General features: G+C 70.1%; 110 protein-coding genes, 1 tRNA gene and 1 pseudogene (2 of these 112 running past the window's edge). 62 read left to right on the plus strand and 50 right to left on the minus strand.

Translation table 11 applies throughout. The features are described 5' to 3' along the window. From purN to AB0J91_RS11900, 5 genes are all read left to right on the plus strand, one after another. On the plus strand, nucleotides 1–40 hold the final stretch of the coding sequence (gene purN, locus AB0J91_RS11880) for a phosphoribosylglycinamide formyltransferase (RefSeq protein WP_363867025.1). The gene continues 548 nt to the left of window position 1, outside the view; 40 of the gene's 588 nt are visible here — the last part of the coding sequence; its start codon lies off the left edge, out of view; the stop codon is at nucleotides 38–40. After that, the gene (gene purH, locus AB0J91_RS11885) at nucleotides 37–1602 is read left to right on the plus strand and encodes a bifunctional phosphoribosylaminoimidazolecarboxamide formyltransferase/IMP cyclohydrolase (RefSeq protein WP_363867028.1); all 1566 of its coding nucleotides are present in this window, start codon (nucleotides 37–39) and stop codon (nucleotides 1600–1602) included. Before purN ends, purH begins: the two co-directional genes overlap by 4 nt. Before the next feature lie 407 nt (nucleotides 1603–2009). Continuing rightward, complete coding sequence (locus AB0J91_RS11890) at nucleotides 2010–2717, plus strand: hypothetical protein (protein ID WP_363867031.1); 708 nt, start codon at nucleotides 2010–2012, stop codon at nucleotides 2715–2717. Beyond that, nucleotides 2714–4369, plus strand: coding sequence for a DNA polymerase Y family protein (locus AB0J91_RS11895; protein WP_363867034.1), 1656 nt, complete (start codon nucleotides 2714–2716; stop codon nucleotides 4367–4369). Before AB0J91_RS11890 ends, AB0J91_RS11895 begins: the two co-directional genes overlap by 4 nt. 76 nt (nucleotides 4370–4445) lie before the next feature. Continuing rightward, a complete protein-coding gene (locus tag AB0J91_RS11900; RefSeq protein WP_363867037.1) occupies nucleotides 4446–7718 on the plus strand; it encodes an error-prone DNA polymerase in 3273 nt (1090 codons plus the stop codon). Between the two features lie 219 nt (nucleotides 7719–7937). On the opposite strand, the gene AB0J91_RS11905 is transcribed toward AB0J91_RS11900, so the two are convergent. Beyond that, nucleotides 7938–9212: an ArgE/DapE family deacylase gene (locus AB0J91_RS11905; RefSeq protein ID WP_363867040.1), complete on the minus strand. Its 1275-nt coding sequence runs from the start codon at nucleotides 9210–9212 to the stop codon at nucleotides 7938–7940. A gap of 107 nt (nucleotides 9213–9319) precedes the next feature. Here AB0J91_RS11905 and AB0J91_RS11910 point away from each other — a divergent pair, with 107 nt between their 5' ends. Further along, entirely contained in the window at nucleotides 9320–9781 is a 462-nt protein-coding gene (locus AB0J91_RS11910; protein ID WP_207918820.1) for a universal stress protein, read from the plus strand. A gap of 33 nt (nucleotides 9782–9814) precedes the next feature. Here the strand turns inward: AB0J91_RS11910 and AB0J91_RS11915 are convergent, their stop codons facing one another. Beyond that, a complete protein-coding gene (locus tag AB0J91_RS11915; protein ID WP_363867043.1) occupies nucleotides 9815–10171 on the minus strand; it encodes a VOC family protein in 357 nt (118 codons plus the stop codon). 43 nt (nucleotides 10172–10214) lie between these two features. Here AB0J91_RS11915 and AB0J91_RS11920 point away from each other — a divergent pair, with 43 nt between their 5' ends. Continuing rightward, complete coding sequence (locus tag AB0J91_RS11920) at nucleotides 10215–10805, plus strand: pentapeptide repeat-containing protein (RefSeq protein WP_363867046.1); 591 nt, start codon at nucleotides 10215–10217, stop codon at nucleotides 10803–10805. A 65-nt stretch (nucleotides 10806–10870) separates the two neighbouring features. On the opposite strand, the gene AB0J91_RS11925 is transcribed toward AB0J91_RS11920, so the two are convergent. Then, entirely contained in the window at nucleotides 10871–13366 is a 2496-nt protein-coding gene (locus AB0J91_RS11925; RefSeq protein WP_363867049.1) for a glycohydrolase toxin TNT-related protein, read from the minus strand. Between the two features lie 328 nt (nucleotides 13367–13694). Here AB0J91_RS11925 and AB0J91_RS11930 point away from each other — a divergent pair, with 328 nt between their 5' ends. Genes AB0J91_RS11930 through AB0J91_RS11940 form a run of 3 tightly spaced genes read left to right on the plus strand, consistent with a single transcriptional unit; the run spans nucleotide 13695 to nucleotide 16098 of the window. Next, on the plus strand, nucleotides 13695–14924 hold the full coding sequence (locus AB0J91_RS11930; protein ID WP_363867052.1) for an MFS transporter: 1230 nt from the start codon (nucleotides 13695–13697) through the stop codon (nucleotides 14922–14924). A gap of 6 nt (nucleotides 14925–14930) precedes the next feature. Continuing rightward, entirely contained in the window at nucleotides 14931–15782 is an 852-nt protein-coding gene (locus AB0J91_RS11935; protein ID WP_363867055.1) for a bifunctional methylenetetrahydrofolate dehydrogenase/methenyltetrahydrofolate cyclohydrolase, read from the plus strand. Between the two features lie 25 nt (nucleotides 15783–15807). Then, nucleotides 15808–16098 carry a DUF3017 domain-containing protein gene (locus AB0J91_RS11940; protein ID WP_363867058.1) on the plus strand — a complete coding sequence of 97 codons (291 nt, stop codon included), beginning with the start codon at nucleotides 15808–15810 and terminating at the stop codon, nucleotides 16096–16098. A gap of 325 nt (nucleotides 16099–16423) precedes the next feature. Here AB0J91_RS11940 and AB0J91_RS11945 read toward each other — a convergent pair whose 3' ends face one another. From AB0J91_RS11945 to AB0J91_RS11960, 4 genes are all read right to left on the minus strand, one after another. Next, nucleotides 16424–17260 (minus strand): DUF4253 domain-containing protein, encoded by an 837-nt coding sequence (locus AB0J91_RS11945; protein ID WP_363867061.1) that lies wholly within the window; start codon nucleotides 17258–17260, stop codon nucleotides 16424–16426. 437 nt (nucleotides 17261–17697) lie between these two features. Next, nucleotides 17698–17898: a DUF1918 domain-containing protein gene (locus AB0J91_RS11950; RefSeq protein ID WP_132677523.1), complete on the minus strand. Its 201-nt coding sequence runs from the start codon at nucleotides 17896–17898 to the stop codon at nucleotides 17698–17700. A gap of 57 nt (nucleotides 17899–17955) precedes the next feature. After that, nucleotides 17956–18384 carry a hypothetical protein gene (locus AB0J91_RS11955; RefSeq protein WP_363790306.1) on the minus strand — a complete coding sequence of 143 codons (429 nt, stop codon included), beginning with the start codon at nucleotides 18382–18384 and terminating at the stop codon, nucleotides 17956–17958. A gap of 126 nt (nucleotides 18385–18510) precedes the next feature. Continuing rightward, nucleotides 18511–19344, minus strand: a complete 834-nt coding sequence (locus AB0J91_RS11960; protein ID WP_132684852.1) for a metal-dependent hydrolase — start codon at nucleotides 19342–19344, stop codon at nucleotides 18511–18513. Between the two features lie 232 nt (nucleotides 19345–19576). Here AB0J91_RS11960 and AB0J91_RS11965 point away from each other — a divergent pair, with 232 nt between their 5' ends. Together AB0J91_RS11965 and AB0J91_RS11970 are read left to right on the plus strand one after the other, a co-directional pair. Next, entirely contained in the window at nucleotides 19577–20797 is a 1221-nt protein-coding gene (locus AB0J91_RS11965) for an NADP-dependent isocitrate dehydrogenase (RefSeq protein WP_363790304.1), read from the plus strand. Nucleotides 20798–21023: 226 nt separating this feature from the next. Continuing rightward, nucleotides 21024–21095: transfer RNA gene (locus AB0J91_RS11970), tRNA-Val, on the plus strand. A 111-nt stretch (nucleotides 21096–21206) separates the two neighbouring features. On the opposite strand, the gene AB0J91_RS11975 is transcribed toward AB0J91_RS11970, so the two are convergent. Beyond that, entirely contained in the window at nucleotides 21207–21674 is a 468-nt protein-coding gene (locus tag AB0J91_RS11975) for a MarR family transcriptional regulator (protein WP_363867063.1), read from the minus strand. A 120-nt stretch (nucleotides 21675–21794) separates the two neighbouring features. On the opposite strand from AB0J91_RS11975, the gene AB0J91_RS11980 reads away from it, so the two are divergent. Both AB0J91_RS11980 and AB0J91_RS11985 read left to right on the plus strand, forming a co-directional pair. Continuing rightward, a complete protein-coding gene (locus tag AB0J91_RS11980; protein WP_363867066.1) occupies nucleotides 21795–22997 on the plus strand; it encodes a SpoIIE family protein phosphatase in 1203 nt (400 codons plus the stop codon). Nucleotides 22998–23185: 188 nt separating this feature from the next. After that, the gene (locus AB0J91_RS11985) at nucleotides 23186–23632 is read left to right on the plus strand and encodes an STAS domain-containing protein (protein ID WP_363867069.1); all 447 of its coding nucleotides are present in this window, start codon (nucleotides 23186–23188) and stop codon (nucleotides 23630–23632) included. Between the two features lie 7 nt (nucleotides 23633–23639). On the opposite strand, the gene AB0J91_RS11990 is transcribed toward AB0J91_RS11985, so the two are convergent. Further along, nucleotides 23640–25667, minus strand: a complete 2028-nt coding sequence (locus AB0J91_RS11990) for a hypothetical protein (protein ID WP_363867072.1) — start codon at nucleotides 25665–25667, stop codon at nucleotides 23640–23642. 39 nt (nucleotides 25668–25706) lie between these two features. Continuing rightward, nucleotides 25707–26948, minus strand: coding sequence for a carboxylate--amine ligase (locus AB0J91_RS11995; RefSeq protein WP_363867075.1), 1242 nt, complete (start codon nucleotides 26946–26948; stop codon nucleotides 25707–25709). Between the two features lie 499 nt (nucleotides 26949–27447). On the opposite strand from AB0J91_RS11995, the gene AB0J91_RS12000 reads away from it, so the two are divergent. Continuing rightward, nucleotides 27448–28053, plus strand: coding sequence for a methyltransferase domain-containing protein (locus AB0J91_RS12000; RefSeq protein ID WP_363867078.1), 606 nt, complete (start codon nucleotides 27448–27450; stop codon nucleotides 28051–28053). On the opposite strand, the gene AB0J91_RS12005 is transcribed toward AB0J91_RS12000, so the two are convergent. The 7 genes from AB0J91_RS12005 to AB0J91_RS12035 all read right to left on the minus strand — a co-directional run bounded on the left by AB0J91_RS12005 (nucleotide 28031) and on the right by AB0J91_RS12035 (nucleotide 34331). Continuing rightward, a complete protein-coding gene (locus tag AB0J91_RS12005) occupies nucleotides 28031–28954 on the minus strand; it encodes an oxidoreductase (protein ID WP_363867081.1) in 924 nt (307 codons plus the stop codon). The genes AB0J91_RS12000 and AB0J91_RS12005 overlap by 23 nt on opposite strands. 134 nt (nucleotides 28955–29088) lie before the next feature. Then, nucleotides 29089–29847, minus strand: coding sequence for an anti-sigma factor (locus AB0J91_RS12010; protein ID WP_363867084.1), 759 nt, complete (start codon nucleotides 29845–29847; stop codon nucleotides 29089–29091). Continuing rightward, a complete protein-coding gene (gene sigK, locus AB0J91_RS12015) occupies nucleotides 29844–30437 on the minus strand; it encodes an ECF RNA polymerase sigma factor SigK (RefSeq protein ID WP_363867087.1) in 594 nt (197 codons plus the stop codon). Before sigK ends, AB0J91_RS12010 begins: the two co-directional genes overlap by 4 nt. Before the next feature lie 39 nt (nucleotides 30438–30476). Beyond that, a complete protein-coding gene (locus tag AB0J91_RS12020) occupies nucleotides 30477–31730 on the minus strand; it encodes a cyclopropane-fatty-acyl-phospholipid synthase family protein (RefSeq protein ID WP_363867089.1) in 1254 nt (417 codons plus the stop codon). Further along, on the minus strand, nucleotides 31727–32497 hold the full coding sequence (locus tag AB0J91_RS12025) for a DUF1365 domain-containing protein (protein ID WP_363867092.1): 771 nt from the start codon (nucleotides 32495–32497) through the stop codon (nucleotides 31727–31729). Before AB0J91_RS12025 ends, AB0J91_RS12020 begins: the two co-directional genes overlap by 4 nt. Further along, nucleotides 32449–33711 carry an FAD-dependent oxidoreductase gene (locus AB0J91_RS12030; protein WP_363867095.1) on the minus strand — a complete coding sequence of 421 codons (1263 nt, stop codon included), beginning with the start codon at nucleotides 33709–33711 and terminating at the stop codon, nucleotides 32449–32451. Before AB0J91_RS12030 ends, AB0J91_RS12025 begins: the two co-directional genes overlap by 49 nt. After that, nucleotides 33708–34331, minus strand: a complete 624-nt coding sequence (locus AB0J91_RS12035) for an alpha/beta fold hydrolase (RefSeq protein WP_363867098.1) — start codon at nucleotides 34329–34331, stop codon at nucleotides 33708–33710. Before AB0J91_RS12035 ends, AB0J91_RS12030 begins: the two co-directional genes overlap by 4 nt. Before the next feature lie 163 nt (nucleotides 34332–34494). On the opposite strand from AB0J91_RS12035, the gene AB0J91_RS12040 reads away from it, so the two are divergent. From AB0J91_RS12040 to amaP, 15 genes are all read left to right on the plus strand, one after another. Beyond that, a complete protein-coding gene (locus tag AB0J91_RS12040) occupies nucleotides 34495–35745 on the plus strand; it encodes a cyclopropane-fatty-acyl-phospholipid synthase family protein (protein WP_363867334.1) in 1251 nt (416 codons plus the stop codon). Continuing rightward, nucleotides 35742–36500 carry a DUF1295 domain-containing protein gene (locus AB0J91_RS12045; protein ID WP_363867101.1) on the plus strand — a complete coding sequence of 253 codons (759 nt, stop codon included), beginning with the start codon at nucleotides 35742–35744 and terminating at the stop codon, nucleotides 36498–36500. Before AB0J91_RS12040 ends, AB0J91_RS12045 begins: the two co-directional genes overlap by 4 nt. A 41-nt stretch (nucleotides 36501–36541) precedes the next feature. Beyond that, complete coding sequence (locus tag AB0J91_RS12050) at nucleotides 36542–38035, plus strand: molybdopterin-dependent oxidoreductase (RefSeq protein WP_363867104.1); 1494 nt, start codon at nucleotides 36542–36544, stop codon at nucleotides 38033–38035. Between the two features lie 89 nt (nucleotides 38036–38124). Further along, nucleotides 38125–38787, plus strand: a complete 663-nt coding sequence (locus tag AB0J91_RS12055) for a fasciclin domain-containing protein (RefSeq protein WP_363867107.1) — start codon at nucleotides 38125–38127, stop codon at nucleotides 38785–38787. Between the two features lie 172 nt (nucleotides 38788–38959). Further along, nucleotides 38960–40315: an NADP-specific glutamate dehydrogenase gene (gdhA, locus tag AB0J91_RS12060; RefSeq protein WP_363867109.1), complete on the plus strand. Its 1356-nt coding sequence runs from the start codon at nucleotides 38960–38962 to the stop codon at nucleotides 40313–40315. Nucleotides 40316–40462: 147 nt separating this feature from the next. Beyond that, nucleotides 40463–41395 carry a YihY/virulence factor BrkB family protein gene (locus AB0J91_RS12065; protein WP_363867112.1) on the plus strand — a complete coding sequence of 311 codons (933 nt, stop codon included), beginning with the start codon at nucleotides 40463–40465 and terminating at the stop codon, nucleotides 41393–41395. Nucleotides 41396–41531: 136 nt separating this feature from the next. Then, entirely contained in the window at nucleotides 41532–42065 is a 534-nt protein-coding gene (locus AB0J91_RS12070; protein WP_363867337.1) for a sigma-70 family RNA polymerase sigma factor, read from the plus strand. Then, complete coding sequence (locus AB0J91_RS12075; RefSeq protein WP_363867115.1) at nucleotides 42058–42621, plus strand: hypothetical protein; 564 nt, start codon at nucleotides 42058–42060, stop codon at nucleotides 42619–42621. Before AB0J91_RS12070 ends, AB0J91_RS12075 begins: the two co-directional genes overlap by 8 nt. A gap of 144 nt (nucleotides 42622–42765) precedes the next feature. Continuing rightward, entirely contained in the window at nucleotides 42766–43278 is a 513-nt protein-coding gene (locus AB0J91_RS12080; RefSeq protein WP_363790005.1) for an Asp23/Gls24 family envelope stress response protein, read from the plus strand. 43 nt (nucleotides 43279–43321) lie between these two features. Continuing rightward, the gene (locus tag AB0J91_RS12085) at nucleotides 43322–43633 is read left to right on the plus strand and encodes a hypothetical protein (RefSeq protein ID WP_363867118.1); all 312 of its coding nucleotides are present in this window, start codon (nucleotides 43322–43324) and stop codon (nucleotides 43631–43633) included. After that, nucleotides 43633–43899 (plus strand): hypothetical protein, encoded by a 267-nt coding sequence (locus tag AB0J91_RS12090; RefSeq protein ID WP_363867121.1) that lies wholly within the window; start codon nucleotides 43633–43635, stop codon nucleotides 43897–43899. The genes AB0J91_RS12085 and AB0J91_RS12090 overlap by 1 nt, the downstream gene beginning before the upstream one ends. A gap of 39 nt (nucleotides 43900–43938) precedes the next feature. Next, a complete protein-coding gene (locus AB0J91_RS12095; protein ID WP_363867124.1) occupies nucleotides 43939–44118 on the plus strand; it encodes a hypothetical protein in 180 nt (59 codons plus the stop codon). Next, nucleotides 44115–44456, plus strand: a complete 342-nt coding sequence (locus AB0J91_RS12100; RefSeq protein WP_363867127.1) for a hypothetical protein — start codon at nucleotides 44115–44117, stop codon at nucleotides 44454–44456. Before AB0J91_RS12095 ends, AB0J91_RS12100 begins: the two co-directional genes overlap by 4 nt. A 5-nt stretch (nucleotides 44457–44461) precedes the next feature. After that, nucleotides 44462–44995 carry a DUF6286 domain-containing protein gene (locus AB0J91_RS12105; protein WP_363867130.1) on the plus strand — a complete coding sequence of 178 codons (534 nt, stop codon included), beginning with the start codon at nucleotides 44462–44464 and terminating at the stop codon, nucleotides 44993–44995. After that, entirely contained in the window at nucleotides 44995–45609 is a 615-nt protein-coding gene (gene amaP, locus AB0J91_RS12110; protein ID WP_363867133.1) for an alkaline shock response membrane anchor protein AmaP, read from the plus strand. Before AB0J91_RS12105 ends, amaP begins: the two co-directional genes overlap by 1 nt. A gap of 4 nt (nucleotides 45610–45613) precedes the next feature. On the opposite strand, the gene AB0J91_RS12115 is transcribed toward amaP, so the two are convergent. Both AB0J91_RS12115 and AB0J91_RS12120 read right to left on the minus strand, forming a co-directional pair. After that, nucleotides 45614–46258, minus strand: coding sequence for a DUF3159 domain-containing protein (locus tag AB0J91_RS12115; protein ID WP_363867136.1), 645 nt, complete (start codon nucleotides 46256–46258; stop codon nucleotides 45614–45616). Then, entirely contained in the window at nucleotides 46255–48129 is a 1875-nt protein-coding gene (locus tag AB0J91_RS12120) for a S9 family peptidase (protein WP_363867139.1), read from the minus strand. The genes AB0J91_RS12115 and AB0J91_RS12120 overlap by 4 nt, the downstream gene beginning before the upstream one ends. A gap of 156 nt (nucleotides 48130–48285) precedes the next feature. On the opposite strand from AB0J91_RS12120, the gene AB0J91_RS12125 reads away from it, so the two are divergent. From AB0J91_RS12125 to AB0J91_RS12135, 3 genes are all read left to right on the plus strand, one after another. Continuing rightward, nucleotides 48286–49011, plus strand: a complete 726-nt coding sequence (locus AB0J91_RS12125; protein WP_363867142.1) for a MerR family transcriptional regulator — start codon at nucleotides 48286–48288, stop codon at nucleotides 49009–49011. Nucleotides 49012–49085: 74 nt separating this feature from the next. Then, the gene (locus tag AB0J91_RS12130) at nucleotides 49086–49901 is read left to right on the plus strand and encodes a polysaccharide lyase (RefSeq protein WP_363867145.1); all 816 of its coding nucleotides are present in this window, start codon (nucleotides 49086–49088) and stop codon (nucleotides 49899–49901) included. 113 nt (nucleotides 49902–50014) lie between these two features. Further along, nucleotides 50015–51895 carry an N-acetylmuramoyl-L-alanine amidase gene (locus tag AB0J91_RS12135; protein ID WP_363867148.1) on the plus strand — a complete coding sequence of 627 codons (1881 nt, stop codon included), beginning with the start codon at nucleotides 50015–50017 and terminating at the stop codon, nucleotides 51893–51895. Nucleotides 51896–51914: 19 nt separating this feature from the next. Here the strand turns inward: AB0J91_RS12135 and AB0J91_RS12140 are convergent, their stop codons facing one another. From AB0J91_RS12140 to AB0J91_RS12160, 5 genes are all read right to left on the minus strand, one after another. Further along, nucleotides 51915–53633, minus strand: a complete 1719-nt coding sequence (locus AB0J91_RS12140; protein ID WP_363867151.1) for an ABC transporter permease subunit — start codon at nucleotides 53631–53633, stop codon at nucleotides 51915–51917. Continuing rightward, on the minus strand, nucleotides 53630–55111 hold the full coding sequence (locus AB0J91_RS12145; protein WP_363867154.1) for an ABC transporter substrate-binding protein: 1482 nt from the start codon (nucleotides 55109–55111) through the stop codon (nucleotides 53630–53632). Before AB0J91_RS12145 ends, AB0J91_RS12140 begins: the two co-directional genes overlap by 4 nt. Nucleotides 55112–55147: 36 nt before the next feature. Beyond that, entirely contained in the window at nucleotides 55148–56419 is a 1272-nt protein-coding gene (locus AB0J91_RS12150; RefSeq protein ID WP_363867157.1) for an MFS transporter, read from the minus strand. Then, entirely contained in the window at nucleotides 56416–56961 is a 546-nt protein-coding gene (locus AB0J91_RS12155; protein WP_363867160.1) for a GNAT family N-acetyltransferase, read from the minus strand. The genes AB0J91_RS12150 and AB0J91_RS12155 overlap by 4 nt, the downstream gene beginning before the upstream one ends. An 89-nt stretch (nucleotides 56962–57050) precedes the next feature. Beyond that, the gene (locus tag AB0J91_RS12160; protein WP_363867163.1) at nucleotides 57051–57881 is read right to left on the minus strand and encodes a hypothetical protein; all 831 of its coding nucleotides are present in this window, start codon (nucleotides 57879–57881) and stop codon (nucleotides 57051–57053) included. Nucleotides 57882–58087: 206 nt separating this feature from the next. Here AB0J91_RS12160 and AB0J91_RS12165 point away from each other — a divergent pair, with 206 nt between their 5' ends. Further along, nucleotides 58088–58624: an RICIN domain-containing protein gene (locus AB0J91_RS12165; protein WP_363867166.1), complete on the plus strand. Its 537-nt coding sequence runs from the start codon at nucleotides 58088–58090 to the stop codon at nucleotides 58622–58624. A 360-nt stretch (nucleotides 58625–58984) separates the two neighbouring features. On the opposite strand, the gene AB0J91_RS12170 is transcribed toward AB0J91_RS12165, so the two are convergent. The 3 genes from AB0J91_RS12170 to AB0J91_RS12180 all read right to left on the minus strand — a co-directional run bounded on the left by AB0J91_RS12170 (nucleotide 58985) and on the right by AB0J91_RS12180 (nucleotide 60726). Beyond that, nucleotides 58985–59341 (minus strand): hypothetical protein, encoded by a 357-nt coding sequence (locus AB0J91_RS12170; RefSeq protein WP_363789968.1) that lies wholly within the window; start codon nucleotides 59339–59341, stop codon nucleotides 58985–58987. A gap of 48 nt (nucleotides 59342–59389) precedes the next feature. Next, nucleotides 59390–59626, minus strand: coding sequence for a DUF397 domain-containing protein (locus AB0J91_RS12175; protein WP_093413953.1), 237 nt, complete (start codon nucleotides 59624–59626; stop codon nucleotides 59390–59392). Nucleotides 59627–59859: 233 nt separating this feature from the next. After that, on the minus strand, nucleotides 59860–60726 hold the full coding sequence (locus tag AB0J91_RS12180; RefSeq protein ID WP_363867169.1) for a helix-turn-helix transcriptional regulator: 867 nt from the start codon (nucleotides 60724–60726) through the stop codon (nucleotides 59860–59862). A 271-nt stretch (nucleotides 60727–60997) separates the two neighbouring features. On the opposite strand from AB0J91_RS12180, the gene AB0J91_RS12185 reads away from it, so the two are divergent. Both AB0J91_RS12185 and AB0J91_RS12190 read left to right on the plus strand, forming a co-directional pair. Continuing rightward, nucleotides 60998–61792 (plus strand): exodeoxyribonuclease III, encoded by a 795-nt coding sequence (locus AB0J91_RS12185; RefSeq protein ID WP_363867172.1) that lies wholly within the window; start codon nucleotides 60998–61000, stop codon nucleotides 61790–61792. 123 nt (nucleotides 61793–61915) lie between these two features. After that, nucleotides 61916–62302 (plus strand): hypothetical protein, encoded by a 387-nt coding sequence (locus tag AB0J91_RS12190; protein WP_363867175.1) that lies wholly within the window; start codon nucleotides 61916–61918, stop codon nucleotides 62300–62302. Between the two features lie 52 nt (nucleotides 62303–62354). Here the strand turns inward: AB0J91_RS12190 and AB0J91_RS12195 are convergent, their stop codons facing one another. Next, nucleotides 62355–62729: a VOC family protein gene (locus AB0J91_RS12195; RefSeq protein ID WP_363867178.1), complete on the minus strand. Its 375-nt coding sequence runs from the start codon at nucleotides 62727–62729 to the stop codon at nucleotides 62355–62357. Between the two features lie 367 nt (nucleotides 62730–63096). Between AB0J91_RS12195 and AB0J91_RS12200 the strand changes: the two genes are divergently transcribed. Together AB0J91_RS12200 and AB0J91_RS12205 are read left to right on the plus strand one after the other, a co-directional pair. Continuing rightward, nucleotides 63097–63405, plus strand: a complete 309-nt coding sequence (locus AB0J91_RS12200; RefSeq protein WP_363867181.1) for a nucleotidyltransferase domain-containing protein — start codon at nucleotides 63097–63099, stop codon at nucleotides 63403–63405. Nucleotides 63406–63523: 118 nt separating this feature from the next. Continuing rightward, a pseudogene (locus tag AB0J91_RS12205) lies at nucleotides 63524–63733 on the plus strand (HepT-like ribonuclease domain-containing protein); the annotation flags it as partial. Between the two features lie 21 nt (nucleotides 63734–63754). Here the strand turns inward: AB0J91_RS12205 and AB0J91_RS12210 are convergent. Next, nucleotides 63755–64330 carry a dihydrofolate reductase family protein gene (locus tag AB0J91_RS12210; RefSeq protein WP_363867184.1) on the minus strand — a complete coding sequence of 192 codons (576 nt, stop codon included), beginning with the start codon at nucleotides 64328–64330 and terminating at the stop codon, nucleotides 63755–63757. Between the two features lie 101 nt (nucleotides 64331–64431). On the opposite strand from AB0J91_RS12210, the gene AB0J91_RS12215 reads away from it, so the two are divergent. Next, on the plus strand, nucleotides 64432–64962 hold the full coding sequence (locus AB0J91_RS12215) for a TIGR03086 family metal-binding protein (RefSeq protein WP_363867187.1): 531 nt from the start codon (nucleotides 64432–64434) through the stop codon (nucleotides 64960–64962). Here the strand turns inward: AB0J91_RS12215 and AB0J91_RS12220 are convergent. Both AB0J91_RS12220 and AB0J91_RS12225 read right to left on the minus strand, forming a co-directional pair. Beyond that, complete coding sequence (locus AB0J91_RS12220) at nucleotides 64940–66154, minus strand: FAD-dependent oxidoreductase (RefSeq protein WP_363867190.1); 1215 nt, start codon at nucleotides 66152–66154, stop codon at nucleotides 64940–64942. The two genes, AB0J91_RS12215 and AB0J91_RS12220, sit on opposite strands and share 23 nt — an antisense overlap. Nucleotides 66155–66404: 250 nt before the next feature. Continuing rightward, complete coding sequence (locus AB0J91_RS12225; protein ID WP_363867193.1) at nucleotides 66405–67898, minus strand: S8 family serine peptidase; 1494 nt, start codon at nucleotides 67896–67898, stop codon at nucleotides 66405–66407. A gap of 174 nt (nucleotides 67899–68072) precedes the next feature. On the opposite strand from AB0J91_RS12225, the gene AB0J91_RS12230 reads away from it, so the two are divergent. The 4 genes from AB0J91_RS12230 to yhjD all read left to right on the plus strand — a co-directional run bounded on the left by AB0J91_RS12230 (nucleotide 68073) and on the right by yhjD (nucleotide 73349). Beyond that, nucleotides 68073–70658, plus strand: coding sequence for a bifunctional FO biosynthesis protein CofGH (locus AB0J91_RS12230; protein WP_363867196.1), 2586 nt, complete (start codon nucleotides 68073–68075; stop codon nucleotides 70656–70658). A gap of 297 nt (nucleotides 70659–70955) precedes the next feature. Beyond that, nucleotides 70956–71165: a hypothetical protein gene (locus tag AB0J91_RS12235; protein ID WP_363867200.1), complete on the plus strand. Its 210-nt coding sequence runs from the start codon at nucleotides 70956–70958 to the stop codon at nucleotides 71163–71165. Between the two features lie 43 nt (nucleotides 71166–71208). Then, nucleotides 71209–72252 (plus strand): tryptophan--tRNA ligase, encoded by a 1044-nt coding sequence (gene trpS, locus AB0J91_RS12240; protein ID WP_363867203.1) that lies wholly within the window; start codon nucleotides 71209–71211, stop codon nucleotides 72250–72252. A 62-nt stretch (nucleotides 72253–72314) separates the two neighbouring features. Continuing rightward, nucleotides 72315–73349 carry an inner membrane protein YhjD gene (gene yhjD, locus AB0J91_RS12245; RefSeq protein ID WP_363867206.1) on the plus strand — a complete coding sequence of 345 codons (1035 nt, stop codon included), beginning with the start codon at nucleotides 72315–72317 and terminating at the stop codon, nucleotides 73347–73349. A gap of 39 nt (nucleotides 73350–73388) precedes the next feature. On the opposite strand, the gene AB0J91_RS12250 is transcribed toward yhjD, so the two are convergent. After that, nucleotides 73389–74672 (minus strand): D-alanyl-D-alanine carboxypeptidase family protein, encoded by a 1284-nt coding sequence (locus tag AB0J91_RS12250; protein ID WP_363867209.1) that lies wholly within the window; start codon nucleotides 74670–74672, stop codon nucleotides 73389–73391. 93 nt (nucleotides 74673–74765) lie between these two features. Here AB0J91_RS12250 and AB0J91_RS12255 point away from each other — a divergent pair, with 93 nt between their 5' ends. Next, the gene (locus tag AB0J91_RS12255; protein ID WP_363789938.1) at nucleotides 74766–74993 is read left to right on the plus strand and encodes a hypothetical protein; all 228 of its coding nucleotides are present in this window, start codon (nucleotides 74766–74768) and stop codon (nucleotides 74991–74993) included. A gap of 262 nt (nucleotides 74994–75255) precedes the next feature. On the opposite strand, the gene AB0J91_RS12260 is transcribed toward AB0J91_RS12255, so the two are convergent. From AB0J91_RS12260 to sdhC, 4 genes are all read right to left on the minus strand, one after another. Continuing rightward, a complete protein-coding gene (locus AB0J91_RS12260; protein WP_363867212.1) occupies nucleotides 75256–76056 on the minus strand; it encodes a succinate dehydrogenase iron-sulfur subunit in 801 nt (266 codons plus the stop codon). After that, nucleotides 76056–77846: a succinate dehydrogenase flavoprotein subunit gene (gene sdhA, locus AB0J91_RS12265; protein ID WP_210970438.1), complete on the minus strand. Its 1791-nt coding sequence runs from the start codon at nucleotides 77844–77846 to the stop codon at nucleotides 76056–76058. Before sdhA ends, AB0J91_RS12260 begins: the two co-directional genes overlap by 1 nt. 70 nt (nucleotides 77847–77916) lie before the next feature. Beyond that, complete coding sequence (locus AB0J91_RS12270) at nucleotides 77917–78336, minus strand: succinate dehydrogenase hydrophobic membrane anchor subunit (protein WP_132675818.1); 420 nt, start codon at nucleotides 78334–78336, stop codon at nucleotides 77917–77919. 6 nt (nucleotides 78337–78342) lie between these two features. Then, on the minus strand, nucleotides 78343–78777 hold the full coding sequence (gene sdhC, locus AB0J91_RS12275; RefSeq protein WP_132685380.1) for a succinate dehydrogenase, cytochrome b556 subunit: 435 nt from the start codon (nucleotides 78775–78777) through the stop codon (nucleotides 78343–78345). A 521-nt stretch (nucleotides 78778–79298) separates the two neighbouring features. Here sdhC and AB0J91_RS12280 point away from each other — a divergent pair. The 6 genes from AB0J91_RS12280 to AB0J91_RS12305 all read left to right on the plus strand — a co-directional run bounded on the left by AB0J91_RS12280 (nucleotide 79299) and on the right by AB0J91_RS12305 (nucleotide 86514). After that, nucleotides 79299–80384, plus strand: a complete 1086-nt coding sequence (locus AB0J91_RS12280; protein WP_363867340.1) for a BMP family ABC transporter substrate-binding protein — start codon at nucleotides 79299–79301, stop codon at nucleotides 80382–80384. 195 nt (nucleotides 80385–80579) lie between these two features. Then, complete coding sequence (locus AB0J91_RS12285) at nucleotides 80580–82112, plus strand: ABC transporter ATP-binding protein (RefSeq protein WP_363867215.1); 1533 nt, start codon at nucleotides 80580–80582, stop codon at nucleotides 82110–82112. 138 nt (nucleotides 82113–82250) lie between these two features. Then, nucleotides 82251–83339, plus strand: coding sequence for an ABC transporter permease (locus AB0J91_RS12290; protein ID WP_363867218.1), 1089 nt, complete (start codon nucleotides 82251–82253; stop codon nucleotides 83337–83339). Continuing rightward, entirely contained in the window at nucleotides 83336–84592 is a 1257-nt protein-coding gene (locus tag AB0J91_RS12295; protein ID WP_363867221.1) for an ABC transporter permease, read from the plus strand. Before AB0J91_RS12290 ends, AB0J91_RS12295 begins: the two co-directional genes overlap by 4 nt. Next, complete coding sequence (locus AB0J91_RS12300) at nucleotides 84589–84966, plus strand: cytidine deaminase (RefSeq protein WP_363789924.1); 378 nt, start codon at nucleotides 84589–84591, stop codon at nucleotides 84964–84966. Before AB0J91_RS12295 ends, AB0J91_RS12300 begins: the two co-directional genes overlap by 4 nt. Before the next feature lie 255 nt (nucleotides 84967–85221). Continuing rightward, nucleotides 85222–86514, plus strand: coding sequence for a thymidine phosphorylase (locus AB0J91_RS12305; protein WP_363867224.1), 1293 nt, complete (start codon nucleotides 85222–85224; stop codon nucleotides 86512–86514). Nucleotides 86515–86517: 3 nt separating this feature from the next. Here AB0J91_RS12305 and AB0J91_RS12310 read toward each other — a convergent pair whose 3' ends face one another. Further along, the gene (locus AB0J91_RS12310; protein WP_363867226.1) at nucleotides 86518–87756 is read right to left on the minus strand and encodes a hypothetical protein; all 1239 of its coding nucleotides are present in this window, start codon (nucleotides 87754–87756) and stop codon (nucleotides 86518–86520) included. 345 nt (nucleotides 87757–88101) lie between these two features. Here AB0J91_RS12310 and AB0J91_RS12315 point away from each other — a divergent pair, with 345 nt between their 5' ends. The 3 genes from AB0J91_RS12315 to AB0J91_RS12325 all read left to right on the plus strand — a co-directional run bounded on the left by AB0J91_RS12315 (nucleotide 88102) and on the right by AB0J91_RS12325 (nucleotide 90736). Beyond that, the gene (locus AB0J91_RS12315) at nucleotides 88102–89190 is read left to right on the plus strand and encodes an adenosine deaminase (RefSeq protein ID WP_363867229.1); all 1089 of its coding nucleotides are present in this window, start codon (nucleotides 88102–88104) and stop codon (nucleotides 89188–89190) included. Nucleotides 89191–89298: 108 nt separating this feature from the next. Next, nucleotides 89299–90063 carry a helix-turn-helix domain-containing protein gene (locus tag AB0J91_RS12320; RefSeq protein WP_363867232.1) on the plus strand — a complete coding sequence of 255 codons (765 nt, stop codon included), beginning with the start codon at nucleotides 89299–89301 and terminating at the stop codon, nucleotides 90061–90063. Nucleotides 90064–90211: 148 nt separating this feature from the next. Next, nucleotides 90212–90736: a sigma-70 family RNA polymerase sigma factor gene (locus AB0J91_RS12325; RefSeq protein ID WP_363867235.1), complete on the plus strand. Its 525-nt coding sequence runs from the start codon at nucleotides 90212–90214 to the stop codon at nucleotides 90734–90736. A gap of 6 nt (nucleotides 90737–90742) precedes the next feature. Here AB0J91_RS12325 and AB0J91_RS12330 read toward each other — a convergent pair whose 3' ends face one another. The 3 genes from AB0J91_RS12330 to tnpA all read right to left on the minus strand — a co-directional run bounded on the left by AB0J91_RS12330 (nucleotide 90743) and on the right by tnpA (nucleotide 93894). After that, nucleotides 90743–91966 (minus strand): primosomal protein, encoded by a 1224-nt coding sequence (locus AB0J91_RS12330; protein WP_363867238.1) that lies wholly within the window; start codon nucleotides 91964–91966, stop codon nucleotides 90743–90745. A 303-nt stretch (nucleotides 91967–92269) separates the two neighbouring features. After that, on the minus strand, nucleotides 92270–93484 hold the full coding sequence (locus AB0J91_RS12335; RefSeq protein WP_363867241.1) for a transposase: 1215 nt from the start codon (nucleotides 93482–93484) through the stop codon (nucleotides 92270–92272). 2 nt (nucleotides 93485–93486) lie between these two features. Then, nucleotides 93487–93894, minus strand: a complete 408-nt coding sequence (tnpA, locus tag AB0J91_RS12340; protein WP_363867244.1) for an IS200/IS605 family transposase — start codon at nucleotides 93892–93894, stop codon at nucleotides 93487–93489. 140 nt (nucleotides 93895–94034) lie between these two features. Between tnpA and AB0J91_RS12345 the strand changes: the two genes are divergently transcribed. The 3 genes from AB0J91_RS12345 to AB0J91_RS12355 all read left to right on the plus strand — a co-directional run bounded on the left by AB0J91_RS12345 (nucleotide 94035) and on the right by AB0J91_RS12355 (nucleotide 95664). Continuing rightward, complete coding sequence (locus AB0J91_RS12345; protein ID WP_363789910.1) at nucleotides 94035–94616, plus strand: SMI1/KNR4 family protein; 582 nt, start codon at nucleotides 94035–94037, stop codon at nucleotides 94614–94616. Between the two features lie 83 nt (nucleotides 94617–94699). After that, entirely contained in the window at nucleotides 94700–95050 is a 351-nt protein-coding gene (locus AB0J91_RS12350; RefSeq protein ID WP_363789908.1) for a PadR family transcriptional regulator, read from the plus strand. Then, complete coding sequence (locus tag AB0J91_RS12355) at nucleotides 95050–95664, plus strand: hypothetical protein (RefSeq protein WP_363867247.1); 615 nt, start codon at nucleotides 95050–95052, stop codon at nucleotides 95662–95664. Before AB0J91_RS12350 ends, AB0J91_RS12355 begins: the two co-directional genes overlap by 1 nt. 27 nt (nucleotides 95665–95691) lie before the next feature. Here AB0J91_RS12355 and AB0J91_RS12360 read toward each other — a convergent pair whose 3' ends face one another. From AB0J91_RS12360 to AB0J91_RS12380, 5 genes are all read right to left on the minus strand, one after another. Beyond that, nucleotides 95692–96564: an aldehyde dehydrogenase family protein gene (locus tag AB0J91_RS12360; RefSeq protein ID WP_363867250.1), complete on the minus strand. Its 873-nt coding sequence runs from the start codon at nucleotides 96562–96564 to the stop codon at nucleotides 95692–95694. Further along, complete coding sequence (locus AB0J91_RS12365; RefSeq protein WP_363867253.1) at nucleotides 96557–97993, minus strand: aldehyde dehydrogenase family protein; 1437 nt, start codon at nucleotides 97991–97993, stop codon at nucleotides 96557–96559. Before AB0J91_RS12365 ends, AB0J91_RS12360 begins: the two co-directional genes overlap by 8 nt. Continuing rightward, complete coding sequence (deoC, locus tag AB0J91_RS12370; RefSeq protein ID WP_363867256.1) at nucleotides 97993–98940, minus strand: deoxyribose-phosphate aldolase; 948 nt, start codon at nucleotides 98938–98940, stop codon at nucleotides 97993–97995. Before deoC ends, AB0J91_RS12365 begins: the two co-directional genes overlap by 1 nt. Nucleotides 98941–99208: 268 nt before the next feature. Then, nucleotides 99209–99412, minus strand: a complete 204-nt coding sequence (locus tag AB0J91_RS12375; protein ID WP_363867259.1) for a DUF397 domain-containing protein — start codon at nucleotides 99410–99412, stop codon at nucleotides 99209–99211. A gap of 21 nt (nucleotides 99413–99433) precedes the next feature. Then, entirely contained in the window at nucleotides 99434–100294 is an 861-nt protein-coding gene (locus AB0J91_RS12380) for a Scr1 family TA system antitoxin-like transcriptional regulator (protein WP_363867262.1), read from the minus strand. Between the two features lie 201 nt (nucleotides 100295–100495). Here AB0J91_RS12380 and AB0J91_RS12385 point away from each other — a divergent pair, with 201 nt between their 5' ends. The 4 genes from AB0J91_RS12385 to AB0J91_RS12400 all read left to right on the plus strand — a co-directional run bounded on the left by AB0J91_RS12385 (nucleotide 100496) and on the right by AB0J91_RS12400 (nucleotide 103941). Continuing rightward, nucleotides 100496–100741 carry a zinc finger protein gene (locus AB0J91_RS12385; protein ID WP_363867265.1) on the plus strand — a complete coding sequence of 82 codons (246 nt, stop codon included), beginning with the start codon at nucleotides 100496–100498 and terminating at the stop codon, nucleotides 100739–100741. Between the two features lie 88 nt (nucleotides 100742–100829). Continuing rightward, nucleotides 100830–101963 (plus strand): glutathione-independent formaldehyde dehydrogenase, encoded by a 1134-nt coding sequence (locus AB0J91_RS12390; protein ID WP_363867268.1) that lies wholly within the window; start codon nucleotides 100830–100832, stop codon nucleotides 101961–101963. Between the two features lie 72 nt (nucleotides 101964–102035). After that, nucleotides 102036–102659 carry a uracil phosphoribosyltransferase gene (gene upp, locus AB0J91_RS12395; protein ID WP_363867271.1) on the plus strand — a complete coding sequence of 208 codons (624 nt, stop codon included), beginning with the start codon at nucleotides 102036–102038 and terminating at the stop codon, nucleotides 102657–102659. 199 nt (nucleotides 102660–102858) lie between these two features. Further along, nucleotides 102859–103941 (plus strand): glycosyltransferase family 2 protein, encoded by a 1083-nt coding sequence (locus AB0J91_RS12400; protein WP_363867274.1) that lies wholly within the window; start codon nucleotides 102859–102861, stop codon nucleotides 103939–103941. A 67-nt stretch (nucleotides 103942–104008) separates the two neighbouring features. Here AB0J91_RS12400 and AB0J91_RS12405 read toward each other — a convergent pair whose 3' ends face one another. The 5 genes from AB0J91_RS12405 to AB0J91_RS12425 form a co-directional block, all read right to left on the minus strand. Then, a complete protein-coding gene (locus tag AB0J91_RS12405) occupies nucleotides 104009–104344 on the minus strand; it encodes a hypothetical protein (protein WP_363867277.1) in 336 nt (111 codons plus the stop codon). A 249-nt stretch (nucleotides 104345–104593) separates the two neighbouring features. Continuing rightward, nucleotides 104594–105046 (minus strand): NAD(P)H-dependent oxidoreductase, encoded by a 453-nt coding sequence (locus tag AB0J91_RS12410; protein ID WP_363789886.1) that lies wholly within the window; start codon nucleotides 105044–105046, stop codon nucleotides 104594–104596. Further along, a complete protein-coding gene (locus AB0J91_RS12415; protein ID WP_363867280.1) occupies nucleotides 105047–106669 on the minus strand; it encodes a phospho-sugar mutase in 1623 nt (540 codons plus the stop codon). It abuts the gene before it with no gap. Next, nucleotides 106666–107475, minus strand: coding sequence for a purine-nucleoside phosphorylase (locus AB0J91_RS12420; RefSeq protein WP_363867283.1), 810 nt, complete (start codon nucleotides 107473–107475; stop codon nucleotides 106666–106668). Before AB0J91_RS12420 ends, AB0J91_RS12415 begins: the two co-directional genes overlap by 4 nt. A gap of 176 nt (nucleotides 107476–107651) precedes the next feature. Next, nucleotides 107652–109340 carry a protein kinase gene (locus AB0J91_RS12425; RefSeq protein WP_363867286.1) on the minus strand — a complete coding sequence of 563 codons (1689 nt, stop codon included), beginning with the start codon at nucleotides 109338–109340 and terminating at the stop codon, nucleotides 107652–107654. 388 nt (nucleotides 109341–109728) lie between these two features. Between AB0J91_RS12425 and mbhE the strand changes: the two genes are divergently transcribed. Continuing rightward, complete coding sequence (mbhE, locus tag AB0J91_RS12430; RefSeq protein ID WP_363867289.1) at nucleotides 109729–112050, plus strand: hydrogen gas-evolving membrane-bound hydrogenase subunit E; 2322 nt, start codon at nucleotides 109729–109731, stop codon at nucleotides 112048–112050. After that, a protein-coding gene (locus AB0J91_RS12435) for an MnhB domain-containing protein (protein WP_363867292.1) crosses the window boundary here: on the plus strand, nucleotides 112047–112380 show its 5' portion. The gene runs 206 nt beyond the window's last position; 334 of the gene's 540 nt are visible here — the first part of the coding sequence; it begins with the start codon at nucleotides 112047–112049; the stop codon falls past the right edge of the window. Before mbhE ends, AB0J91_RS12435 begins: the two co-directional genes overlap by 4 nt.

A 112380-nucleotide genomic window follows, 5' to 3' on the forward strand; every position in this document is an offset into this window, starting at 1 on the left:
CGGGTGGACCGTGCAGGGACGGAAGGTGAGTATCCCGTGACCGCGAACTCCCAGGAGCGGCGCCCGATTCGTCGCGCGCTGATCGGCGTGTCGGACAAGTCTGGCCTGCTGGAGCTGGCCACCGGGCTGCACGCCGCCGGGGTGGAGATCGTTTCCACCGGTGGCACGGCGCGCGCGATCGCCGATGCCGGCGTGCCGGTCACGCCCGTCGAGGAGCTCACCGGGTTCCCGGAGGCGCTGGACGGCCGGGTCAAGACGCTGCACCCGAGGGTGCACGCCGGTCTGCTCGCCGACCTGCGCCGCGAGCAGCACGCCAAGCAGCTCCGCGACCTCGACATCGCCCCGTTCGACCTGCTGGTGGTCAACCTCTACCCGTTCGTGCAGACGGTGGCCTCGGGCGCCGCGCAGGACGAGGTGATCGAGCAGATCGACATCGGCGGTCCGGCGATGGTGCGCGCGTCGGCGAAGAACCACGCCAACGTGGCGGTCGTCGTCGACCCGAGCCGCTACGAGTGGGTCCTCGAGGAGGTCCGCGAGGGCGGTTTCACCATGACCGACCGGGTCGAGCTGGCCGCCGAGGCGTTCCGGCACACCGCGTCCTACGACGTGGCGGTGGCGTCCTGGATGAGCAGGGTTCCCACCGGTGACGACGCCACGTTCCCGGGCTGGATCGGTGAGACCTGGCAGCGCCGCTCCGCGCTGCGCTACGGCGAGAACCCGCACCAGCCGGCCGCGCTGTACGTGTCGGGCGGGCAGGCCACCGGACTGGCCGCCGCAGCGCAGCTGCACGGCAAGGAGATGTCCTACAACAACTACGTCGACGCCGACGCCGCGTGGCGTTCCGCGCACGACCACGACGAGCCGTGCGTGGCGATCATCAAGCACGCCAACCCGTGCGGCATCGCGGTCGCCGAGGACATCGCCGCCGCGCACCGCAAGGCGAACGAGTGCGACCCGGTGAGCGCCTTCGGCGGTGTGATCGCGACCAACCGCGAGGTGTCGGTGGCGATGGCCGAGCAGGTCGCGGAGATCTTCACCGAGGTCGTGGTGGCCCCCGGCTACGCCGAGGGCGCTGTGGACGTGCTGAACAAGAAGAAGAACATCCGCCTGCTGACCGCTCAGCCGCCGCAGAGCGGCCGGGTCGAGATGCGCGCGATCTCCGGCGGCATGCTGGTGCAGGGTTCGGACGCGATCGACGCCGAGGGCGACGACCCGGCGAACTGGACGCTGGCGACCGGTTCCCCGGTGGACGAGGCGACGCTGGCGGACCTGAAGTTCGCCTGGCGGGCCTGCCGCGCGGTGAAGTCCAACGCGATCCTGCTGGCCGACGGCGGCGGGACCGTGGGCGTGGGCATGGGCCAGGTGAACCGGGTCGACTCGGCGCGCCTGGCGGTGTCCCGCGCCGGTGACCGGGCCAAGGGTTCGGTCGCCGCGTCGGACGCGTTCTTCCCGTTCCCGGACGGTCTGCAGGTCCTGCTGGACGCGGGTGTGCGCGCCGTGGTCCAGCCGGGCGGTTCGGTCCGGGACGGCGAGGTCATCGCCGCGGCCGAGGCCGCGGGCGTCCCGGTCTACCTGACGGGCACGCGCCACTTCGCCCACTGACGACGAGCAGTTCCGACGAGCCCCGGACCCGAGGTCCGGGGCTCGTCGCGTTTCGCATCCCGAAGGCGGATTTCGCGCGAATTTCGAGTCCGCCCGCCCACGTCGTGGCTACGACGGCAACCCACTCACCTGCTGCGACAGGAGGTTCTCGAACGAATGTTCACCCAATCCGGCCACGGTCCTTGACGGGGGGTGGGGGCTGGGGGTTGAATAAAGCTATTCGAACTGAGGTTCGAGATCGGAAACGGCCGGTGTCGGGGTCGGCCGCTCCGATGGAGTTCGGCGCTGTGATCCGGGTGCAGGCGCAGTGCTGACTCCACCGCTGCCTTCCCCGCAGCGGCTGTGTTCGTGGGTGCCCGCGCCGGGGTCGGGCACCCACCGCGGTCACGTATGTGGGGAGGGCGGCGATGTCCGCGACGGTGTCTTCGGCGGCGTTGAGCGCGCCCACGGCTGACGGGGTGTCCGTGGGTGTGCCGCACGTCGAGGCGGGCGGTGTCCCGGGTGCGGGCCGGGTGCTGCCGACGCGGGCGGAACTCGCCGCCGTGCTGCCATGGCCAGGTTTGCGCCGTGGCAGCACGGTGGCGGTGCACGGATCGGTGTCGCTGCTCTTCGCGCTGCTGTCCGAGGCGACGGCCAACGGTTCCTGGGCGACCGTGGTGGGCCTGCCCGGGATCAACCTGGCCGCCGCCGCTGAGGCCGGGGTCTCGCTGGAACGGCTCGCGGTGGTGCCGCGGCCGGGTTCCGACCCGGCGGGTGTGATCGCCGCTCTGCTGGACGGTGTCGACCTGGTCGTGGTCGGCGGAACCGGGCAGGTGCTCGACGCCGATGCCCGCAGGCTTTCCGCGCGGGCGCGCAACCGTGGTTCGGTGCTGCTGCCGTTCGGTCGCTGGCCGGGTGCGGAAGTGCAGCTGCGCTGTTCCGGCGCGCGCTGGCGCGGACTGGGTCATGGCCACGGTCACCTGCGGGAACGCGATGTCACGGTGAGCGCGGAAGGGCGTGGCGCGGCGTCGAAGCCGCGTTCCTGCCGGTTGCTGCTGCCGTCTCGCGACGGCTCGCTCGCCGGTGTCGAAGAGCGCCCCGCCGCACGGGCGCACCTGCGCGCGGTGGCCGGGTGAGCGACGTGCCCGCCCGCAGAATCGTCGTGTGGTGCCCGGACTGGCCGGTGGTGGCCGCTTCGCGCGCCGCCGAACTCGAACCACTCGTCCCCGCAGCGGTTTTCGCCGCGAACCGGGTCGTCGCCTGCTCGGCGACCGCCAGGGAAAGCGGTGTGCGCAGGGGGATGCGCCGCCGCGAAGCGCAGGGCCGCTGCCCCGAACTCGTCGTCTGCGAACACGATCCGGCGCGAGACGTGCGGTTCTTCGAGCCGGTCGTGATCGCCGTCGAGGAGCTGGTGCCCGGCGTCGAGGTCGTCCGCCCGGGGCTGGTCGCCGTTCCCGCCAGAGGACCCGCCCGCTACTTCGGCGGGGAGGAGGTCGCCGCGGAGAAGCTCGTCGACGAGATCGACGCGCAGACCGGTGTCGAGTGCCGGATCGGTGTCGCCGACGGGCTGTTCGCCGCGATCCTCGCCGCTCGTCACGCGCGGCACGTCGAACCCGGTGGTAGCCGGGAGTTCCTCGCACCGCTGCCGATCGAGGAGATCGAGCAGCTCGCCGACCGCCTCGGTCAGAAGCAGGCGGCGGCGCAGCCGGAACTCGTGGACCTGTTGCGCCGGCTGGGGATCGGCACCCTCGGCGAGTTCGCGGCGCTCGGGTCCTCGGACGTGGCGACCCGGTTCGGCCCTGCCGCCCTGCTGGCCCACCGGGCGGCCGGAGGTCAGGAGGAGCGCCCGGTCAAGCGGCGGCGGCCACCGCCCGAGCTGGTCGTCACCGAGGAGCTCGACCCGCCGGTGGACCGGGTGGACCGGGCCGCGTTCGTGGCCAAGGTGCTCGCCGACGAACTGCACGCCAAGCTGGGCGATCTCGGCCTCGCCTGCACTCGGCTGGGCATCTCGGCGCGCACCGGCAACGGCGAGGAGCTGCACCGGGTCTGGCGCTGCGCGGAACCGCTGACTCCGGCGGCCACCGCCGACCGGGTCCGCTGGCAGCTCGACGGCTGGCTCAACGGCCGCAGCCGCAAGGGCAAGCCAACCGCCGGGCTCGACGAGCTGAGCCTGCGCCCCGAAGAGGTGGTCGGCGCTGGAGGTCTGCAGCTGGACCTGCTCAGCGCGGCCACCGGCGAGGCCGCGGCCAGAGCGGGCCGGGCTTTCGCGCGAGTGCAGGGCATGCTCGGTCCGGAGGCCGTGCTGACCGGTGTTCTCGGCGGCGGCCGGGACCCGCGCGACCAGGTGCGATTCGTGCCGTGGGGCGATGAGCGGCGGGCCGCGCTGCCCGTCGAGCCGCCGTGGCCGGGCAGGATCCCGGCTCCGTCGCCGACGGTGGTGCCGGGCGATCCGTGGCCGGCCCGGGTGCTCGACGCTTCGGGCGAGCCGGTGTGGATCACCGGCCGGTTGGGGCTGTCCGCCGCGCCGCAGACGGTCGAGGTCGGTGGCGGCAGGTCTCGCGCGGTGGCGGGCTGGGCCGGGCCGTGGCCGGTGACCGAGCGGTGGTGGGTGGACCTGCTGGCCGGTGGTTCCGGCCAGACCGCGCCGGATTCGCAGGTCCCACCGCGCGCGCTGGTCCGGCTCCAGGTCGTGCTGGTCCCGGAGGCCCTGGACGGGGGATCCGACGAGGTGGCGCTGCTCCTGGTGCACGAGCGCGGGGACTGGTGGGTCCAGGGGGCCTACCGCTGATCTGGCGAACACTCGTTCGAGTGGAAGCCCGGCTGTTCGGTAGCGCTGATCGTTCGAACAGGAGTTCACTAGGCTCATGAGCTGGTTCAACCCTCCCCAGAGCTGGTCGGAGCTGGAGAAGGCCCTCTCCGGCGAGGTGCTGCCGCGCCCCGACGACGGTCCGCCGTCGCGCCCGCGCGCCGGGCATCGCGCGGTCGGAAGAGGCCCGGCACCACCCGGCGACCGGGTGCCCTACGCAGAGCTGCACGCGCACTCCAACTTCAGCTTCCTCGACGGTGCCGCCCACCCCGAGGAGCTGATCGAGGAGGCCGCGCGGCTCGGCCTGGAGGCGATCGCGCTCACCGACCACGACGGGCTCTACGGCGTGGTGCGGTTCGCCGAGGCGGCCAAGGAGCACGACGTGCGCACGGCGTTCGGCGCCGAGCTGAGCCTGGGGCTCACCCAACCGCAGAACGGCATCCCCGACCCCGAGGGCGGGCACCTGCTGGTGCTGGCCCGCGACCTCGACGGTTACGCCTCGCTGTGCCGCGCGATCAGCACCGCTCAGCTGCGCGGCGAGGAGAAGGGACGCCCGGAGTACCGGTTGGAGGAGCTGGCGGCCGAGGCGGCCGGGCACTGGCAGGTGCTCACCGGCTGCCGCAAAGGTGCGGTGCGGTCGGCGCTGGCGACCGGGGGGATGGACGCGGCGGCGGTCGAGCTCGACCGGCTGGTCGGGCTCTTCGGCCGCGAGCACGTCGCCGTCGAGCTCACCGACCACGGGCTGCCCACCGACTCGGTGCGCAACGACGCGCTCGCGGAGCTCGCCGATCGCGCCGGACTGTCCACGGTGGCCTCCACCGGTGCGCACCTGGCGGGGCCGGACCGAGCGCGGCTGGCGAGCGTCGTCGCGGCCGTCCGCGCGCGGCGGAGCCTGGACGACGTGGACGGGTGGCTGCCGGCCTGGGCGGGCAACCACCTGCGCTCCGGTGCCGAGATGGCCGAGCGCTTCGCCCGCTACCCGGGTGCGGTGCAGCGGGCCGCCGAGCTGGGCAAGTCCTTCGCCTTCGACCTGAGCCTGGTGGTCCCGCAGCTGCCGCCGTTCGACGTGCCACCCGGCCACACCGAGGTCAGCCACCTGCGGGAGCTGGCCTACCTCGGCGCGCTCGATCGCTACGGGCCACCGCAGGCGGCACCGGAGGCGTACCGGCAGATCGAGCACGAGCTGGCCGTGATCGAGGAGCTGGAGTTCCCCGGTTACTTCCTGGTGGTGCACGACATCGTCGACTTCTGCCGCCGGCAGGACATCCTCTGCCAGGGCAGGGGATCGGCGGCGAACTCGGCGGTGTGCTTCGCGCTGCGCATCACCAACGCCGACCCGGTGCGCTACCAGCTGCTGTTCGAGCGGTTCCTCGCGCCGGCACGCGACGGGCCGCCGGACATCGACATCGACATCGAGTCCGACCGGCGCGAGGAGGTCATCCAGTACGTCTACGCCAAGTACGGCCGCACGCACGCCGCGCAGGTCGCCAACGTCATCGGCTACCGGCCGAAGTCCGCGGTGCGCGACGTGGCCCGCGCGCTCGGCTACTCGCCCGGTCAGCAGGACGCCTGGAGCAAGGAGATCGAGCACTGGGGCCCGCTTCCCGAGGACTCCGAGATCCCCGGCGCGGTGCGCGAACTCGCCGACGAGCTGATGGGTTTCCCGCGCCACCTGGGGATTCACTCCGGCGGCATGGTGATCTGCCATCAGCCGGTCAGCGAGGTGTGCCCGGTGGAGTGGGCCCGGATGCCCGGCCGGACCGTGCTGCAGTGGGACAAGGACGACTGCGCCACCGTCGGCCTGGTCAAGTTCGACCTGCTCGGCCTGGGCATGCTCTCGGCGCTGCACTACGCCATCGACATGACGCGCGAGCACCACGGCCGCGACGTCGACCTCGGCGAGCTGGACCTGTCCGACCCCGAGGTGTACGAGATGCTGTGCAAGGCCGACGCGATCGGGGTGTTCCAGGTGGAGAGCCGCGCGCAGCTGGCCACGCTGCCCCGGCTGAAACCTCGCGAGTTCTACGACCTGGTGGTCGAGGTCGCGCTGATCAGGCCCGGCCCGATCCAGGGCGGATCGGTGCACCCCTACATCCGGCGCCGCAACGACGAGGAGGACTGGGATTACGACCACCCCCTGATGAAGGGCGCGCTGAAGAAGACCCTGGGGGTCCCGCTGTTCCAGGAGCAGCTGATGCAGCTGGCCGTCGACGTCGCCGGGTTCAGCCCGTCCGAAGCCGACCAGCTGCGCCGGGCCATGGGCGCCAAGCGCTCAGCGGAGCGCATGGAACGCCTGCGGGACAGGCTCTTCGAGGGCATGGCCGCCAACGGCATCGACGAAGACCTGGCCGAGCACATTTACCGCCGCATGCTGGCCTTCGCCAACTACGGGTTCCCGGAGAGCCACGCGCTGAGCTTCGCGCTGCTGGTGTTCGCCAGCGCCTGGTTCAAGCGCTACTACCCGGCGGCGTTCTGCGCGGCACTGCTCAAGGCGCAGCCGATGGGCTTCTACTCGCCGCAGTCGCTGGTCGCCGACGCGCGCAGGCACGGAGTCGTGGTGCGCGGGCCGGACATCAACGCCAGCCGGGTGCACGCCGACCTGGAACCGGACGCGACCAGCACCGGGCGCCAGGCCGTCCGCATCGGCCTGTCGTCGGTGCGCAAGCTCGGTGAGGACCTCGCCGAGAAGCTGACCGCCGAACGCGCCGCGCACGGGTCGTTCGCCGACATGGCCGACGTGGCGCGGCGGGTGCGGCTGAACGCACCGCAGATGGAGGCGCTGGCCACCGGCGGGGCGTTCGACTGCTTCGGCCTGACCCGGCGCGAAGCGCTGTGGAACGCCGCGGCGGCGGCCCGCGAACGACCAGACCGGCTGCCCGGCACCACCGTCTCGTCGGACGCCCCCGCCTTGCCCGGGATGGACGGCGTCGAGAAGGCAGCGGCCGACGTGTGGGCGACAGGGGTGTCGCCGGACAGCTTCCCGCTGCAGTTCGTCCGAGCCCGGCTCGACGAGCTCGGCGCACTGCCGGCCGCGCGTCTGTCCGAAGTGGAGCACGGCACCCGGGTGCTGGTGGGCGGAGCCGTGACGCACCGGCAACGCCCGTCGACCGCGGGCGGCATCACCTTCCTGAACCTGGAGGACGAAACCGGAACGGTCAACGTCGTCTGCTCACCAGGGCTGTGGGCCCGCTACCGGAAGGTCGGACGCACCAGCGCCGCGTTGTTGGTGCGCGGCGTGATCGAACGAACCGAGGAGGTGATCAACCTGCGTGCTGATCGGCTTCAAAAACTGAACATCCGCGTGCCCTCGGAATCGCGCGACTTCCACTGAGCATTACCAGTGACAACTACTCTGTGGTCGTTGTGCTCAGCGGTGCGGGTGGCGGAACCTGACACGCCTTCTGGCTCCGGGGTCCGAGACTTGTGTATGTGTCCAATACACGGCGCTGCGGCTGTCCTCCCCAGAAGACGTGTCAGAACCCGCGGCGGTGCGAGTTGCTTTGGTGGGCACGGAGAAAGCGCCTTCGGCACTTGCCTGACGGGGTGGGTTTTACGCGATTCCGCACCTGCGGATGGCCAGCAGCGCGAAGGTGCGGGCGCACTGCTCCAGGTCGGCGATGCTGACGTGCTCGTCGTCGGCGTGCGCGTAGCGCACGTCGCCCGGGCCGTACTGCAGCGTCGGCATGCCGGTGGCGGCGTACTGGCGCAGGTCCGAGCCGTAGGGCGCGCCCACGACCTCCGGGACGGGACCACCGGCGGCGGTGATCGCCTCGCGGGTCTCGTCGAGCAGCGGGTGCCCTTCGGGGAACCGGCCGCTGGCGAAGATGCCGCCCGGCCAGGTGACCCGGACCGGGTGCTCGGCCAGCCACGGGTCGGCCGCGCAGGCTTCGGCGACGGCGGCGGCGAACTCGGTCTTGGCCTGCTCGACGGACTCGCCCAGCCGCACGCCGTAGCGGCCCTCGGCGACCGCGAGGTCCGGCACGGTGCTGGCCCAGTCGCCGACGCGGGCCGTGCCGACCGACAGCGGGTACGGGATCTCCAGGTGCTCCACCAGCGGGTCGGGATCGACGTTGCGCCGGGTCTCCAGCTCGCGCAGCACCGGCAGCAGCTCGGCGAGCTTGTCGAGGGCGTTGACGCCCCGGTAGCGGGTGGAACCGTGCGTGCTCTGCCCGGGGATCTCCAGCCGGAACGTCAGCGAACCGCCGTTGGCCGCCACGATGGTGTTCTGCGTCGGTTCGGCGATGACGCACGCCTCACCGCGGTGGCCGCGCTGCAGCGTGGCGAACGCGCCGAGACCGCCGTCCTCCTCGGCGACGACCGCGTGCACCGCGACCGGCCGGGCCAGCTCGACGCCAGCGGTGCGCAGCGCCGTCAGGGCGCCGAGGAAGGCGACCACGCCGCCCTTCATGTCGCAGGTGCCGCGACCGGCGGCGATGCCGTCGGAGATGCGCAGCGAGTACGGGTCGCGGTTCGGCCAGCGGTCCAGGTCGCCGGGCGGCACCACGTCGGTGTGCCCGCAGAACACCAGCGCCGGGTCGCCTTCGCCGCTGACGCCGACGCAGCCGTAGGCCTCGTCGCGGTGAGCCTCCTGGCCGGGGAAGTCGGGGTGCTCGGCGAGTTCGCGGACGTCGATGCGCCAGTGGTCGACCCGGTGGCCGAGCGCGGAAAGGCGGTCCGCGCACCACTGCTGGGCGTCGTGCTCGGCGGAGCTGCCTCCGACGCTGGGGATGGCCACCAGTTCGCGGAGGTCGTCGACGATGGCGTCGATGTTCACGGCGTCCAGGGCGCGCTGTTCGGCTTCGGTGCGGGGCTCCACTGCGGTCACGCAGCAGAACCTAACGCGGCGTCCCCGGCCTGCGGGAGACCCGTCGGCAAATCGCCTCGGGCCCGGCGAAGGGACCACGACCGCCGGGCACTGAGTACCATTCCGGCGTGGCCGAAGGCGACAGCACCAAGCGTGAATTCGAGATCGGCAAGGACGGTCTGGGCGGCATCGTCGTCGGCATGGACGGCAGCCCGGCCAGCTTCCACGCCGCGGCGTGGGCGGCGGGTCTCGCCCGGCGGGAACGCGCGCGTCTCGTGCTGGTCTACGTGGAGGCCGTGGGCGGTGTCGCCTACTGGTCGCCGATGGGCGTCGCGGTGGCGAGCGAAGCTGCTGAGTCCCTGGTGGAGGAGCTCAAGCAGGAGGTCGTCTCGCACCTCAAGTGGGTGGACATCGACTGGGACTTCGTGCACCACCGGGGCGACCCGGCGGTGGGCCTGGAGCAGGTCGCCGAGCAGTACCGCGCCGACCTGATCGTCGTCGGTCGTTCGCGCCGGAGAGGCGGCCTGCTCGGCACGGTCCCGGCGACGCTGGTGGTCGAAGCGGTCCGCCCGGTCGTCGTCGTCCCCTGACGCGGACCGCGAACAGCTCCTGGCCGCGAGGTCTCAGGCGGGCCGGTGTGACAGGGTGTTGACGACGGTGCCGCTCGGGTCGCGGTGGAAGAACCTCCGCACGCCCCACGGCTCGTCGGTCAGCGGGTGCACGATCTCGACGCCCCGCTCCACCGCGGCCGCGTGGGCGGCGTCGACGTCGTCGACCTCGACGGAGATGTCCGGGTGCTCCGGAGCGCTGGCGTCCTCGGTGATCAGGGCGAGCTGGCGCAGCCGGTCGTCCGGGGCGCAGAGCGTGACGATCCAGCCCATGTCCATCACCACCTCGAAACCGAGCACCTGCACGTAGTGATCACGGGTGGCGGCGATGTCGGTGGCCCTGATGTTGGGAACAACTCGGTGGATTCGCATGGTGCCTCCGGTGTCGTCGGGCGCTCGTGCCAAGGTGTGGGCCATGACGAGCGCGGTCGGTGAGGACTTCCAGGACGCGATCTTGCCGGATCAGGAGTGGTCCGGCCGGGTCTTCGAGCGATGCGTGTTCACCGACGCCGACCTGACCGGTCTGAAGACCCGCAACTGCGTGTTCACCGACTGCGATTTCACCGGCGCCGACCTCAACACCTCCTCGCACGTCGCCAGCGCGTTCCGGTCCTGCAAGTTCGAGCGCACGGTGTTCGGCAAGAGCAGCTTCGACGGGTGCAGCCTGCTCGGGTCCAGCTTCGTCGACTGCCGGCTGCGGTCGCTGACGGTCCGCGAGACCGACATGACCCTGGTCGCGATGGGCCGTTGCGACCTGCGCGACGTCGATCTGCACGGCGTCCGCTTCCGGGAGGCCAACCTCACCGAGTGCGATCTGCGCGGCTGCGACCTCAGCGAAGCGGACTTCAGCGGCGCCCGAATGCTCGGCGCGCGCCTCAACAACGCCGACCTCCGCGATGCCCGCCTCGACGCCGACGCCCTGGTCCAGGCGAACCTCCGGGGCGCCCGGGTCGACACCGCCCTGGCCCTGTCCTTCGCAGCGGCCCACGGCCTGCACCTGGACTGAACGGCCTGCAGCGCGAGAAGAGGGCCCTCCCCCGAGCTGGGGAAGGGCCCTCTTCTCAACCGGTTTCACTCCATGGGCGGACGTTCGCCCGACGGCATCTCGGCGAGGGTGCCGTCGGCGATGAGGTCGCTGACCGAGGCCGGGAGCACGAACGCGGTGCCGCCACCGGGCTGCTCGAACCACGCGACCGCGGTTCCCCGCAGCGCCTGGATCGGGCGCTGCACCCGGTAGGCCGAGTAGGTCCGGTTGGACCACTGCGGCGGCAGCGAGCGGTGCGTGTACGGCGTGCGCACGGTGTACATCACGTTGCCGTTGGGCTCGCCGAAGCGGTCGAGCTCGGTGCCCGGCTGCAGCATGACGATCCGGCGGTCCCGGTACAGCGTCAGCGGCGGTTCGCCGTTGAGCGGCTGGATCTGCTGACCCTGCGGGGCCTGGCCGTTGGCAGGCTGGCCGTTGGGCGCGGCCTGCGGCTGGCCCTGCGGGGGCTGCTGACCCTGCTGCGGACGCGGCGGTCCGGGCGGCGGGCCCTGTCGCTGCGGACCGGCCATGCCGGGGCCACCGGGACCGGGACGACGCTCGGCGCCACCGACCGGACCCTGCTGCGCGGCGGGGTTGCCGGCCGGGGGAACCGGGGCGTTGCTGTCCCGGCGCGGCTGGCGCTTGGGCAGCGGGTTGGACCCCGGGGCTCCACCGGCCTGCGGCTGCACCGGGTTCCCCGCGGGCGGGGACGGCGGAGCCTGCGGCGGAAGCGGGCGGTCCATCGACGGAGCCGGCTGGAACCGGGTCGGCTCGTCGGCGGGCGGTGCCGGCGGGGCCGGTTCCTGGGACGCCTGCGGAGCCTCCTGGTTGGCGGTGAACAGCGGGTTCCCACCGGTGCTCGGGCCCGACTGCTCCGGCTCGCGCGCGGCGCGCTGGGGCAGTTCCGACGCCTGCGGCGTGCGCTGCGGCAGATCGGCCGACGGCTCCGGGGTGCGCTTGGGCAGCTCGGAGGCCGGTTCCGGGGTCCGCTGCGGGAGGTCGGCGGGCTCCTGACCGCGCTGCGGCAGGTCGGCCGGTTCCGGCGTGCGCTGCGGGAGCTCGCTGGCGGGCTCCGGCGTGCGCTGCGGAAGATCGGCCGGTTCCTGCGGCGTGCGCTGCGGGAGTTCGGGTTCCGGCGCGCCGCGCTGCGGCAGGTCGGCGATCTCGGGAGCGGCCGGTGCCGGAGCGGCCGACGCGGTGGGCTGCTCCATCAGCAGCTTGCCGAGCAGGTACGCGGCGGCGTGGTCGACGCGGGCGAACCGGACGTCCTCGTTGCCGGTGACGACCCAGTCGTCGCCGTCCTGCACCAGGCAGTGGGCGTCTGCGCTGCGGCTGCCCAACCGGTAGGCGTCGCTGTCCACCTGGAAGTCGGACAGCCGGTCGTGCAGCTGCGCCAGCACTTCCTGGGCGTCGGGCGCGTCGTCGTCCTCGTCGAGGACGTGCCGCGAACCGGAGGCCGACGGTGCGTCGTCCTCGACGAGCTCGTCGGCCGGCTCGGGAACCTCGTCGACCTCGGGCTCACCAGAGGTGGAGCCGATCGCGGCGGCGCCGGCGGCGGCAGCTCCCGCTCCGGCGGCCACCCCGGCGCCCAGGCCGAGGGCGTCGTCCCCGGAGTTCGACTCGGGTTCGCCGGCAGCCTCGTCGGGCTGGTCCACCAGTTCGCTGACGGCGGCTTCGCGGGTCTCGTCGTCGACGTCGCCGACGGTGAAACCGCGGCTGCGGACGTGCTCGACCAGCGCCGATTCCGGCGGCATGCCGTACTGGGCGAGGTAGTAGGCCACCGAGCCCGGCCACAGCCAGGTGCCGTCGGTGTGCCAGGTGCCCGGGACGGACTGGGCGCGCTCGGGGTCGAAGTGGTCCTCTTCGTTCTCCCGGGAGGCCAGCACGACCGGGGCGTTCTCCAGGTACTGCCGCAGCGCGCCGACCTCATCGGCGGGCACCGGGCGGCGCTCGGAGACCACCGGGCGACCTTCGTCGTCGACGTCGTCGAAGACGTTGGTGATCCGGAAGCGGCCGGAGCCGACGGTGGCGGAGGAGAACGCGGTCTCGTCCTCGAGCCCCGCGACCGTGTCCGGCACCACGGGGGTGTCCTCGGCCTGCGAGGATGCGGTGCCGTCGACCCGTTCCTGCATCCAGTCCGGGATGTTGTCCTCGGACCGCGGGTAGCGGCGAAGTTCGTCGACGTAGGCCGCGCGGGGCAGCGGGCGCTGCCACTGCGGCTCGGTGTCGAAGTTGATATCGATTCGATAACTGGACGGGCGCTCGACCACGTAGAGCGCGCTCAACCAGGTGCCCACGTCGGGGCGGTACATGCCCTCCCGGAGGCGCTCGAAGATCTCGCGCAGCTCGACCGGCGGCTCCAACGAGCGTGAACTGCCGTCCTGCGCGGTGAGCTCACCCAGCAGGTCGGTGTATTCGCCGGTGGCGCGGTACTCCACCGTGATCTCCTGCCAGTCCTCAGGAGCGCCTTGTAAAAGCAGAACACCGATCTTGCGGGCGATCTGCTCCTGCTCTTCCGGACTGATCGCTGTCGGACGCGACATGGGTGACATCCTCCCCCTCTCGACGAGGCAACCCGACTCCACCCCGTCGAAACGCTACTCGACGCGGGCCCGGCGTTGTGCGCTGTGTGTGACATCCGCGCCGCCGTTGATCGTCTTGTGGCGGTTTTCAAGATCACCCTGGGTGAGACCGATGATCTCGCCCCAGAGCTTGCCTGCTGAAAGTTCGCATGAACATCACACCACCAGGTGTATTGGATCAGCGAGGGGCCCCGAAAACCAGTAGCGGTACGCCCGTGCCGAACGACACAGTTATCACGTGCTGCGTCCCTACCGACTACTGGCCGCTGTCCCACACGCTCCGTCACTGATGGGCTTCGGCCTGCTCGCCCGCCTCTACATCCCGGCTCAGGTGATGGTCCTGACGTTCCTGATCGCCGAGTGGACCGGTTCCTACGCGATCGGCGGCGCGGTCTGCACGGCCATGACCATCGGCCAGGCGATCGCCGGACCGGTGCGCGGCCGGGCGGCCGACCGCACCTCGGTGGCGAAAGTGCTGGTGGTGAGCGGGTTCTTCCAGTCGGCCGGGTTCGCGGCGATGATCGTGACCACGCAGCGGCTGGACGGGGCGCACTGGTGGCTGATGCTGCTGGTCGGGTTCGCCACGGGCCTGGCGTCCCCGCCGCTGGGGCAGGTGGCGCGCTCGATGTGGCCGCGGATCACCGAGGGCGAGGCGCGCGAGGCCGCTTACGCCGTCGAGGCGACGCTGCAGGAGCTGCTCTACGTGGTGGCGCCGATGCTGGCGACGTTCGTGGTGGCGGCGTGGAGCCCGTCGGTGGCGCTGGCGGTGTTGGCGGCCTGGGCGCTGATCGGTCCCGGTCTGTTCGCCTCGGCGTGGTGGCGGGCGGGGATTCGCGGCGGGCTGGGCGGCGGTGCTGCGCCAGGACGTTCGGCCGGTCTGGTGCGGGTGCGGGGTTTCGTGTCGATGATGTGCTTCTTCAGCCTGTCCGTCGGCGCGCTGGTCTCGGTGGACCTGGTGCTCGTCGGCTGGGCCCGCGAGCGGGGTGAGCCCGGTTTGGCGGGAGTCATGGCGATGATGTGGGCGCTGGGGTCGCTGGTGGGCGGTCTGGCGATGGGCGGTTTCCCGCGCTACCGCTTGGGAGTTCGCTCAGGGCTGGCCGCGCTCGGCCTGTGCGCGCTGGTCCCGGCGCTGCCGCCCGTGTCCAGCGGATCGCCGTGGGTGATCGGGGCGATCCTGGCGGTCGGCGGTGCGGCGATCGCGCCGTTGCTGGCGGCCTCCAACGGTCGGCTGGCCGACCTGGCACCACCGGAACGCCGGGGCGAGGCGTTCGGCTGGACGACGACCGCGAGCACGATGGGCATCGCGATGGCCAACCCGCTGGTGGGCTCGATGATGGACCGCGGGGGACCGGCACTGGCCGGGGCGACGTGCGCCGCGCTGGCGGTCGCCGCGTTCGGCGTGGTGCTGGTGCACCTGCGCCGCTCCGGTCCGCTGCGGCCCGCCGGGGAAGTGGTGGGAGAAGTCGCGGAGAAAACTGCGGACCGGCGAGGTCAAGCCGCGACCGATCTGCCACGATGAGCAGCTGTGAGCGCGACGATTCTCGACGGCAAGGCCACCAAGGACGCGATCTTCGAGGAGCTGCGACCCCGCGTCGCCCGGCTCGTCGAGCGAGGGCAGGCCCCGGGCCTGGCAACGGTGCTGGTCGGAGACGACCCGGGTTCGCAGTCCTACGTGCGCGCCAAGCACAACGACTGCGCGAAGGTCGGCATCAAGTCGATCCGCAAGGACCTGCCCGCCGACGTCAGCCAGGCTGACGTGGAGGCGGTGATCGACGAACTCAACGCCGATCCCGAGTGCACCGGATACATCGTGCAGCTGCCGCTGCCCAAGCACCTCGATGCCGGACCGCTCCTGGAGCGCATGGCACCGGCCAAGGACGCCGACGGCCTGCACCCGATCAGCCTCGGCCGGCTGGTGCTGGGCGAGGAGGCTCCGCTGCCGTGCACCCCGCGCGGCATCATCGAGCTGCTGCGCCGTCACGACGTCGAGCTCAACGGTGCGCGCGTGGCGGTCGTCGGTCGCGGCATCACCGTCGGCCGTCCGATCGGCCTGCTGCTGACCCGCCGCAGCGAGAACTCCACGGTGACCCTGTGCCACACCGGCACCAAGGACGTGGCCTCGGAGATCTCTCGCGCGGACGTGGTGGTCGCGGCCGCGGGCGTGCCGCACCTGATCACCGCGGACATGGTCAAGCCGGGCGCGGCCGTGCTCGACGTGGGCGTCACGCGCACAGAGGACGGGCTGGCCGGTGACGTGCACCCGGACGTCGCCGAGGTGGCCGGTTTCCTGTCGCCGAACCCCGGCGGCGTCGGCCCGATGACCCGCGCGATGCTGCTGACCAACGTCGTCGAGGCGGCCGAGCGCAACCTGGGCTGAGCTTCGGCGCGGGGACTGGAGGAACGTGAGCGACTGGATCCCGGACAGGTATCGCCTGTCCGTCCACGTGCCGTTCGGCCTGGTGTGCGGCATCGGGCTGATCGGGTTTCTGCTGGTGGCCCTGCAGCACTGGCGTCGCGGCACGGTCGTGCTCGGTCTGGCTCTGCTGGTGGCGGCGGGACTGCGCGCGATGATCCCGGACGAGCGCGCCGGTCTGCTGGCCATCCGCAGCCGCGTGGTCGACATGCTGCTCTACAGCGGTTTCGGCGTGGTCATCATCTCCATCGCCATGACCATCCGAGGGCTGTTCGGCTGACGAGAACCCCAAGAGGCAGGCGCCCCACCAGGGACGCCTGCCTCTTTCACGTCCACAAGAGACAGTCCGCGAAAGACCACGAGCTCCGAGCAGACGGTTCTCGCTGACAGCGTGGTTCCCCGATTTCAGTGGAAGTCGGGACCCGGGTTTCAGTGGAAGTCGGGACCCGGGTTTCAGTGGAAGTCGGGACCGGGGTTTCAGTGGAAGTCGGGCCCGGGGTTTCAGTGGAAGTCGGGACCGGGGTTTCAGGAAATCGGGACCCGGGTTCCGGGGAGAGGACTCCGATTTCAGTGGAAATCGGGGTTCTGATTTCCACTGAAATCGTTCAGTCCCACCAGAAGGACCAGGTGCGGCGGCCTCGGATCTCCCCTGCGTAGGCCGAGATCGAGCCGGTCTCCTGCAGGATCCGGTCGGGGCAGAAGGTCCAGTGCTCGGCGGCGACCTGGGCGGCGTGCTCGGACGTTTGCGGCGGGGCGGCGACGCTCATGTCCAGGCGGTCCGGGCCGAGCCGCAGGATGCGGGCGCCGAAGCGCTCCTCCCAGCTGCGCACCATCGCCGACAGCCCGGCGGTGCGCGAGACGTGGTTGGCGGCACCGGACCAGCCGAGCACCGTCAGGACGTCGGCACCGCGCTTGACCGGCACCAGGGCCAGCCGGGTGTCGGCGTCGACGAGCTTCGGGAGTTGCTGGTTGGCCAGCACGTCCGGATCGGCCAGCAGGTTGCCGGCCTTGGCGGGGCCCGGGCAGGTGTAGTCGAAGGGCGTCAGGACGTCGAGGTCGTAGGCTGGGCCGAGTTCGTCGTCGGCCTGCACCAGGCCGTCCCAGATCCGCACCATGACGTCGTAGACGCGCCAGCGGTCGATGTGCTCCAGCGGTTCGGGAGCCGTCACTCCGACGGTGCAGCGCTCGCCGAAGGTCTCGTCGCTGTCGCACAGCAGCAGCGGCCACAGCCCGCTGCGCCGGTGCTCGGCGCGCAGCGCGGCGGCCAGTTGGGGCCTCGGGGTGTCCAGGCTGATCCAGCACAGCGGTGTCGGGTAGGCGGCCATCGACATCCGCTCGGTGAGGATCTCGCCAGGTGGCAGCTCGGTGGAAAGCCCTGAACCGATGCCGAAAACCGCAGAAAGATCGGCCGGTGCCCCCGCGTCCCGGTCGTCTTGCAACACTTCACAGCCTCCTCGCGATTCCCGTTGGAACCACCTTAAGGACGTGGGGCGTTTCGTGGGAGCCCGGGATGGTGCAAACCAGCTAACATTTCGGGTTTTCCGCCCGTCGGGTGCCGGGCAGCAGCACGACGCGGCCGGTCTTCTTCCCGGATTGGTGCAGGTCGAGCGCCTGCTGGGCGTCCTGGAGCGGCATTCGTCCGGCCGTTCCGATGACGCGGATCCGTCGGCGACGGCCGGCGGCGCGAGCAGCGTTGCGACCCCGCCGCGTGCACCGGCACCGTTCGTCCTCTTCGGACGTTCGCGGCGTGCTGAGCCTCGAGGTGACCGGTCAGTTCGCAGGGAGGGGGTCGGCCCGGAACCGCGGTTCCGGGCCGAGGTGGATTCGGTCCTCGCCGAACCGCGGGAGTGAGGCCGGCCGCTGGGAGCGACCGGCCGTGCTACTCCCCTCGGCGAGGGGAAGGGGCTTCGACCACGCAGTCGGAACCCGGGAACACCAGGCCGACGTGGCCGTCGGTGTAGCGGACCCTGTACGGCGGTTCACCGTCCGGTCCGAGGACCTCCAGGATCTCCCCGTACTTCTCGGCCTCGTCGACGTGCTTGCTGTGCACGTGAAGCTGATCGCCCACGACTGCTCTCATCGCACATCACCTCCGCTGCTCCAGGCTAAGTGATATGCGACACGGTCCGCATGGTCGTCAGCCGCCCAGGCGGGAACAGGTCGTGGTGACGGCCTGGTACTTGTCCAGCTGAGCGGAGGTCCACTCGGCGCTGGCCTCGATGTCGATCTGACCGTCAGCCACCTGCTGAACCGACTCCTGCACGTCGAGCAGGTTCTGCTTCAGCGTTGCGTCCGCGGTCTTGTCGGCGAGCTGCTGCAGCTCGGTGACCTTGGCCTGCGCGTCGGCTTGAGCCTTCTGCGGGTCGGCGAAATTCGGCACGAAGTTCGCGGCGTTGATCGCCTGCAGGCACGCCTGCGCGGTGTCCAGGCTCTGCTGGGCGCCCTGGAGCTGCTGGTTGGCCTGCTGCAGTCCCTGTTGGGCCTCCTGGATCTCGCCGCACGCGGCGAGGCCGGCCAGCAGTGGCAGCGACACGACCGCCGCTGCGATCCGCATTCGAGCTCGCATCTTCCCTCCGGGGACAAGGAGCGGTGCCCACATGGCACCGCAGGTGCACCTTATCGGTCAGACCAGAGGGATTGTGCCGTTTGTCTTGTTTTACGTGCTAATGGTCTAAACCCTACTCCGGGTGGCTCAGGGGCTCGCCTCGATCCAGGCCATCAACCCCGGTGGCAGGTCCAGTCCGGCCAGCCACGGGGCCACGCCGAGGCGGTAGAGCACCACGCAGGTCAGCGCCGCCGCCGCGAGGGTCAGGCCGGGTCCGATGATGGCGAGTTCGACGGCGCCGCCGGTGCGCATGCGCAGCTTCTTCGGCGGCGCGACCGGGTACCAGGTCTTGCCGCCCAGCGGTACCGGCCACAGCATCGGGCAGCCCTGCTCGGTGATCGCGTCACCGATGAAGTGGGCGACGCAGCCGATCATCACGGCGAGCCCGAACGCGGCGGCGTCGGTCGGCTGGTCGCCCGCCCAGGCCCAGCAGGCCACCGTGAGCAGCAACGATGTGACCGCGATGAGCAGCGCGTCCTGCCGCGAGCTCCAGGTGTGCATCAGCCCGCGCACCGCGAGTCCGGCGAAGAAGAACATCAGCACGCCCAGCGCGCTGCCCTCGCTGGTCTGCACGATCGCGGTGGTGATCAAACCGGCGAGGACGGCGAAGACGACGGTGTGCGTGAAGCCGCGGTGGGTGCCCTCGCGGTCGCTGTCCCTCTTGGTGCGGGTCAGCCGGTACAGGAAGCCGCTGAAGCCGCTGATGCCCGCGGAGAAGCCCTTGGATATGGCGCCGAAGGTGGCCGCGACGGTGGACGACGGGTGATCGATGTCGGGCAGCAGGGCCGCGCCTGCGGAAAGAGTGGCTCCGACCACCCAGGTCTTGGGGGATAATTGCCCTATCGCGTGCGTGTCGGCCAGGGCGGTCACCGCTGCCCATGCGGCCAACCCGCTCATCGCGTGCGTCGGTCCTGTCGCCATGTCTCTCCTGCTCGCCTGCGCCGAACACCTGCTCGACAAGATCACTCGTCCGTGAGTTCGAGAGTAGAAGAAGATCGCGGTGCAGCTCGGCATTGCCCGGGGAGTGGCAGCTGTGAATCTGGCTTCGGATGTGCCGTGACCCTGGTGGCGGCCGACGGGGGCAAGGCACAATCGAAGGCGCTAGCAGTACGCTTGTACCGCTTGCATTCTCGCGAGAGGAGCACCCCGCCACATGAGCAAGATCAAGGTCCAGGGCACGGTCGCCGAACTGGACGGCGACGAGATGACCCGGATCATCTGGTCCTTCATCAAGGACAAGCTGATCCACCCCTACCTGGACATCAACCTCGACTACTACGACCTCGGCATCGAGCACCGGGATGCCACCGACGACCAGGTGACCGTCGACGCGGCGAACGCCATCGCCAAGCACGGCGTAGGCGTCAAGTGCGCGACCATCACGCCTGACGAGGCGCGCGTGGAGGAGTTCGGCCTGAAGAAGATGTGGCGGAGCCCGAACGGGACCGTCCGCAACATCCTCGGTGGCGTCATCTTCCGCGAGCCGATCGTCATCTCCAACATCCCGCGGTACGTGCCGACGTGGACCAAGCCGATCGTCATCGGCCGTCACGCCCACGGCGACCAGTACAAGGCCAGCGACTTCAAGGTCCCGGGCCCGGGCACCGTCACCATCACCTACACCCCCGAAGACGGCTCCGAGCCGATCGAGATGGAGGTGGCCAAGTTCGGTGAAGACGGTGGCGTGGCGATGGCCATGTACAACTACCGCAAGTCGATCGAGGAGTTCGCGCACGCGTCCTTCCGGTACGGCCTGGAGCGCGGCTACCCGGTCTACATGTCGACCAAGAACACGATCCTGAAGGCCTACGACGGCATGTTCAAGGACGTGTTCGAGGAGATCTACGAGGCCGAGTACAAGGCTCAGTTCGAGGCCAAGGGCATCACCTACGAGCACCGGCTGATCGACGACATGGTCGCCACCGCCCTGAAGTGGGAGGGCGGCTACGTCTGGGCCTGCAAGAACTACGACGGTGACGTGCAGTCGGACACCGTCGCGCAGGGCTTCGGCTCGCTGGGTCTGATGACCTCGGTGCTGATGACCGCTGACGGCAAGGTGGAGGCCGAGGCCGCGCACGGCACGGTGACCCGCCACTACCGCCAGCACCAGCAGGGCAAGCCCACCTCGACCAACCCGATCGCGTCGATCTACGCCTGGACCCGCGGCCTGCAGGCCCGCGGCAAGATGGACTCGACGCCGGAGGTCATCGGCTTCGCCAACGCGTTGGAGCAGGTCGTCATCGAGACCGTCGAGAGCGGCAAGATGACCAAGGACCTGGCGCTGCTGGTCGGCAACGACCAGGCGTTCCAGACCACCGAGGAGTTCCTCGCGACGCTGGACGAGAACCTGCAGAAGAAGATGGCCGACCGCTGATCTTCGGCTGACGCGAAGCGCCGCTACCACCCCGGGTGGAGCGGCGTTTTTGCGTTCCCGGGCCACGGCGAGCACCTGCCGGGGATCTGCGTCGAGGGTTGCGCCGGCGCCGAATTCCCACCTTCGCCGCCGGGTGCCGCCGACGTCCCGCGAAGGCCAGGGGTGGGTGCGAACGGCCGAAACCCGCTGGGCTAAACTCTTCACCGCTGGCGGAGAGATCCGCCGAGCGCGATTAGCTCAGTGGGAGAGCGCTACCTTGACACGGTAGAGGTCACTGGTTCAATCCCAGTATCGCGCACCGCTTTTCCGCAGGCCCCCGTTGGCGATCGTTGCCGACGGGGGATTTTTGCGTGCGAGCACGTGGTGACGCCGTGTCTGCGGGTGCCCCGCGGGTCGAGTTGCCAGGTGGTCAGGCGAGTTCTTCGTCTGGGGAGTCGAGTTCTGCTGCTGCTGCGTGGAAGGCGCTGAGGCCGGTGAGCAGTGCGGTGCGGGTGCGTGGGGGCATGGCGTTGAGGACGTGCTTGAGGTCGGCCTGGCGTTCCCGCTGGAACTGGCGGAGGAGGCGGCGGCCGTCCCGGGAGAGCTGGAGCATGACTTCGCGCCGGTCGTCGGAGCCGGCGACGCGGTCGAGGAGGCCGGCGGCCTGGAGCCGGTCGCACACCCGGCTCGTCACCGACGGGATGGAGCCCAGTTCGTCGGCGAGGCTCATGAGGTTGATGGAGCCGTGGCGATCCACGACGACGAGCGCCCGCAGCTGCGACGGGGAGACCTGGGGCTTGATCCGCTCGGCGCTGCGTCCCCAGACGACCATGAGAACCCCGATGCCGGCCTCGAGGTCGTCGAGCGATTCCGCGGACAGGGGATCGGGTTTGCGCACCGGAGGATCCTCCTCGCCGGGTGTATCAAGGGCCGCGCACTGCGATACCGGACGTATTCTGGCACGCCAGGAGCCGAGAACGTCCGCGGTTGAGCGGACCTGGGTGAAGCCGGAGACATGGTGACCGTCGCGACACGTCTGGATTCCATCGATCGCGCGTTGCGGGCCGCGCCGGCTCATGAGCTGCCGGAAACGTTGCTGGAACTGCTGGGAAAGCACTTCGGCGTCGCAGGGCTCGAGATCTACCTGGCAGACCTGCGCCTCGCCGTCCTGGAACCGGTCATCGAGCCGGAAGGCCCGGGGATTCCGCTGGTGGCGACGTTGGAAGGGCGCGTCTTCTGCGACCAGGTGTGCATCCAGCAGCCGCTCGACCACGAGGTCGCCCTGGTTCTGCCGATGACGGTGCGGGGCGACCGGTCGGGCGTCCTGTGGTTGCGGCTGCCGGAAGTTCCGGACGAGGAGGTGCGCGAAGAACTGGCCATCGCAGCCGAACTCGTGGCGCACGCGATCGTGCTCGCCGAAGTGGCGACGGACCGCTATCAGCGCGCACGACGCCCGCAGCGCTTGACGCTCGCCGCCGAGATGCAGTGGCAGCTGCTGCCGGTGCGTTCCGTCGCCTGCGCTTCCTACCGGCTCGCCGGTCAGCTCGAACCCGCCTACGCGGTGCGGGGCGACAACTTCGACTGGGCCCAGGACCTGGACTCGCTCACCGTCGCGGTTACCAACGGCATGGGCGAGAGCACGACGGCGGCCGCGCTGACCACGCTGGCGATCACAGCGCTGCGCAACGCGCGGCGCAGCGGCGCCAACCTCGCCACCCAGGCCGCCCTCGCCGACCAGGCCGTGTGGGCCCACCACGCGGGGACGCAGCACATCTCGACCCTCCTGATGAGGATCGACCTCGCCACGGGCGAAGTCCGCGTCATCGACGCGGGCTCGCCGCGGCTGTGGCTCGTTCGCGAGAACAGCGTGGAGCGCGTCGAATTGGAGGCCCAACTCCCGCTCGGCCTGGTCGACGGCACGGAGTACGAGGAGCAGCACCTCCAGCTGGAACCGGGCGATCGGCTCTTCGTGCTGACCGACGGGATCTACGACGCCGTGCTCGCCGATCGCGACTACAGCACCGCCTCGCTGCGCCGAACGCTGCAGGCCAGCCACCGACTGCCTCCCACCGAGGCCGTGCGATCGCTGCTCAGCGACCTCCGGGCCTTCCTCCAGGACAGCGACCTGGACGACGACGCCGTGGCGGTGTGCATCGACTGGATCGGGCCTCGCGGAGACGAGCTCCCCGCAGCGGACGAGCGGAGCTGGATCCTGCTCTGATCCTCGAATCGATTGCCACGCGGCACTGATCCGTTCCCGCACGACGAGGTGCCGGAGGCCCGGCGTTCTCCGCGAATTTGCTTGCCACGCGGCAAGCAACCGCTAAGATCACGTGGCTCAACTTGATCGGGCTGAGGCCGCAAGGTCGGTCGGCGACGGACGCCACCGACGCGAGGAAGGACGACAGGATGTCCCTCGGGCAGCGGGTTGCCGGAGCTCTCGGCGACGAGGCTCTGCACGACACCACCGGCAAGGCACCGGCGGCGAGCGTCCAGGTGACGTTCCCGCGGCCGGACGCGGTCGTCGCCACCGTCAGCGCACCCGTGGACCGCGACACGGTCGACCAGCTCGAGACCATGCTCTGGCCGCAGCCGACGTCAACGGCGCGGCTGGTGGTCGTGGACCTCACCGATGTGAGCGTGCTCGACGTTCCGGACCTGCAACTGCTCACCCACGCCCACATGCTCGCGCACGCTCGCGGTGGGGCGCTGCACGTCGTCGTCGCGAGCGAGGCAGTCCAGGACGCGCTGCACGCCGCCGGACTCCGCGCCCTGCTGGAGTGCCACGCCACTGTCGAGGACGCCCTCGCCGCGACAACGACGAGCCCCGAAGCCGTCGGCGCGCCGAGGGGCTGACCGGAGGTCAGGGATGCGGGTCCTTGGCGGCCTGCAGGCTGCCCGCGGGTAACCGCTCGGCTCCCCAGCTGCGCTCGATGTAACCGGTGATCCGCGCGATGTCCTCGGCGGGAACGCGCTCCGGCTCCATCCGTTCGAGCGGGTCGAGGTGGAAGATGTAGAGGCGGGAGGCGAACTGGTCGAACGGCAGCGACGCCTCGCCGAAGCGCTCACCGCTCCCCGCCGTGGAGACCACCACGCCGTCGCCCCAGTCCTGCCCGCTGTCGTTGTTCGGGTTGAAGAAGTAGACCCGCATGACGTCCTGCGGATCCCGCGCGACTCGCAGGATCGTGATCGCGTGCCAGCCGACGTAGCGGGCCGCGCTGTCGGTGACGGCGACGCCGGCCGGCTGCGGGTGGATCAGCGGCCGGTCGCCGTTGTAGGTGGGGTGGTAGCTGGCGTGGAACTCGCGCAGGAACGTTTCGAGGTCGATCAGGTTGCCGGTCGAGACGTCGACGTTGATGCGGAACCCGCGGGCCGCCCACCAGCCGTGGAACTCGGGGTTGACCCACCTGTGCGGGTCGCCCGGCCGGTCGGCGCAGTGCCGCCCCATCTCGGCGTAGATCCGGTCCAAGTGGGGGACGACGAGCAGCGAGACCGGGTCGAGGTCCGTCGGCAGCGAGCTGGCCACTCCGGAGGCGAGGTCCTTCGACGAGATCGGCTGGCCCTCGAAGTGCATGATGACCTCGTCGTCGCGGGCTGCCCAGACCACCATCTGCAGCAGGTAGTCCGGGTCGTTGCCGGCCCACATGGACAGCGCGCGGGCCGACTGGCAGGTCGGGTTGTCGCCCTGGCCGACGCCCAGCGGCTGGCCCAGCATCGACAGCACTCCCGCTGTCAACCGGGCCACCGGATCCGGTTCGTCGCCGAACGCCAGGATCAGCCGCTCCCGCGCGGCCGGGGAGAGATCAAGTGCCAGCTGGCGCCAGAGCGCGGGTTCCACGGGCGGCTCGTAGAGGATGCCGCGGTCGAGCAGCAGCGCCAGCCCGTAGACGCACTGCGCGGTCTGCGGGTGCACCGCCTTCTCGACCAGCTCGTGCACCAGGTCGCTGAAGCGCAGCAGGCAGTTCCGGCCGGTGTCCGACAACCCGAGCGCTTCACCGACGAGGTAGTCGCTGTCGGACAGGACGAATCGCAGCAGCTCAGCGTGGTACGGCGACACCAGCCCGGTGTCGTGCATCGCCCGCGCGAACCCGGTGGCCTCGTACTGCAGGCCCCGGGTGTCCAGCGACTCCAGCCGGGAGCGGAAGACGTCGATGCCCGGGTCGTCCCGGCAAGCCTCGGTGGTCCCGAACAAGCTGGTGATGAGCCGGTCGATGCCCTGCCCGGACGACGCGCCCAGGTCGATGTCCGGATCGCCGCGGTAGATCGCGATCCGGGTGATCAGCGACTGCACCTGGTCGACCTGGATCGGGCGCTGGCGCAGGATTCGCCAGATCTCGTCGACCAGGTTGTCCAGCACGCTGTCGTAGCCGATCTCGTCGGCGAGGTGCCGGAACAGGTCCCGGATGAGGTGCGCGATCCGGCCCTGCCGGATCCGCTCCGCCTCGCTGGGCGAGGTGAACAGCAGCTCCAGGTTCATGGCCAGCACCTGGGTGAGGAACTGGCGGGCGTCCTCGGCGGAGATCGTCGGATGTGCGAACTCCTCGCGGGCGACGGCGAGCATCCGCAGCTCGCTGGTCACCTCCATCACGACCGTGTCCACGTCGTCGCTGCGCAGCCCGGGGCCGACCAGCGACGGGATCAGGATCTCCGGGGACGCCCAGTCGGTCCCCCGGAACAGCCCGGCTTCCTCCAGCGCCTGCGCCCTGGCCTGGACCGCTGCGGCGCCGCCCTGCTGTAGCAGCACTCGCCGCAGCGCCTCCAGAACTCGCCGCAGCTTCGCGTGCTTGCTGAAGTCGGGAGCCTCGGCCATGGCCTGGATCGCGCCGTCGAGCGAGGTCACGCGCTTGTCCAGCGTCGTGACCTGGCCCGAGGCATCGGCGGTCGGTTTCAACGGTGTCCCTCGGGTAGTTCTCCTGCGTCGACGGAGCCGTCAGACGTAGAAGTCGAGCACTTCCTGCTCTTTCAGCAGTTCACGCATCCGGTAGGGGTCCTCGCCGAAGAAGTACAGCAGGCCCCAGTGGGTGCCGAACGCCGTCCTCTTGGTGACCGTTTCCTCCAGCGGTGCCGACAGGTCATGCGAATCATAGTAGTCGTCGTCCTCGGTCTGCTCCGGAATCTGCAGCTCGTTGACGACCCGGCGACGGGGGTAGACGCCGAAGCACCCCGCGACCCCGGTCGCGTCGACCACCTCGCGCGGGAAGAACGCGTCGATCTCCTCCTCGGTGGTCTTCGGGTCGAAGGCCAGGACCAGGCCCTGGTAGGCGTTGAACCCGTAGGCCCGCTCGAGCAGCTCGAAGACCTTGAACCCCGGCGGCCGGTAGGCGACCTCGCCGAAGTACATCTCGCCGTCGCTGGTGACGAAGTACTCAGGGTGCACGAAGCCGAACTCGATGTCGAAGGTCTTGATGAGCTTCTCGATCTGCTCCGTGATCTGGGCCCTGTACCGCTCCAGCTCCGGGGTCGCGGGCACGAACACCGAGTAGCCGAGCGTGACGTACTCGGAGATGTTGAGGAACTTGATCTTCCCGTTGTGGATCCACGCTTCGACGGCGAACTCCCAGCCGTCGAGGTGCGACTCCATGAGGACCGGGAACTCGTCGTCGGGGATCTGGTCGATCTCGTCCGGGGTGCGGATGACGCGGTGCCCGAGCGATCCGGCCTTGTCGAAGGCCTTGACGTGGATCGGGTCGTTCGGGTCACCGTCGAGCTTGAGCAGCGTCTGGTTGACGCGCTTGAGGAAGCGGATCACGTCGTCCCGGTCGTGGGCCTCCTCGAAGATCCCGACCCGGATGCCGCCGAGCTGCGCGCGGCGCTTCATCAGCGCCTTGTCGCGCAGCAGCATGGCCTGGCCGAGCAGGCGCGGGTTGTCCAGCAGCACGGAGTTGATCGCTCCGGCCCACTCCACCGTCTCCTCGTACAGCGGGATCGCGACGTCGACACCCATCTCCTGGAGGGTTTCGGCGATCTCCATCGAGCGGTCGTTGAGCCGCTCGAAGTTCCACGGCACGTAGGGGATGTCGTGCTCGACGCAGTACTTCTCGGCCCAGTCCGGGGCGACGACGACGTAGTTCCGGTCGAACCTGTCAAGAGCTTCCACGGCGTTGAGGCTCCAGCCGAGGAGAGCTACATATCCCTTGTCCGAATTCTTGGCGACCGGTTCGAGCTGTGGCATGGGCCGTTCCTCCGTTTCGGCGAATTCCGTTCTCGACGACGCAGTGGGCGCGACCGCACCCGAACCGCTCTTCCGCTCGCGCGTTGACGTGCTCGGTTGCGCCCTGTCCTCGGCCTGGCGTTCTGACCAGCGGCGACGGCGGGCTCACGCGGTAGTGGATCGGTGAGGGCTCGCTGGCGGGGCGGACGTGGTGCGGTGGATCGGGGATCGCATCAGATGCTCAGCTGGATCAGAGATCCAGACTGACATGCGAAAATGCTTCCGCGGCAGGCGTTGGGTCGTGATCTTTGGCAGGCTACCACCAATTCCGCTGGAATTTGCTTGTCACATGGCAATCATTTCGCCCGTGCCCTCTTGACGAAGCCGCTCTGATGCGCCTGCGACCAGCGGAATCACCGGCGACTTCGCCTCCCGTGGAAGTCCGGACTTGTGCGCGGGTCGCGGCCAGTCCCGCCCTGATGCGACCGGATTCGGACCCGGGCGGTGGTATACATGCCGAGTGGCGGAAGGTTCTGCGAGCGAGGCGTACGGGCGGCGAGCGGAGGAGTACATCGCGCTCTTCGGCGACATCGATGCGGCCGCATCACCCGATCGGGAGCTGATCGCCGGGTGGGCTCGCGAACAACCCGAGGGACCGATCCTCGACGTGGGATGCGGGCCGGGGCACTGGACGAACTGGCTGCGCGAGCAGGGCCTGGACGTCGAAGGCGTCGATCCGACACCGGAATTCGTCGCCTCCGCCCGGAAGCGCTTCCCGGACGTCTCGTTCCGGGAAGGCGTCGCCGAGCAGCTCGACGTCGCGGACTCCGGCCTGGCCGGGATCCTCGCGTGGTATTCCCTGATCCACCTGCGGCCCGACCGCGTCCCCGCTGCGCTCGCCGAGTTCGCCCGGGTCGTCGAACCCGGCGGCGGACTCCTCGTCGGCTTCTGCCGCGGGCCGGAGCTCGAACCCTTCGACCACGCGGTGACCACCGCGTACTTCTGGCCGGTCGATCAGCTCAGCCGCATGATCGAAGAAGCCGGTTTCGCAGTCTCGGCCCGCGACACCCGCGATGATCCCGGTGCCCGGCCGCACGGCGCGATCACGGCCTCCCGGGTGGGCTGACCCGAGGCTCACGCCAGTCTCCCGGACCGGGAATCCCGGTGAGCCGCCGCGACATCTCCCACAGGCGCTTCGCCGCTTCCGGGTCGCTGGCCTGCGCGCTGCGGCCGACGAGCGTCGGGTACCCGCGCAGCTCCCGGCGGCCGTCGGGACCGACGTAGCCGGCCCCGGGCAGGTCTTGCGTCGCCGCGTACAGGCTCGGCAGCGCGCCCATGGCGGGACCCTGCGCCAGCAGGGAGCCCGCGATCCGCGTTGCCCCGACCAGCAGGCGGTTCCGGCCGTGGGTTCCGAGGTCGGAGGCGGTGTAGCCCGGGTGCGCGGCCAGCGCGCGGACGGGTGAACCGAGCCGCTCCAGCCGCCGCTGGAGTTCGAGGACGAACAGCAGGTTCGCCAGCTTGGACTGGCCGTACGCCGCGACCGGCTGGTAGGGGCGGCGCTCGAAGTTCGGGTCCTCGAAGTCGATGGTGCCGAATCGGTGCGCCCCGGAGCCGAGCGCGACGACGCGACCGGTGATGTGCGGCATCAGCAGGTTGGTCAGCGCGAAGTGCCCGAGGTGGTTGGTGCCGAACTGCATCTCGAACCCGTCGACCGTGCGCCCGCCCGGGACCATCGCCACACCGGCGTTGTTGACCAGCACGTCGACATCCCCGCTCCAGGACTCGGCGAACTCGCGGACGGAGGCGAGATCGGCCAGGTCGAGCCTGCGCACCTCGTTGCTGCCGCGCACGGCCCGGGCGGCCGCCTCGCCGCGATCCAGGCTGCGGACCGCGAGCACGACGTGCGCTCCGGCGCGGGCGAACCCGCGTGCCGTCGCCATGCCGACGCCGTTGCTCGCGCCGGTGACGATCACGGTCCGCCCGTCGAGCCGGGGCATCTGGTCGTGGGTCCATCGCATGCGTGTCATCGGGCCGATTGTTTCTCCCGCCGCGCCGGCCGGGCGATCGGGCACCGGGGTCGATGGCTGCGATCGGCTCGGCGCGGCACGCCGGGTGGTTGCCTGTCCACAGTGGTCTGACTCGGTCGGTGCTGGTGAATCGCTCAGCTGGGCACCGCCATCACCATGATCGGGTCGGTGGTGGGTTGCGCTGAGCCACCTCTCGGCTCGACCGTCACGGCGAGCTGGCGGGCGTCGGCGGGCATCGCCGTCATCAGCGGTTCTCCCGTGGGAGCCGGAGGCAGCACGCCGGCCGAGCTGGGACCCTCGTCGCCGATGAACCAGAGCTGGTAGGTCCGGTCCGCGGGTGCGGCGGGCATGTCCGAGGTCAGGAACGCGGCGCTGCCCAGCTGCCGGGACACGACGCTGACCGCTCGCGCCTCTCCCGCCGAGCCGTGGACCAGCCGCGCGTCCGGCGATTGCAGCAGCCGGGCGACCTCGGCGTTGTGAGAGCCCGCCTGCTGCGCGAGCCGGTTCGCCTCGGCCAGGTCCTGCTGGCTCTGCCAGGCGACGCCGCCGAACGCGGCGGCCAGGGCGATGCCGGCGGCGGCCGCCGCGACGGCGAGCCGGGTGGCCCAGCTCCCCGCCTGGGGGAACCGGAGGATGCGGCCGGAAGAAGGTTCCGCCGACAGCGGTGGCAGCTGGCGGGTGCGGGCGATCTCCTCCATGACCTCCTGCTTGAGCGCTTCGGGAGGCGGGACGGCGGTGTCCGCGCCGAGACGAGCGGCGGTTTCCCGCAACTCCCGCACCTCCTGGGCGCAGTCCTCGCAACGGGCCAGGTGGCGCTCGAACTCGGCCAGCTCGGTCCCGCTCAGCGCGTCCACGGCGTAAGCGCCGGTCAACACGGCCAGTTCCTTGCTCATCGAGTGGTCACCCCCAGGCAGTCGCGCAGCCGGATGAGGCCGTCGCGCAGGCGTGTTTTGACGGTTGCGAGCGGGGCGTCGAGCAACCCGGCCGCTTCGCGGTAGGTGTAGCCGCGGTAGTAGGTCAGCACCACGGATTCGCGTTGCAGGTCCGTGAGGGTGCCGATGCAGCGGCGCAGCTGGCGCTGCTCGAACCGGGAGAGCACGGCTTCGGCCACTTCGTCGTAGGGCCGTCCGGCTTCCTGACGACCGGCCTTCGTCTCGCGCTCGGCGGCCGCCTGGGCGCTGCGGACCCGGTCCACCGCCCTGCGGTGCGCGATCGTCATGATCCAGGCCATCGCGGTGCCCCGGTCGCTGCGGTACCGGCTGGCCGAGCGCCACACCTCGACGAGGACCTCCTGGGTGACCTCCTCGGACTGGGCGGTGTCGCGGACGACCCGCTGCACGAGCCCGTGCACCGGTGCGGCCACGAGGTCGTACAACCGCGCGAACGCCTGCTCGTCGCCCTTCGCCACGGACACCAGCAGTTCGTGCGGTTCTGAGGAATCCCCTGCTTCCGGTTGCTCAGCCGGTCTGCGAGTGGTCTCCATGTGCACCTTCCTCGTGCCCGGCCTCTGCCGGGTCATTGTTCAGCCCTGAGCGGGTTTGCGATATCCGAGCTGCCAGACGTCGAGGTAGCCGGAGCGGAATCCCGCCTCGCTGTAGGCGAGGTAGAACTCCCACATGCGGCGGAACCGCTCGCTGAAGCCCAGTGCGCGCACCTCGTCCCAGCGCTCCAGGAAGCGCTGCCGCCAGTGCTGCAGCGTCGTCGCGTAGCTCGGGCCGAAGGAGTGCCGCTCGGTGCGCCGCAGGCCGGTGTGCTGGTCGAAGGCCGCTTCCAGCGCCTCGACCGAGGGCAGCTGGCCGCCGGGGAAGATGTACTTGTGGATCCAGGTGTAGGCGCCGTCGGTGGCCAGCATCCGGTCGTGCGGCATGGTGATCGCCTGCAGACCGATCCGGCCGCCGGGTGCCACCAGCCGGTCCAGGGCGCCGACGTAGTCGGGCCAGAACTCCCGGCCGACGGCCTCGATCATCTCCACGCTCACCACGGCGTCGAACCGGCCGGTGATCTCCCGGTAGTCGGCCAGCCGCACCTCCACCCGGTCCGCGAGGCCGTCCTCGGCCAGCGACTTCTGGGCGAGCTGCTGCTGCTCGGCCGACAGGGTCAGGGTGGTCACCCTGGCGCCTCGCCGGGCGGCGCGTGCCGCCAGCGAGCCCCAGCCGGTGCCGATCTCCAGCAGTTCGGTGTCCTGGCCGACCGAGGCCAGGTCCAGGATCCGGTCGATCTTGCGGACCTGCGCGGCGCCGAGGTCGTCGCCGCCCGGAGGGAACAGCGCCGCCGAGTAGGTCATCGTCTCGTCCAGGAACGTCGCGAAGACGTCGTTGGACAGGTCGTAGTGGCGGTGGATGTTCTCCCGCGCACCGGTGACCGTGCCCCGCTCGGTGCTGGGCTGCCGGGCCTCGACCCAGCGCCGCGCGCGTTGCAGCGGTGCGGGCACGAGCGTGGCGATCCGCGCGGCGAACGGGGTGAGCAGCTCCGCCGGATCCGAGCTGGTCCACTCACCGGCCATGTAGGACTCGCCGAAGCCGATCTTGGCGTCGACGCCGAGGCGGTGGAAGAACGCCTTCGGGTCTTCCACGCGCATGAGCGGCGAATCCGGGCCGCCCGCGCCCAGCACGTCGCCGCCCGCGAGCGCCACGCGGACCGGCAACGCGCGCACCGCGTGGCGGAACAGCCGCTCGGCGACCGCGGCGCGGACCGGCGAGTGCGGTGCGGCGTCGAGCAGATCCCACGGTCGAGCGGTCCCCGCGCTTTCCTGCGCGGCGGTGGTCGTGGTGGTCATCGGACTCCTTCCTGGTGGATGTGGGGAGTGCGGCGGGTGCGGGGAACCCGCCGCAGCAGCATCGCGACGCCGTGGCGGCGGATCAGCGCGGAGATCCGCCGCGGCGCCAGCGGGTGGCGCAGGGCCGTCCGCACGAGCTGCGCCGGGGTCGTCGGTCGACGCCGGCCCGTCATCGAGGCGCGGAACGCGGTCCGTCCGTCGTGGACGAGCTCGACGTGCACCCGAAGCCGATCGCCCGGCGGTTCCAGGCGCATCCGGTAGTGGCCCTCGGAGGGCAGGAACGGGGAGACGTAGAACCGCTTGTCGACCTCCCCGACGCCGTCGCCGTCCGGGCGCAGCAGGTAGCAGTGCCGTTCGCCGTAGGTGTTGTGGACCTCGGCGACCACGCACTCCTGCGATCCGTCCGGGCGGTGGCACCAGAAGACCGTGATCGGGTTGAACGCGTGGCCCAGCACGCGCGCGCCCGCGAGCATCAGGACCCGGCCGTTGCGGAGGTCGACGCCTCGCAGCCTCAGCCAGCGGTCCAGGTTCTCGCGGATGCTGCGGTGCGGGTCGCCCAGGTGGTCGCGGGCGTCGAAGCGGATCAGCGAGCGCAGCGGCCTGGGCAGGCGGGGCAGGTCGTCGAGGTCGACCAGCCAGGTGTGCGCCCGGTGCCGGAAGCGGCGCCGCGGCTCGACCTCGCGGGAGTGGCTGATGACGACGTCGTAGAGGCGCACGATCACCACCCCGTCCCCAGGCCCGCGGCCGCCCGCACGCCGGACAGGCATCCGTCCTCGTGGAACCCCCAGCCGTGGTAGGCGCCCGCGAACCGCACCCGGTCGTCGCCGATCGACGGCAGTTCCGCTTGCGCCGCAACCGAATCCGGTGTGTAGATCGGGTGCCGGTAGTGCATCTCGGCGAGCACGCCGCCGGGGTCCACGTCGGCGGAGCCGTTGAGCGTGACCACGTAGTCGGCGGGCTCGGCGAGACCCATCAGGCGGTTCATGTCGTAGCTGATCCGGGCCCCGCCCGAATCGCCGGTGCAGCGGTTCTTGAGGTAGTTCCAGGACGCCCTCGCGCCGCGGCTGGCCGGCAGCACCGACGCGTCGGTGTGCAGCAGCGTCGCGTTCTCCGAGTACTCGAAGGCCCCCAGCGCGCGTCGTTGCGCGGTGGTCGGCTCGGCCAGCAGCCGCAGCGCCTGGTCGGCGTGGGTGGCCACGACCACGCGGTCGAACTCGTGCACCTCGTCGGCGGCGGAGCGGACCTCCACCCGGTCGGCGAGCCTGCGGACCGAGCGCACCGGCGTCGCGGTGCGCACGGCGTGCAGCCGCTCGGCGATCAGCCGCACGTACTCCCGGGAACCGCCGACCACGGTGCGCCATGTCGGGGAGCCACCGATCGACAGCATCCCGTGGTGCCGCAGGAACTCGAAGAGGTAGCGCGCCGGGTACCGCCCGCTGGTGGCCGGTCCCGCGGACCAGACCGCGGAGACCAGCGGGATCGCGAAGTGCTCGGTGAAGTGGCGGGTGTACCCGCCGTCGGCCAGGAACTCGGCGAGCGTGCGCTGATCACCACCGGGCCGGTCGAGCAGCTCACCGGCCTGCCGGTGGAACCGCCGCACCTGCGACAACGTGCGCAGGTACCGGAGGTCGCGGAGGTTCTGCGCGCGCGGGAACAGCCCGCCGAGCCGCTTGGCGCCCGCGTACTCCAGCCCGCAACCCCGGCACCGCACGCTCATCGACATCTCGGTGTCCCTCGTGGACACCCCGAGCTCGCCGAACAACCGGAGCAGCTGCGGGTAGGTGCGCTCGTTGTGCACGATGAAACCGCTGTCGACGGCGACCACGCGCCCGTCGGCGGTGCGCACGTCGTGGGTGTGGGCGTGCCCTCCGAGCCGGTCCTCGCCTTCGAACAGCACCACGTCGTGCGCGCGGGACAGCAGGTGGGCGGCGGTCAGCCCGGACACCCCGGCGCCCACGACGGCGACGCGTTCCCGGCTCATCGCGGGCACCGCGCGGTCGCGCAGTCGGCGGCGAAGGCGGAGACCTGAGCGTTCCACTGCTGGGCCCGGCGCAGCATCGCGTGCCCGGAACCGCTGATCACGTGGCGCGAGAGGGTCGCGCCCGCCCGCCGCGCGCGGCGGGAGTAGGTCAGGGACGTCTCCGGCGGGGTCGTCCGGTCCCGGTCGCCGTGCACGATCCGCACGATCCGGCCGGTGAGCTGCTCGACCGGGTCGTCCGGGGTCGTCCACGGTGCGAGCGCGCACACGCCCACCACGTCCGGTTCGCCGGCGAGCCGCAGCGCGACCCGCCCGCCCATCGAATGCCCCAGCAGCGCGATCCGGGCACCCCGGTGCGCGCGGCGAATCACGTCGAGCGCGCGGTGCGCGTCGCCGACCGCGTCGAGCTCGGGCTCGTTCCAGCCCCGCACCCGGTTGCGCAGCACCCACACCGCGACGTCCGGGCGTTGCCCGGCGCGGGCGAGCGGGAACATCCGCCGATAGGCGAAGTGGGTGCCGCGCACGGGTGCGCGGCTGACGGGCCGCCCGCCGTGCAGCGCCAGCAGGACGGTCCGCGGTGGCGTCTCGGGCGACGTCAGAACGCGGAGGTTCGGTTCGTGCATGCCCCTGATTCGTGGCCCGGTCGCGCGCGGATTGCTCCTGTGATCACGGACACGTTCACCAGTCCGCCACCGCACCCGCACCGAATGGGCGAGAAGGAGGCATCCGACCCGGGAGGCGAGCGTGGCGCTGGTGAGCACGACCCGCAGCGGAGCTGCGGAAATCATGGAGGAGATCGTCGGTGGCACCTTCGGCGTGCCGCTGCCGATCGGGGTGCGCGCCTGGGACGGCAGCCACGCCGGCCCGGCGTCGGGACCGCAGGTGGTGCTGCGCAGGCGGGCGGCGCTCCGGCACTTCCTGTGGAGCCCGGGAGAGCTGGGGCTGGCGCGCGCTTTCGTCTCGGGAGATCTCGACGTCGACGGTGACCTCATCGACGGGCTTCGCCGCTGCTGGGCGGCGGTGCGCGAGCACGAGCTCAGCGGATGGGGAATGGGCGCGCGCGAGTGGCGGGACGTCGCGCTGGCCGCGCTGCGCCTGGGCGCGGTCGGCCCGAGGCCGCGCATCCCGGCGGCGGAGGCGCGGCTGTCCGGCCGGTTGCACACCCGGTGGCGCGACCGCGCGGCGATCGCGCACCACTACGACGTGGGCAACGACTTCTACGCGCTGCTGCTGGACCCGGCGATGGCCTACTCCTGCGGCTACTTCCCGACCGGTGAGGAAGACCTGCCGACCGCGCAGGAGGCCAAGCTGGAGCTGATCTGCCGCAAGCTCGGCCTGCGGCCCGGGATGCGACTGCTGGACGTCGGTTGCGGCTGGGGATCCCTGGTGCTGCACGCCGCCCGGTACCACGGCGTCGAGGCCACCGGGATCACGTTGTCGCGCAGCCAGTTCGAGCACATCGAGCGCCGGGTGACCCAGCTCGGCCTGCAGGGCAGGGTGCGCGTGCGGCTGGAGGACTACCGGGAACTGGCGGGCGTGCCCTACGACGCGGTGGCCAGCGTGGAGATGGGCGAGCACGTCGGCGAGTCCCGGTACGCCGACTACGTCGCCACCCTGCACCGGATGCTGCGCCCGCGCGGCCGGTTGCTGCTGCAGCAGATGTCCCGCGGCGATGCGGCGGCACCGGGCGGTGGCGCGTTCATCTCCTCCTACATCGCCCCGGACATGACGATGGTCCCGGTGGGGCGCACCGTCGAACGGCTCGAAGCGGGCGGTTTCGAGGTGCGCGACGTGGAGGCGATGCGGGAGCACTACGTGGCCACCGTGCGCGAGTGGGCGCGCACGCTCGACGAGCAGCACGAGGGGGCGGAGCGGATGCTCGGTCCCGAGCAGCACCGGGTGTGGCGGCTCTACCTGGCCGGCGGTCTGCTCGCCTTCGAGGAGAACCGGATGGGAGTGGACCAGATCGTCGCCGTGCGCCCTGACGAGCTCGGCACCAGCGGGATGCCGCCGGTGCTGCGGGAGGTCGTGCGATGAGCCCGGCCGTCGCCATCCCGCTGGCGCTGGCCGTCGCGCTGTTCGCGGTGACCGCGACGTTCGCGCTCGCCCGGCTGCGCGGGCGCTACGACACCATCGACACCACGTGGGGAGCGGGTTTCGCGCTCATCGCGGCCGTGTCGTTCGCGACCGGGCGGACCGGTGCGCTGCCCGCGGCGCTCGTGGTCGTGTGGGGGATCCGGCTGGCGGTGCACCTGCACCGGCGCAACGCCGGGCTGCCCGAGGACCCGAGGTACGTGGAGATGGCGGCACGTGCGCGGCGCTTCCCCGCGCTGCGCATGTTCGTGCGCGTCTACCTGGTCCAGGGCGTGGTGATGTGGTTCGTCGCGCTGCCCGTGCTGTTCGCCGGTCCCGGGATCGGGGTCTTCAGCGCGGTCGGCGCCGCGGTGTGGGCCGTGGGGATGTTCTTCGAAGCGGTCGGCGATGAGCAGCTGCGGCGGTTCCGCGCCGATCCCGCCAACGCCGGGCGCGTCCTCGACCGCGGGCTGTGGCGCTACACGCGCCACCCGAACTACTTCGGCGACGCCTGCGTGTGGTGGGGCGTGTACCTGATGGCCTGCCAGCACTGGCCCGGTCCGCTCGTCGTGCTCTCGCCGCTGCTGATGACGTGGCTGCTCGCGCGAGGCACCGGCAAACCCCTGCTGGAACGCCGGTTGCGCGAGCGACGACCCGAGTACGCCGCCTACGTCGAGCGCACCAGCGGTTTCCTGCCCCTTCCGCCGAAGCGGCGGTGAGTTCGGCCAATCCCCTCGGGACGCGGCGACGAATGAAGGGCATGAGATCACCCGCGATCCGCGCGCTGTCCGGGGTTCTGGCCGTCGCCGCCGCGCTCGCCGCCGGTCACCTGCTGGCCGGTCTGGTGGAGCAGAACGCCTCGCCGTTCCTGGCCGTCGGCCACACCGCGATCGACCTGACGCCGGAACCGGTGAAGGCGCTGGCCATCCGGTGGTTCGGCGAATCGGACAAGCTCGTGCTGCTGGCGGGGATGGCGGTCGTCATCGGTCTGCTGGCCGTCGTCGCGGGCCTGGTGTCGCGCCGCGGCCCGGCGCCCGGCGCGGTGCTGATCGCCGCGTTCGGGCTGCTGGGCGTGGTGGCGTCGGCGACCCGGCCGGACGTGGGTGCGCTCGGGCCGCTGCCGTCGCTCGCCGCGGTGGTCGTCGGGGTCGGCGCGTTCGTCGCGCTGCACCGCACCGAGGCCGGTCCTGAGTCGTCGGCGGGACGGCGGAGATTCCTGCTCACCGCAGGCGGTCTCGCGGCCGGATCGGTGATCGGCGGCTTCGGCGGTTCCGCGCTGGCGCAGCGATCGACCGGCCGCGCGCGCGAAGCGCTCGCCCGCCGCATACCGACGCCGGGACCGGTTCCCGGCGGCGCGGACTTCGCCGGTGTCGGCACCCCGGCGTTCCGCACCTCGAACGCCGACTTCTACCGCGTGGACACCGCGCTGGCGGTTCCCCGGGTGGATCCGGATTCGTGGCGGTTGCGGGTGCACGGCATGGTCGGCCGCGAGCTCGAACTGTCCCTGGACGACCTGCTCCGCCGTCCGCAGGAGACCCGGACGATCACCATGACCTGCGTGTCCAACGAGGTCGGTGGTCCGTACACGTCGACCGCCGAGTTCACCGGGGTGCCGTTCCGGGACGTCCTGCGGGAGGCAGGCGTCCGAGCGGGAGCCGAGCAGGTCTTCAGCACCAGCGCCGACGGGTACACCGCGGGAACTCCGGTCGAGGCGCTGATGGACCCGGAACGTCCGGCGCTGCTGGCCTACGGCATGAACGGCGAGCCGCTGCCCGCCGAGCACGGGTTCCCGGTCCGGATGGTGACCTCGGGCCTCTACGGGTACGTGTCGGCGACGAAGTGGCTGGTCGACGTGGAGCTCACCACCTTCGACCGGGAGACGTACTGGGAGCAGCGCGGTTGGGCCGAGCGCGCGCCGATCAAGGTGCAGTCCCGCATCGACCGGCCGAAACCGTTCGAGAAGGTGTCCGCCGGGCGCTTCACCGCAGCGGGCACGGCGTGGGCTCAGCCGCACGGCATCGCGCGGGTCGAAGTGCGGGTGGACGGCGGCCCGTGGCGGGACGCGCAACTGTCCACAGAGGTCTCCGGGCACACCTGGCGGATGTGGCGCGTGGAGCTCGACCTGCCGACCGGCGGGCGCACCGTGGAATGCCGCGCCACCGACCGGAACGGCGCCACCCAGACGCCGCAGCGGATGCCGACCGTCCCGGATGGAGCGACCGGCTGGCACTCGATCTTCTGCACCGCGCGGTGAGGGCGGAATTCCCCGTGATCGCACCAATCTCGCACCGCACCTGCTCCGAATCCCGGATGACCGATGTTCGACAGAGGAGATGATCGTCAATGACCGCACTTCGCCGCTCTGCCTTCGGTGCCGGTGCCGCAGTGCTCACCTTCGCGCTGGCCGCCTGCGGCGGGCAGTCGGACCAGCCCTCGGCCGACCAGGGCCAGGCGCCCCCGCCGCTCGCGCCCGCACCGGCGCCGCCGATGCAGCAGGGCATGACCACGGCCTCGGACGTGTTCGGACCCGGCTGCGCCCAGGTGCCCACCGACCCGGCGAACCCCGGCTCGGTGCAGGGCATGATCGACGACCCGGTCGGCACCGCGGCCTCCAACAACCCGCTGCTGACGAAGTTGACCGCCGCCGTCAAGTCCGCGGGCCTGGTCGACACCCTGAACAAGTCCGACGCCCAGTACACCGTTTTCGCGCCCGCGGACCCGGCGTTCGACGCGATCCCGCCGGAGCAGTTGCAGGCGATGCTGACCGACCCCGCACAGAAGGAGGCGCTCACCAGCACCCTGACCTACCACGTGGTCCCGCAGCGGATGACCGCCGACGACCTGGCGAGGGCCGGTTCCGTCGACACCGTCCAAGGCGGGCAGGTCAAGATCGAGGGCTCCGGTGACCAGCTGAAGGTCAACGGTGCCGGCGTGCTGTGCGGCAACGTCCCCACCGCCAACGCGACGGTCTTCGTCGTGGACCAGGTGCTCATGCCTGCGAAGTGAACCGGCGGAGGTGGGCGAGCCCGGGGAGAGCATCCGGGCTCGCCCACCGCGCGCGAGATTCGGCTGACCGGAGCAGCAGAACGTGAAGCGCACCCGCCATGTTTCGTTCGGGTCAATGTTCTGTTAAGAACAGTGCGATCATCCTGTTTTCTGCAGCTGAGGAGCCTCGCCCGTGAGCCGAGACCCGAACGGACTAGAGCTGACCGCCGAGGTCTTCGGTGCCATCCAGTCCCGCGACGGGCACCAGCCCGAGTTCGGCCAAGCCGTCCACGAGGTCCTGGAGTCGCTGGAACCCGCGCTCGCGCGGCATCCCGAGTACCTGCGGTCCGGTGTGCTGGAGCGGTTGTGCGAACCCGAGCGGCAGATCATCTTCCGGGTTCCGTGGACCGATGACGCGGGCGAGGTCAGGGTCAACCGCGGGTTCCGCGTCGAGTTCAACTCCGCGCTCGGGCCGTACAAGGGCGGACTCCGCTTCCACCCCTCGGTCAACATCGGCGTGATCAAGTTCCTCGGCTTCGAGCAGATCTTCAAGAACGCGCTCACCGGGCTGCCGCTCGGCGGTGGCAAGGGAGGCGCGGACTTCGACCCGAAGGGCAAGTCCGACGCCGAGATCATGCGGTTCTGCCAGTCGTTCATGACCGAGCTGCACCGCCACATCGGCGAGTACACCGACGTGCCCGCGGGCGACATCGGCGTCGGGCGCCGCGAGATCGGCTACCTGTTCGGCCAGTACAAGCGCATCACCAACCGCTACGAGTCGGGCGTGCTCACCGGCAAGGGGCTCAACTGGGGCGGATCGCAGGTGCGCACCGAAGCGACCGGTTACGGCACGGTCTACTTCGTCGAGGAGATGCTGCGCGCCCGCGGTGAGAGCTTCGACGGCCGCCGGGTCGTGGTGTCCGGCGCGGGCAACGTCGCGATCTACGCCGCCCGGAAGGCCGAGGAGCTCGGCGGCACCGTCGTGGCGATGTCCGATTCCGGTGGTTACGTCGTCGACGAGAGCGGCATCGACGTCGAAGCGGTCCGGGAGCTCAAGGAGGTCCGCTCCGGTCGTCTCAAGGAGTACGCCGAGGACCACGAGGGCGCCCGGTTCATCGCGGACGGCTCGATCTGGGACGTGCCCTGCGCGATCGCGCTGCCCTGCGCCACCCAGAACGAGCTCGACGACGAGGCCGCGCTCGCGCTGGTGCGCAACGGCGTCGTCGCGGTCGGCGAGGGCGCGAACATGCCGACCACGCCCGGCGCGCTGAAGGTCTTCGTCGACGCCGGGATCGCCTTCGCGCCCGGCAAGGCCGCCAACGCCGGTGGCGTGGCCACCTCGGGCCTGGAGATGCAGCAGAACGCGTCCCGCGACTCGTGGCACTTCGACTACACCGACGCGCGGCTGTCCGAGATCATGGCCGACATCCACAACGACTGCCTGGCCACCGCCGAAGCCCACGGAGCTCCCGGCAACTACGTCCTGGGCGCCAACATCGCCGGGTTCACCAAGGTCGCCGACACCATGCTCGACCTCGGCGTCATCTGAGAGCCCACCCCCTCCGGGCGTGTCCGCGCGGCGGTGGAGGACCGCATCGCAGAAAATCACGATCAGGACCGTGACGCCGGGGCCCACCCGCGCATCTCACCGTTCGTGATCACCACGCGAGAAGCAGAGCGCCCGGAGGAGGGAGTCGTGCCGCGCAGCGTCTTCCAGCGGCTTCGACACCCGCGCGACCCGCGGCTGCGGGGCCTGTTCAGGCTGGCCTCCCGCACCGCGGAGGCCAGCGGTCGCTACCGGCTGACCGGCCTGGCCGGCGAGGCCGCGTTCTTCACGCTGACCTCGCTCCCGCCGGTCCTGCTGAGCGTCGTCGGCACCCTCGGCTACCTGGCCGGATGGCTCGGCCGCGAGGACACGGTCGCGGCGGTGGAGAACACCCTGGTGGAGGCCGCCGGAACGGTCCTGTCGCCGCAGGCCATCGATCAGCTGCTGCGGCCGATGCTGCTCGAAGTGCTCGGCTCGGGACGCGCCGGGATCATCTCGATCGGTTTCCTGCTCGCGCTGTGGTCCGGATCGACGGCGCTGAACGTCTACATCGACACGATCTCGGTGGTCTACGGCCTCGGCGGGCAGCGCGGTGTGGTGCGGCAGCGGTTGATGTCGGTGCTGGTCTACGTGGTGGGCCTGCTGGTGGCGCTGATCCTGCTGCCGCTGCTGGCGGTCGGACCGTCGGTGATCGCCGGATGGGTCCCGCAGGCGGCGGGGCTGGTGTACGGGCTGTACTGGCCGCTCATCGTGCTCGGCTCGATCGTGTCGCTGAGCACCCTGTACATGGTCTCGGTCCCGATCCGCACGCCCTGGCGCGAGCACGTCCCGGGCGCCGCGGTGGCACTGGTGGTGTGGCTCGCGGGCAGCTTCGGGCTGCGGATCTACCTGGAGGTGAGCCTGCAGAACTCGCCCGTCTACGGTGCGCTGGCAGCCCCGATGGGCGTGCTGCTGTGGCTGTACGTCACGGCGTTCGCGGTGCTGCTGGGCGCTGTGGTCAACGCCGAGCTCGACACCGTCCAGCCGTCCCGGGTGATCGCCACGGCTCGCCGCGCCCTGCGCGATGACGGGTCCGCGTCGTGATCCCGCCACCGGGTGCGATCATCGAACTCACCGCTGGATGTCCGCGGTGAAGTGGACCTCCGGTGGAGTCGCCTCTGCCGATGAGCTGCGGGAGACTTCGGGCGTGACCGAGCGGGTCGACACCGACAGAGACCTGATGGCCGCCGCCCAGCGCGGCGATGGCGTCGCGTTCGACGAACTGGTCCGCCGGCACACCGCGACGATGTACCGGGTCGCGTTCCGCATCCTCGCCGACCGCGCGGAGGCGGAGGACGCGGTCCAGGAGGCGTGGGTGTCGGCCTGGCGGTCGCTGAACCGCTTCCGGGGCGACGCCGCGCCGACCACGTGGCTGTACCGGGTGGTGACCAACGCGGCGCTCGGCCAGGTCCGCAGGCGCCGTGCCGTTCCGATGGACGTCAGCGACGAATCGATGGACCACCTGATCGCCGACGACGGCACGGGAAATCCGGAAGGGCACGCCGTGCGTTCCGAGGAGGCCGATCTGGTGCACCGCGCGATCGCCACCCTCGAACCCTCGCAACGGGTACCCCTGGTGCTGCGCGAGTTCGAAGGGATGTCGTACGAGGAGATCGCCGAGGTGCTAGAGGTGAACACCGCCGCGTTGCGCTCCCGGTTGCACCGCGCCAGGTTGGCCCTGCTCGCGAAGTTGGAGGAGATGCGCCGTGGGTGAATTTCCCTTCGACCCCGAGCAACAGCTGGCCTGCGGGCACACCTACGGCGAGCTGGTCGAACACCTCGCGGGCGACTCGACGGCGGAGTTCGCCGAGCACGTCGCCGGCTGCCCGCACTGCCGCGCCGCGCTGGACCGGTTGGCCCCCAGCTGGGCGCCGGTGCGCCGCGCGGCCCAGGTCTCCGTGGAACCGCCGAACGGCCTGCTCGACCGGGTGCTGACGACCTCCCGCCGGGCCCGCGGCGTCAACACCGGACCGACGATCGAGATCCCCCAGGAAGGCGGGGCGTTGCGGATTTCCCCGCACGCCACGCTGGTGCTGGCGCGGCGCTTGACCGCCGAGCTGCTCGTGGGCTTCCCCGGTGTCCGGTTGCTGGCGTGCACGGGCGATTCGCAGGAGATCCGCGTCGAGCTCCAGGTGACCTACGGCTCGGACGCCCCGGAGCTGGCGAGTCGGCTGCGCGACGAGGTCGAGGACGGGTTGCGCGGCGCGCTCGGTCCGGGTGCCCCCGCCGTGTGGGTCCGCATCGCCGACGTCTCGTTCCCCGGGGAGTGACGATTCCGTTCTGCCGTGACGCGCGTCACTCCGCCGTCACAGATCTCCGCGAGGCCGCATCTGATCTTCCGTCGGCAGCGGTTCGGCCCGGCCCGCGGTGTTCGCGGTCGGGCGGCCGCGAGTGATCGAGCGGAAGGAATCACCATGCCCCAGTCGAGCGGCAACTCCACCCAGCGCACCGAGTCCCAGGACGTCTCGACCTCGGTGACCACCGGCTCCGGCGCGGGATCGGTTCGGCCCACCGAGCAGACCTCGCAGGGCAAGACCACGATCGCGGCCTCGGTGGTGCAGAAGATCGCGGGCATCGCGGCGCGCGAGATCTCCGGGGTGCACGCGATGGGCGGCGGGGTCTCCCGCGCCTTCGGTGCGATCCGGGAGCGCATTCCGGGTGGTAGCGGCACCTCGTCGACCTCGGGCGTGCAGGTCGAGGTCGGGGAGAAGCAGGCGGCCGTCGACCTGGACATCATCGTCGAGTACGGCGCGTCCATCTCGGAGATCGCCCGCGCGGTGCGCCGCAACGTCATCAGCGGTGTCGAGCGGATGACCGGTCTCGAGGTCATCGAGGTGAACATCGCGGTCAACGACATCCACCTGCCTTCCGACGAAGGCCAGGACAACGAGGGCGCTTCCAGCGGCGCCTCCTCCCGGGTGGAGTGACCGTGGCGTCCGCCCACCTCCCGCGCTGCGCGGAGGAATCGGGATGAGCCCCGGCGCAGCTGAGGTGGCCGACCAGGTCGCCGCGGCCGTGCTGGCGCACCCGGCGGTGGCCGGGCTGCACGGCGGGAGTTTCGGCACCACTGCCACGCACCTGCCCGGCCGTCGGGTCGTCGGCGTTCGACTCGGCGACGCGCAGGACGCGGTCGAGGTCGGAGTGGTGCTGCGGCTCGGCGACCCGCTGCCGGACGTCGTGGACCAGCTGCGGCGGCGAGTTGCCGCGGTCGTCGGCGATGTCTCGGTGGACGTGGTGGTCGGCGCCGTCGTGGCGCCAGGCGAGGAACCGGGAGACAGCTGATGGTCCGCGAACCGGATCCGGACGCGCGGCGCCGGTATCGCGCTTTCATCCGGGCCAACCACCCCGACGCGGGTGGTGATCCGGAGGTGTTCGCAGCGGGTCTGGAACGGCTTCGCGACCGCTCGCGGCCGGAGCGGGGACGCGACGGCCGTCCAGACCGCTGCGACGCCCCGGTGCACGTGGTCCCCAACGCGCGGATGGTGACCCGGCTCGCCGGCCGGGTCCGCGCCTGGCGTCGGCGCAGGAAGCGCAGCCGGGTGCGGTGAGAGATCGCCTCGATCGAGGCGACGAGGAGGGTGTGGCGAATGAACGCTGTGCAGACAGGGCTGCTGGCCGGGTTGATCCTCGGAGTTGCCGCTGCGGCAGGAGGTTTCACCGGTTTCCTGATCGCGCTGGTCCTCGGTGCGATCGGTGTGGTGGTCGGCCGGGTCGTCGAGGGGGAACTGGACCTCGGAGAGGTGTTCGGTCGGGGCGGCGACCGGTGAGCGCCCCGGTCGCCGAGGCGCAGGACGCGGGTGAGCGCGGCTCGCTGGAGATCGACCGCGGCGTGCTCCGCAAGATCGTCGAGCACGCCGCGAGCGGGGTCGCGGGCGTCGCGCGCACCCGTCGCGGACCGAGCGCGAAGCTCTCCGGGCCCGCCGAGGAACTGCGCATCCGGCTGGATCTGCCGGTGAGCTACCCGGAACCGGTCCCGGAGACCGCCCGTGCGGTGCGCGAGGCCGTGTCCGAGGAGCTGGAGCGGCTGGCCGATGCCGGGGTGCTGAACGTGGAGGTCACCATCTCCGCCCTGGTGCCCGCCGCCCGACGAAACCGAGTGGAGTGAGTCCCGTGCGCGTCGTCGTCCGATTGCTCACGTCCCTGGCGGGGCTGGTCGTGCTCGCCGGCGGAGTGCTGCTGATCGTGGAGGTCGTCGGGGTCTGGGTTCGCCCGGACTCGGGCGGCGTGCTGGTCCCGTGGTCGGCCGCTCGGCCCGCGCTGAGCGGGCTGACCTGGCGAGACGGTCCGGTGCTGGCTGTCGCTGCCGGGTGCGCGGTGCTCGGTGCGGTGCTGCTGCTGGTCTCGCTGCTCGCGGGACGCCGGGTCATCCGGCTGCTCGACCCGGCGCCGGAGGTGACGGTCACGACCGATCCCCGTTCGCTGGCGAGGGTGGTCGGCCACCGGGTGCGCGTCGAGGACGGTGTGGCTGCCGCGGCGGTGACCGCCCGTCGGAAGCGGGTGCGGGTGAGGGTGACCGGGCGGTTCCGCGCCGTCGGCGATCTGCGGGACCGGGCGGCGACCACCGCGTCCGCCGCGGTCGAGGGGCTGCCGCTGCGGCGCGGCCCGAGGGTGTCGGTGTCGGTCTCTCCGGCGAAGGAGCGGTGATGACGAAGGTGAACGGGGATGTGCGGCCGAGCCGCACGCCGATCGGGCGATCGCTGGGATTCGAGCGTTCGCTGCTGAGCGTGCTCGCGCTCGTGCTGCTGGCTGCGGGCGCCTCGGCGCTGGTCGTCGGTACGGGTCTGCTCGGCCGGTTCCGCGCGGGACGGCCGGTGCTGGACCCGCTGCTGGAGAGCTGGGTCGGTGCGAACCGGGTGCCGTTCCTGGTCGGCGCCGCTGCGCTGGGCGCGGTGCTGGTGGTCATCGGGCTCTGGTGGCTGCTGCGTTCGCTGCGCCCGGAGGGGCGGCCGGACGTGCCGCTGGCCGACGAGGACGGCGGTTCGGCCACCATCACCTCCGGAGCGCTCGCCGCGGCGGTGCGCGCCGACGCCGAGCAGGTCGCGGGAGTCAGCCGCGCCCGGGTGCGTATGGCCGGCACCGAGCAGCGGCCGCATCTGCGACTCGCGCTGTCCTTGCAGGAAGGCGCGGACCTGCGCGGGGTGTGGGCGGAGCTGGACGACAAGGTCCTCGACCGCGCACGCCGAGCGCTGGGGGCAGAACGGCTGCCGGCCGCGATCCACTTCCGGTTGGATCGCGCGGCCGGCCGCCGGGTCAGCTGATCGGTCAGGGCTTGAGGACCTTCGTGGTGCGGCGGAAGGCCCAGAGGACGACCAGGGCGGCCAGCGCGGTCAGCGGGGTGCCCATGGCGATCTTGGCGAAGGCCAGCCAGCCGGTGGAATCGGCGAGGTAGAGCCATTCCTTGACCACGAACCGGCCCGCGAAGACCAGCAGCACCGCCAGCGACGCGAGGTAGTGGGCGCGCAGCGCGGACCGGTTCTGGCGCCAGGCGTTCTCGCCGCCGTGCAGGAGGTTCCAGATGACCCCGGTCAGCGGACGTCCGGCGAGCATCGAGACGAGCACGACGACCGCCCCGGCGAGGCTGGCCCAGATCCCGATGAGGAAGAAGTCCTTGGCCGAGCCGGTCCAGGCCGCGACACCGCCGGCGGCGGCGATGGCCAGCACGCCGCCGAGGGCCGAGGACAGCTTCTCGCCGCGCAGCACGCGGAAACCCGTGAGCGCCAAGGCCACCGCGAGCGCGACCCCGATCGACGGGGTCAGCGGCAGGAACGCGGTGGCGGTCACGAACACCACGACGGGCAGCGTCGTGTACAGCATCCCCATCGGTCCGCCGAGGCCGTCGAGCAGCGTCTGCTGGACGTTGACGGGCTGCTGCTCGCTCTGGGGCGAATCGGCTTCTGTCGCGGTCATTTCACGTCTCCTATGTGGCGGGTGATGAAGCGGTCGGCTGCCTGGAACATGGCGATGACGTTCTCCCGGTTGACGAACATGTGCCCTTCGTCGTCGAAGACCAGGTACTCGACCTCGATGCCGCGCGCGCGGACGGCGTCGACGATCAGGTCCGACTCCTGCTGCACGACGCGGGCGTCGTTGGCGCCCTGGACGACCAGCAGCGGGGCGCGGATCGCGTCGACGCGGGTGATCGGCGAGCGGGCCAGCATGTCGGCCTCCTGCTCCGGATCGGCCGGGTCGCCGACGTAGCGGAACCAGTTGTTGACCAGCCCGGGTTTGACGAAATCGGGTTGGGTGCGCATGAAGTTCGCGAGGTTGGAGATGCCGACGTAGTCGACTACGGCCGCGAAGCGGTCGGGCGTGAAGGCGGCGCCGACGAGCGCCGCGTAACCGCCGTAGGAGCCGCCGAAGATCGCGACCCGGTCGGGGTCGGCGTAGCCCTGCTCGACGGCCCAGTCGACACCGTCGATGAGGTCGTCGTGCATCGCTCCGGCGAACTCGCCGATCGCGGCCTGCGTGTGCGCCTTGCCGAACCCGGTCGAACCCCGGAAGTTCACTTGCAGGACCGCGCAGCCGCGGTTGGCGAACAGCTGCGCCACCGGGTCGAAACCCCACGCGTCGCGTGCCCACGGTCCACCGTGGACCAGCAGCACCAGCGGCAGCTTCGACGGTTCCACGCCGACCGGGATGGTCAGGTACGACGGCAGCTCCAGCCCGTCGCGGGCGGTGATGGTCACCGGCGTCATCGGGGCCAGCGACTCGGGGTCGAGGTGCGGCCACGGCCGGAACAGCAGCCGCCGCTCACCGGTGGAGTGGTCGTAGAACCAGGTGGCGCCCGGGTCGCGGTCGTGGTTGAACGAGGCGATCCAGCGCTGCCCGGCGTCGTCGGAGGTGAGCTCGCCGAGGTCGCCGTCGGAGAGCTCCTGGAGTCGGGCCAGCACCTCGGCGAAGTGCGGGTCGAGCGCCCGGATCTCCTGTCGTTCGCCGAGGTAGCGGACGCCGAGCAGCTCGCCGGCGCGGTCGCGGATCAGCGTCGCGGGAGCGGTGGGGAACACCTGCGGGCGCGGATCGAGGTCGAAGGTCGGGTGGCTGTCGACCTCGGTCGACTCACCGGTGGCGAGGTCAATGCGGACCAGGCGGGTCCGGTCGGTGCCCTCGTTGGTGCCGAACCACATGCCGGTGCCGTCGGGCGTCATCTGCGACATGCCGCCGACCGGGTGGTCGGCGCCCGGCAGCAGCAGCACGCGCCGCAGCGCGCCGTCGTCATCCGAGCGCAGGATCTCGACGTCGCCGTCGGCGGTGAGCGCGGTGGCCAGCAGCTCCCCGCCACCGGCCTGGAACCAGCTCATGCCGAGTCCCGGGCATTCACCGAGCATCGTGAGCTCGCCGGTGGCGATGTCGAGCTCGTGCAGGTCGAACTCGGCCGGGTTGCGCGCGTTCAGCAGGAGCGCGAGCCTGCCGGGACGGCCGATGGACGGTTCGGCCGAGACCACCCGCGCGCCGGGGAACGGCGTGAGGTCCACGGCAGGCGCGCTGGGGGCATCCAGGTCCACCCGGTGCAGGTGCCAGTTCTCGTCGCCGCCGTCGTCTTGCAGGTAGAGCAGCCAGCGCGGATCGTCGGTCCAGTGGAAGCTCTGCACGCTGCGGGTCTCGTCGGCGGTCACGCACCGCGGCTCGGCATCCGCGTCGAGGTCCTGCACCCACACGTTGAGCCGGTTCTTCCAGGGCGCGAGGAACGCGAACCTGGTGCCGTCCGGCGAGATCCGCGCCTTGGCGCGCTGCGGGTCGGCGAAGAGGTCCTCTACCGCGATGTGGTCGGGTCTGGCCATGTCATCCCCCTCGTTCGTGGCTGTGGAACAAGGAGACGGTGTGCCGCTGCGGCATGCTCAAGCCCGCGGCGGAGTGATGCGCCTCACCCTTGACCATGCCGCAGCGGCACGGTTTTGACTACGACGTGCAACGCCCTTGAGACGAGGAGAAACCCGGTGGCCTGGAGCACCCGCGAGATCGCCGAGCTGGCGGGCACGAGCCTGCGCGCCGTGCGGCACTACCACGAGGTGGGGCTGCTCGACGAGCCCGAACGCCGGGCCAACGGCTACAAGCAGTACGGCGTCGCCCACCTGGTCCGGTTGCTGCGCATCAAGCGCCTGGTCGACCTCGGGTTCTCGCTGTCCCAGATCGCCGCCATGGGCGACGCCGACGACCACCCGGAGGAAGCCCTGCGCGCTCTCGACGCGGAACTCGCCGCCACCATCGAACGACTGCAACGAGCCCGCGTGGAGCTCGGTCTCCTCCTGCACCAGGCCACGCCCACCGACCTGCCGCCCGAACTCGGCTCCGCCGCGGCGGAGACCCCGATGACCGAGACGGACCGCTCGTTCCTCGTCGTGATCTCCAGGGTCCTCGGTCCGCAGGGGATGCAGGCCTACGTCGACATGTTGCAGAACGCCTCGGTCGAGGACGCCTCCCCGGAGTTCGACGACCTGCCCGCCGACGCCGACGAACCCACCCGCCAGGCCGTCGCCGAAGGGCTCGCCGAGGTCACCCGAACTCTCTACGAGAAGCACCCCGGCCTGCTCGAACTCGACGCCGACGCCCCCGGCGGCTCCCGGCACGCCTGGATCACCGCGGGCAAAGCCCTCGCCGACCTCTACAACCCGGCCCAGCTCGACGTCCTGCGCCGAGTCCACCACCTCGTCCACGGCACCTGACCCGCGGCAGGTTCCCGCCAGGGCGTTGACCGGGTGGGGGTGGGGGTGTGTCCTCGTGGTCGAGGTGATCAACGATGCGCACTCACCGATCTCGCCGAGCGGCAGGGCTTCTCGGCTTCGTGCTGGCCGCGGCGGTCTCGCTGCCCGCGACGGCGTCGGCTGCGGATCCGTGGAACGGGAACTTCACCGACTTCCCGGACGATTCCTGGTCGCAGCAGTGGGGTGTGGTCGGTGACGGGCAGTTCGGGTTCGACCGGATGTCCGGCCAGGACGGGGCCGTGGACGTGTTCTACGGCCGGGGTTCGTCCGCACCGTCCTGCGAGGACTGCCCCAGCGAAGGCGGCGGCCAGTTCTACAGCGACTTCACCGCCGCCGGGCGCGGCGACCTCGCCGAGGCGCGCAGCCTCCAGCTGACCTACCAGGTGCGGTTCCCGGCGGACTGGGACTTCGGCAAGGGCGGCAAGCTGCCCGGCCTCTACGGCGGGAAGCCCGGCGAGGCCGGGGGCGGGAACCACGGTCAGGCGTGGTCGACCCGGTACATGTGGCGCAACGACAGCGGTTCCGGCGCGCGCAGTGCCGACGGCGAGGTCTACGTCTACGACCCGTCGATGGGTGACGGCTACGGCGAGGACGTCGGCCGCGGAGCCTGGCAGTGGCAGGCCGACGACCAGTGGCACACCGTGCAGCAGACCGTGGACCGCGACAGCGGGCGGATCGTGGTGAGCGTCGACGGCCAGCAGGTGCTCGACGAGCAGGGGATCCAGCAGATCTCCGACATCCCCTTCGCCGGCATCTTCTTCTCCACGTTCTTCGGCGGCCACGCCACCGAGTGGGGCCCGAGCCACGACGTGCGCGCCCAGTTCCGCGATTTCCAGGTCAGCACGCCCTGACGGGTAACGAGCGGGCGGCGGTTGCATAAACTCGCCGACGCGCCCGCGACCGGAGGAGGACATTCCGTTCCCGAGCGCTCCATCGTGAGCGGGACATCGAACGGGAGGCCCGGGTGAAGGCACAGGCGAAGCGACGCGCGCTGTGGGCGGCGGTGACCGCGGGGCTGCTGATCAGCACCGCTCCCGCTCACGCGGCGGATCCGGATACCGCGGTGCAGCGGACGTTCGAGTCGGCCGCGGCTGAGTTCGGGGTTCCCGCACCGCTTCTGATGGCCACGTCCTACCAGCTCACCAGGTGGGAGGACCACCACGGCGAGCAGAGCAGGGCAGGCGGATACGGGCCGATGCACCTCACCGAGGTCGACGTGGCCCAGCTGCGCGAGGAGAACCCGAAGCTGCGCGAGCTCGCCGACCACCCGGCGCTGCACACGCTGCCGGAAGCCGCGGAGCTCGTGGGCGTTCCGGCGGAGACGCTCAAGCGCGACCCGGAGCAGAACGTCCGCGCCGGGGCCGCGCTGCTCGCCGAGCGCGCCAAGCGGCTCGGCGGCGGTGAGCTCCCGAACGACCTCGGCGCCTGGTACCCGGCGATCGCCGACCTCAGCGGCAGCCCGCGGACCAGCGGGGCGCAGGACTTCGCCGACAGCGTCTACGACGTGCTCGACCAAGGGCGTTCCCGCACCACCTCCAGCGGGCAGCACGTCGCGTTCTCCCGGATCCCCGAGGTGGAACCCGACCGCGACCTCTCCGCGACCGCTCTCGCCGAGGACGAAGCGGAATCCGAAGCCGAGTGCCCGGATTCGCTGGACTGCCGCTTCATCCCGGCCGCCTACGCGCCGACCGACCCGGAGAACCCCGCGGCCGGGTACGGGAACTACGACACCGCCGAGCGGCCCGACGACGTGGAGATCGACTCGATCGTCATCCACGACACCGAAGTCGCCTACCAGACGGCGATCTCGCTGTTCCAGGACCCGGCGCACGGTGCCGCCTCGCACTACGTGATCCGGTCGTCCGACGGCGAGGTCACGCAGATGGTGCCGACCAAGGACATGCCGTGGCACGCCGGTAGCTGGGACCGGAACATGCACTCCATCGGCATCGAGCACGAGGGCTGGGCCAACGAGGGCGGCACCTGGTACACCGAGGCGATGTACCGCTCGTCGGCGAAGCTCGTGCGGTACCTGGCGGAGAAGTACGACATCCCGCTGGACCGCGAGCACGTCGTCGGCCACGACGAGGTCAGCGCCGACAAGCCCACCGGCGCCGGGTCCGAGCACTACGACCCGGGTCCGTACTGGGACTGGGCGCACTACATGAACCTCGTCGGGGCACCGCTCGACGGCGAGCGCGGCGAAGGCGAAGCGGTGACCATCCACCCGCGCTTCGCCACCAATCAGCCGCCGGTCACCGAATGCCCGGACGGCGCCTGCCAGGAACTCCCCGCGCAACCGGCGAACTTCCTGCACCTGCGCACCGAACCGCGCGACGACGCACCGCTGCTGAGCAACCCGGCGGTGCACCCCGACGGCGAACCCGGCACCACCCGCATCGAGGACTGGTCGGCCAAGGCCACCACCGGTCAGAGCTACGCCGTCGCCGAGCGGCGGGGTGACTGGCTGGCGATCTGGTTCGACGGGAAGAAGGCGTGGCTGCGCGATCCGGGCGGCGAGAACACCGCTCCCGCCGAGGACGCCGAGCTCGTCGAGGCCCGCCGCGACGGCATCCCGACCTACGGCATGGCGGCCCCGTCACCGCGCGAGTACCCGGAGGGCATCGACCCCACCGTGGTCGACCCGCTGCCGTACACCATCCCGGCCGGGCAGGTGTACGTCGCCGGGGACGACGTGGGAGCGACGGACTACCACGTCGGCTACGACGGTCTCGAAGACCCGGACAACCACGTGGTCATCAGCGGAGCCGAGCAGTACGTGCGGCTCTCCTACAACCACCGCTGGGTGTACGTGAAGCGATCGGACATCAAGCCGGTCGCGTGACGCAGGCGGATTCCGGTGGTCAGCCCGGTTCGGAACCACCCGGTGCGTGCGGGGCCAGCGCGGCGGTGATCCCGAGCAGGGTGAGCCCCGCGGTCGGGAAGAGCACGCTCCAGGGGGCGGTTTCGGCGTAGTCGATGGACTGCGCGAGGTTCGCGCCCCACTCCGGGGAGTCGTGCGGCGCCGCCAGCCCCAGGTAGCCGAGGCCCGCGAGGGCGAGGGCGTTGTGCGGCAACCGGATCAGCGCGTGCCGCAGGACCGGCGTGAACACAGAGGGCAGCAGGTGCCGGGTGATGACGTGCGCCCGGCTCGCGCCGGTGGCGATGGCGGTGCGGACGAAACCCGAGGCGCGCACCTCGGCCGTCAGGGTCCGGGCGTGCACCGCCAGGGGGATCCAGGCGACCGAGCAGACCGCGATGACGGCGCTGAGCATCCCCGGCCCGGCCACGGCCGCGACCACGACGCCCGCCAGCACCGGCGGCACCGCGTTGAGGACGTCGGCGACGCCCGCGCGGGTGCGGGTCATGCCCGAGGCCAGACCGAGGACCAGCGCCACCGCGCTGACCACCAGCGATCCGCCGATGCTGAGCAGCGCGCCGTGGCCGAAGCGGGCGAGCAGGTCGCGGCCCAGCGAGTCGGTGCCGAAGGGGTGCGCGGACGTTGGGGCCTGCAGCCGGTCGGTCAGCGAGATCGCGTTCGGGTCGCGCAGCAGGCCGGCCAGCACGGCGGCCGCCAGCACTCCGGCCGCCACCAGCGCCCAGCGCGCGCTCCCCCTCGAGTCCGATGTGGACTGCGGGATGCCCGTGCTGTGCAGTGCGGGGCCCAGCATCCACCGGTGCGCGAGGACGCCCAGGCCGCCGAGCACCAGGCCCAGCAGGGCCAGCACGATCACGCACCCCTGCACCAGCGGGAGGTCCTGCGCGAGAACCGCGTTCAGCGCGGTCGCGCCGAGACCGGGGATGGCGAAGACCGCCTCGACCACGATCCCCGAACCGAGCAGTCCGACGAACAGCAGGACCAGCTGCGGGAACGCCACCGCCACCGCGCGCCGCACCACGGCCCGCAGCACCGCGCGCCTGCGAAACCCGTTGGCCCGCCACACCCGCACCCACGGCTCGGCCAGCGCGCCGTCGATCGCGCTCGCCAGCACCCGGCCGAGGGCACCGGCGGCCGGAAGTCCCAGCGCCAGCGCCGGGAGCGGCATGTTCGCCGGACCGGACCAGCCCGAGGTCGGAGCCAGCCTCCAGTCCACGGCGAGCAGCACCAGCAGCCCGGTGGCGAGCAGGAACTCGGGCAACGCGGCGAGCACGGCGCCGGTGGCCAGCGCGCCCCTGCCGACACCACCGGAGCCCTGGGCGGCCCGCCACAGGCTCGGCGCCAGCACCAGCAGCGCGCACACCAGCGCCGTCAGCGCGGCGACGAGGGCCAGCGTGATGGAGATGCCCGCGGCCCGGCCGATCGAATCCGACACCGGAACGCCGCTCACCCAGGACCGCCCGAAGTCCCCGCGCACCGCACCCGCCAGCCAGCTCAGCGCTCCGGTCACCGGGTCGTCGGGGATGCCGACGTCGCGCCGGATCGCGGCGAGCACGGCCGGGTCGAGCTCCTGCTCGGCGGAGCGGGCGCGCAGCACGGTCTGCGCCGGGTCGTCGCCGCGCAGCCACGGCAGCGCGCCGACCACGAACGCTGGGACGAGCACGGCGCCGGCGGTGACGAGGAGTCCGCGCAGCACCTTCCTCATGCGCCGTGCGAGGTTTCGACGGTGATCAGCCTCCGGTCGAAGCCGTCCTCGGCGACCCCGCTGACGCCGGGAGCGACGCCGATGCGGCTGCGCTCGTGCGCGATCGGGACGATCGCGTCGGTGCCGAGCACCTGCTCGGCGATGCGCACCGCGGCGCGTTCGCGCTCCTCCGGGGGTGCGGGCTGGGCGGCCTCGACGGCGGCGTCGATTGCCGGGTCGCACAGCCGCGACAGGTTGTACCCGCCGTCGCAGGTCCAGTCGCTGCGCAGGTAGCCGATGGGGTCACCGGTGTCCACCGAGTAGTTGCGGGCGCCGATCACCACGTCGTAGGCGCCGGAGAGCAGGTCGGACTCCATCGTGGAGAACTCCTGCACGACCACGTCGGTCACCTCGAAACCGGCGTTGCGCAGGTCCTCGGCGACCACCGAGGCGATCTCGGGCAGTTCCGGGCGCTCGTCGTAGGTGGCGATGCGGATGCGGCCGCGCGGCTGGGCCGCGGGAGCCGGAGGTAGCGGGGCGGCGGTCGCCCACGGGCTCGCCGGGCCGAACAGACCCCGCGCCGGGTCGGCTTGACCCGCGTAGACGCCCTCGGCGATGCGGGCGGGGTCGATGGCCTGCCGCGCCGCCGCGCGCATCGCCGGGTCGGCGAACACCGCGGAGCGGGTGTTGAGGTGCGCGCCGACCAGCCGGGGCAGCGGCACGTCGAGGACCTCGTTGCCCTCGACGGCGGGCAGCTGCGAGACGGGCACGGTGTCGACCACGTCGACCTCGCCCGCGCGCAGCGCGTTGGCCCGGCTCGCGCCGTCGGCGATGAACCGCGCGTCCACACCGGACGCCTTCGGCGCACCGCCCCAGTAGCGCGGATTGGCGTTGAGCGTCGCGCCTGCCGCGCCCTGCACCGAGTCGAGCACGTAGGGGCCGGTTCCGGCGCGCACCGGGTTCGGCGCAGCCGGGTCCGCGTAGGCCGCGGGGGCGAGGACCGCCAGCTGCGGGGCGGTGAGCCGCTGCGGCAGGATCGGGTCCGGTCGCGCGGTGGTGATCTCCAGCGTCCGCTCACCCGCGGCCTTCGCCGTGAGCTGCACGCCTTTGAGCGCGCGGGGCGGGGTCGTGGCGGTGACGACGCGGTTCAGGGATGCGGCGGCGTGCTCGGCGGTCAGCGGTGTGCCGTCGTGGAAGGTGACGCCCGCGCGCAGGTTCAGCCGCAGAGTGAGCGGGTCGGTCTGCTCCCAGCTCTCGGCCAGCGCGGGCCGCGCGGTGCCGTCGCGGTCGAGGACGGTGAGCGTTTCGGCGGCTCCGAGCTTGGTGAGCAGCAGCGCGTCGTCGCTGTGGGGCGAGAGGTTCGCGACCGGCTGGAACGACATGGCCACGCCCAGCCGGTCGTCCGCACCACCGCCGGGAGCGGCGGCGAAGCAACCGGAGAGCACGAGCGCACCGGCTAACAGCGCGGCGACGCGGGTGAGTCCCTGGGGCGAGGGCATGGGGGACGAACCTCCTCGGGTGCGGAAGCACCCAGATTAATGAGAACGACTTTCATTCCTGTACCGCCTGGCGAGGATCAGCAGCGTGAGACCACCCACAGCGGGCAGCAGCGCCAGCACGGACCACGGCACCGGCGCCCAGGGGCCCGGAGCCTCCGCCAGATCGAGCAGTCCACCCGCGACACCGCTTCCCACGAGCACCGCGAAACCGCCCGCCGAGGACAGGAACCCGTAGTACGAGCCGAGATTGCGCCCACCCGCCAACCGGGGAACCAGGTCCTGGGCCACGGGAACCGCCAGCATCTGACCGAAGGTCAGCAGCACCACGAACAGCACCGCCGGAAGCAGTGACAACCCGCCGGGCAGCGTCCACGGCGAGAGCACCGCCACGACGGCGAAGGCGAGGCTGAGCAGGCCGAACCCCAGCGGCAGCGCGCGATGCGCGCCGAAGTGGTTGCCCGCCCACGCCGCCAGCGGCAGCTGGCCGACGACGACCACGACCGCGGCGAGCGCGAACATCCAGCCCAGCGCCCAGTCCGCTCCCACCCGGCCCAGCTCCACCGGCAGCGCCAGGTAGAGCTGGTTGTAGCTGAGCAGGTAGGCGCTGTACCCGGCGGCGAAGATCAGGAACGTGCGGTTGCGCGAGATGTCGGCCCACCCGGCCAGCAGCGGCCGCCGCTCGGAGTGCGGTCCGCGCGGCAGCCATCGCGCGTGCGCGGCCAGGATGACCGCGAAGACCGCGGCCGCGACCGAGCAGGTCAGTCCGAAGTCGACGCTGAGCAGGACCGCTCCGAGCAGCGGTCCGGTCACCGCACCGACCTCCCCGCACACCGCGAACAGGCCGAACAGCTCGGTGCGGGAGATCACGCCCCGCTCCTCCAGCTCCGCGCCCTGCACGGCCAGCGCCGATTCCACCGCGGGGGAGAACAGCGCGGCGGCGAGCCCGATCAGCACGGTTCCGACCAGCACGGTCGCGAAATCACCTGCCGCGGCCAGCACCAGGAACCCGGCGATGCGCACCGAACATCCCGCGAGCACCGCGGGACGGACGCCGAAGCGGTCGGCCAGCGCGCCGCCGAGTGCGAACATGCCCTGCTGGCTGAAGGTGCGCACGCCGAGCACGATGCCGATCGCCCAGCCGGCCATCGCCAGGTCCTCGGCCAGGTGCGTGGCCAGGAACGGCACCACCAGGTAGAAGCCGATGTTGAAGGCCAGCTGCGTGAGCAGCAGCAGGCGGGCGAGCCCGGGCAGGACGGCCCACCGCGCCAGCAGCGACCACCGGCCGCGCCGGGTGTCAGCGGCGGTCACGCGCGCGAGGTCGGCAGGGCGATCTCGAAGTGGACGATCGCTTCGCCTTCGCCGCGCGCGTCGTGGACCTCCTTGGCGAGGCTCCGCCAGAAGGGCTCCGCGCCGTCGATCTCGGGGTTGGTGTGCAGGTAGGCGGTGTCGTAGCCGGACTCCGCGGCGAACTCGCAGCACTTCTCGACCAGCGCGCGAGCCAGCCCGCGCCTGCGGTGCGACGCGCGGACGTAGGTGCGCACCAGCTGCGCGGTGGCGCCGCGCGCGTAGTGCTCGGCGAGCCACAGCGGGTTCGGCGGGCTCTTCGGGCCACCGGCCCGCAGTCCTGCGGTGGCCACGACCTCACCACCGAAGTCGGCGACGAGCAGCGTCTGTCCTGGAGTGCGCAGGTAGGTGCGTTCGAGGTCGATCACGTCGGCGTGCCACGCGGGGACGTAGCCGGAACACATCTCCCGGTAGAAGGTGTCGAGCATCAGCGCGCGAGCGCCCTCGACGTCCTCCGGGCTGGCCTGCCGCAACGCGTAGTCGCCGATCCGCTGCACCTCGTCCACGTTCCCCCCTCGGTCACGACCAACGTCTCCGAGGTTAATCACTCTTCGATTGCTGTAGCAATGAAGTGGCAATAAAAGGGAGTGCGGGGTCAGGCCCGGCGCTGGGCCGCCTGGTCGAGGAGTTCGCCCACGGTGCGGCTGCCCGCGGCGGTGTCGCCGTTGAACCGGCGCAGGATCTCGATCCGCGCCTCGGCCGCCTGACCCTGCGCGACCTGCAGCAACAGCAGGTCCTTGTCGGCCGACGGCAGATCGGTCACCCAGGCGCCGAGCGCGCTGGGGTCGAGCCGCTCCTGCAGCGGCGTGCTGTTCTCGGCGGCCACCGCCAGCAGGTCGTCGTCCAGCCGCAGGAACTCCGCGAGCGCGGTCTGCGCGGCGGTGAGCTGCGCGAGTCCCGGCGGCACGACCGGTTCGAGCTCGTCCTCGGCGCTGGTGTCGAAGGCGAACTCGTCGCGCTCCCACGTGCCGTAGCCCGCCAGCCACGCGAGGTACAGCGGACGCAGGTCCCCGGAGGCGATCTCGTCGCGGATGCCGGCCAGCCGCGCCAGCAGTCCGTCGTGGCCGGTGGGGGTGGAGGGCTCCTCGTCCTCGCTGACGAAGTCCAGCACCACGTGGTCGTCGGAGCTCCAGACGTCAACGCGCTCGGCGACCTCGAACTCCTCGGCGATCGCGTCGTCGAGGTCCCCGCGCGGGACGCGGATCATCAGCCGGTGCGTGCCCCAGCTCGTCACGTGCAGGTGGGCGTCGTAGTAGGACTCGATCAGCACGTCGGGGTCGCCGCGGAAGTCGTCCTGCTCGTAGGTGGCGGCGAAGGCCGTGTCGCTGATGACCGCCCGGCTGGACAGCTCCCGCACCTCGGCCTGCTCGTCGTCGCTCAACGGCCGCTCGACCGCGAGGAACTCGTAGTGCTGGTACTCGGTCACCGAAAATCCTCGCAGCTCTTGGGGAACACCGGGCCGTCAGGCTACTCACCGGTGGTGTCGGTCCGGGGAACACCTCGAATCATCCGGGCTTCGCTCGTTGTGATTACTGGCCGCGAACATCACCCGGGGCGCTGGTATCTATCGATTTCGGGCGAACCGGACTGGCTCGCCTTCCCCGAAACACCTTCATTCTTGGAGGAACAACCATGAGACGCGCTCGCTGGATGCTGGGTGCACTCGGCGCGATGGCGGTCCTGTCGGTCGTGCCCGCGCCGACGGCCTCGGCCGATTCCGTGCTCGTCACCAAGATCACCACGGTCGCCGACAAGTCCCGCTGGGTGGTCAACGGACCCGACTCGGTGATCCGCACCGTGCAACCCCACTCGGCCGCGCAACCGCGCTCGGCCGATCAGTGGGTCATCGCCAAGCGCCCCGACGGCGCGATGACCATCCAGAGCCAGGAGAACCGACAGTGCGTGACCGCCGAGGCGCGCACTGGTGGTGAGCTGCGCACCGCCGCCTGCGATCCGGCCAACGCAGCCCAGGTCTGGACGATCAACCGCCGCAACGACGGCACCGTCGTCATCAGCCCGAAGTCCACGCCGCGACTGGTCGTGGCGATCCAGCAACCCCCGGCCAAGAACGGCGCACTGCAGCTCATCGAACGAGAACAGGTCACCAGCAATTCCACCAAACCCGTTCACAACGCCACGGACACCCAATCGTTCAAGCTCGACATCTGAGCGGACGGAGAAGGTGGCTGCCCCACCGGAATTCCGGCCGGGCAGCCGTTTTCTCCTGCGCGGGGAGAACCGTCAGGAAAGCAGCGGTGGCTTCGTCTGAACCGAGTTGGCGCTTGTTCGCGGTAATGCTGCCGGTAGCGACCACGCACGAGTGAGCACGCCCGCCCGAAACCCAAAAGATCGGGCTCCCGCGCGCTGGGGGACTCGTGCGCGGGAACCCGATCCATTTGGGGGCGTCCGCTCCGGTGCGCGGCATGGGGGGTGGCCGAACACCGGGGTTTCGGACGGGGGTTTCAACAGCAGGGTCAGGCCCGGGGTGGGACGCGCCCACCACGAATCAGGCCCGGCTGCGAACCTGGTTCAGGCCGTGACGGCGAGCCACTTGGAGCGGCCGGCGTGCGTGGGGATCCAGCAGCCGCTGCCTTCCGCGCCGGTTTCCAGCAGCGGTTCCGGCATGTGCAGCAGCTCGTTGATGACGTCCAGGGCGGGTCCGTTGGTTCGCCACAGCACTCGGCTCGGGAACAGGACGTCGGGCTCGTCCGCGGGGATGCGCGCCGCGTCGGCGTCGTTCTCGCCGAAGAGCTGCAGGATGTCGAAAACCCCGTGGTGCACGCGGATTCCGACCACGGCGACCAGGCTTCCGCTGGAATCACGGGGATGCGTGAACTGGAAGTCGCGGGCGACCAGGGCTTGCAGGCCGTTGGTTATGTCGTTCATGGCGCCACCGTTGTTCGTCGTAGGGGCTCAGACCATGTGGTGACCAGTTCAGACGATCAGATCGTCGAACTCGCCGTCCTTTGCTCCGTTGAGGAACGCTGCGATCTCGTCCCTGCTGTAGACCAGTGCCGGGCCCTCCGGGTAGCGCGAGTTTCTGACAGCAACCCCACCGTCGACCAACGGTGCCAGCTCCACGCAGTTACCCACCGCTCCGCTGTGCCGGCTCTTGCGCCAGTCAGCGTTGGGAAGCTGCTTCGCGGGCATGCCGTTCTGGATGTTCGTCATCCGAACCCCACCCTTCCCCGACTCTCATCTTGCACGGATCATCTGCACGTGCAGTTGATCGTGCAGTCGAAGGTATCAGGTGCAGATGCACGATTGAATGCACGTGCAGGGCGCTGAGAGCGTGATCACACCGTCGGGTGTAAGGCTGTGACGGCACTCGGTGCCGCTCCCGCGGCGAACAGTCGTCCTTGATCGCCCGAACGGGCGAAAAGCTGTGAAATTCCCGGTCGGGCTCAGAATTCCCGGAGCCGGTCCTGCATCAGCTTGCGGGACCCTTCCGGGGTCAGCGCGTCGACCGCGAGCCGGTGGCTGGCCTTGCTGTAGGTCTCGACTTCCTCGGGTTTGTCCAGGTACAACGCGCCGCAGAGGTGTTCGAGGTAGACGATGTCCGGGATCTCCGGTTCGGCGAACCGCAAGATCGTGTAGGCGCCTTCGGCGGCCGAGCGCCCGAGTGAGAAGGGCAGCACCTGCAAGGTGACCGTGGGCAGCTTCGTGGAGTCCAGGAGCGATTCGATCTGCTCCCGCATGACGCTCTTGCCGCCGATGGGGCGGTGCAGCACCGCCTCGTCGATCACTGCCCACACGCGCGGCGACTTGGGCTGGGCGAACATCCGCTGCCGCTGCATGCGCAGCCGGACCCGGCGGTCGACCTCTTCGTCCTCGGCCTCGGGGCGTCCCTGGGTGGCGACGGCTCGCGCGTAGCGCTCGGTCTGCAGCAGGCCCGGGACGAACTGGAGCTCGTAGGTCTGGATCCGGGAGGCGGACTCCTCCAGGCCGACGAAGTCCTGGAACCACGGCGCGATCAGGTCGTTGTAGCGGTTCCACCAGCCCGGCTCGTTGGACCGGCGCACCAGGTCCAAAAAGGACTCGCGCTCGGACTGGTCGGCCACTCCGTACAGGCTCAGCAGGTCGGCGACGTCGCGTTCCTTGAAGCCCACGCGCCCGAGCTCCAGGCGGCTGATCTTCGATCCCGAACCGCGGATGGCGTACCCGGCGTCCTCGCGGGAAATCTGCTTGGACTCGCGCAACCTGCGCAGCTGGCTGCCCAACACGAGACGGCGGGCCGTGGGGCCGCTTCCCGTGGCGCTGTCCGGGGCCACGCGAGACCTCCTGCAGGGGGTTTTAGGGCGTTCTACGTCCCACTGTCGACACGAAGTGGTTGAACGTTACGGGAGGCGATAGTAGTGGAATACCGCCGCAGGTCTAGTGGCTTCCCCGGTTCGGACGATCTTGCGCAGGTCAACGGGGTGAAATCAGCGGATAGCGGAGCGTTGAAATCCGCTCGAAATCCGTCGGCGGGGTCGAACAGCGGTGGAAATCACCCGTGCGGGGCGGTCCATCTGCTGAAAAGCACTCGATAGGCTCGTCGTTGTGCTGACTTTGTCAACGGTGAATGTAAATGGTTTGCGCGCCGCCGCGAAGAAGGGATTCGTCGAGTGGCTCGCTGATACCGGTGCGGACGTGATCTGCATGCAGGAGACCCGCGCCGAGCCCGACCAGCTCACCGCGGAGGTGCGCGAACCCGCCGGCTGGTACACGGCGCTCGCCCCGAGCTCGGCCAAGGGCCGCGCGGGAGTGGCGATCTACAGCCGCACCGAACCGGAGGCCGTCCGCATCGGCTTCGGCTCGGCCGAGTTCGACGACAGCGGTCGCTACCTGGAGATCGACCTCCCGGGCGTCACGATCGCCAGCCTCTACCTGCCCAGCGGTGAGGTCGGCACCCCGCGCCAGGACGAGAAGGAGCGCTTCATGAAGGAGTTCGGCGAACACCTCGCCGGACTCCGCGAGCGCGCCGCCTCCGCCGGTCGCGAGGTCGTGGTTTGCGGCGACTGGAACATCGCCCACCGCGAGGTCGACCTGAAGAACTGGAAGGCCAACCAGAAGTCCGCGGGTTTCCTCCCGGAGGAGCGGGCGTGGCTGACCGAGGTCTTCGAGTCCGGCTACACCGACGTCGTCCGCGACCTCCACCCCGAAGGCCCCGGCCCCTACTCGTGGTGGTCCTACCGAGGCAAAGCCTTCGACAACGACTCGGGGTGGAGGATCGACTACGTCGTCAGCTCCCCCGGCCTGGCGAGTCGTTGCACGAAGGCCTACGTCGAGAAGGCCCCGAGCTACGACAAGCGCTGGTCGGACCACGCTCCCGTGACAGCGGTGTTCGACTTCTGAGCGCTGCTCGCAACACCAGTTGGACCATGCGGGTCTCGAACCGCTGGCGCCTCGCCTGGTCCAGCCGACCACGTGCCTGCGCGGGGTTGACTTCGAGTTTGGTCGAGGTTGAACACTCGTGGCATGTTGAATTCCGATGAAGGTCCGATCCTCTTCCGGAACACGATGCGGATCACCGATGGGCATCTCGACGAGTTCAAGGCCGCGGTGCGCAAGGCGGTGGAGTTCGTCGAGGAGCGTGGTCCGCAGCTGATGGTGGACGTGTTCATCGACGAGGAGCGGATGCTGGCCTACAGCTACCAGCTCTACCGCGACTCCGATGCGATCCGGGAGCACTGGCGGCTCTCCGACCCCTACATCCGCGGCGTGATGGAGCACTGCGAGGTGGAGCGCTTCGACGTCCACGGAAATCCGGACCAAGCGGTTCGCGACGGTCTTCGCCCGATGGCCGAATCCGGGACGCCGCTCACCATCACCGAACGCACGACCGGTTTCGCTCGCTTCGCATGAGGGCGTTCGACCGGAGGGCGCGAATTCGCGATGAATTCGCGCCCGCTCGAATTCACAGGTACGGCGTCGTGATCATTTCCAGGCCGTGGCCGGCCGGGTCTTTGAAGTAGACGCCGCGACCTCCGTGGTTGTGGTTGATCCGACCCGGTTCGGCGCCGTGCGGATCGGCCCAGTGGTCGATGTCGCGCTCCTGGATCCGCGCGTAGGCGCGGTCGAAGAGGCCGTCGTCGACCAGGAAGGCGTAGTGCTGCATCTGGATCTCCACCGGCGGTTCGGCGAATTGCAGCAGCACGCCTCCGTCGAGCTGGACGTTGGTGAACACGCCCCACGACGGGGCTTCCGGAACCTCGAAGAGCTCCCGGTAGAACCGCGCGGATTCCTCGCGGTCTTTCGCGGCGATGATGGTGTGGTTGAACGTGACGCTCACAGATCTCTCCTCAGTGGACGGTCAAGTCGTCGTGGAGGAGCGCGGGCTGAAGCGGTGTCGGCGCGCTCGTCCGCCGTCATGAGAGACGGGTGGGAGAAGATCACCCCCTCCCGAACGAGAGGGGGATGGGCGCGCGGCCCGCGGAGAGGTCAGCTCTCCACCGGGTAGCCAATCCGTGCGTGGCGCATCGCCGTCCCGGTGATCACGAGCAAAAAGCTAGCCGGAACGAGGTCTGGATCGCAACGATTCTGCTCGGCTTGCCGGAAGGGATCTGCTGGATCGAAGTAGGTTGCGGACCTCTGTGAGGGGTGTGGTGAGGTGACGTGGACTCCGTGATCAGGCACAATGAGCCGGGGAGGTGTCGACCATGCACGAGTTCGTCGAGGCGAAGCGCGATGAGATCGAAGCGCTTTGCCGGATGCTCTCAGTGCGTCGCCTCGACCTCTTCGGTTCGGCGGTGGGAACGGCGTTCGACGTCGACAGCAGTGATGTCGACGTTCTGGTCGACTTCGCGGTTGGTCCTGGGTTTGACTACTTCAGCACTTACTTCGATCTGAAAGAGGGGTTGGAAAGAATCCTCGGGCGTCCGGTCGATCTCGTCAGCGCTACGAGCATTCGAAACCCCTACTTCAAACAGCAGGTCCTGGACACCAGGGAACTCCTCTATGCAGCGTGACGTTCGTACGTACCTCTGGGAGGCGCTCCAGGCGGCAGAACTGGTCGGCGAGTTCACCAAGGGTGAAGACTTCGCGTCGTACCAGGCGCAAGCCATGGTTCGGTAGGCTGTCGAGCGGCAGTTCGAGATCATCGGTGAAGCTCTGAACCAGTTGTCGAAAGCCGATCGAGAACTCGCCGAGAAGATCCCTGACCTACCTCGAATCGTGGCTTTCCGGAACATTCTCATCCACGGGTACGCCACCGTCGATGACGCCTTGGTGTGGCAAGTGCTCACTGACAGGCTGCCTCCTCTTTCCGACGTGTTGAGGAAGTTGTTGGAAGCCTGACGGCACGCGGTCGAGTTTCGTTCAGCAGCGGCGATAGGCGAGGTGCACGACGCCGCTGTTGAAGGGTTTCGCGTCGGCCAGTTCGAATTGCGATGGGGAGAACTCGCCGTCGAACATCGGGATTCCCGCGCCCGCCACGACCGGGTGCAGCTTGACGATCAGCTCGTCGATCTCGGGCCGCAACGCCGCCGCGAGCTTCCCGCCGCCGCACAGCCAGATGCCCGCACCCTGCTCGCGCTTGAGCTCGCGCACCTTCTCCAGCGGATCGGTGGAGACGAATTCCACCGTCGGGTCCGGGGTTTCGGTGATGCTGCGCGAGAACACGATGCTGCGCAGGTGTCGGTAGGCGTTGGTGATGCCCTCCCGCATTCCGATCTCCCAGCTGCCGCGCCCCTGCAACACCGTGTCGAAGTGCTTGTTGGGGACGTCGTCGAGACCGAACATCGGTCGGACGTGCGAGGGCAGCAGTTCCGGGAATTCGGCGCGCAGGAAATCGCCGTGGTCGCCCTCGTGCAGGAAGAAGTCGGGGTTGTCGTTGTCCGGGCCGGTGATGCGGCCATCGATCGTCGACGCGATCATGTAGGTCATTCTTCGCATTTCGGCCCCCTCGTGGTCCTCGGTGACTGTAGCGGCGCGGCGATGAGTTCGGCGGCTCTTTTCCGTCTACCTCTCCGAGAAGCCTTTCGAGGAGGTCTGCGTTGATCGATCTGACACCCGCCTGCCGCCGGCTGGTCGAGCTGCTGGGCGCCGTGACCGACGACCAGCTGGACCTGCCGACCCCGTGCTCCGAGTACGCGGTCCGCGGCCTCATCGCGCACGTCGACGAGGCGGCGCAGGGTTTCACCGCGCTGGCCTCGGCGAGACCGGGCCCCGGCGACGCCCGCTCGCACGTGCTGGAGCTGGCCGACGCGTGGTCCGCTCCGGCCGCCTGGCGAGGCGAGACCGAAGTGCGCGGGGTCCCGTTGCGCAACGAGGTCTGGGGCCGCATCGCGCTCACCGAGGTGGTCGTCCACGGCTGGGACCTGGCGCAGGCCACCGGAGCGCGGTTTCACCTGCCCGAGGACACCTTGCGGGTCTGCTGGGCGCACGTGCGGGTGTTCGTCCCCAGCGCACCGCTGCCGGAGCTGTGGGGACCCCCGGTCGACGTCGCCGACGACGCGCCGCTGCTGGACCGGATCGTCGCCATGACCGGACGTGCTCCCGGACTCAGCGAGCGATGTGCTCGTTGAGCGGAACGCTGGGATCGCCGAGCGCGTGGCGGTCGATGGTGGTGCCGGAGGTGATGAGGGTTTTGATCGGCTCGGTGACGTCCCAGATGTTGACGTTCATGCCCGCGAGCACCCGGCCCTCGGAGAGCCAGAAGGCGATGAACTCGCGGGTCGCGACATCACCCCGGAACAGAACCTCGTCGTAGTCGCCCGGTTCGACGTGCCCGAGGTACTCCATGCCCAGGTCGTACTGGTCGGTGAAGAAGTACGGCAGCTCGGAGTAGCTGGTGTCGCCGCCGAGCATCGACGATGCGGCGACGGCGGGCTGGTTGAGGGCGTTGTTCCAGTGCTCGACGCGGATCTGCCTGCCCAGCAGCGGGTGGAACGCGTTGGCGACGTCGCCCGCGGCGACGATGTTCGGGTCACCGGTCCGCAGCGTGGCGTCGACGAGGACGCCGTTGGAGACCCGCAGCTTCGCCTCGGCGGCCAGTTCCACGTCCGGGTCGACGCCGACCGCGATCAGCACCGCTTGGGCGTCGATCTCCAGCCCGTCTGTCAGCCGCACCCCGGTGACCTTCCCCGACGGCGCGAGGATCTCGTCGACCGCGGTGGTGAAGCGGAAGGACACGCCGCGCTCGCGGTGCATGGCGGCGAAGACCTCCGCGACCTCGCGGCCGAGGACTCGCAGCAGCGGCAGTTCGGCGGTCTCGACCACCGTCACGCCGACACCGGCCTGGCGGGCGGCAGCGGCGACCTCCAGCCCGATCCAGCCCGCGCCGACCACCACCAGGTCCTCGATGTTGGCCAGGGCCTCCTTGATGCGGTCGGAGTCGCCCACCCTGCGCAGGTGAAGCACGCCTTCGGCGTCGTGGCCGGGCACGGGGATCGAGCGGGGACGGGCTCCGGTGGCCAGCATCAGCTTGTCGAACTCCAGCCTGGTCCCGTCGGCGAGCTCGACCTGGCGCAGCGAGCGGTCGATGCGCCGCGCGGAGGTGTTCAGGCGCAGGTCGACGCGGTTGTCGGCGTACCAGGTCTCGGGGTGCACGTAAGCGGTGTCGAACTCGGCGCTGCCCATCAGGTACTCCTTGGACAGCGGCGGCCGCTCGTAGGGCCGGTGCGCTTCATCGCCCAGCAGCGTGATCCGCCCGTCGAACCCCTGGTCGCGCAGCGCCTCGGCGCCCTTGGCCCCGGCCATGCCGGCGCCGACGATCACGAAACTCTCCGAATCTCCCACCCCCGAAGCGTCCTGCCGCCAGGAGAACCGGGCAACCGGAGCCGACGAGGTCGATCCCGTCGACGACCTGGTCGAAGAGCCAGCCCTTGAGTCGCCTCGTCGAGTGAACGATCCGATTTCAGTGGAAATCCGAATCCGGATTTCCACTGAAATCGGGTCATCCGAGGTGCGGCGGGGTGGGGTCCCGCCCTGCCGGGGACGTGGCCGACCGACAGGGCGGGTCCGGGGACTACTTCGTGACCGCGTCGAGGGCGTCGATCAGGCCCGCGCCGTAGAAGCCGGCTCCGGTGGAGCCGCCGGTGCAGACCGCGTCGACGACGCCGTCGCCGTCCCCGTCGTAGTCCTTCGGGCACGGCAGCGCGTCGGACTGGTTGTTCAACGCGCCGATGACCTGCTGCGCGGTCCACTCCGGGTGGGTGCTGCGCAGCAGAGCGGCGACACCCGCGGCGTGCGGGCCCGCCATGGAGGTGCCCTGCATCCAGCCCCAGCCACCGCCGGGGACGCTGGAGAGGATGCGGCCGTTGGCCGACGGGGTCTGCGGGATCTGCCGCGCGTCACCCCCGGGTGCGGTCACCGAGATCGAGCCGAGGCCGTAGTTGGAGTAGTACGACTTCACGGCGTTGACGCCCACGGCCGACACCGACACGACGCCCGGCAGCTCGCCCGGGAGGATGTGGCAGTCCGGCCCGGTGTGGCGGTCCTGGGTCGGGCCGCCGTTGTTCGGGCTGTTGGTGTCGTGGATCGGCTGCGACAGGTCCCAGTTGCTGTTGCCCGCGGAGACGACGTTGACCACGTCGTGGCCCTCGGCGTAGGCGACCGCGCGGCGGACCGCCTCGGCGGCGGCCCTCTGGTCCGGGTCGCTGTCGCACCACAGGTACCAGGGGTCGACGAAGTAGGAGTTGTTGGTGACGTCGAAGCCGTGCTCGGCGGCCCAGATGAACCCGCAGATCGCGTACTCGGGGTAGATGAACCCGCCGTCGTCGATCACGCGGACCGAGGCGAGCGTGACGTTCGGGGCCACTCCGGCGACGCCGACGCCGTTGCGCGCGGCGGCGATGGTGCCCGAGACGTGCGTGCCGTGGTCCTGCGTCGGGTCCTGCGGCTGCCACGCCTCCTGGCTCTGGTCCGGCACGCCTTCGTTGACGCAGCTCACCGACCGGGAGACGTCGAGGTTCGGCGCCAGGTCGGGGTGCGTGGGGTCGATGCCGTAGTCCAGCACGCCGACGGTGGTGTCCTTGCTGCCCTGCGAGATCGCGTTGGCCTGGTCGGCCTTGATCTGCGGCAGGTCCCACTGGTCGGCTTCCAGCGGCTCCTCGCCGTCGGCGGCGAAGGTGCCGATGCCGTTCGCGGTGCCTTCCAGGGTTTCCAGCCGGGTCGACTGCGCGGGCGGCAGCTGCTCGGCGAGGTTGCGGCTCGCTCCGGCCTGCTCGACGCCCGGCTGCTGCCGGACGGACGCGGCGAAGGCCGGATCCGGCGAGGACGCGACGACCACGCCGATCTGCGGCCAGCTCTGCACGACCGCACCGCCGACGGCGCGCACCGATTCCTCGGTCTGCGCGAGTCCGTCACCGACGGGGCCGACGACCACGAAGTGCGCGGGAACCGCCGGGGCGGCGGGCGCTTCTGGCGCGGAGCCGAGCAGCCCGGCGGGTAACAGCAGGGTCAGCGCGAGAGCCGAGCCTGCGATCCGCAGCGAACGGCCTCTCCTACTTCTGCGTGACAACTTGTCCCTCCTTGGAGACGAAGAATGGTTCACCCAGTGATATTCGTCCGGATTTTGCGCCTGATTCGGGGATAGGCGTCAGGGCTCAACGGAGTAATTCGGTAGCCGAAAGTGAGGGACTGCGCACGCAGATGACGGCTGGGCAACGACTTCGAGCCGACTTAGAGTCGTCAGGTGTCGGTTGCAGATTTGAACATCACCCCGCCGGAACAGACCCCGAGCTCATCGGCGATGCGACGTGCGCTGCGCCGCGCCACCGACGGCGTCTCGCTCGACGCCACCGAAGCCGCGGTTCTGCTGCACGCGCGCGGCGATGACCTGGACAAACTCCTGACGGCGGCCGGTAAGGCGCGCGATGCGCACCTGGTCGCCGAGGGGCACCCGGGCGTCGTCACCTACAGCCGCAACGTGTTCATCCCGCTGACCAGGTTGTGCCGGGACCGTTGCCACTACTGCACTTTCGCCACGGTTCCGCACAAGGTGGAATCGGCGTTCCTGGAACGCGACGAGGTCCTGGAGATCGCCCGCCAGGGCGCCGCCGCGGGCTGCAAGGAAGCCCTGTTCACGTTGGGGGACCGCCCGGAGGAGCGCTGGTCGGCCGCCCGCGAGTGGCTGGAAGCGCGGGGCTACTCCTCCACGGTGGACTACGTCCGCTCCTGCGCGATCGCGGTGCTGGAGGAGACCGGCCTGTTGCCGCACCTGAACCCGGGAGTGCTGTCCTGGTCGGAGCTGACCAGGCTCAAGCCGGTCGCGGCCAGCATGGGCATGATGCTGGAGACGACCTCGGAGCGGCTCTGGAGCGAGAAGGGCGGCCCGCACTTCGGCAGCCCGGACAAGGAACCGGCCGTCCGCAAGCGGGTCCTCACCGACGCCGGGCGCGTCGCGGTGCCCTTCACCAGCGGAATTCTGATCGGCATCGGCGAAACCCGCACCGAGCGGGCCGAATCGCTGCTGGAGCTGCGGCAGAGCGCCCGTCAGTACGGGCACATCCAGGAGATCATCGTTCAGAACTTCCGGGCCAAGCCGGACACCGCGATGCGCGGCATGCCGGACGCCGACCTGGAAGAACTGGCCGCCACCATCGCCGTCGCCCGGCTGCTGATGCCCTCGGGCGTGAGCGTGCAGGCGCCGCCGAACCTGGTGGGCGAGGAGCACCTGCTGATGCTGCGCGCCGGTATCGACGACTGGGGCGGCGTGTCGCCGGTGACCCCGGATCACGTCAACCCGGAACGCCCGTGGCCGCATGTCGACGAGCTCACCGCGCTCACCGGCAAGGCCGGTTTCCAGCTGCGCGAGCGGCTCACCGCCTACCCGCGCTACGTGCGCAAGGGCCTGGCCGGGGACTCGACGCAATGGCTGGACCTGCGGGTCGCCTCGCACGTCGACGCGCTCTCGGACTCCGACGGCTTCGCCGATCCCGATGCCGAGATCGCGGGTCGCGAGTGGCAGGAACCGGACGGCGGTTTCGAGTCGATCGGCCGCACCGACCTGCACCGCAGCATCGACACCGACGGCCGCACGGAGGACCGGCGCACCGACTTCGACACCGTCTACGGCGACTGGGACGAGCTGCGCGGCCAGGTCCCGACGGCGGCCTCCCCGGAACGGCTGGACGCCGACGTCAAGAAGGGGCTGCGGCTGGCCGAGTCGGACCCGGCATCGTTGCTGGAGGAGCAGCACCACGAGGCCGCGATGGCGTTGATGACCTGCGAGGGGCCGGCGATGGACGAGCTCGCCGGCATCGCCGACCGGCTGCGGCGCGAGGTCGTCGGAGACGACATCACCTACGTGATCAACCGCAACATCAACTTCTCCAACATCTGCTACGTCGGCTGCCGGTTCTGCGCCTTCGCCCAGCGCGAGCGGGACGCGGACGCCTACCGGCTCTCGCCGGAGGACGTCGCCGACCGCGCCGATGAGGCGTGGCGCGCCGGGGCCACGGAGGTCTGCGTGCAGGGCGGCATCGACCCGAGGCTGCCGGTGTCGGGCTACGCCGACCTGGTGCGCGCGGTGCGGCAGCGGGTGCCCGAGATGCACGTCCACGCGTTCAGCCCGATGGAGATCGTCAGCGCTTCGGCGAAGGCGGGCGTGACGGTGCAGGACTGGCTGGCCGAGCTCAAGGAGGCCGGTCTGGGCAGCATCCCGGGCACGGCGGCCGAGATCCTCGACGACGAGGTCCGCTGGGTGCTGACCAAGGGCAAGCTGCCCGCTGCGGAGTGGATCGAGGTGGTCAGCACGGCGCACCGGCTGGGCATCCCGTCCTCGTCGACGATGATGTACGGCCACGTCGACCACCCGGAGCACTGGCTGGGGCACTTCCGCACGCTGGCGGGGGTGCAGGACCGGGCGCGCGAGCACGGCCAGGCCGGGTTCACCGAGTTCGTGCCGCTGCCGTTCGTGCACCGCAACGCCCCGATCTACCTCGCGGGCCTGGCCCGGCCGGGGCCGACGCGGCGGGACAACCGGGCGGTGCACGCGATGGCCCGGGTCCTGCTGCACGGGCGGATCGACAACGTGCAGACCTCGTGGGTCAAGCTCGGCGACGCCGGAACCACCGAGGTGCTCCACGGCGGTGCCAACGACGTCGGCGGCACGCTGATGGAGGAGACGATCAGCCGGATGGCCGGATCGGAGCACGGTTCGGAGCGCAGCGCGGAGGAGCTGCACGAGCTGGCCGCCCGCGCGGGACGCACTGCGCGGCAACGCACTACGACGTATGGGCGAGTGGGTCAGGTGCAGCTCGGCGTCACCGCTGTTTGAGGGCCTGACTGCGCCATTTGAGTGTTATTCAGGTCACTAGGTGACGCTAGGTGGGGTCGACGAGGCGTCGACCCCACCGCTCACCTGCGATGCCGTTGATCATCTACCCGGCGGAAGCCGCTCAGGTCCGGAAAATATGATCACCCTGTCGTGGTTGGTTTACGCAAGGCAACCGCGATCGCAACGGGCGGTCGGTACTGTCCGCCACCGGACCACACGAGTAGAGGGCCCCCAAGGGGTCAACTTCCGCAGGGAGGCACGCTCTTGCGTAGCCGAATATCTCGCGTGATCAGGCGAGTGTCCGCGCCTGGCGCCGTGGTGGCAACGCTGATGCCGGTCACCACGGGCTTCGCCGAAGCCCAGTCCGAGGTCGCCGTGATGGCGTCTCCGTCGATGGATTCGCTCGGCCCGGTCGGCCTGAGCGCCGTCGTGCTCGGCGTCGCCGGCATGGTCGTCGGAGTGTTCCGCAAGAAGAAGATCCAGCCGGAGAACCAGCGCAAGGGTTGAACCCGGTCCCGCGCGCGAGGCGGCGCTTGCGAGAATCGGCTTCGTGAGCAGCGACAGCCCCGCAACCCAGACCAGCGAGCAGACCGCGGGCCGGCCCCGCGTCCTCTCGGGCATCCAGCCGACCGCCGACTCCTTCCACCTCGGCAACTACCTCGGCGCCCTGCGGGAATGGGTCACCATGCAGGACACCTACGAGTGCTTCTACAGCGTCGTCGACCTGCACGCGATCACCGTTGAGCAAGACCCGGGACTGCTCCGGCAGCGCACCCGGGTCTCCGCCGCGCAGCTGCTCGCCCTCGGCATCGACCCCGACCGCTCCGCGCTGTTCGTGCAGAGCCACGTCCCCGAGCACGCGCAGCTGTCCTGGGTCCTGGAGTGCATCGCCGGATTCGGCGAGGCCGGCCGGATGACCCAGTTCAAGGACAAGTCCGCCCGCCAGGAGGCCGACCACGTCAGCGTCGGCCTGTTCACCTACCCGGTCCTGCAGGCCGCGGACATCCTCGTCTACCAGGCCGACGCCGTTCCGGTCGGCGAGGACCAGCGCCAGCACCTGGAGCTCACCCGCAACCTCGCGCAGCGCTTCAACTCCCGCTTCGGCAAGACCTTCACCGTTCCGGCGGCCCACATCCCGAAGGACACCGCCAAGATCTACGACCTGCAGGACCCGACCTCCAAGATGAGCAAGTCGGTTCCCAGCGGCGTGATCGAGCTGATGGAGGACCCGAAGCGCTCGGCGAAGAAGATCCGCTCCGCGGTCACCGACACCGGTCGCGAGATCCGCTACGACGTGGAGAACAAGCCCGGCGTCTCCAACCTGCTGGCGATCTACTCGGCGCTGACCGGGCAGAGCATCGCCGAGCTCGAAACCTCCTACGAAGGACGCGGCTACGGCGACCTGAAGAAGGAGCTCGGCGAGGTCGTCGTCGAGTTCGTGACGCCGCTGCAGCAGAAGGTCAACGCCTACCTCGACGACCCGGCCGAGCTGGACAAGGTCCTGCACCGGGGAGCGGAGAAGGCCCGCGAGGTCTCCTCGCAGACGCTGCGGACCGTGTTCGAACGGGTGGGATTCCTTTCTCCGCTGCGCTGAAGTGATCAACTGCGGGTAGCCTGCCACCGTTCGGGGGATAGCCGTTTGGTGGGAGGCGCACCATGGCGGGGCAACAGGAGCAACCGGGCCGCCTGGCCCGGTTGCGGCAGCGGCACGCGTGGCTCGACAGGTTGATCCGGGCCTTCGGCCGGTATCAGCAGCAGTACGGCGACTACTACGCCGCCGCGATCACCTACTTCAGCGTGCTGGCCCTGGTGCCGCTGCTGATGATCGCGTTCGCGGTGGCCGGTTTCGTGCTGAGCGGGAACCCCGAGCTGCTGGCGAACCTGAGGAGCTCGATCACCACGGCGGTCCCGAGCCCCGCGATGAGCGACATGCTCAACCAGGTCGTCGATCAGGCCATCAAGCAGGCCGGAGCGGTCGGGATCATCGGTCTGCTCACCGCCCTGTACTCGGGGCTGGGCTGGATGACGAACCTGCGCGAGGCGCTGACCGCGCAGTGGACGCAGATCCCGAAACCGCAGCCGATGCTCAAGAGGATGGGCTCGGACCTGCTCTCGCTGCTGGGGCTCGGCCTGGCGATGGCGCTGTCGTTCGGCATCAGCGCGCTGGGCGGCGGGGCCGGACGGCTGCTGCTGGAAGCCGCCGGGTTCGAGCGCAGCGTCATCGCGGGAGTCGTGCTGCGGGTGCTGTCGATCCTGCTGTCGCTGCTGGCCGGGTGGCTGGTGTTCGTGTGGGTCCTCGCGCGGCTGCCGCGCAGCCCGGTGTCCCTGCGCAGCGCCGTCTGGGGCGCGCTGTTCGCCGCCCTGGGATTCGAGGTCCTCAAGCAGGTCGGCGTGATCTACCTGAACACCGTCACGAACTCGCCGGCCGGCGCCGCGTTCGGCCCGATCCTGGGTCTGCTGGTGTTCGCGAACCTGATGTCGCGCTTCATCCTCTTCGTCACCGCGTGGACCGCCACGTCCTCGGAGAACCTGAAACCGGATCCGGTCGAGGCCCCGGGCCCGGCGATCATCCGCCCCGCCGTGCGGGTCCGCAGGGGCGCCGGCGTCCGCACCGCGGCGGGCATGATCGGCGCCGGGGCCGTGGCCGGCTGGCTGCTCCGCAAGCCGACCCGGTCGCGCCGCGACTCCTGACCGGCCTCGCGGGGCCGCGAGGCCGGTCGGCCGCGGTCCTCAGGGGTGTTCCGCGCCTTCGGCCGAGGCCTGGCGGCGGGCTTGGGCTAGCTGGGCCCTGCGCCTGCGGAGGAGCACCGCGACGGCGACCGCGACGAGGGCGACCGCGAGCAGGAACAGCGGTCCGGTGACGCTGCCGAAGAACGACGACTGGCCGGCGCCGACCGCGGCGGGTGGCGGCACGTCGGCCCGTGCGGCCGGGACCGCCTCGGGAGCGCGCGGTGAGGTCGTCACGAGCTCGCCCACCGAGGTGCCCTTGGGCAGCGAGAAGCCGTAGTCGAGCATCGCCATCGTCTGGTGCGACAGCCGCACCGGGCTGTTCTCGCCGCGCACCATCACCGCCACCAGGCGGCGCCCGTCGCGCTGCGCGGAGCCGATGAAGGTGTGCCGCGCGTCGTCGGTGAACCCGGTCTTGCCGCCCAGGCCACCGGGGTAGTTGCGCAGCACCTGGTTGTCGCTCCACAGCTCGAACGGCGGCTGTCCGGGAGCTCCTGGCAGGAACATCATCGGGGTGGCGATGGCGTTGGCGAAGGCGGGTTCGCGCATCGCGACCCGGAAGATCGTGGCCAGGTCGTAGGCGGAGGTGCTCATGCCCGGACCGTCCAGACCGGACGGGGTCGCCGCGCGGGTGTCCAGGGCGCCGATCTCGGCGGCCAGGGCGTTCATCTTCGCCAGGGTCGCCGGTACGCCGCCCATCTTCACGGCCAGCGCGTGCGCGGCGTCGTTGCCGGAGCCCATCAGCATCGCCTGGAGGACTTGCCCGACGCCGTAGGTCATCCCGGGCAGCAGGCCGATGCGGGTTCCCTCCTGGTTGGCGTCCTCCTGGGTGGCCACCAAGGTGTCGTCGAGCTTGAGCTCGCGCAGCGCGGTCAGCGCGGTGAGCACCTTGATGGTGGAGGCCGGGCGCTGCCGGGCGTGGGCGTCCTTGGCGGCGAGGATCTCGCCGGAGTCGAGGTCGGCCAGCACCCAGCCGGCGGCGGAAGCCGCGACGTCCGGGGGCGGGGCGGGCTGGTTCGGCGCGCTCAGCAGCGCGCAGTCGGCCAGCCGGTCACCGCCCACCGGGGTCTCCGGCACCGGCACCGGGGTCGGGGCGGGCTGTCCGGGTGGGGGGACCTCGGAGGTGTCGACGGCGGGTGGTGGTGCTTCGGCGTTGGGGCAGGCGGGCGCCTGCGCTGCGGCGGGCGCGGTGGTCAGCAGCGGGAGGGCGACGAGCAGCGCAGCGAAAACCGGCCAAAACGGCTGTTTCGCACGGGATTTCGTCGAACGATGAGAACGCGGAGGCACACGTGAGAGGTTAACGGGTCACCTCCATGAACGTTCCCGGAGTAACGGGACCGGACCACCGGGTGAGCCCGGTAACAGCGGATACTCGGCCTCGTGACGATTTCTCGCCGAGTTGCGCTGTTCCTGCTGGCCTTCGGGGTCTGGTCCTACTTCCTGTGGCCCACGTTCATGCGCAACATCTGGAACAGCGACCGCTCCTGGGCGCAGGGCAGCCCCACGGCCTACCTGATCGTCCACCTGGTCATCGCCGTGGTCTCCCTGGTCCTGGGCACCATCATCGGAGTCCTCGGCTGGAGGGCCTACCGAGCCACACGCCCCTGACCGGCCCGTTTCGAATTTCGCGCGAAATTCGACTCCACCTCGTGACGCTCAAACTTCGCGCGAAATTCGAATGCTCCCCCGCGCTCGGGTGTGTCTTGCCAGGTCAGGGCGTGATCGGGGGTTGAGGGGTTCGAACTTCGCGCGAAATTCGACCTCGAACTTGGGGCTTCGAATTTCGCGCGAAGTTCGAAAGGCGTCCCTCGAACGTGACGACGGCGCCCACCCCGGATCGGGGGTGGGCGCCGTTCGCGTTGTTGCCGGGTCAGCGGCGGCGGAACATCAGCGCGCGCTTGACCTCCTGGATCGCCTTGGTGACCTGGATGCCACGCGGGCAGGCGTCCGTGCAGTTGAAGGTCGTGCGGCAGCGCCACACGCCGTCGACGTCGTTGAGGATGTCCAGGCGCTCCTCAGCGGCCTCGTCACGGCTGTCGAAGATGAACCGGTGCGCGTTGACGATCGCGGCCGGGCCGAAGTAGTTGCCGTCCGACCAGTACACCGGGCACGACGTGGTGCACGCCGCGCACAGGATGCACTTGGTGGTGTCGTCGAAGCGCTCGCGCTCGGCGACCGACTGGATCCGCTCGCGGGTCGGCTCGTTGCCGGTGGTCTTCAGGTACGGCTGGACCGCCCGGTAGGCCTCGAAGAACGGCTCCATGTCGACGACCAGGTCCTTCTCCAGCGGAAGGCCCTTGATCGGCTCGATGGTCAGCGTGGTCTCGCCGTCCTTGTTGAGCATGTCCTTCATCAGGACCTTGCAGGCGAGCCGGTTGACGCCGTTGATCCGCATCGCGTCCGAGCCGCACACGCCGTGCGCGCACGACCGGCGGAACGTGAGCGTTCCGTCGACGTACCACTTGATGTAGTGCAGCAGGTTGAGCACGCGGTCCGACGGCAGCGTCGGGATCCGGTACGACTCCCAGTGCGGTTCGTCGTCCTGCTCCGGGTTGTAGCGGAGCAGCTTCACGGTGACCATCACCGCGTCGTCCGGGATCGGCGGGGCGTCGTCCGGCAGATCAGACGCAGTGGGGTGGTCCTTGCTCTTTTGCGTGGTGGCGGCAGTCATCAGTACTTACGCTCCATCGGCTGGTACCGGGTGACGGTGACCGGCTTGTAGTCCAGGCGGATGTCGGCCTGGAACCCGGTCAACCCGAGCGGCGCGTTCGGATCTTCGGACTCGGGCAGCACCTTGTACTGCATGCTGTGCCGCATGAAGTTGGTGTCGTCCCGGGAGGTGTAGTCCTCGCGGGCGTGGCCGCCGCGGGACTCCTTGCGGGCCAGCGCCGCGTTGACCAGGGCCTCGGCCAGGTCGAGCAGGAAGCCCAGCTCGATGGCCTCCAGCAGGTCGGAGTTGTACCGCTTGCCCTTGTCGTGCACGGCGATCCGGCCGTAGCGCTCCTTGAGCGCCTGCACGTCCGACAGCGCCGTCTTCAGCGTCTCCTCGGTGCGGTACACCGACGCGTTGGCGTCCATCGTCTGCTGCAGTTCGGTGCGGATGGTGGCGACCCGCTCGCCGCCGCTGGCGGTGCGCAGGTGGTCGACCATGCCCTCGACCAGCTTGGCCGGGTCTTCCGGGATCTCCACGAACTCGTGGCCGTGGGCGTACTCGGCGGCGGCGATGCCGGAGCGGCGGCCGAACACGTTGATGTCCAGCAGCGAGTTGGTGCCCAGGCGGTTGGAGCCGTGGACCGACACGCAGGCGCACTCACCGGCGGCGTAGAGGCCGGGGACCACGGTCTCGTTGTCGCGCAGCACCTCGCCCTGCACGTTCGTGGGGATGCCGCCCATGGCGTAGTGCGCGGTCGGGTAGACCGGCACCGGCTCCTCGGTCGGCTCCACGCCCAGGTAGGTGCGGGAGAACTCCATGATGTCCGGGAGCTTGGACATCAGCAGCTCTTCACCGAGGTGGGTGACGTCGAGGAGCACGTAGTCCTTGTTCGGACCCGCACCGCGACCTTCCAGCACCTCCAGGGCCATCGACCGGGCGACGATGTCGCGCGGCGCGAGGTCCTTGATCGTCGGTGCGTAGCGCTCCATGAAGCGCTCGCCGTCGGCGTTGCGGAGGATGCCGCCCTCGCCGCGGACGCCCTCGGTGATGAGGATGCCCAGGCCGGCCAGGCCGGTCGGGTGGAACTGGTAGAACTCCATGTCCTCCAGCGGCAGGCCCTTGCGGTAGACGATGCCCATGCCGTCACCGGTGAGGGTGTGGGCGTTGGAGGTCGTCTTGAAGACCTTGCCGAACCCGCCGGTGGCGAACACGACGGCCTTGGCCTGGAAGACGTGGATCTCGCCGGTGGCCAGCTCGTAGGCGATGGCGCCGGTGCAGACCTGCTCGCCGTCCGCGCCCTCGCTCATCATCACGTCGAGGACGTAGAACTCGTTGTAGAACTCCACGCCGTGCTTGACGCAGTTCTGGTACAGCGTCTGCAGGATCATGTGCCCGGTGCGGTCCGCGGCGTAGCAGGCCCGGCGGACCGGGGCCTTGCCGTGGTCGCGGGTGTGGCCACCGAAGCGGCGCTGGTCGATCTTGCCCTCGGGGGTCCGGTTGAACGGCAGACCCATCTTCTCGAGGTCCAGGACCGCGTCGATGGCTTCCTTCGCCATGATCTCGGCGGCGTCCTGGTCGACCAGGTAGTCACCGCCCTTGATCGTGTCGAAGGTGTGCCACTCCCAGTTGTCCTCTTCGACGTTGGCCAACGCCGCGCACATCCCGCCCTGCGCCGCACCGGTGTGCGAGCGGGTGGGGTAGAGCTTGGTCAGCACGGCGGTCCTGGCGCGCTGGCCGGACTCGATCGCCGCGCGCATCCCGGCGCCACCGGCGCCGACGATGACCACGTCGTACTTGTGGAATTGCATGGTCGCCTCCTCGGGCTGTGGCGTGACCCGCGATCGGCGTCGGCCTCGCCACGCTGTGGTCTCTGCGGCGCTAGCCGATGTTCGGGTCGAAGGTGAAGATCACGAAGCTGCCCAGACCCACGGTCAGCAGGACGGAGACGTACAGCAGCATCTTCAGCCAGAAGCGTGTGCCGTCTTTGCGGGAGTAGTCGTTGATGACGGTACGAAGGCCGTTGCCGCCGTGCAGACCGGCCAGCCACAGCATCGTCAGGTCCCAGAACTGCCAGAACGGGGAGGCCCAGCGACCCGCCACGAAGGCGAAGTTGATCTTGTGGACGCCGCCGTCCAGGAACAGCATGATCAGCAGGTGGCCCAGCACCAGGAACAGCAGGACCACGCCGGACAGGCGCATGAACAACCAGGCGTAGAGCTCGAAGTTGTTGCGGCGCGCTGCGGGCCGGCTCGGGGTGCGCGGCTTCTCCACGGCGAGAGGTGCGTCGGTGACGGACATTGGCGCTTAACCCCCGAAGATTTCCGTGACGGCGCGGGTGAGCATGCTGATCGCGGCCGGAACCATCAGGACCAGCCAGAGCACGAGCACGGTCCAGAGCATGGGCTTCTGGTACTTCGTGCCCTGGGACCAGAAGTCGACCAGCATGACTCGGATGCCGTTGAACGCGTGGAAGAGCACCGCGGCCAGCAACCCGAGTTCGAAGAGGATCATCACTGGGTGCTTGTAGGTCTCGATGACCGTGTCGTACGCGTTCGGCGACACCCGGACGAGCGCGGTGTCCAGGACGTGCACGAACAAGAAGAAGAAGGTGAGTACGCCCGTGATCCGGTGGGCGACCCACGACCACATGCCCAGATCGCCGCGGTAGAGACGCCCCTTGGCGCGCACGGTTTCGGCGTGCGCCGGTGCGTCGGCCGCGGAGGCGGTGGTGCTGGCCATGGTGGAAGGCCTCCAACCTCGCTGGTGGACTGGCGGCCCCGCGTTCGGGAACAGGGGCGGCCGGCCCCGAGTTGCAGTTGGTCCCAAACGATGTTGGGTGCACGCCCGTCACCGGCCACGAACTGGGGCCTTGACGAATTGGATGCTAGACCCGACTAATCGCCTCGGCCTACTCGCCCGAGCCGTCTGTGATCGACCAGACAAGCCACGCACATCTGTTAATCGAGTAAGAAATCATTTCGTGACACATGAGCAATGCCCAAGCAGCAGCGTCAAGCCTTAATTTCGAGAGTCACGTCACCGGCTGACGTGCACCGCGCACGGAGCGCGTTGATCCACCCGAAAGTGGATCTTCGCTCGGCGCCGCGAGCCCCGCTGATCCGGGGCGCGGCCGGGGGGAGCGCGGTGGTCTCGAATGAAAGGGGAACGGCATGCGGCGAACGCCGACACGATTACGGCGCTCGGGTGCCGGAACGCGGCGCAGGAGCGTCGCCACGGTCGCGCTGCTGCTCACCGGCGCCATGGCGCTGGCGGGCTGCGCGAAGGACACCGGTGGTGGTGGGAGCAACGCCGGTGGGGGGAACGGGCCGTGCCGGCTGAGCGCGCCGCCCGCTGGAGCCCCGGCGGCTCCGACGAGCGCGACGACCCAGCAGATGCCGCCGCCGAACGCGAGTGCGATGCGGGTCGGCGTGGCCTTCGACATCGGCGGGCGCGGGGACGCCTCGTTCAACGACGCCTCGGTCGCGGGCCTGGACCGGGCCAAGGCCGACATGGGCCTGGGGGAGACCAAGGAGCTCGACGCGGGAGCGGGTGAGCCCGAGGACGCCAAGCAGACCCGGCTGCGCCAGCTCGCGCGCGAGGGCTTCAACCCGGTCATCGCGGTCGGCTACGCCTACGCCGACGCGCTCAAGCTCGTCGCGCCGGAGTTCCCCGGCACCAAGTTCGCCATCATCGACGAGCAGGTCGACGGCATGCCGAACGTCACCCCGCTGGTCTTCGCCGAGGAGCAGGGCTCCTTCCTGGCGGGCGTGGTGGCCGCGCACAAGTCGAAGAACTGCCACATCGGTTTCGTCGGTGGCGTGCAGACGCCGCTGATCCAGAAGTTCGAGGCCGGTTTTGCGGCGGGTGCGAAGGCGGCCGCCCCGGACATCAAGATCGAGAACGAGTACCTGACCCCGGCCGGTGACTTCAGCGGCTTCCAGGACCCGAACAAGGGCTCCGAGGTCGCCACCGGTCAGCTGGAAGCGGGCGCCGACGTGATCTACCACGCGGCGGGCGCCTCCGGTAAGGGCGTGTTCGGCGCGGTCAAGGGCGCGGGCGCGCAGGCCATCGGGGTCGACTCCGACCAGTACAACCAGCCCACCGTCGCCGAGTACAAGGACGTCATCATCAGCTCGATGCTCAAGCGCATCGACCTGGCGGTCTACGACTACATCGCCGCCGTCGCCCGCAACGACCTGAGCACGGTGCCGAAGAAGTTCGACGTCGCCATCGACGGGGTCACCTACTCCACATCGGGCGGCAAGATCGACGACCTCAAGACCACCCTGGACGCCTACGAGGCCGCGATCGCGGGCGGTCGGATCCAGGTCCCGGACAAGCCCTGATCGCGGGCGGCCTCCGGCCTGAGCAGTGATGATGAAGGGCACCTCGCTCTCACCGCGCGTGCCGGCGAGGTGCCCTCCCTCGTTTCGCCCTCCTGGTTGGCGGTTTCGCGCCAAGATGCCCGGTCGTGCACCGAAACCGTCCATTGTTGAGCGTCCATCTGTTTCGCTGCCGGTGGAGACGAGCCCTGGAGCACCATGAACACCTCTGCCGACCCGGTGTCCGGCGGCCCACCGGCCGTCGAGCTGACCGGCATCACCAAGACCTTCCCCGGCGTCGTGGCCAACTCCGACGTCAACCTCACCGTCCGCGCGGGCGAGGTGCACGCGCTGTGCGGTGAGAACGGTGCGGGCAAGTCCACCCTGATGAAGATCCTCTACGGGATGCAGGCGCCGGACTCGGGAACCATCCGGGTGCGCGGCGAGGAGAGCGCCTTCCGCACTCCGGCCGAGGCCATCAGGACCGGGATCGGCATGGTCCACCAGCACTTCATGCTGGCCGACAACCTGACCGTGCTGGAGAACGTCGTGCTCGGCGCCGAGGGTGCCCACGGCATCGGCGGCAGGGCGCGCCGCCGGGTGCAGGAGCTGGCCGAGCAGGCCGGTTTCGAACTCCGGCTGGACGTGCTGGTCGAACGCCTCGGCGTCGCCGACCGGCAGCGGGTGGAGATCCTCAAGGTCCTCTACCGGGGCGCGCGGATCATCATCCTCGACGAGCCCACGGCGGTGCTGGTGCCGCAGGAGGTCGACGAGCTGTTCACGACCCTGCGCACCATGCGCCGGCAGGGCTTCACGTTCCTGTTCATCTCGCACAAGCTCGACGAGGTGCGCAGCATCGCCGACACCGTCACGGTCCTGCGGCGCGGCACCACCGTCGGCACCGTCGGCGCGTCCGAGGTGACCAGCCGCGAGCTGGCCGAGATGATGGTCGGCAGCGAACTCCCCGTGCCCGAGCACGGACCGTCCACAGTGACCGATCGCGAAGTGCTGACGGTGTCCGGGCTTTCGGCCGCCGAGGCGGGCCGTCCGGTGCTCGACAGCATCGACCTGACGGTGCGCGCGGGCGAGATCGTGGGCATCGCCGGCGTCGAGGGCAACGGCCAGACCGAGCTCGTCGAGGCCATCATGGGCATGCGCCCGGTCGCCTCCGGGCAGGTCAAGCTGGGCGACCGGGACATGACCGCGCTGGGCACGCTCGCCCGCCGCGAGGCGGGCATCGGGTACGTGCCCGAGGACCGGCACCGGCAGGGCCTGCTGCTGGACGAATCGCTCTGGCAGAACCGCATCCTCGGCCACCAGACGCGACGCCCGGTCTCCCGGGGCCGGTGGCTGGACCGGCAGGGCGCCAAGGACGACACCCGCCGCATCGTCGAGCAGTTCGACGTGCGCACCCCCGGCATCGACGTCGACGCCGCCGCGCTCTCCGGGGGCAACCAGCAGAAGCTCATCATCGGCCGGGAGCTCTCCGGCGACCCGAAGCTGCTCATCGCCGCGCACCCGACGCGGGGCGTGGACGTGGGCGCGCAGGCGGGCATCTGGGAGCACCTGCGCAACGCGCGGGCCGAAGGGCTCGCGGTGCTGCTTATCTCGGCCGATCTGGACGAACTCATCGGTCTGTCCGACACCATCCGGGTCATGTTCCGCGGCGGCCTCGTCGCCACCGCGGACCCGCGCTCGGTGACCCCGGAGCAGCTGGGAGCGGCCATGACAGGGACCCAGGAGGCGGTGTGAGACGCACTCTTCTTTCTTCTCGCAGCGCCGACCGGGGTGCGGGGTGTCCCCGCAAGTCACAGGAGGCGGTGTGAGACGCACTCTTCTCTCTTCTCGCAGCGCCGACCGGGGCGCGGCCCGCAAGACACGGGAGGCAGTGTGAACACCTGGCGAGCGCGGTTGCTGCCGCCGGCCTTGGCGATCGCCTTCTCCGCGGTGCTGTGCAGCGCGGTGCTGCTGATCTCCGGGGCTGATCCGATCGCGACGCTGCTGGAGATGGTCGCCCAGGTCGGTCGTGGCACGACCGCCGTCGACATCATCAACACCGCGGGCGCGTACTACCTGGTGGCGATCGCCGCCGCGATCGGGTTCCAGATGAACCTGCTCAACATCGGCATCGAGGGCCAGTGCCGGCTCGCCGCGTGCGTCGCCGCGATCGTGGCAGGCGCGGTGAGCCTGCCGTTCGGCCTGCACGCCGCGCTGGTCGTGGTGGTCGGTGCGGTCACCGGTGCCGCGTGGTGCGGGATCGCCGCGCTGCTCAAGGTCTACCGCGGGGTGTCCGAGGTGATCTCCACGATCATGCTCAACACCCTGTCCATCGGCCTGATCGCCTTCCTGGTGCGGGTCTTCGGCGAGATGCGCGGCAACAGCCAGGGCACCGCGATCATCCCCGGCAGCGGCCTGGTGCCCGGCATCCCGCTGGGCGGTGCGGGCACGGTGTTCGGCCTGGTGCTGCTGGCGGTGCTGGTAGGTGTCGGCTACGCGCTGCTCGTCGACCGCACTCGCTACGGCTTCGAGCTGCGCGCTTCGGGGCTGTCGCCGACGGCGGCCCGCGCGGGCGGGGTGAACTCCAAACGCATGATCCTGACCGCGATGCTCCTCTCCGGAGCCATCGCGGGCCTGGCCGGGCTGCCGGAGATCCTCGGCCGCGACCACACCTTCACCGTCAACTTCCCGACCGGCTACGGCTTCGCCGGCCTGGCCATCGCGCTGCTGGGCCGCAACCACCCGCTCGGCGTCGCGTTCGGCGCGCTGCTGTGGTCCTTCCTGGACAAGAGCTCGCTGACGCTGGACAACATCGGCGTTCCGAAGGAGATCGTGACCATCCTGCAGGGAACCATCGTGCTGGCGGTGGTGGTCGCCTACGAGCTGGTGCGCCGCCGTGAACTGGCCGCTGAGCAGCGGCGGGTCGGCAAGGCCGTGGGGACCGCCGAGCCGGTCGCGGTGAGCGGAGGTGAGCGGGCATGACCGCCGTGGTGGCAGAGAGGACGGCTTCCGCTCGCGGCGGGAGGACGATGCCCGGCTGGGCGCGGGTGCTGCTGTGGGTCGTGGTCGGGTTCGTCGCGCTGGCGATCACCTCCTACCAGACCGGAGTGCCGCAGCTGACCGGTTCGGGCACCGTGCAGGCCGCCGTGCGCCTGGGCATCCCGATCCTGCTGGCCGCGCTCGGCGGCCTGTGGGCGGAACGAGCAGGCGTGATCAACATCGGCCTCGAAGGCATGATGATCATGGGCACGTGGGGTGGCGCCTGGGCCGGCTACCAGTGGGGCCCGCTGGCCGGTCTGATCGCGGCGGCCGTGTTCGGCGGGCTCGGCGGACTGCTGCACGCGATCGCCACGGTCTCCTTCGGCGTCAACCACATCGTCTCCGGCGTGGCGATCAACCTGCTCGGAGCGGGCGCGGCGAAGTACTTGTCGACGCTGATCTTCGAGCCGATCTCGCAGAACCCGAGGCAGTCGCCGCCGGTGCCGAAGTTCGACACCTACTCGATGCAGCCCCTCACCGGCTGGCTCCAGCAGCTGGAAGACCTGCAGCGGGTCGGGATCTCCGACATCGCGGGCATCCTCGGCGGTCTCGTCTCGGGCGTCTCGCCGCTGACGATGCTGGCCTACCTGCTGGTCCCCGCGAGCTACCTGGTCCTGTGGCGCTCGCCGTTCGGTCTGCGGCTGCGGTCCTGCGGTGAGAACCCGGTGGCCGCCGAATCCCTCGGTGTGAACGTCTACCGGTACAAGTACATCGCGGTGATCATCTCCGGTGCGCTGGCCGGGATCGGCGGCGCGGCCCTGATCCTCAACCCGGGCCAGGCCGGGTACCTCGAAGGGCAGACCAACAACCGCGGCTACATCGGCCTCGCCGCCATGATCTTCGGCAACTGGCGACCGGGCGGCCTGCTCGGCGGTGCCGCGCTGTTCGGCTACTCGGACGGTCTCCAGCTGCGCAGCGGCGAGACCAGCGTGCACGCCCTGTTCTACGGGGCCGCGCTGCTGCTCGTGGCGGTCGCGGCGTGGCAGATCTGGCGGCGCAACCGGTTCGCCGCAGGGCTCTCGCTGGTGGCGGCCGCGGTGATGTACTCGATCTACTGGTTCACCGACGAGCTGCCCGAGGAGCTCACGGCCTACACCCCGCACCTGGTCACGCTGGTCGTGCTGGGCGTGGCCGCGCAGCAGCTGCGACCGCCCGCGGCGAACGGCCTGCAATACCGGAGAGGTGCCGACCAGTGACCGACATCGACTGGGAATCCCTGCGCGCCAAGGCCGTCGAGGCCGCCGCGCTGGCCTACTGCCCGTACTCCGGGCTGCAGGTCGGTGCGGCGGCGCTCTGCGACGACGGACGCGTGGTGACCGGCTGCAACGTCGAGAACGGCTCCTACGGCGTGACGTTGTGCGCGGAGTGCACGATGGCCGGTCAGCTGCACCTCACGGGCGGCGGCCGGTTCGTCGCCGTCGCCTGCCGCAGCGGCACCGGCGACCTGCTCATGCCCTGCGGCCGCTGCCGCCAGGTCCTGCAGGAGCTAGGCGGCCCCGACTGCCTGGTCGACACCCCGCGCGGCGTCCTCCCGATGAGCCAGGTCCTCCCGGACGCCTTCGAACTCTGACCCACCGATGCCCCTCACCCCGCCCCGGCCGGGCCCGGGTGACGCGATTTCAGTGGAACTCAGGTTTCCGATTTCAGTGGAATTCGGGGTTCTGAGTTCCACTGAAATCGCGTCACCCCCGGCGTGGACGGGGCGATGACCGACGCGAAGATCACTCGATCGAGGTGCATTCGACCGGATGTGCATTTCCGCGGGTGGGTTGCGCCTCTGTATTGGTGGGGGTGGAGCGAGCAGGTGAGTGCTGGAGGTGCCGTCGTGTTTTCCGCAGTTGACGTGATCCGGGCGAAGCGTGATGGGTCGCGGCTCAGCGACGAGCAGATCGACTGGGTCGTCGACGCCTACACCAGGGGCGACGTCGCCGACGAGCAGATGGCGGCGCTGGCCATGGCCGTGCTGCTGCGGGGCATGTCTCCGGAGGAGACCGCCCGCTGGACCGCGGCGATGGTCGCCTCCGGCGAAACGCTCGCGCTCGGCGGCCTGCCCAGGCCAACGGTGGACAAGCACTCCACGGGCGGAGTCGGCGACAAGATCACTCTGCCGCTGACACCGCTGGTCGCCGCCTGCGGCGCGGCGGTCCCGCAGCTCTCGGGCAGAGGACTGGGCCACACCGGGGGCACGCTGGACAAGCTGGAATCGATCTCCGGCTGGCGGGCGAGTCTGACGGCTGCGGAGATCCGCGACCGGTTGCGCGACGTCGGCGCCGTGATCTGCGCGGCGACCGAGGGCTTGGCACCGGCTGATCGCAAGCTCTACGCCCTGCGCGACGTCACGGGAACGGTCGAGTCCGTGCCGCTGATCGCGAGCTCGATCATGAGCAAGAAGATCGCCGAAGGGGTGGAGTCGCTGGTCCTCGACGTCAAGTGCGGTTCGGGCGCCTTCATGAAGACCCCGGACCAGGCGAGGGAGCTCGCCGCCGCGCTGGTGGACATCGGCGCGGCCAACGGGCTGCGGATCAGCGCTCTGATCACCGACATGTCGGTGCCGCTGGGCCGCGCGGTCGGCAATGCCGTGGAAGTCGCCGAGAGCATCGAGGTGCTGCGCGGCGGAGGGCCGCCGGACGTGGTGGAGCTGACCGTCGAACTGGCCCGCGAGATGCTGCACCACGCGGGAGTGTCCGATGTGGACCCTGCGGAGGTGCTGGCCGACGGCCGCGCCCACGAGGTCTGGTGCCGGATGATCTCCGCCCAGGGCGGAGACCCCGAAGCGGAACTCCCGCAGGCCCGGCACGTCGACACCGTCACCGCACCGGCGTCCGGAATGCTCACCCGGCTCGACGCCTACGCCGTCGGCCTCGCGGCGTGGCGGTTGGGAGCGGGCCGGGCGCGCAAGGAGGACGCCGTCGACCACGCCGCCGGCGTCCTCTGCCTCGCCAAACCGGGCGAGCGGGTCACCGAGGGCCAGCCTCTGCTGGAGCTTCGCACCGATCGGCCCGAGACCCTCGCCGCCGTTCGCGAATCCCTCGAGGGCGCGTATGAAATCAGCGGTGCCGACGTGAAGTCGACACCGCTGATCCTCGACAAGGTCACCGCGGACCGGTCATCCGGCTGAGGCTCAGGCGCTCTCGGCCGTGAAGTCCTCGTCGCCGCCTTCGATCGCCTTGTTCTCGCCGTTGTCCCGCTTGGCGCTCTTCGAGCGTCCGCGGCGCTGCTGACGGGGCAGCGTCGTGGGCGGCGGCGGGCTCGACTGGGCGCTGCCGCCGAGGATGAGCTCGGCGAACGTGGCCATGGCCTCGTCCAGCTGACCGGCGTGCCGCTGCTCGCTCTCCTCGTTGGCCTCGCGGACCAGGGCGTTGAGCTTGTCGGCGTCGGGACGCTGGGACAACGTGCCGGACAGCTGCGAGAGGTTCTGCGACAGCGTGCCGCCCAGCTCGCCCAGACCGGTCTTGACGCCTTCCTCGACGTTGTCCAGCCGGGTGCTGACGCCCTGCTCGACGGTGTCGATGCGGGTGTTGACGTTGTCCTCGACCTGGGTGAGGCGGCCGGAGACCTGGTCCAGCCGATCGGTCAGCGCCTCCAGGCGCTGCGCCAGGTCGTTGAGCTTGTCGGTCGGGTCCACGGCCGGGCGCTCGGCGAGGTGGTCCAGCTTGGAGTCCAGCTGGTCGCGCGAGCCGGAGACGGCCTCCGCGAGCTCCTTCTGCGAAGCGGCGAGCTCCTTCTGGGCCTCGCTGAGGCCCTTCTGGGTCGTGCCCGCGGAGTCGGAGACCGCGCGCTGCAGGGCCTCGCGGGTCCCGTCGAGGTGCTCGTGCACGCCCTCGTCGATCTCGGCGAACCGGCCGCGCAGGCTGGTCTCCAGCGAGTCGATGCGGTCGCGCACCGGGTCGTTGACCGACGCCGGGAGGGCTTCGAGGCGGCTGTCCTGCTTGTCCAGGTGCGAGCCGAGCTCGTCCATGCGCTTGTGGATGTGGCCGAGCTTGTCCTCCAGGCCGTCCATGCGGCCGGAGACGCCGTCCATCCGCCCCGCGACGCCGTCCAGGCGGCCGTCGAGCTGGGCGAAGGGCTTGGCGAGCTTGTCCACAATGGTCTCGACGGCGCCCTTGAGGTCCAGCAGCGCACCGTCGTGCGCCTCCAGCTTCGCCAGCGTCTCGTCGAGCCGCTCCGCGAGCACGCTGACCTCGGTGCGGTCGGGCAGCTCGGACAGGCGCTTGCGCACCGAGCCCAGGGACTCGAGCGGGGAGAGCCGGGCGTGGATTTCGTCGAGTGCGTCGAAAATCTGCTGTTGTTCGCTTTCGCGGATCTCAGCCGCACGCGTGAGCATGTTGCGCATGCGGTCGAACGACATGTTCTCGGTCACGGCTAGGGGCGTCCTTCGTCGAGGGGTGTGAGGACTTGAGAAGCCTAGCCACTGCATTCTCGCGCTCATAGCCGCCCCCCGTTACATTCCGCGACACCCATCCGCCAATTGGGGCCGATCAGCCCTCAGCGGATGGGCTATTCGCATCAAGCATCCGGAACTGAATGCTCTAAGAAAGACATCTGCATCCATCTGGGTGAGTTTTTTCGCAGGCACCGCTCGGCCAATCGGTTGTGAACCCCGATCGGCGCAGTGGTGGACGCCCGCTGAACAGCGCTGAAGCCATGGGGTGATCACGTGGTGGCTCTGTGTGAGCCGCCGGAACGAGGCGGGTAACGTAGTCGCATGTCGACACCGGTGAACCTGGAAAACATCCGGCAGGCGCCGAAGGTGCTGCTGCACGATCACCTCGACGGCGGGCTGCGTCCGCAGACCGTCCTCGATCTCGCCCACGAAGGCGGATATCCCGGGTTGCCCCACGACAACGCCGATGACCTCGCGCGTTGGTTCGTGACGGCCGCGGACTCGGGCTCGCTGGAGCGCTACCTGGAGACCTTCGCGCACACCGTGGGCGTGATGCAGACCAGCGACGCCCTGTTCCGCGTCGCGGCCGAGGCCGCCGAGGACCTGGCGGACGACGGCGTGGTCTACGCGGAGGTCCGCTACGCGCCCGAGCTCTTCCAGGAGCGAGGCCTGACCCTGGACGAGATCGTGCAGACGGTGCAGGACGGTTTCCGCGAGGGAGAACGCCGCGCGGAGGCCGCCGGCAAACGAATCCGGATCGGCACGCTGCTGTGCGCGATGCGGCAGAACGCGCGATCCACCGAAATCGCCAATCTCGCCATTCGGTACCGGGACGCGCAGGTCGTCGGCTTCGACATCGCCGGCCCGGAAGCGGGATTCCCGCCCACCCGCAACCTCGACGCCTTCGAATACCTGCGGCAGCAGAACGCGCACTTCACCATTCACGCAGGTGAGGCGTTCGGATTGCCTTCCATTTGGGAGGCCATTCAGCACTGCGGCGCAGAACGGCTCGGGCACGGGGTGCGGATCGTCGACGACATCAAGGTCGACGACGACGGCACGGTGCACCTGGGCCGGCTGGCCTCCTACGTGCGGGACCGCCGCATCCCGCTGGAGATGTGCCCCTCGTCGAACCTGCAGACCGGCGCGGTGTCCTCGCTCGCCGACCACCCGATCGGCCTGCTGGCCCGGTTGCGCTTCCGCGTCACGATCAACACCGACAACCGGTTGATGAGCCACTGCTCGATGTCCAGCGAATTCGCCGCGCTGCACGAGACCTTCGGCTACGGCTGGGAGGAGTTCCAGTGGTTCACGGTGAACGCCATGAAGTCGTCGTTCCTCGGCTTCGACGAACGGCTGGCGATCATCAACGAGCAGATCAAGCCGCGGTACGCGGACGTGCTGTCCTGACCGGGACACCGCGATGGCGCTAGGCTGCACAGTCTCCGGCGGCACACCGTCGTGCCGCCGGAGATGCTCAGCACAGGTTCGAGTCGCCGCACTGTCCTGGAGGCGCAGGTGAGCAGGACCAGCGAACCCACGTTGATCGCGTCGGTCCAGCGCGCGCTCCGGCTGCTGGAAGTCGTCGGCGAGCACCCCGGCGGGGTCACGGCGAAGTGCCTGGCCCGCAGCACCGGACTCGCGCTGTCGACGACCTACCACCTGCTGCGGACCCTCGTCCACGAGGGCTACCTGGTCAAGCTCGACGACGGCGCGTTCATCGTCGGCGAGCAGGTGGCCGGTCTGCACGATTCCGCGCAGGCGCAGCAGCTGCGCGCCAAGATCCGCGGCGTGATGGTCGAACTCCGCGAAGACCTCAAAGCGGCGATCTACCTCGCCCGCTACCAGGACGGCGAGGTCCAGGTCGACGAGATCGTGGACAGCCCGCGCACGCCCAGGGTCGACGCGTGGGTGGACTTCCGGCAGGCCGCGCACGCCACCGCGGTCGGCAAGTGCCTGATGGCCGGGCTCAGCAAGGACGAACGCGCCGACCACTTCCGCAGGCACCCGCCGGAAGACCTCACCCCGCGCACCATCACCGGTGTGCGCGAACTGGTGGAGCGCCCGTCATCGGAGCTGGTCGCCGACACCGAGGAGTACTCGCTGGGCACGGCCTGCCTGGCCGCTCGCGTTCAGAGCGCGACCTCGCCGGTGACGCTCGCGATCTCGTTCCCGGCCCGCAAGCTCGCCACCACCGGCGACTACGTGCGTCCGCTCAGCGCCGCGGCCGACGAGATCTCCCGCGCTCTCGCGCTGGCAGGCGATCGGGCCTGCTGGAGCTGACCGAATCCGTGATCACCATTTGAAAATCGGCGCCTTGTCAACCTCTCCGGCGAAACGCGAAAATTTTTGCGCAAGAAGCCAGTGAGGGGTTGACCCGATGTCAGCGGGCGACGATGGGACGTTGCTGCACGAGGTCCGAACAGGATCGATGATCGCGTTCGCAGAGCTCTACGCCCGGCACAGAACAGCAGCGCACACCATGGCTCTGCAGGTCGCTGCGGTTCCGGCCGACGCCGACGACCTCGTTTCGGAGGCGTTCGTCAAGATCCTCGACGTGCTGCGCAGGGGGAGCGGGCCGGAGCGGGCGTTCCGCGCGTACCTGCTCACCACGATCCGCAACCTCGCCGCGGGCGTCAACGCCAAGTCGCGGCGAACGCTCCTGGCAGCCGACATCGACGAGTTCTGCGAGCCGGAGGATCCGGTGCAGTTCACCGAGTCGGCCATCGGGGAGTTCGAAAAGGCCTGCGTGAGCGAGGCGTTCGCCCGCCTGCCCGCGCGCTGGCGCCAGGTCCTGTGGTCGGTCGAGGTGGAGGACCAGACGCCGTCGGACCTGGGCCGCCGCTACAACCTCAGTCGCAACAGCGCGGCGGCCCTGGTCTACCGGGCGCGAAAGGGACTCCGCCAGGCCTACGAGCAGTGCCTCGCGGCACCGGAGCTGACCTCGGCCGCCTGAGCCGGGTCAGTGCTTGCGGAAGCGATCTTCGAGATCGGCCATGAGCTTGCGCCAGGTCTGGACCTCGGCGTCGAACGGCGGGCTCGGAGGCATCCGGTTCGGGCTCGGGCGCAGGATGAACGACACCAGCCAGCCCAGTCGTTCCGAGGACTGCAGGGCGTTCTCGGCGCTGTCGTCGCCGGCCCAGGCCGCCGCGTCGAGCAGCAGCTCCTCGGCCAGGTCCAGCTGGGTGGGGTCCACTTCGGACGGGCCTTCGCCGAGGTCGGTGTCCAGACCGGCCAGCACGTAGGTGTTGTCCGACTCGACCTCGACCTCCAGCTCGCCGCCGGTGGCCGCGTCGCGCAGGCGCTGCCAGGTGGCCACCCGCGCCAGGTCGGTGCTCTCGACGGCTTCGTCGTCGGCCAGGAAGCGGGCGAGCGCGCGCCGCGAGGTGAACACGTCGATCTTGCCGTCGTCGCCGAGGAAGACCGGGTCGTCGCCGAGGTAGCAGCGCAGCGTGTAGAGCTCGCTGTCGCTGGTGACGATCTGGATGGGATCGATGCCGATCTCGCCCCAGAAGCCGAGTTCGACCTCTTCGATCTCGTCCACATCGGAGGCCGAGGCGGTGCTGTCCTCGTCGGAGTAGGTCTCGGTCGCCTCGGCGAGCTCGGTCTCGGCGGTGGCGACGGCGTCCGCGGGCACCTCGGGGGTGGTCACGACGGAGTCGATGGCGTCGAGCACCTCGTCCCAGCGCTCCACCACGACCTTGCACAGCTCGTTCCAGCGCTTCTGCCCGTCGCGGCCGTTGAAGGCCAGCATGCCCTGGTTGAGCAGGGAGAAGCCGTCGGCCGAGTCGAGGACCTCGTCCACGGCGTCGAGCTCGCACACCTCGGCCAGCGACCGGGCGATCTCGACGATGTCGGCGAGTTCGGCGACGGTCCAGGTGTCCAGCGGCTCCGCCACCAGCTCCGGGACGCCGACCAGGTCGAACTGGTGGTCCTCGTCGGGACTGAGCTCGACGGCCGACAGCGCGGGCACCACGTGCCACGCCGGGTGGTCGTCGAGGTCGTGTTCCCGTGCTGTGCGCACGAACGCGGCCAGCCGCGCGGGATCGGGGAATCCGTAGAGGTCATCCCCGTACCCGAGGAACGCTTCCCATTCCTCACCATCTTCGCGCCAGTGCGGTGCCCACAGGGTGACGACGTCTCCCTGCGGCAGCCCGAGCTCGATGGGGACGATGTCCTGCGCCATCTCTCTACCTCCGGTCACCAGAACCAGACCCCGCGGAAGCCTACGGGTTGGCCGTGGACGGCTTGTGCCCTGGTCCGGTGTCACCGTATCTGGTTCGATCATTGCAACGGCCGACGGAACAGTTGGTAACGATCCCCTGTCGCTTCTCGGACTTGAGGGCTACCCGGATCCGCTGTTCGGTCCAGCGCCTTCACCGTTCGTCTCCGAAGTCCCCTTTGGCGGTACCGCCCCGCTGCGCGGCCCGAGACCATGATCAGAGTGACTCCACCCAGGCGTGAACGCGCGGGCTTCCTCCAATGCTGCTCAGGCAGCGTCGGAGAGGACCAGCCCGGCCCTTGTTGCGATGTTGCCCGCTGCGTTGACGTCCGCGTTGGCTGTGTGGCCGCAGCGTTGGCAGACGAACTCGGCCTGGCTGATGCGGTTGGCCGCCGTGACGTGCCCGCACGGGCCGCACGTACGAGACGTGTTGCGGGCGTCCACCGGGATCACTCGCCGACCGGCTCTTTCAGCCTTGTCCGCCAGGATCGCGAGGAAGTGCCCCCAACCCGCGTCGAGAATGCTCCGGTTCAGTCCGGATTTCGCCGCCGCCCCGTTGGGCAAGAACTGCCCAGGTCGTTCTGGATCAGGTTGGGGTTTCGCAGCGGAGGTCATGCCGCTGATGTTGAGGTCTTCGTGCGCAATCGCATCGTATGCGCGCACGACCGCGAGCGCGGTTTTGTGGTGGTGATCCAACCGCTGTCGACGCACCTTGGCGTGCAGCTTGGTGACCTTGCGGGAGGCGTTGCGGTGTTTCTTGGTGCGCAGCGACATGCGCACGCGTTTCGGGAATGCCTCCAGTTCACGCTGTGCCTCGGCGAGCTCTCCGCTCGCTCGCTGGGCATGGCGTGGGTTGGCGAAGTGCTCGCCGTGGCTGGTGGTCAGGAAGTGCTCAACGCCCATGTCGATACCGGCGGCACGGCCGGTTTCGGGAAGCGGTTCGGCAAGGATGTCGTCGCACGACAAGACAACGAACCACCGGGCTGCTTGACGTGTGATGCTGATCGTCTTGACGCGCCCCTCAACGGGCCTGTGCTGGTGAACCGGAACGTGCCCGACCCCTTGCAGGCGGACACGAACCTGGGTGTCGTCCGGAGTGGAGTCCCACCAGCACCCGTCGCCGTCCTTCGGAAAAACGACCGTGTCGAAGTGTCCCTTGCCCTTGAAGCGCGGGTATCCGGGCTTTCCGCCGTTGCGCACGCGCTGGAAGAACGCTTCGAACGCCTTGTTCAACCTGCGCAGCGTCGCCTGCTGAGACGAGAACGACCACCGTTGCTGACCGTCCGGATCGGTGGTTCGGATGTCTTTGAGCTGGGCGGATTGGTCACCGTATCGGACGCTGGTCTTCGACGGTTGGTTGTAGGCATCCCGGCGTTCTTGCAACGCGGCGTTGTAGAGGTCGCAATGATCAGCCAGCATCGCTCGCAACGCCTGCTGCTGCTTGCGAGTGGGGCGCATCAGGAACTTGTACGAGCGGCGCACGGCTATGCCCGTTCCTGCTGCGAATCGATGTATTGCTGCACCGCATCCGCGCTGAGCGCACCTGCTGATGCGGCGAAGTACGACGATGACCACAACGTCGGCAACCGAGATCTCAATCGCGGGAACTCCGCACGCAGCACGCGCGAGGTGAACCCCTTGAACTGGTTCGCCACGTACGAGGCCGACGACTTCGGATCATGTTCGACGAACACGTGCACCTGGTCGGGCATGACTTCAAGCGCTGGGATCTCCCACCCGCGCTCGGCCGCCTTATCCCGGAGCAGCTCCTCCAGACGTTCCGCGACCGGTCCATCAAGCACCGGGCGGCGGTACTTGGGGCACCACACCACGTGCAGCCCCAAGTCGTACACGCCGCCGGAGAAATGGCGAGCCCTCCTCGTCGCGGCCATGAGCTGATTATACAGGCAGTGCAGTTATAACTTGGAAGGGAGGAAGGCGAGGTTCAGCGCTTGTTTGCGACGCACGGTCGCAAAACGTAGCGCCGATCCACCCCGCGCCCAGGGCGGCGGGTTTCCTCGCCGAATGAGCGATGGATGTCACGGAGCTGTGGAGTCAGATCGCGCACTGGCTCGGGCGACATGCGCCGGTCACGGCAGCCGCTCTGCGTCCGCCAGTCCAGGAACCTGACTTCGTCGAGCTCGAGGGCGAGTTCTCCGTTGCACTGCCGGACGAGTTGCGAGCGCTGTGGATCTGCTGCGGTGGTACCGAGGGCGATGTGCTGGCCGACGTGCTGCCGCCGTTCTACACACCTTACGGCGCGCACCAGGCGTTGTCGGCGTGGCGCGATCACCGCAAGACCTGGACGGCGCAGTGGGACCGGCCGGCCTGCGACTACTACGCGGGATCGCCGGGATCGAGCTTCCACCCGTCGTGGATCCCGATCGCCGGTGATGGTTTCGCCGATGAGCTGGTGGTCGACCTGCGGCCGGGGCCGTTGCGCGGGTGCGTGCTGGAGTGGGAGCAGGAGCACGCGCAGGTGCTGCGGCCGGAGTGGCAGGGCATCACGGCGATGCTCGCCGACGTGCACCGAGCGCTGACCGACGGCGTCCCAGCCGGGCACAGCTACCCGACCGTGACCGAGGACGGCCGTCTGGACTGGCAAATCCGCTGATCAGATCCCCATCGGAGTTCCGGTGGGGATTTTCTCCGACCTACTAGTTGGTGTCACACACTAGTCGGTGTTACGTTGTAGTCATGGCGGAACGGACGACGGCCAGGCAGACGCAATGGCTGCGCGGGGTGCTCGACCTCGCGGTGCTGGCGCTGCTGGCCGAAGGCGGAGAGGGCTACGGCTACACGCTGCTGCAGCGGTTGGCCGAGGCCGGACTGCCGGACATGAAAGCCGGGACGCTCTACCCCCTGCTCAATCGGCTGGCCGCCGACGGCCTGCTGCAGGCGGAGTGGCGGGCGGGCGAAGGCGGCCCGGGTCGGAAGTTCTTCTCGCTGACCGATCAGGGCCGCGCCGCGCTGGCGGAGATGGGGCCGAAGTGGGTCGAGTTCGCCCGGAACTCGATCGCCGTTGTGGAACGAGGGGTGCGAGCATGATGACGCTGGACAAGTACACCGATGACCTGCACAAGGCGCTGCGCTTCCACGAGATATCCGGTGAGCGCGTGGGCGAGGTGCTCGCCGAGGTCGAGGCGCACGTGGCCGAGACCGGTGAGGACCCGGTGGACGCGTTCGGCAAGCCGCGCGACTACGCGCGGCAGGTCGCCGCGCAGCTCGACCCGGCCACCGGCAAGCGCTCCACCGGCGGCATCGTGCTCACCTTCGTCGCCATCGCGACGCTGGCCCTGTTCGGCCAGACCTTCTTCGGCGACGGGCTCGCCCTGGACGAGGCGGGGGTGGTCTACACGCTGCGCGACGTCGTGGCGCAGCCGCTCCTCCTGGTGGCGGTCGTCGTCGTGGCCCTGTTGGTCTACCTCGCTCGCACGGCCTCCGCGAGCAACAAGCTCTACGCCGGTGGGGCCGTCGTCGCGCTGATCGCGGGCTTGGGCGCCCAGGTGATCTGCAACAAGTACCTCGACGACGAGACTCCGGTCATCACCGCCCCGAGCCGGCTGATCCTCACCCTCGGCGTCGTCTTCCTCATCGGCATGTTCGCGATGCTCGCGCACTCCATCCGCCGAGGCCGGGTCCGCTACCCGAACAAGAATTGACGTCGTCCACCCGAACGCGAAGTGGCCTCAGGTTCCCACGGGGTGCCAGACCGTCTTGATCTCGGTGAAGGCGCGCAGCCGCTGCAGATCGGGTTCGCCGGTCCAGTCCGGTTCGCCGCGGACCGGCAGCACCCGCTTGACGGTGTCGGCGGCCGAGCGCGCGAGCTCGACGCGCAGCTCGGGGGAGGCCCCGGTCGGGTCCAGCGCGTTGACGTCGGCGTGGGAGGCCAGCCACGGGCCGAGCTCGGCGGCCCGGCCGGTCAGCACGTTGACCACCCCGCCCGGAACGTCCGAGGTGGCCAGCACCTCCGCGAGCGTGATCGCGGGCAGCGGCCGCTCGCCGGAGGCCACGACCACGCAGGTGTTGCCCGCGGCGATCACCGGAGCGGTCACGCTGACCAGCCCCAGCAGCGAGGACTCCTGCGGCGCCAGCACTCCCACGACCCCGGTCGGCTCGGGAGTGCTGAACGAGAAGTACGGGCCCGCAACCGGATTCGACGCGCCGAGCACCATCGCGATCTTGTCGGTCCAGCCCGCGTACCAGACCAGGCGATCCACTGCGGTATCCACAGTGGACAAAGCGGACTCCCGCGAGACGCCTTCGGCGGTGGAGACCTCGGCCGCGAACTGCTCGCGCCGCCCCTCCATCACCTCGGCGATGCGGAACAGCACCTGGCCCCGGTTGTAGGCGGTGGCACCGGACCAGCCGCCGAACGCCTTGCGGGCTGCGGCGACGGCGTCGCGCACGTCCTTGCGGGAGGCGTGCGCGACGTTGGCCTGGAACTCCCCGTCCGCAGAGGTCACGGCGAACACCCGTCCGGATTCGGAGCGCGGGAACGCGCCACCGATGTAGAGCTTGTAGGTCTTGGCGACGGCCAGCCGGCCGGCAACGTCAGACATCGAGGTACGCCTCCAAACCAGCCCGGCCGCCCTCGCGGCCGAACCCGGATTCCCGGTAGCCGCCGAAGGGCGCGGTCGGGTCGAACCGGTTGAACGTGTTCGCCCACACCACGCCCGCGCGCAGCTTCTGCGCCGCCCACAGGATCCGCGAGCCCTTCTCGGTCCAGATCCCGGCGGACAGCCCGTAGGGCGTGTTGTTGGCCTTGGCGATCGCCTCGTCGGGCGTGCGGAACGTCAGCACCGACAGGACGGGACCGAAGATCTCCTCGCGGGCGATCCGCATCGACTGCTGCACCTCGGAGAACACCGTCGGCGCGAAGAAGAAACCGCGTTCCGGCAGCCGGCAAGGGCTGCTCCAGCGCTGGGCGCCTTCGGCGGAACCGCCCTCGACGAGCTCGGTGATCTTGCTGAGCTGCTCGGCGGAGTTGATGGCGCCGACGTCGGTGTTCTTGTCCAGCGGGTCACCCACGCGCAGCGTGCTCACCCGCGCGCGCAGCTTCTCCAGCAGTTCCTCGGCCACGGTCTCCTGCACCAGCAGCCGGGAACCTGCGCAGCACACGTGGCCCTGGTTGAAGAAGATGCCGTTGACGATGCCCTCGACGGTCTGGTCCAGGGGCGCGTCGTCGAAGACGATGTTGGCGGCCTTGCCGCCCAGCTCCAGCGTCAGCTTCTTGCCGGTCCCGGCCACGGTCCGCTGGATCTGCTTGCCGACCTCGGTCGAGCCGGTGAAGGCCACCTTGTCCACGTCGGAGTGCGCCACCAGCGCGGCCCCGATGTCACCGGCACCCGGCACGATGTTGACCACGCCCGCCGGCAGCCCGGCCTGGTGGCAGATGTCGGCGAACACCAGCGCGCTCAGCGGAGTCGTCTCGGCGGGCTTGAGCACCACGGTGTTGCCGCAGGCCAGCGCCGGCGCGATCTTCCACGCCAGCATCAGCAGCGGGAAGTTCCACGGGATCACCTGTCCGGCCACGCCCAGCGATTTCGGGTTGGGCCCGAAACCGGCGTGGTCGAGCTTGTCGGCCCAGCCGGCGTGGTGGAAGAAGTGCGCGGCGGCGGTGGGGACGTCGACGTCGCGGGATTCCTTGATGGGCTTGCCGTTGTCCAGCGTCTCCAGCACCGCCAGCTCGCGGGAGCGCTCCTGGATGAGCCGCGCGATCCGGAACAGGTGCTTCGCCCGCTCCTTGCCCGGCAGCTTCGACCACACCTGGTCGTGGGCGCGGCGCGCGGCGGCGACCGCCCGGTCCACGTCGCCGGTGTCGGCCGAGTACACCTCGGCGAGGGTTTCCTCGGTCGCAGGGTTGATGGTCTTGATGGTCTGCCCGCCGCCGTCGACGAACTCGCCGTCGACGAACATCCGGTAGTTCGGCTTGAGGTCGGCGAGCTCGCGCGACTCCGGCGCGGGCGCGTACTCCCAAGGGCTGGTCATCAGTCCACCGCCACGTGATCGGGGCCGCTGTAGTGGCCTTCGAGCTGGGTTCGCCGCTGCATCAGCAGATCGTTGAGCAGGCTGGACGCGCCGAACCGGAACAGGTCGGGGGTGAGCCACTCGGGGCCGGCGACCTCGTGCACCGCCACCAGGTAGCGGATCGCGTCCTTGGTGTTGCGGATGCCGCCCGCGGGTTTGACGCCGCGCAGCTCACCGGTCGAGTCCCGCCAGTCGCGCACGGCCTGCAGCATCAGGTGCGTGACCGGCAGCGTCGCGGCGGGGGAGACCTTGCCGGTGGAGGTCTTGATGAAGTCTCCTCCGGCCAGCAGCGCCAGCCATGACGCCCGGCGCACGTTGTCGTAGGTCGCCAGCTCGCCGGTCTCCAGGATGACCTTGAGGTGGGCGTCCCCGCAGGCGGCCTTGACGGCCTTGATCTCGTCGAAGACCTGCCCGTAGCGCCCGGCCAGGAACGCGCCCCGGTCGATGACCATGTCGATCTCGTCGGCTCCGGCGGTCACGGCGTGCTCCACGTCGGCCAGCTTCACGGCCCGCGCGGCTCGCCCGGAGGGGAACGAGGTGGCCACCGAGGCCACGTGGATCCCGGACCCGTCGAGCTCGGCGACGGCGGTGGCGGCCAGGTCGGAGTACACGCACACGGCTGCGACCCGCGGAACCCCGTCCTGCCCGGGGTCGGGCCGCCGAGCCTTGGCGCACAGCGCCCGGACCTTGCCCTCGGTGTCGGCGCCTTCCAGGGTCGTCAGGTCGACCATGGAGATCGCGGTGTCGATGGCCTGCATCTTGGAGTTCTTCTTGATGCTCCGGGTGCCCAGCCCGGCGGCCCGCTGCTCCAGCCCCACCTGGTCGACGCCAGGAAGACCGTGCAGGAACCGGCGCAGCGACCGGTCATCCCGCACGGCGTCGTCAAGATCGAACGGCGTCCATGCCATGCCCGGCAGTCTAGGTCCAGACCTCCGGGTGGGCGTCCGGATGGAGCGTTCACGCCAAATCGCCCATGACCGGTAAACCCTGCTCCCGGCCACCCGCCGCCATAACCACACCTGGCTCAACCCAGCCAACGCCCCCGAAGAACCAGGCGCCGCCACCCACCCGGGACCCCACACCGAACCCCCGATGCCAGGAGGCCCCGGAATACCGCAGTAATCGGGCACCTGATTACTGCGGTATTCCGGGTGAGGTGACCGAGGCGTTACGGGGTCACGGGTGGTGTTGCTGGTTGCGGAGGCCGGAGAGGAAGTCGTTCCACCGCTCACGGCTGAAGGCGAGGGTGCCGCTCTCGCGGTCCTTGGTGTCGCGAACCCCGACCACCTCGTCGGTGACCGCGACCTCGACGCAGTAGGAGTTGTTCGCGCTGCGGCTCGACTTTCGCCACGCGGTGTCGGCTAAGCGAACAGAATTCATGCATCGAACTGTAGTTGTCGGTCAGCGGCCACGAAAGGCATTTGTGATGAGGTCAAGGGAGTCTTCCCTGGTGAGGGCGCTCCTGCTTGCTTCACCATGAGCAAGGCCGTATTCACGGGTCGCCATTGCATCCATGATCAGTTGTGTCGATGTGACGGTCTCCTGCCACAGCAGTGCGGGGAGCCTTCCGCTCGGGAAGGTCATCAGCGCGAACCCCGACCCACCCATCGCCGGGTGCCCGGTCGCATCGAACGGGACCACGCGGAGATCGAGCGAAACCGGATTCCGGTGGATCAGATCGGCGAGGTGCTTCAGCTGCGCGGCGTGGACTTCAGGGCCACCTACCTGCTGTCTCACAGCTGCTTCGCCCATGACGGCTGCCATTTGAAGTGGCTCGTCACCGGATATCCGACTCTGGCGGGTGATGCGGCATTGGATGCGGCGATCGACTTCTGCCAGCCGAAGGTTCGGTGCACCGGCCTCGATGATCGCCCGTGCGTAGTCAGGGGTCTGGAGCAAGCCGTTCACGAGGTCGCCGTCGTACGTCCGCAGGCTTTCCGCGCCGTGTTCGAAGCCGAAGAAGCGGAGGAGTTCATCGCTGAACAGGGCTGAGTACTTGGTCCACCACCCGCGTTGGGTGGCCTGTTCGCGCAGTTCCCGGAGCTCGTCGGCCTCTTCGGTGTCGATCTCGTAGAGCTCGATCAGTTCGTTGAGCCTGCCCTCGGAGAGATTCTTCTTGCCGTTCTCGACGTCGGACAGGTACGCCGCCGCCACGCCCGTCTGCTTCGCCGCGCTGGCTGAGCGAAACCCGCGTTCCTCGCGCCTCTCTCGGAGCCGAAGGCCGATCGCCCACATCGCGACGGTGGCGGAGATCGGTGCCATGTGAGCCTCCCGGGTGATCTACAAGCTGAAGATCCAACTCGATTGGTTGATGCCTGTAGGTAATTAACCGACTGTCTTCTATCTTGATCTCAAGCGGTGACGATAGCAACACGCAGGGTCATCGCCGGCGGTGGCGCCGGTCGGTCTTCCTCCCCCGACTCCCGGCCGGCGCTCCGCGTCCGACGATCACCGGGAGGAAACGTGTCCGAGCTCTTCAACGGCGAGCAGCTGGTCGCTTACTGGCGTCCGCACGGCGGCCTCCGCCACGCCCTGCACCCCGCCGAACCGCCGCACCCGGGCCAGGTCCGCGAAACCCTCTGCGGCGAGACGATCAACCTGGGCAAACCGACCGCGATCGACTGGCTGTCCCCGACCTGCGACACCTGCTGGCTGACCGCCACCGCGACCCGCGGCCGCCTTCACCCGCCCCGGGGCGATTCCCGCTGAAGTCCTCCGACCGTGGGAGTGCGCTCGGCCGGAGATGGGTAGTCCCCTGGGGCCATGAGCGGTCACGCATGTGTTCTGGAGGTCTGAGATGAAGGCCGTCGTGTACCAAGAGCCTTACCGGGTTGCTGTGAATGAGGTGGAGAGTCCGAGGATCCAGCATCCCAGCGACGTGATCGTGCGGGTGACCTCGACCGCGATCTGCGGCTCGGACCTGCACATGTACGAGGGGCGCACGGCCGCTGAGCCGGGAATCGTGTTCGGGCACGAGAACATGGGCGTCGTCGAGGAGCTCGGCGAGGGCGTCGTCGGCCTGAGCAAGGGCGACCGGGTGGTGATGCCGTTCAACGTCGCCTGCGGGTTCTGCAAGAACTGCATGGCGGGCAACACCGGCTTCTGCCTGACCGTGAACCCCGGGTTCGCGGGCGGGGCCTACGGCTACGTCGCGATGGGGCCCTACACCGGTGGGCAGGCCGAGTACCTGCGGGTCCCGCACGCCGACTTCAACTGCCTGAAGCTGCCCTCCGGCAGCGAGCACGAGACCGACTTCGTGCTGCTGGCCGACATCTTCCCGACCGGCTACCACGGGTGCGAGCTCGCGCAGGTGTCGCCGGGCGAGACCGTCGCGGTGTACGGGGCGGGGCCGGTGGGCCTGATGGCCGCCTACTCCGCGCTGCTGCGGGGCGCGTCCCGGGTGTTCTGCGTGGACCGCGTCTCGGAGCGGTTGGCCAAGGCCGAGGAGATGGGTGCGATCCCGATCGACTTCTCGCAGGGCGATCCGGTTCAGATGATCAAGGAACGCACCGACGGCGAGGGGACCGACAAGGGCGTCGACGCCGTCGGCTACCAGGCCCAGGTCGGCGACGCGTCCAAGGAAGAACCCGCCATCGTGCTCAACTCGCTGATCGAAACCGTGCGCCCGACCGGGCGTCTCGGCGTGCCCGGCCTCTACGTGCCCGCGGATCCGGGCGGTCCGTCGGAGGACGCCAAGAAGGGCATGCTGCTGGTGTCGATCGGGAGGATGTTCGAGAAGGGCCAGGTCGTCGGCACCGGCCAGTGCAACGTCAAGCGATACAACCGCCAGTTGCGCGACATGATCATCTCGGGTCGGGCGAAGCCGAGCTTCGTCGTCTCCCACGAGCTGTCGCTGGACGACGCCCCTGATGCCTACAGCAAGTTCGATCAGCGCATCGAGGGGTACACGAAGGTCGTCCTGCACCCGTAGACGTGCGATCGGAGACACGTTCGCGCAAGTCGGTACGTCGGGGGTGGAAAGCGGCCGTTACGGTTGTCCGTCATGGACGTTCGGGTCGTGGACCACCCCCTGGCGAAGTCGCGGTTGTCGACGATGCGCGATGCGCGCACCAACAGCGCCGCCTTCCGCGCGGCGTTGCAAGAGCTCACGCTGATGCTCATCTACGAAGCGACCCGCGACGCCGAACTGGCGGAGGAGCCCATCCACACGCCGGTGGCCAAGACCACCGGCTACCGGATCGCGAACCCGCCGCTGCTGGTCCCGGTGCTGCGCGCCGGGCTGGGCATGGCCGACCAGGCGCACCGGTTGATCCCGGAGGCTCAGATGGGCTTCGTCGGGCTCGCCCGGGACGAGGAGACCCTGCAGCCCACCCCGTACCTGGAGTCGCTGCCCGCGGACCTCACCGGCATCCCGGTGCTGGTGCTGGACCCGATGCTGGCCACCGGCGGTTCGATGGTGCACACGATCGAGCTGCTGGTCGAGCGCGGCGCCACCGACGTCACCGCCATCTGCACCCTCGCCGCGCCCGAGGGCGTCCGGCGCCTCGAAGAGGCCGGCCTGCCGGTGAACGTGGTGACGGCGAGCATCGATGATCGGCTCAACGAATCGGGCTTCATCGTTCCCGGTCTCGGCGATGCCGGGGACCGCGAGTACGGGGCCGTCTGACCCCACGACCCGTTCGCGATACCGCGTCGGAGCGCGGGCGCAACGCGAAGTTCAGCGCCAATTAGGGCATTTGATCAGCACTCGTTTGCCCCTTCCGTGGCACGCTGAGTTCGTGGTTTCACCGCGAAGACACACGAACCGCTGGTCGTTGGTGCTCGGTGCGGTCGCCGTGGGGGTGTTGGTCCGCAGCGTGCGCACGATGCGCCAGACGCGCGCCATCGCGTCGCTGCGGGAACCCCGATCGGGTGAGGTCGCGCCGCCGAAGGTCACCGTGGTCGTCCCCGCCCGCAACGAAGCCGCTGTCCTCGCCGACTGCCTGAACTCGATCGTGTCGCAGACCCACGGCACCCAGCACGAAGCGCTGCTGCGGGTGCTCGTGGTCGACGACGGCTCCACCGACGGGACCGGCGAGATCGCCCGCGAGTTCGCCCGCCGCGACCCGCGCGTGGTGCCGGTGCGGGTGGACTCGCCGCCGCCCGGCTGGGGCGGCAAGGTGCACGCGATGCACGTCGGCGTGGAGGCCGCCGGTCCGCCGGAGGCCGGTGAGTGGCTGCTGTTCCTCGACGCCGACACGGTCGCCGCGCCCGATCTGCTCAGCCGCCTGCTGGCCACGGCCGACGCCATCGAGGCCGACCTCGTCTCCACCCCCGGCGGCCCGCCTGCGGCCCGCTCGGCGACCTGGCCGCTGCTGATGCCGCCCGGGTTGCAGCTCATCGGCGAGAACGCCTCACCGGACGGCCGGGGTCGCAAGGCGTTCGCCATCGGCCACTGCATCCTGGTGCGCCGCTCGCACTACGAGAAGGTCGGCGGCTGGGCCGCGTTCGCCGCGATCCGCAACGAGGACGTCGCGATCGCCACCGCCGTGCGCGACCACGGCGGCACCACGCGCACCGTCGACGGCCTCGACCACCTGCGCACCAGCGGGATGGACCCCTTCGAGCAGGGCTGGGCGTCGTTCCGGAAGAGCTTCGTGGCGGGCACCAAGGGCTCGGCACCGGTGCTGGCGGCCATCGGCCTCGGCCAGATCGCGATGTCGCTGGCCGCGCCGCTGTCGGTGCTGGTGGGGCGCGGACGTCGGCCCGTGCTGACCGCGCTCGGGCTCGTCGGCTGCGCCGCGCAGGGCGCCGCCCACGCCGGGACGGCGAGGATCATGCGGGCGAACCCCGAGCTCGCGCCGCTGGCACCGATCAGCGGGGCGCTGTTCGGCGTGCTCCTGCTCGACGGCGCCGTGCGCGCCCACCAGGGCCGCGACCAGTGGAAAGGTCGTCGTTCGAGTTTCTAGAAGAGCGGCCCGGCCGGACGGGCCGGCCGGGCCATCGCGTTGATTCGAGAAGGATCTTCAGAGACGGTCAGCCCACGGAGTCGCTACGCAGTCTGCGCATCGCGATCGGTGCGCCTGCCAGGTCCTCCTCGTTGCACATCAACTTCAGGTCGTAGTACGGGGCGCCGTCTCGATCGTCGTAATCGAGATGAACCGCGATCACATCGATCGGTTCGCCGAGCCAGTTCTGGGCCTCGCGAAGCCACTTGGCGGATCGTTCCAAAGCCGCCGGTAGGTCGTCGTCACGGAACTCGACCGGCCGGTAGGGAACGCCCTGAACCTGGTCGTGAGGACCAGAAGGCTTGGGGAGATCCACGGAGACGCCGGAGTCATCGAGTTCGAGTCGGATCGTTTCCTCACTCACTGTCGCAGGGTAACGCGTACGGCCCCGGAAATGCTGCTGGAGGGCCTGCGGATTCCTCGACGGTCACGAGGAGCGGGTGGCGGCTGATTACGATGAGCGAAGGTGCGGGGCGCCCCGAACATCGCACGTGATGAGGGAAGGCGGGCTCTGTCCGGGGCGCCCCGCCGTCGTCAAGGGGCGCGCCCCGACGACACGATCAGGTTATAGGAGAGGCCCCAACCAAGATCAACTGGGTGGTCCCGGGACCACCTACGGCATCAGGTTCGCGGCCACCGTGGCGCCCAGCTCCCAGCAGGAATCCAGATCGGACTTCTCCGGCGCGCCCAGGACGGTCGCGGGCTCGGCCGCCTGCTGCCAGCCCAGCCCGGTGGTGATCGAGGTGATCGCGCGCTGCGCTCCCTCGATGCCCTCGTTGCCGTGCACGTAGTAGCCGAACGGCCGTCCGCTGGTCGCATCCAGGCAGGGGTAGTAGATCGTGTCGAAGAAGTGCTTCAGCGCGCCCGAGATGTATCCCAGGTTGGCCGGGGTCCCCAGCAAGTAGCCGTCGGCGTCGAGGACGTCGGAGGCGGTGGCGCTCAGCGCGGGCCGCCGCACGACCTCGACCCCCTCGATCTCGTCGGTCGTCGCACCTGCCACCACCTGCTCGAACATCGCCTGCATGCCGGGCGAGGGCGTGTGGTGCACGATCAGCAGCTTGGCCATCTACTCCTCCACCAGGGCCGTCACGGCTCGGGTGAGCTCGTCCAGGCGGTCCGCGGCGCGCTGCTTGGCCTCCGCCAGCGGCAGCTCGCCGACCTGCTCGACCACCTGCAGGTAGCACTTGAGCTTCGGTTCGGTTCCCGACGGGCGGATCACCACGCGCAGCCCGCCGTCGCCGGTGACCACCAGCGCGTCGGTGTCCGGCAGCAGGTCGCGCGTCCGCACGGCCGTTCCCGCCAGCTCCTGCGGCGGTTCGCCGCGCAGCCGCTCCATGATCCGCGGGATCACCGCCAGGTCCGTCACCCGCACGGACACCTGGCCCGTCTGGTGCACGCCGTGCTCGGTGAACAGCTCGTCGAGCAGGTCCAGCAGGTGATCGCCCGAGGCCAGCAGGCTCGCGGTCAGGTCGCAGGCCAGCACCGCCGCCGAGATGCCGTCCTTGTCGCGCACCCGGTCGGGGTCGACGCTGTGCCCCAGCGCCTCCTCGTAGGCGTACACCAGGCCGGTTCCCTCGCCGTCGCCCGCGCGCACCAGCCACTTGAACCCGGTGAGCGTCTCGGCGTAGCGGACCCCGAACTCGGCGGCGATCGAACGCAGCATGCTGGAGGACACGATCGTCGTGGCGACCAGCGGGTCCGGCGCCGATTCATCCAAAGTGGACAGGACGTGCCAGGCCAGCAGAACGCCGGTCTCGTCGCCGCGCAGCATCCGCCAGGTGCCGGCCTCGCGCACGCCCAGCGCGCACCGGTCGGCATCCGGGTCCAGCGCGATCGCGAGATCCGCGTTGATGTCCTCGGCCAGCTGCAACAACTCGTCCGTCGCGCCGGGCTCCTCCGGGTTCGGGAAACCCACGGTCGGGAAGTCCGGGTCCGGTTCGGACTGCGAGGCCACGAAGTGCACGTCGTCGAAACCCGCGCGCTGCAACGCCCTGCGCAAGGTCTTCGCGCCGACGCCGTGCAGCGCCGTCGCCGCCACCCGGACCTCGCGGTCGCCGCCGCGCGGCAACGCCGACACCCGGGCCAGGTAGTCGTCCTGGCCGGACTCCAGCAGCGTCCAGTTCTGCTTGCGCGACACCGCGTTCGCCGCAGGCGTCTTGGCGATCGCCGCCTCGATCTCGGCGTCGGCCGGGCCCACCAGCTGGACGCCGCCACCCAGGTAGAGCTTGAAACCGTTGTCCTGCGGGGGGTTGTGCGACGCCGTGATCTGGATCCCGGCCACCGCGTCCAGCGCCCGCGCGGCGTGGGCGACCACCGGCGTCGGCAGCGGCTCCGGCAGCACCCGCACGTCGAAGCCCACCGCCGCCAGCACACCCGCGACGTCCTGGGCGAAATCCTCCGAACCGTGCCGGGCGTCCCTGCCCACCACCACGATCCCGCCGCCGAGCCCCTGCTGCACCAGCCAGCTCGCGACCCCGGCGGTGGTGCGCACGACCACCGCCCGGTTCATGCCGTTGGCACCCGCGCGCACCGGGGCGCGCATCCCCGCCGTGCCGAAGCGCGGCATGCCCGACATCCGGTCGGCCAGCTCGGGCGAGTCGAGGAGTTCCCGCAGCTCGTCCTGGGCGCGAGGGTCGACGTCGTCGGCGATCCACTGCTCCGCGGCCGCCCGGACATCCGGCTGGGTCACGCCGCCTCCAGCAACGCCCGCAGCAACCGGCCCATCCGCGATGCCGAAACCCTGCCCGCCTCCAGGACCTCCTCGTGGTTGAGCGGCTGACCGCTCAACCCGGCCGCCAGGTTCGTCACCAGTGACAAGCCGAACACCTCGGCGCCCAGCGACCGCGCGGTGATGGCCTCCAGCACGGTCGACATGCCCACCAGGTCAACGCCGAGGGTGCGCAGCATCCGGATCTCGGCCGGGGTCTCGAAGTGCGGACCCGGCAGACCCGCGTAGACGCCCTCCTCCAGCGAGGAGTCGATGCCGTGCGCCAGTTCCCGCAGCCGCGGCGAGTAGAGGTCGGTCAGGTCCACGAAGTTCGCGCCCACCAGCGGCGACAGCGAGGTCATGTTGATGTGGTCGCTGATCAGGACCGGCTGCCCGACCTGCATGCCCTCGCGGATGCCGCCCGCCGCGTTGGTGAGCATCACCGTCCGGCACCCGGCCGCTACGGCGGTCCGCACGCCGTGCGCGACCTTCACGATGCCGTGGCCCTCGTACATGTGGGTGCGGCCGAGGATGACCAGCACGCGCTTGTCGCCCACGGGCACCGAGCGCATCTTGCCGGTGTGCCCGACGGCGCCCGGCTTGGCGAAGCCCGGCAGCTCGTCCATGCCGATCTCGGCTTCGGGCGTCCCGATCTCGTCGGCGGCGGGCTGCCAGCCGGAACCGAGGACGACGGCCAGGTCGTGGCCGTCGGCACCCGTGAGCTCGGCGAGCTTCGCCGAAGCCTCGTGGGCGAGGGCGGACGGGTCGGAGATGTTCGTAGCGGTCACGGCCGGGCAGCTTAGTCTCTCCGTTTTTCCGGCGCGTGCTCGTCCGCCTCACCTGCGGTCGGTTTTGGTCCGAACTGACCGGGCAAATGGGACATCGAGCGTGGACGGTTCGGACCAGAACCGCCATTGGCGACGACGATCCGCAGCGGGCCGGTGCTCGCGACCGGTCCGCGGCCTCAGTCGGCGGGTTCGAAGGTGGGGAGCACCTGGTCCAACAGGGCCTCCGCCTTCTGCCACTGATCCGGACTGCTGGTCACCCGGACGATCCAGAGGTCGTCGCCGGATTGCCGCAACGCCGCCGTGGTGCGGCGCTCGATCTCCTTAGCCGGACCGCTGAGCAGCTGCTCCACCTTGGTCGAGTAGACGACCCTGCGCACGCCGTTGACCGTGTGGAAGCTGTTGACGGTGACGTCGGCCGCCGGGCCGCCGATCGCTCGCGGCAGCTGCGTCTGGTAGCCGTCCAGCGTCAGACCCCTGTCGAAGTAGCCGCCGTAGCGCTGCACCGCGACCTCCGTGGCCCCATCAGCGGACACGAACGCGACCACCGAGTTGTTCGAGAGGTCGTTGCGCTCGCTGTGGAAGGTGCGCCACCCGGCCGGAGCCATGATCGAGAACTCGCCGCCGTTGGGTGCTGCCGAGTGCTTCGCGTTCTCCCTGTGCGGCGTCAGCGCCGGAAGCGCCGGGTTCGGGTCCGAGGTGGACGGTGGCTCCAGCTCCGGCAGCAGCGACTGGCCGGCCATCAGTCGCGTCGCCGCGAACGAGCCGATCAGCGCAGCGGTGAACAGCAGCAGCGCTGCCAGCACCAGCGCGAACGCGCGCAGCGGACGGCGCTTCTTCTTCGGCGGGTCGTGCAGCGCGAACGGTGGCGGACCGGGATCGGCCGCCAGCGGCGCCGAACCGGTGAGCTGCGGAGCGGGCGGGATCGACGGTTTGTCCTGAGAGGTCTGCTGCAGCACCCGCTGCCGGACCCGGACGGTCGGCGCTTCGGGATCCAGCAGCATCGCGAACGGACGGGCGCCCGGCTCCGGCAGCAGGTGCTGCAACCGGCGCCGCACCTCCGTCAAGGGCATCCGCTGCGCCGGGTCCTTGACCATCAGCGCCCGGATCACGTCGCCCACCGCGCCCGGCCGGTGCAGCGTCGGAACGGGACCGCGCACGACCTCGGTGACCGTCGCGAGTGGATCGTCGCCCACGTCGTAGGGCGGGCGACCCTCGGCGGCGGCGAACAGCGTGGCGCCCAAACCCCACAGGTCCGCGGTGGCCGTCACCGCTTCTCCGGCGGCGACCTCGGGGGCGATGTAGGCCGGAGTTCCCAGCAGGATCCCGGTGTTGGTGAGCGTGTGCTCGGCGACGTTGCGGGAGATGCCGAAATCGCTGACCTTCAACCGTCCGTCGTCGCCGATCAGCACGTTGCCCGGTTTGACGTCGCGGTGCACGATCCCGGCCCGGTGCGCGGCGTCCAGCCCGGCCGCGACGCCGTCGGCGATCACCGCGAGCTGGTTGTCGTCGAGCGCGCCGTGGTCGTCGAGGATCGCCGCCAGGCTCTGCGACGGGACGAGCTCCATCACCACGAACGGCTCGTCCTGATCGCGCGCGACGTCGTAGAGCGTCACCACGTTGGGGTGCGACAGCACCGCGATGGCGCGTGCCTCGCGCAGCGCGCGTTCGCGCAGTTCGGCCGCCTCTTCCTCCGGCATTCCCGGCGCGAGCTTGACCTGCTTGACGGCCACCGGGCGATGCAGCAGTTCATCTGTGCCGTACCACACGGTGCCCATCGCGCCGCCGCCGAGCTTGCGCTCCAGGCGGTACCGGTCGGCGATCAGCCGGCCGATGCCGGCGAGGGTGTTCTGGTTGTCGGTGGGCACGGCCACATTTTCCACCTTCGGTCCGACAGTCGGGCCGGAACGGGTCCGAAGACCTCCGAAAACTCAGCGGCGAGACTTCGACCACCGGGAGATCGCCCAGGTCGGGAGACGATGTTACGCCACGTGAAGAATCCCACTCGCAAAGTCGCGGTGTCGTACCGTTTTCGAGGCGAACATTATTTCGGCGCAACGAAAAACCGCCTCCCAGCGGCCCGGACGCTCCGTTGCGCGGTGTTGGCGCGAGCCGGGTGCGTGCAGATAACTTGTCAGTGGTCGGACCTTCCGGACATCCGCGACGACTGATCGCGTCGTGGTGCGCGGACCTCCTGGGTGGCGAATGATCGGACGAGGCTGGCAGGCATGACAACAGCGGTGCGGAGGAGGTGCTTTGTTCGGCTTCGTCATCGCGCACCTGTTGGTGGCCGTGCTCCTGCCGCTGGTGGCCCGGCGCAACACCCGCGCAGCGTTCCTGATCGCCGCGATCCCACCCGCCGCGGCCGCCGTCTGGCTGCTCGCCCGCACCCCGCAGGTGCTCGCGGGCGCGACGATCATCGAGACCGTGCCCTGGGTGCCGCTGATCGGTCTGAACTTCGGCTTCCGCCTGGACGCGCTCGCGCTGGTGATGACCATCCTGGTCTGCGGCCTGGGCGTGCTGGTGCTGATCTACGCCGACTCCTACTTCGCCCGAGGACGCGGTGACGCGCGGCGTTCCGCACCGCTGCTGCTGGGCTTCGCCGGAGCGATGCTCGGACTGGTCGTGGCCGACGACCTCACCACCGTCTACATCTTCTGGGAACTGACCACGGTCTGCTCGTTCCTGCTGGTCGGGCAGGCGGGCATCAGCCGCGAATCCCGCCGATCGGCGCTGCAGGCGCTGATGATCACCAGCCTCGGCGGTCTGGTCATGCTGCTCGGCTTCGTCGTGCTGGGCGAGACGGCGGGCACCTACCGGATCTCCGAGCTCATCGCCCACCCGCCGACCGGCACCGCCACCGCCGTGGCCGCGGTGCTGATCCTGGTGGGCGCGTTCACCAAGTCCGCGCAGCTGCCCTTCCACAACTGGCTGCCCGCCGCCATGGTCGCCCCCACCCCGATCAGCGCCTACCTGCACGCGGCGTCGATGGTCAAAGCCGGTGTCTTCCTCGTCGCCCGGCTCGGCCCGATCTTCGCAGCGCAGCCCGAATGGCGCGTTCCGGCCGTGGTGTTCGGCCTGGCCACCATGCTCTTCGGCGGCTGGCGCGCGCTGCACGAGCACGACCTGAAGAAGCTGCTGGCCTACGGCACGGTCAGCCAGCTCGGCTTCCTGATGGTGCTCTTCGGCGCGGGCAGCCACGACGCCGCGCTCGCCGGAGCGACGATGCTGCTGGCGCACGGCCTGTTCAAGGCCACCCTGTTCCTGGTCGTCGGCATGATCGACCACCAGGCCGGCACCCGCGACATCCGCAAGCTCTCCGGGCTCGCCGCCCGCCAGCCGTGGCTCGCGGTGATCGCCGCCCTCGCCGCTGCGTCGATGGCGGGACTGCCGCCGATGCTCGGCTTCCTCGGCAAGGAGGCCGCGTTCGGCGCGTTCCTGTCCGGCCCAGCGGGTGCCGCGGTCGACGTCTTCCTGGTGCTCGGCTCGATGCTCACCGTCGCCTACAGCCTGCGCATGTGGTTCGGCGCCTTCGGGACCAAACCCGGGCTCGCGCCGACCACCGTCAAACCCGCCGACCTGCAAGCCCTGATCCCCGCCGGGCTGCCCGCGCTCGCCGGCCTGCTGCTGGGCGTCGCCTACCCGGTGGCCCACGAGCTCGCCGACGGCTACGCGACGTCCTACGAGTCCGTCGGCAAGCCCGCCGAGCTCGCGCTGTGGCACGGCTTCAGCCTCCCGCTCGCGCTGTCGGTGCTCGCCGTCGCCGGTGGCCTGGGGCTGCACCGGGCGCGCACCCCGCTCACCGCCTGGCGCAACCGGCTCCCGCAGCCGCTCAACGCCCAGCGCGGCTACGAGCGGATCACCGCGCTGCTGGAACGCGTCGCGGTCGCCGTCACCGCGCGCACCCAGGTGGGTTCGCTGCCCACCTACCTCGGCATCATCCTGGTGACGGTCGTGGCCATCCCCGGATCGGCCCTGCTGATCCAGTTCACCGTGCCCGACGACCTGCGCGCCTACGACAACCTGCTGCAGGTGCCGCTGAGCCTGGGCGTGGTGCTCGCCGCGCTGGCCGTGCTGCGCGCCCACCGCCGGCTCACCGCGGTGCTGCTGGTCGGCGTCATCGGCTACGGCATCGGTGGGCTGTTCATCGTCGACGGCGCACCGGACCTCGCGCTCGCCCAGTTCCTGGTGGAGACGCTGACCGTCGTGGCGTTCGTGTTCGTGCTGCGCAGGCTCCCGGAGCGCTTCACGCAGGCCGACTCGTCGAAGGCCATCCGGATCCCCAAGGCGATCATCGCGAGCGCCGCCGGACTGTTCGTCGCCTTGGCCGCGATCGGCTTCAGCTCGGCGCGCCAGGCACCGCCGGAGGCCAGCCAGTACTTCATGGATCACGCGGAGAAGGGCGCCGGGGCCACCAACGTGGTCAACGCGATCATCGTGGACTTCCGCGCCTTCGACACCGTCGGCGAGATCGCCGTCCTCGCGGTGGCCGCGACCGGTGTCGCCAGCCTGATCCTGGCCTCCAGGCACGAACGCCGGAGGCGCGAGCAGACGCAGCAGCAGGAGGTGCGCAAGTGAGTCCCTCGACCAAGCCGTCATGGACGAGCTGGGACGCGCCGACCGAGCGCTGGCTGCTGTCCGGTTTCCGCCGCGAAGGCCAGGCCCGCTCGGTGCTGCTGGAGCTGGTCGCGCGCATCGTGTTCCCGACCGTGCTGGTGCTGTCGATCTACCTGCTGTTCGCCGGGCACGACCGCGCGGGCGGCGGCTTCACCGGCGGCCTGGTGGCCGGGCAGGCGTTCCTGCTGCGCCACCTCGCCGGTGGCCGCATGGACGACAGCGCCGTGGTCTCGATGCGACCGCCGGTGCTGATCGGCCTCGGCCTGACGATCGCCTGCGTCTCGGCGTTCC

The sequence above is a fragment of the Saccharopolyspora sp. NPDC049357 genome (genome assembly GCF_040677225.1).
Taxonomy (GTDB): Bacteria; Actinomycetota; Actinomycetes; order Mycobacteriales; family Pseudonocardiaceae; genus Saccharopolyspora.

Bases quoted from the DNA above. Each gene is read 5' to 3' on its own strand.
- AB0J91_RS11890 (WP_363867031.1), top strand. From the start codon at position 2,010: ATGTCCGCGACGGTGTCTTCGGCGGCGTTGAGCGCGCCCACGGCTGAC.
- AB0J91_RS11900 (WP_363867037.1), top strand. From the start codon at position 4,446: ATGAGCTGGTTCAACCCTCCCCAGAGCTGGTCGGAGCTGGAGAAGGCC.
- AB0J91_RS11915 (WP_363867043.1), bottom strand. From the start codon at position 10,171: ATGCGAATCCACCGAGTTGTTCCCAACATCAGGGCCACCGACATCGCC.
- AB0J91_RS11920 (WP_363867046.1), top strand. From the start codon at position 10,215: ATGACGAGCGCGGTCGGTGAGGACTTCCAGGACGCGATCTTGCCGGAT.
- AB0J91_RS11925 (WP_363867049.1), bottom strand. From the start codon at position 13,366: ATGTCGCGTCCGACAGCGATCAGTCCGGAAGAGCAGGAGCAGATCGCC.
- AB0J91_RS11930 (WP_363867052.1), top strand. From the start codon at position 13,695: ATGGGCTTCGGCCTGCTCGCCCGCCTCTACATCCCGGCTCAGGTGATG.
- AB0J91_RS11950 (WP_132677523.1), bottom strand. From the start codon at position 17,898: ATGAGAGCAGTCGTGGGCGATCAGCTTCACGTGCACAGCAAGCACGTC.
- AB0J91_RS11955 (WP_363790306.1), bottom strand. From the start codon at position 18,384: ATGCGAGCTCGAATGCGGATCGCAGCGGCGGTCGTGTCGCTGCCACTG.
- AB0J91_RS11960 (WP_132684852.1), bottom strand. From the start codon at position 19,344: ATGGCGACAGGACCGACGCACGCGATGAGCGGGTTGGCCGCATGGGCA.
- AB0J91_RS11965 (WP_363790304.1), top strand. From the start codon at position 19,577: ATGAGCAAGATCAAGGTCCAGGGCACGGTCGCCGAACTGGACGGCGAC.
- AB0J91_RS11985 (WP_363867069.1), top strand. From the start codon at position 23,186: ATGTCCCTCGGGCAGCGGGTTGCCGGAGCTCTCGGCGACGAGGCTCTG.
- AB0J91_RS11995 (WP_363867075.1), bottom strand. From the start codon at position 26,948: ATGCCACAGCTCGAACCGGTCGCCAAGAATTCGGACAAGGGATATGTA.
- AB0J91_RS12005 (WP_363867081.1), bottom strand. From the start codon at position 28,954: ATGACACGCATGCGATGGACCCACGACCAGATGCCCCGGCTCGACGGG.
- AB0J91_RS12010 (WP_363867084.1), bottom strand. From the start codon at position 29,847: ATGAGCAAGGAACTGGCCGTGTTGACCGGCGCTTACGCCGTGGACGCG.
- sigK (WP_363867087.1), bottom strand. From the start codon at position 30,437: ATGGAGACCACTCGCAGACCGGCTGAGCAACCGGAAGCAGGGGATTCC.
- AB0J91_RS12020 (WP_363867089.1), bottom strand. From the start codon at position 31,730: ATGACCACCACGACCACCGCCGCGCAGGAAAGCGCGGGGACCGCTCGA.
- AB0J91_RS12025 (WP_363867092.1), bottom strand. From the start codon at position 32,497: ATGCCTGTCCGGCGTGCGGGCGGCCGCGGGCCTGGGGACGGGGTGGTG.
- AB0J91_RS12030 (WP_363867095.1), bottom strand. From the start codon at position 33,711: ATGAGCCGGGAACGCGTCGCCGTCGTGGGCGCCGGGGTGTCCGGGCTG.
- AB0J91_RS12035 (WP_363867098.1), bottom strand. From the start codon at position 34,331: ATGCACGAACCGAACCTCCGCGTTCTGACGTCGCCCGAGACGCCACCG.
- AB0J91_RS12040 (WP_363867334.1), top strand. From the start codon at position 34,495: ATGGAGGAGATCGTCGGTGGCACCTTCGGCGTGCCGCTGCCGATCGGG.
- AB0J91_RS12045 (WP_363867101.1), top strand. From the start codon at position 35,742: ATGAGCCCGGCCGTCGCCATCCCGCTGGCGCTGGCCGTCGCGCTGTTC.
- AB0J91_RS12050 (WP_363867104.1), top strand. From the start codon at position 36,542: ATGAGATCACCCGCGATCCGCGCGCTGTCCGGGGTTCTGGCCGTCGCC.
- AB0J91_RS12055 (WP_363867107.1), top strand. From the start codon at position 38,125: ATGACCGCACTTCGCCGCTCTGCCTTCGGTGCCGGTGCCGCAGTGCTC.
- AB0J91_RS12070 (WP_363867337.1), top strand. From the start codon at position 41,532: ATGGCCGCCGCCCAGCGCGGCGATGGCGTCGCGTTCGACGAACTGGTC.
- AB0J91_RS12080 (WP_363790005.1), top strand. From the start codon at position 42,766: ATGCCCCAGTCGAGCGGCAACTCCACCCAGCGCACCGAGTCCCAGGAC.
- AB0J91_RS12085 (WP_363867118.1), top strand. From the start codon at position 43,322: ATGAGCCCCGGCGCAGCTGAGGTGGCCGACCAGGTCGCCGCGGCCGTG.
- AB0J91_RS12090 (WP_363867121.1), top strand. From the start codon at position 43,633: ATGGTCCGCGAACCGGATCCGGACGCGCGGCGCCGGTATCGCGCTTTC.
- AB0J91_RS12095 (WP_363867124.1), top strand. From the start codon at position 43,939: ATGAACGCTGTGCAGACAGGGCTGCTGGCCGGGTTGATCCTCGGAGTT.
- amaP (WP_363867133.1), top strand. From the start codon at position 44,995: ATGACGAAGGTGAACGGGGATGTGCGGCCGAGCCGCACGCCGATCGGG.
- AB0J91_RS12115 (WP_363867136.1), bottom strand. From the start codon at position 46,258: ATGACCGCGACAGAAGCCGATTCGCCCCAGAGCGAGCAGCAGCCCGTC.
- AB0J91_RS12120 (WP_363867139.1), bottom strand. From the start codon at position 48,129: ATGGCCAGACCCGACCACATCGCGGTAGAGGACCTCTTCGCCGACCCG.
- AB0J91_RS12130 (WP_363867145.1), top strand. From the start codon at position 49,086: ATGCGCACTCACCGATCTCGCCGAGCGGCAGGGCTTCTCGGCTTCGTG.
- AB0J91_RS12140 (WP_363867151.1), bottom strand. From the start codon at position 53,633: ATGAGGAAGGTGCTGCGCGGACTCCTCGTCACCGCCGGCGCCGTGCTC.
- AB0J91_RS12145 (WP_363867154.1), bottom strand. From the start codon at position 55,111: ATGCCCTCGCCCCAGGGACTCACCCGCGTCGCCGCGCTGTTAGCCGGT.
- AB0J91_RS12165 (WP_363867166.1), top strand. From the start codon at position 58,088: ATGAGACGCGCTCGCTGGATGCTGGGTGCACTCGGCGCGATGGCGGTC.
- AB0J91_RS12170 (WP_363789968.1), bottom strand. From the start codon at position 59,341: ATGAACGACATAACCAACGGCCTGCAAGCCCTGGTCGCCCGCGACTTC.
- AB0J91_RS12175 (WP_093413953.1), bottom strand. From the start codon at position 59,626: ATGACGAACATCCAGAACGGCATGCCCGCGAAGCAGCTTCCCAACGCT.
- AB0J91_RS12190 (WP_363867175.1), top strand. From the start codon at position 61,916: ATGTTGAATTCCGATGAAGGTCCGATCCTCTTCCGGAACACGATGCGG.
- AB0J91_RS12200 (WP_363867181.1), top strand. From the start codon at position 63,097: ATGCACGAGTTCGTCGAGGCGAAGCGCGATGAGATCGAAGCGCTTTGC.
- AB0J91_RS12210 (WP_363867184.1), bottom strand. From the start codon at position 64,330: ATGCGAAGAATGACCTACATGATCGCGTCGACGATCGATGGCCGCATC.
- yhjD (WP_363867206.1), top strand. From the start codon at position 72,315: ATGGCGGGGCAACAGGAGCAACCGGGCCGCCTGGCCCGGTTGCGGCAG.
- AB0J91_RS12260 (WP_363867212.1), bottom strand. From the start codon at position 76,056: ATGACTGCCGCCACCACGCAAAAGAGCAAGGACCACCCCACTGCGTCT.
- sdhA (WP_210970438.1), bottom strand. From the start codon at position 77,846: ATGCAATTCCACAAGTACGACGTGGTCATCGTCGGCGCCGGTGGCGCC.
- AB0J91_RS12270 (WP_132675818.1), bottom strand. From the start codon at position 78,336: ATGTCCGTCACCGACGCACCTCTCGCCGTGGAGAAGCCGCGCACCCCG.
- sdhC (WP_132685380.1), bottom strand. From the start codon at position 78,777: ATGGCCAGCACCACCGCCTCCGCGGCCGACGCACCGGCGCACGCCGAA.
- AB0J91_RS12280 (WP_363867340.1), top strand. From the start codon at position 79,299: ATGGCGCTGGCGGGCTGCGCGAAGGACACCGGTGGTGGTGGGAGCAAC.
- AB0J91_RS12285 (WP_363867215.1), top strand. From the start codon at position 80,580: ATGAACACCTCTGCCGACCCGGTGTCCGGCGGCCCACCGGCCGTCGAG.
- AB0J91_RS12295 (WP_363867221.1), top strand. From the start codon at position 83,336: ATGACCGCCGTGGTGGCAGAGAGGACGGCTTCCGCTCGCGGCGGGAGG.
- AB0J91_RS12315 (WP_363867229.1), top strand. From the start codon at position 88,102: ATGTCGACACCGGTGAACCTGGAAAACATCCGGCAGGCGCCGAAGGTG.
- AB0J91_RS12325 (WP_363867235.1), top strand. From the start codon at position 90,212: ATGATCGCGTTCGCAGAGCTCTACGCCCGGCACAGAACAGCAGCGCAC.
- AB0J91_RS12330 (WP_363867238.1), bottom strand. From the start codon at position 91,966: ATGGCGCAGGACATCGTCCCCATCGAGCTCGGGCTGCCGCAGGGAGAC.
- tnpA (WP_363867244.1), bottom strand. From the start codon at position 93,894: ATGGCCGCGACGAGGAGGGCTCGCCATTTCTCCGGCGGCGTGTACGAC.
- AB0J91_RS12345 (WP_363789910.1), top strand. From the start codon at position 94,035: ATGGATGTCACGGAGCTGTGGAGTCAGATCGCGCACTGGCTCGGGCGA.
- AB0J91_RS12350 (WP_363789908.1), top strand. From the start codon at position 94,700: ATGGCGGAACGGACGACGGCCAGGCAGACGCAATGGCTGCGCGGGGTG.
- AB0J91_RS12355 (WP_363867247.1), top strand. From the start codon at position 95,050: ATGACGCTGGACAAGTACACCGATGACCTGCACAAGGCGCTGCGCTTC.
- AB0J91_RS12360 (WP_363867250.1), bottom strand. From the start codon at position 96,564: ATGTCTGACGTTGCCGGCCGGCTGGCCGTCGCCAAGACCTACAAGCTC.
- AB0J91_RS12365 (WP_363867253.1), bottom strand. From the start codon at position 97,993: ATGACCAGCCCTTGGGAGTACGCGCCCGCGCCGGAGTCGCGCGAGCTC.
- deoC (WP_363867256.1), bottom strand. From the start codon at position 98,940: ATGGCATGGACGCCGTTCGATCTTGACGACGCCGTGCGGGATGACCGG.
- AB0J91_RS12375 (WP_363867259.1), bottom strand. From the start codon at position 99,412: ATGAATTCTGTTCGCTTAGCCGACACCGCGTGGCGAAAGTCGAGCCGC.
- AB0J91_RS12380 (WP_363867262.1), bottom strand. From the start codon at position 100,294: ATGGCACCGATCTCCGCCACCGTCGCGATGTGGGCGATCGGCCTTCGG.
- AB0J91_RS12390 (WP_363867268.1), top strand. From the start codon at position 100,830: ATGAAGGCCGTCGTGTACCAAGAGCCTTACCGGGTTGCTGTGAATGAG.
- upp (WP_363867271.1), top strand. From the start codon at position 102,036: ATGGACGTTCGGGTCGTGGACCACCCCCTGGCGAAGTCGCGGTTGTCG.
- AB0J91_RS12400 (WP_363867274.1), top strand. From the start codon at position 102,859: ATGCGCCAGACGCGCGCCATCGCGTCGCTGCGGGAACCCCGATCGGGT.
- AB0J91_RS12410 (WP_363789886.1), bottom strand. From the start codon at position 105,046: ATGGCCAAGCTGCTGATCGTGCACCACACGCCCTCGCCCGGCATGCAG.